Source organism: Streptomyces sp. NPDC007875 (assembly GCF_042868035.1).
GTDB classification, from domain to species: domain Bacteria; phylum Actinomycetota; class Actinomycetes; order Streptomycetales; family Streptomycetaceae; genus Streptomyces; species Streptomyces antimycoticus.
In genome coordinates, this window is record NZ_JBIADZ010000033.1 from 1 (window position 1) to 101,935 (window position 101,935).

The following is a 101,935-nucleotide window of genomic DNA, read 5'->3' on the forward strand; positions in this document are numbered from 1 at the left end:
TCACCACCCTCCCACACGGCGATCACCGAGTTGGTGGTACCCAGATCGATTCCGACTGCCTTGGCCATGGCAACTCCTTCCGAGGGCGGCCGCGGACATTCGCCCCGGCGCCCGGTCGGGCGACGGGGCCGGGATTACTGCACCTAAGCCACAAGGGTGACAAAGCGGACGTATGAACGCCTGCGCCTGCGGGGTCTAATTCCGGTGCCCCGGACCACCACCGAGGACAGGTACGAGCGGGCGCGATCCGGGCGACCCACACCCGGGCAGACCGGCTCGCCGCTTCCCAGGCCGGACCGGGCAAGGATGGCCGCCCCGCGCGGCCAGGATGCGCCCCGGCCTCGTGGGCCTCGGGGCACCAGGACAGCGGCGCCCGGCCGCCGGGTCAGCCGGAACCGTCCGGGTGCAGGATGACCTTGGTCCAGCCCTCGTCCCGGCGGTCGAAGTGGTCATAGCCGTCGGGGGCCTGGTCCAGCGGAAGCTCATGGGAGACCACCCAGCTGGGCTTGGCCTTGCCCCCGGCGATCAGGTCGCGCAGCCGGCGGTTGTACCTCTTCACCGGTGCCTGGCCGGTGCCGATCTTCTGGCCCTTGAACCACAGCTTGCCCCAGTCGATGGGCACCTTGCCCTCGGCCTCCAAGTCGCCGATCTGGGGCTGGGATTCCCTGCCGCCCGGGTCCTCGGGGACGAACACGCCCACCACGCCGATGCACCCGGTGAAGCGGACGTTCTCGATCAGGCTGTTCATCGTGCGGGAGGCGTCCTCGTGGCCCGACGGGTCATGGGCCTGGTAGCCGACGCACTCGCAACCGTTGTCGGCGCCGAGCCCCAAGGTGGCTTCCTTGATGACCTCGCCCGGGTCCTGCTCGCGCATGTCGATCGGTATGGCGCCGATCTCCTCGGCCTTGCGCAGCCGATCGGTGTGGAAGTCGCACACCCACACCCGTCCAGCACCCTTGATCACCGCCGAGTAGGCCGCCATCAGCCCCACGGGACCCGCACCGTGGATGACGGTCTGGTCCCCGGGCTTGACGCCCGCCATCTCGGTGGCGTGGTAGCCGGTGGGGAAGATGTCGGCCAGCATCACGTAATCCGTCTGGCGCTCTTCGGCATCCTCGCCCAGCCGCAGCGCGTTGAAGTCCGCGTACGGCACGCGCAGGAACTCGGCCTGGCCGCCCTGGTACGGCCCCATGTCCGCGAAGCCGTAAGCGGCTCCGGCAGCCGAGGGCTCCGGCTGCATGGTCAGGCAGTAGTTGGTCAAGCCGCGCTCGCACTGTTTGCAGAAACCGCAGGCGATGTTGAACGGCAGCACCACATACATGCCGACCTTGAGCTTTCTGACCGCCGAGCCGACCTCGATGACCTGCCCCAGGTTCTCGTGCCCGAAGATGCGGCCCTTCTCGAACGACGTACGCCCTTCGTACATGTGCAGATCGGAGCCACAGATATTGGTGGTGGTGATTTTGACGATCGCGTCGGAGGGGTGCTCGATCCTCGGGTCGGGCTTCTCCTCGACCGCGACGTTCCGCGGTCCTTCGTATACAGCTGCCTTCATGATCACTCCTCGTCTCACCACCACACGCATGCGCCCACTGCCGTCACCCGGCCCGAGGCCGCGAGCGATGGTGGCTGGATGGTGGCGCGGCCGTCGTCCTGAGGCCCCGCTGCGATGGCGGCAACGTGCCGCCTGCTGTGAGAGACGATTCGCCCTGTCCTCCACGGTCTCATCCGGGCACTCCGAACGCGACTGCAGCCAGCTCAGTCGTCGGAGAGGTCCTGCTCGGCCCAGATGGTCTTGCCATGGACCTCCAGGCGAGTGCCCCAGCGCTGGGCGAGTTGGGCCACCAGGAAGAGGCCGCGGCCGCCCTCGTCGAGCGCGCGGGCCCGGCGCAGATGCGGTGCCGTGCTGCTGAAGTCGGAGACCTCGCAGATGAGCGCGCGGTCGCGGATCAGGCGCAGCCGGATGGGCGGGCGGCCGTAGCGGATCGCGTTGGTGACCAGTTCGCTGACGACCAGTTCGGTGGTGAAGACCAGCTTCTCCAGTCCCCAGTCCATCAGTCGGGCGGTGACCTCCTGCCGGATCCGGGAGACGACGGCGGGTTCCGGGGGGATCTCCCAGGTGGCGACCCGGTCGGGGCCGAGGGCCCGGGCGCGGGCGAGGAGCAGGGCGACATCGTCGTCGGGGCGGGCGGGGAGCAGAGTCCGCAGGACGGTGTCGCCGAGGGCGTCCAGGGACGGGCCCGGCTGGGCCAGGGCCTCGCACAGCGCCTCCAGTCCCTCGTCGATCGCGCGGTCGTGGCCCTCGACCAGACCGTCGGTGTAGAGGGCGAGGACACTGCCCTCGGACAGTTCGGTATCGACCGCCTCGAAGGGCAGGGTGCCGAGGCCGAGGGGCGGGCCGTGGGGGACGTCGAGGATGTCGGCGCTGCCGTCCGGGGTGACCACGACGGGCGGGGGGTGACCGGCGCTGGCGATCGTGCAGTGGCGGGAGACCGGGTCGTAGACCGCGTACAGGCAGGTGGCGCCGATGGCCCCGGGATCGTCCTCGGCCGCCAGCCGGGTCACGAGATCATCGAGGTGGGTGAGCAGCTCGCCGGGCGGCAGATCGATATCGGCCAGGGTGCGTATGGCGCTGCGCAGCCGCCCCATGGTGGCGGACGCCTCGACGCCGCGGCCCACCGTATCGCCGACCACCAGGGCGGCGCGAGCGCCGGAGAGCGGGATCACGTCGAACCAGTCGCCGCCCACGCCGGCCCAGGTTTCCGAGGGCAGATAGCGCGAGGTGACCTCGATCGCGGCCAGGTCGGGCAGGCGCCGCGGCAGCAGATTGCGCTGCAGAGCCCTGGCCGTCATGCGCTCGCGCTTGTAGCGGCGTGCGTTGTCCACGCATATGGCCGCTCGGGCCGTGATCTCCTCGGCCAGCAGCAGGTCGTCCTCGTCGAAGGGCACCGGCGTCCGGTGGCGCGCGAAGAACACCACGCCAAGGGTGACACCGCGGGTGCGCATCGGCACCACCAGCTCCGAGTGGATCCCGTACTCCCGGATCCGGGCGGCCCGTACCGGGTCGAGGGCGTCCCACCGGACCATGAGCTCGTCACTCACCTGGTGGAGAATGGCCCGGCCCTCGGCCAGGCATTCGGCCGACGGTGAGGACTCCGGGTGGGTGTCCAGTTCGCCCACGTCGACCACGGCCTCCGGGGTTCCGGGGAGGACGGAGCGATGGGCGGCGCGGCGCATGGTGATGGGACCGGACAGCGGGCCCGAGGGGGGTTCCTCACCCTGGTCGAGAAAGGTGAGCAGGTCGACGCCGACGAAATCGGCGACCCGGGGGACGGCCACGTCGGCAAGTTCATGGGCGACATGCGCGAGGTCCAGGGTGGAGCCGATGCGCTTCCCCGCCTCGTTCAGCAGCAGCAACCGTTCCTGGGCCTGGTGCAGGCGGGTGGTGTCGTACGCGGCGAAGCACACGCCGTACACGCGGCCCGTCCGGTCCTCGAGCGGCGCGAGCGAGATCGTCCAGGCGTGCTCGCGGCTCTCCCCCGGCACCCGCAGATAAGCCTCCAGGACCTGCCGTTCGCCGCTTTCCAGCACGCGACGCATGCCCTCCTCGGTCTTCTCGCTCTCCGGGTGCGACAGGAGCTCGACCAGGCGCATACCGCGCATCCGATCCTCGGTGACGGCGGCCGCCGCCTCCATTTCGGCGTTCGCCCGTACCAGCCGCAGGTCCGTGTCGAAGACCGCGAGCACGCACGGGGCCTGGGTGAACGCGTCCACAGCCGCGTCGGCCTCGGGCGAACGCGGTTCCCACGCGACGGCGGACACCAGGAGCCATCCGGTGGCACCGCCGTCCGCCACCACGCGGTGCGCCAGCGCCTCCGCCTCCATACGATGGCCGTCACGGTGGCGCAGCCCCACCCGTCCGCTCCACCTCGACCGGCCGGCCAGGCAGCGCTCGACCGCCTCGGCGGCGGTCTCCCCGGCCCACAGCTCGGTCACCGCTCGCCCCACGATCTCCTCGGGCCGGTAGCCGAGCAGCCGCTGGGCGCCCTCGCTCCACCCGGTCACGACGCCGTGCGAATCCATCGTTGCCGTGGCCAGGTACACCATGTCGAGAGGCTCGTTCACCGCGGAGGACATCGTCTTACGGTCCCGGCGGCCACCATTCGATCATCAGAATCGTGGCGTCGTCGCTGAGTTCGTCGCGCCGGCGGTCGACGATGGCGTGAATGAGCAGGCGGAGCACCTCCGTGGCGTTCTGCCCGGCGGCCGTCGACCGGATGATGTGGTCGGTGAAGCGGTCCAGGCCGAATTGTTCCCCTCCCTCATTGCGCGATTCCACGACACCGTCGGTGTACAGCAGTATCCGGTCACCGGGTTCCAGGGCCGCCTCGTGTATCTGCCGGGCACTGGCGGCCAGGCTGGCGGGCAGCCCCAGCGGAGGCTCGGAAGGCCGCTCCAGTTCCTTCTCCAGCAGCCGGTGGCGGCGGATGAGCAAGGGGGACGGATGGCCGCAGTCGGACCAGCGCAGCACTCCCGTGGGCATGTGCAACTGGGTGAAGATGCCGGTGCAGAACTGATCCGGGAGCCAGGTCGACAGCGCCGAGTCCACGGCGCCGACGAGCGAGGCCAGGTCGGCGCCCGTGCGCCGGGCGTTGCGTGACCCCGCCATGGCCACGGAGGTGGCGAGGCCGGACGCCAGATCGTGGCCCATGGCGTCGAGGATCGTGGCGTGCAGCACGTCCGCGGTGAACGAATGGTCGAAGGCATCGCCTCCCAGCTCGTACGCGGGCTCCAGGACCGCGGTCGAGACCACCCGGCCGGTGCCGATCGAACGTGGGGGCAGAAAGGCCCGCACCATCTCCGTGGACAGCTGCATGGGCCGGGTCCGGGTGCGCTGCGCGAACGTGTCGATGTAGGTGCGCTTGGAGGTGATCACCAAGCCGAGGAGCGAGGCCAGCGCCCGCGAGCGCCACAGCCGCAGCCCGTCCAGGGACTCCATCCGCAGTCGCAGGACTCCCAGCCGCTCGGCCCCGTTGGCCAGCGGCAGCCATACGACCAGCCCGCCCGAGCCGTCCTCCTCCACCCGCAGGGCGTCCGTGCGGTACGCCCATCCCGCGAGGGAGGCGTCCACCGGGAGTTCCGTCTCGTCCTCTGCCAGCGGCAGCAGCAGCCTCTGCTGGAGATCGATCAGATGGACGACGGCACGGCCCAGGCCCATGGCCCCGGCATAGCGGTTCAGGACCTCCGGGAACTCCGCAGGGGAGGCTTGCTGGGTGGCCCTGACCAGCTCCTCGAGCAGCTGTTCGGCGGCCCCGGCCGAGGACGGCACATCCGCGTCCACCATACGAGCAACTGTACGGCGGGCTCTCTTCCGGCGTCGTCCGCGGCCACCGTCCCGGCCGCCCCGCGGGGCCGGCTCAGCCCTCCTCCGTCGGCGGCCGGGGCGCGCCCTCGCGCTCCGCACGGGCCAGCTGTTTCCCCGCCTCGTCCAGCTGAGCGCGCCGCTCCTGCCGGGCAGGCTCGACGTCCCCGTTCCAGTGGCGTCCGGCCCACGGCCCTCGTCAGCTCCTCCAGCCCCCGCACCAGCAGCTCCGCCCCGCGCCGCACCCCCGGATCCTTTCCGCTGTCGGCCCCCTCCCAGACGGCGAGAGCCTCCTTGAGCCGGCGCCACCCCGTCGCTGCGCCCGAGCCTCTTGGTGGTGAGCAGGCTGGTGCCCCGGGCGAACACCGGCAGCCGCATCTCCCGCAGTTCCCGCAGACCGGTGACGACTCCGTCGACCACGACGCCCGCCGCGCCCGTCACCCGCGCGGCACAGCCGGTGACGGCGCCGATCGGAGCATGGGTGACGTTCTGCCCGGTGTCGACCACCAGCACGTCCCCGGGACCCAGCAGGTCCAGTGCCTCGGCGAAATCCACCGGCATGTCTCCTCCGGGGACGGCGGGAATCTGTCCCGCGGTGAAGACCAGTCCGTTCGCCACGACGGCCTGCGCATAGCGGCCCACCGGCTTGGGCCCGCCCTGTGCGGCCCGAATGTGCTTCATTCCTGCTCTCTTCCCCCACACGGCCCGAATGGTCGAGCCGTATCAGCTGGTGGTCGGCGCGCCCTGGACCGGTGCGGCCGCGTGGGCATCGGGCTGCTCGTGGATCTCGCTGCGCAGGGTCTCGGCGAGCAGCAGCAGGCAGACCAGCCATACCGAGGCGGAGCCGATCATGAACCATGCGACCGACGACCCTTTCCCGGTCGCGTCCAGCAGCGCTGTGGTGACGGCAGGAGTCGCGGCGCTGCCCAGGAACCCCGACAGCATGTAACTCACCGACAGACCCGAATAGCGGACCTTGGTCCCGAACAGCTCGGCCAGGAACGTGGCGATGGGCCCGTAGATGGCGGCGAACGCCGCCATCAGCAGCAGACAGCCCAGCAGCACCAGGCCGAACTGCCTGGTGTCCATCAGCCAGAACATCGGGAAGGCGACCCCGCCGACGACGTCCGCGACCTGCTCGAAGCGTCAGAGGCCGGCTGAGCTCGACGGTCCCTTCCCCGGCGGGCAAGGCCGCCCGACCGCTCCCCCTTGTCGCCCGCCCCGGCGGATGGCTTGGTCTGCCTGCCCTTGATGACGGCCCCGCGCGAGTGAACCAGGGGGATGCCGGGGGAGTCATTAAGGCATCACCTTCGTGATGAGGCCAGGCCCCCGTGCATGGCGCCATGCGCGGGGGCCATCGGTCCACGCTGCCGACGCCTACCCTTCGGCCTCCCGGCGCTCACGCTCCGCTTGCTCGCGCCGCTGTCGTTCCCGTTTGCCGTAGGCGGCGCGGCGGACGGCTTCGTCGCTCTCGAATTCGGATCCGAGGGCTCCGCCCACGATGGCCGCCGCGCTCGCCAGCGACGCCAGGCGAGCGTAGTCGCCCAGTCCGACCGAGCCGCCCACCTGCTTGGCCAGCACTCCGCCGTCAATGAGGAACAAGGACACCGCGAAGTCCACGACATAGAGGCCGACGAGACCGCACAGGACGCCCAGGGACAGGGTCAGGACCGTGGAGAGGTTGTACAGCGCAGCCTTCTCCTTGTCCTGGGGGGAGGGAGAATCGGGCCGCTCCCACAGACGCCGGTGGACGATGAGCCAGGTCACCATGGCCGCCACCGAGAAGAGGGAGATCACGGCGAGCCGCTCGACCCGGATCCCGGTGGCCACGTTCCAGACAGTTGCGTTCATCACGGCGATGGCGCTGGTGGCCAGCGCGGCAGCGAGCGCCTTGGCGAGGGCGGGGACCAGCCGCCAAGGGCCGTTGGCGCGCACCATTCCGAGCAGCAGGCGCAGGCGTCCTCTCGCCGGAGACCCCACGATCCGCAGATCGACAATCTCTTCGTCCGCCGCCACGCGCTTCACGGGGGCGGTCCGCTCCGGAACGATCGGTCCGATGGTGCCCTGGCCCGGCCGCGTGGAGCCGTCGCCGGTCGTGGTGAGCATCAGATCTTTCAGGAGCCGGACGACGGAGCGACGGAGCCGCCGCTGTAGGAAGATCCCACCGAGCGCGGGCAGCGACACCAGCGCCACCCGATCTTCGGCGTCCACATCGACCACCAGTGGTCGCCCGTCGGTGCGCAAGGGCAGATCGGTGAGGCAGACGGCGATGTCCCAGTTCTCTCGGAGCCTGTGCTCCCGTGTCGCACTGAGGACCGCGACGCTGTCGTGCAACGTGGCGGTCAGCGGGTCACGGACGACCCGCAGGCTCCACTCGATGTCTCGGTTCACGGCTTCGGCGAGCAGTTCCGGCAGATCCTCGGCCAGCTCCTCCGCCAGTTCCGCCGGCGCGTCCGGATCGACGAGGAGGCCCACCACAACGCGCGGCTGCCCGTTGTCCGCATCGGGATTAGCCCGCATCACCACTCCCGTCTTCCGTGATGTGAGCAGCAGGTGCTGGGGCAGGCCGTGGGGCCGCGCCGAATCACGGTAACGGCGCGCTCCCGAAGGACGGCGGCGACACGCACGCCCGACCCGTAACGCTTCAAAACTGCTTCACAGGTGCTGACCTGATGCAATGTGCTCGAGCAGCAGTCCGGCATCATCAGTTCTCGTGCTCGTACGGATGATCTCGCAGCGCTCCAGGATGGCTTCACCGGACCTGACCCAAGGCAACGCACCTGACCAGCAGGTGACCGGCATGATCAGTTCTCGTGCTGGTCTGGTTCAGCTTTGCGGGCGCCGATACATCATCCGCGCAGCTCAGGCCGCTCGCTGGTACTGGTGGAGGGTTCCACCGAGTCGTGCGTCCCAGCTGCACGATCCGGTCCCCCGTGGGGTGTGCGGTGGCGCCGAGGATCCGGATGCGCCTGGTGGTGTGCTCGATGACGGCGAAGGCGTACATGCGCGCCCCCGTCAGCGTGCGCACTTCGAACAGATCACAGGCGGGAAGGGCCTCGGAGCAGGCCCGGGTGGTGCTCTGCCGTTCAGGCGCGGGTGGGATGCCGTGCTCGCGGAGGGTCTCCCAGACCGTGGATGCCGCGGCGGGATCGCCCGCTAGTGCTCTGACCGGGAAGGTTCGGGCGCAGGTAGGGACGGGTGGATGGGGCGCAATCTGGTCGGGGCATGCGTCAGCCACTGCGGAAACAGTTGGACACGTCCTGGACTCTCCACGACGATTCGAGCTGTGACAGACAAAGTCGAGCGCCGGACTCCGGCACCCACGAGCCCGAAGTCCGTGCGATTTGTTGAGTTGTCGAGCACGACCATGAACGCCTTGCTGAAGGACGACCTGGCTCGCGCCAGTGCCGAAGCAGGTGTCGCTCTCACCGAGTACTTCGTCACCGACACGGCAAAGTGGGTGTGGCAGTATCGGGTCAATCAGCTGACCTCGGACCCGGGTTGCTCGGCGTGGCTCACTCAGATTGTGGTGGCCGAGCCGGAAGGTGTCGTCGTGGGGTATGCCGGGTTCCATGGGCCGCCGGATGAGGCGGGGATGGTGGAGCTCGGTTACTCGGTGGTCCCCGTCTACCGTCGTCAGGGCTACGCCAGGGCGATGCTGACCGCGTTGGTGCATCGGGCCGTCGCCGAAGCCCGAGTCGGGACCGTGCGGGTGACGATCAGTCCTGACAACGACGCATCCCTGGCCACGATTTCGGGGTTCGGCTTTGTGGAGGTCGGAGAGCAATGGGACGAGGAAGACGGCCTCGAACTCATATTCGAAGTTCCTGTCTGATCAAGCTGCCGCTGGAAGCGGCCGGCCTCCCCAGCGGATGCCTCTCTCGCTTCGGATGCGGGCGCGTTCCCTGCCCTGTGGGTCACCCTGCTCGTGGACGTGCGCTTGCCGGAAACCTCATCCGCCCAGGTCATGCGGCATGTCGGTATTCGTGGAGGATGCCGCCGAGGCGATCACGACGTCGTATGTCGAGGCGGGTGATCTTCTCCGGATCGGCGATCGCTGGCGGCAACGGGTTCAGCGGGCGGGCGTTGGCAATGCCCTGGTGCGGCCGGTGTCCGTTGCAGAACTGCTCGAACTCGCGCAGGGCGTGGAGCAGGTACCGGTGGTTCCAGATCAGGGTGCGGTCCAGGAGTTCCCGTCTGCAGGTCTGTACCCACCTTTCCGTGATCGAGTTCATTCTCGGCATCTGAACACCGCTGAGGACGACCTCGATCCCCCGCATCCGCCAGAATGGCATCGAGCAGGGCGGGGAGCTTCCCGTCCCGGTCCCTGATCATGTAACGCGCCCGGCAGCCCACGTCCTCAAGATCCATGACAAGGTTCTTCGCAGCCTGTGCCACCCACGCTGAAGTCGGGTGCGCGGTAGCACCCAAAACCCGGATCCGTCGGCTCGCGTGCTCGATGACGGCAAGCACGTACATCCGAGCCCCGGACAAGGTGACCGTTTCGAAGAAGTCGCAGGCCAGCAGGGCGTCGGCCTGAGCGCGCAGGAAGTCCGTCACGTGCTGGAGGCCCCAGGCGCAGCATGGCGAACGCATTCGCCACGCCCAGTAGGCCAATCGCAGCAGCACAGTCGATCATCTTGCCGCCGCGAGCGCCGGCCTCGTGAGAGCACCCGCTCGGGCAACTACGCCGGTCGGCCTCCCGTACACCGCGCACACCGCCCCCACCAGGGCGGATGACACTTTCGGCAAACGCAACCCCGATCGCCGACCTGGTCCGTCTGGCCAAGGTCCGCCGGCGTATCGAGCACGACCACCGGGAACTCAGGCACGGCCTGGGCCTGGACCACTTCGAAGGCCGTTCCTGGCCGGGATGGCACCACCACGTCACCCTCGTGATCGCCGCCCACGCCTTCCGCACCGAGCAACGGCTGGCCCCAAAAGTCCCCGGGCCGGGCGCACTCCGTACCAGATCCTCGACGCCCTCCAAGACATCTTGAGGTGCTGGACCGGCATCTGCACCACCTGCCACCAACCCCTGCCCAGCAGGACACACACGACACCAAGATCAAGACAGACCTAACGGAGTCCTGCTAAGCGCCAGCCCTGCTGTCGTACGCCCGCCGGCAGTTCTGGATCTCTTCGCTGTGCTCGACGGTCCAGTCGTAGAGATGCCCGAACGGCTCGCGCAGGGACTCGCCCAGCGGTGTGAGGGAGTACTCGACGCCGACGGGTGAGGTCGGCAGTACTTTGCGTTGAATCATGCCGTTCCGCTCAAGACGACGCAGTGTCTGGGTAAGCACGCGCTGCGTCACACCCTCCAGACCGCGCTTCAGCTCATTGAACCGGGTAGGCCGCTCAAGCAGCGCCATGACCATCATCGACCACTTGTCCGCGATCTGGTCGAGGATTGGCCGGCTGGGGCAGTCCGCCCGGAAGACGGTACGTGTTTCGGTGTCAACACCGTGCAGGTCGGTGTCCTTCATGATCCTTGGTGCTCCCAAAGTGCGTTCTTGACGATCCGAGCGGCGCCGCCGACGGTAGGTATGCATTGCAAACTTACATGCCTTGCAGTAACCGATGGAGACCTTCATGACGAACGATGCCTACTCGACCCTGCGCGTGAGCAACGAACACGGCGTCGCACGGATCATCCTCGACAATCCCCCGGTGAACGTGCTCGGCGCGACGATGATGCGCGAGCTCCGCACCCTGCTGGCCACGCTCGCGGACGACTCAACGGTCCGGGTGATCGTCTTCTCGAGCGCCGACCCGGAATTCTTCCTCGCCCACGTGGACATGCGGATCGGGGAGAAGATGGACGTCCTCCAGGAGCTCGCTGCGTCGACACCGGCGGACGTCAACGTATTCCAGGCTGTCGGCGAGCTCATCCGCCACCAGCCCCAGGTAACCATCGTCAAACTTGCCGGAAAGGCCCGCGGAGGCGGGGCGGAATTCGTTGCGGCAGCGGACATGGCATTCGCCGCCACCGAGACCGCCGGAATCGGTCAGATCGAAGCGCTCATGGGCATCATCCCCGGCGGAGGTGGAACGCAGTACCTCCGGGACCGCGTGGGTCGCAACCGCGCACTGGAGGTGATCCTCACGGCCGACCTGTTCGATGCCGAGACCGCAGCATCCTACGGCTGGATCAACCGGGCCCTGCCCGCCGACGAGCTTGACGGGTACGTCGACCGTGTCGCTCGCAATATCGCCGCGCTGCCCGACGGTGTCATCGAAGCAGCCAAGCGCTCACTGCCCGCCGATGACTTCAAGGAAGGACTCCTCCGTGAGAACGACGCTTGGGCTTCTCAGTTCAGTCTCCCGGCCGCTCAGCAGTTGATCAGCGGGGGCCTACAGAACGGGGCGCAAACACCGGCCGGCGAACGCGAACTTGAGGGACTGATGCGCAGCGTCGCACGCTGATTGTCGGCCGCGCACCTGCACACCGAGGCTCCCGGCCGGGAAACGCGCCGGGGGCATCCGGCAGTCCAGATGCCACCCTGGCACATCACCATACGTCCCCACAGCCGTCCTGTTCATCCATCAGGCCATTGACGCTGGGCGGTCGACGTGCGGGAGAACCTGAAGACTCTGGAGGAGACCCGCACCAAGCCGTACGGGCGAGAACAAGACGCGTCGTGAGCCGCCCGGCTCCGGCATCCCCAACACCGCGTGCTCACCGCGGAGGAAACGACGGAGCACCAGCGCGCCATAGCGGCGGCTGCGGTGCTGGACCTGCCGGTCCTCGCCTCGGAGCAGGAGACGGGTCTCGTCCTGGACGTGGCGGCCGTCGGCATCGACGTGTCACGCCGAACCAGCTCCGATCTTGCGGAGCGTGTCGTAGACCTCAATCGAGAGTGACTCGCGGATGTCCTTGTAGATTGCCTGCTCAGCAGTGCCCTCCGTCCACCACACCGAATGGCCCGACTGTCCGCGCGCACGAAGGTGGCATGGGATGTCCCCCTGCTTCAGATCGATGACGAACGCGTCCACCGTGACCTCTCCGACGGCATACTGCCCCCATCCGACCTCCTCGGGGACCGACTTGACATCCGGCGGGGTGTACTTGAGGACGCGCAAGGCAACGACATAGCGCATGCCCAGCCCCGCGTCGAGGATCTTTGCGAGACGCCTGCCAGGGTCCTTTTCGACGTCGTAGGTCTCGCCGTAGTCGGGGCCGACCTTGAAGTCGTTGCTGCCCAGCGGTCCCTTAGGCCCGGTGATCCGCAGGCCCCGGGCCAGGTAGCCGGGAAGGACTGTGAAGCGGTCCAGGGAGGCGGGAGTGTCACGGTTCTCCGGGACGTCCGCAGACGTGAGGTCGTCCTGCATGAAGAGTTCGGCGTTGTCGGTGACCTCTTCGTGCTCGTGCTCGTAGTCGGCCACCGACAACTTCGGAGTCATCGCCCTGCTGCATGCGTTGCGGGCAGGTCTTTCCTGCGGAAGATGTGAGGCGGACTCCGCGAGGACGGTTCGGATCTTGTCGTAGCGCGGCCGGTACTCGCTGAGAACGGTGACCGGGTACTCCTCGTCGTCATCGTCGTTCCCGCAGCCTGGCACGAGAAGCACCAGAGCGAGTACGGCTCCGAGCGCTCTCGCCTCTTTCCTCATGGACACCCCCCGCAGTCGGCCCGCGAAAGTATCCCGCGGAATGCCGGGAGGGGTCCCGGAACCCCTCGATCAACGAGCCGCAGCTCGCCGGCGCGGGGGGAATCATCATGACCGTCACCGTGACCCGCCCCACTGGGCCGAACGCTCGTTTCCCGGGGCTGTCACCCCAAAAGGGTTACGTGACACCAGGGCTCCAGCTGCTCCCGAGCACGCAGGCATATCAACCGGAGACCTCCTGCCCCGGCCTCCTGCTGCTGTGACTGAGCGCTTCAGTCGGCCCTTCGGCGTCTCCGTCGGCCCGGCCGAGCATCGGGGCCGGCCTGCAGAGTGGTGCTGGTTCCGTACGCCATCGCGCCGAAGGGGACGGAACGGCTGGAGGCAAGCCGGGGTGGCCTGCTCTCGCTCGCCGCCGCGACGAGCCCGCCGCGGAATGTCACTCCGATTCGGTCGCGCGGTACCGGGGAGCGAATTCCTCCTCGACGAACCGTTCGATGGAGGTAGGGGTCGAGGTGCGGGCGGTACGGGGCTGCTGCATCCGCGTGTGCCGGGAGTTGAGGGACTTGCCGACCTCGGCCATCATGTCCGCGACGTTGGCGGACACGCCATTCCGGCAAAGTTCCGCGTGGAAGGCGGCGAGGCTGATCTGCTCGTAGGTGAGGTCGTCCGCACCTACGGCCTTCGCGATCGCGTCCGTGGCTTCCCGCATGCTCACGTCGCGTTCACCCTGGAGCTCCAGGACCTCCGTACCGCGCCAGGTGCCGGTAGCAAGTTCCTTTGCGGCTCTGACCCCGATGTCGCGGGTGGCGACGAAGGGCAGCGGAAGGTCGGGGTCGAAGGGGGCGCTGATGCGGTGGAGGTCCCTGACAACGCCGATGTGGTCCAGCAGGTTCTCCATGAAGTAGCCGGCCCGAAGCCACAGCGTGTCCAATCCAGGGGCGGCCGAGAGGGTCTGCTCGAAGCGGTGGAGCCCCGTGACCGGGCCGGTGCCCTCGGCGTGTTGGGCTCCCCAGCTGCTGAGCCCGACGACGCGGGTCACACCGGACGCGGTGACCGCCTTGGTCAGGGAGGCCGTCACCTGGTCCTGGAAGGCGCCGAAGTCGGGATGGTCAGGGATGTAGTTGGGCTGGATCACCGCGTAGACGCCGTCCGCGCCGCGGAAGGCATCGGTCAGTGCAGCGGTATCGGTCTGGTCGGCCTCCCACACCTCGGCGCCCCGCCCGGCGAGGTCGGCGAGCCGCCGGGCCGAACGGCCGACGGCTCGGACGGGGTATCCGTCCGCAAGCAGACGCACAGCGGCAGCCCGTCCGGTACGGCCACTGGCGCCGGTGATGACGAACATCGACTGATCTCTTTCTTTCGCGTTCCGTACTGCTGCCGGGAAACCATCCGCAACCGTGCGGCGCCCCGACGTCGGAGGAGCCCGGGGGAAGGGAAAGGGGCGTTCGGCTGAGAGCCGTACGTTCCCGGCACTCCTCGTCACGGTAGGCGTCCGGCTCGCCGGACGGGTAGGAGCGGCACTCCCACCCCGAGTGGGGCACGGCCCTCTCCCCACCAGGGCGAACGGCCGCGCCCGTACGCTGGTGGTGTGAAGGTTTCGAGCGGCCACAGCGGGGACGGCGGGCCACTGGCCAGCTTTCTGCGCGCCAGACGGAAGCAGGTGCGCCCCGAACAGCACCGGCTGGCTTCGGGGGCGAAGCGCCAGGTGCCGGGGCTGCGGCGGGACGAGGTGGCGTTCCTGACCGGGATCAGCACCGACTACTACGTGCGCCTCGAACAAGGAAGGGAACGGCGACCGTCCCGCGCGGTGGTGGACGGGCTGTGTGAGGCGTTGCTGCTGGACATCGCGGCGGCGCGGCACCTGCGTGAGCTCGCCGCAGGTGAGGTGGCCACAGAGGGAACGGATCCCGGCATGGGCAGGGAACGGCGGGAGGCCGTGCACCAGTTGCTCAGCTCCATGACGGTGCCTGCCCTGCTGCTGAACCGGTGGCTCGACATCGTGAGCAGCAATACGCTCGGCGATCTTCTCCACGAAGGGCTGGAGCCCCGGGACAACTATGCCCGCATGGTGTTCCTGGCCCCCGGGGCGCAGTCGTTCTTCACCGAGTGGCCCGAACTCGCGCGCTGTACCGTGGCGGCCCTACGCGCACAGACCGGCTCCGGGCCGGAGTCGGCCCGCCTGACAGAACTGGTGGGAGAGCTGGCCGCGTACAGCGATGTTTTCCGCTCCTCCTGGGGGGAGCACCGCATCTACGAGAAGGTGATGGACCGCAAGCTTCTCCACCATCCGCGGGTCGGGCCTCTCGCACTCGACCAGCACGTTCTGGAACTGCCGGGAGGCGAAGGCCATAGGATCTGGGCCTACCACCCGGCGGACGGCGCGACCTCGGACGCCCTGCTTCGGCTGGGCTCCTCCTCGCTGCCGTTCGGGCATCCGGGCCCGGGGCCCATGGAGCGCGCGGAGTAGGACGGGAATCGGCGGTCCGAACCGCAGGCGAGGGAGCGAATCCGACTACTGGCAGACGTGATGCGCCCCTCCAACCGCACGTACTGACAGCTCGCCGAATCCGGCCCGACGGCCGGCACCACCACGGACCGCCGGTGCCTGCAGCAACTGTCGAAACAGATCGCCCGGCACCCCTACTGGTGTGGACCGTCGGGCACACCCGCCGCGCACGATGGCGCACCCTCTGCGTGGGCACGCTGGTCACTGCGGTCGCCGTGCTCGTCTTCTGGCCGGCCCGGTACGCGGCCGCTCCCCTGGCCCACCTCGCCGGACTCAGCATGCTGTGGCTCAGCGACGACAATGTGTGGATCACGGGTGTGCTGGTGATGATCCTGCCCACAGCGGTGGCCCTTTGGTGTGTGCGGTGTTCGCCCGTCTCCACGGAGCCCTGTGCGCTCGTGAGGAGGCGGGGAGGGATGCTGGGACGGTGGGTTCTTCGGCGGCGAGCCGCCCAACCGGCGGAGCCCGCTGACCGCAGGACGGAGTTGCATTCTTCTTGCCCGCCCCGGGCCAGACCGATCGGGTGGTAGAGCGTCCGGGGAAGAATGTCGGCAGCGATCACGAAAAGAGGCGGCGTCGTGCGGCTGACGATCGATCGACACCGAGACGGACACCTACGATCAGGCGATTGCCGCCGTACAGGCCGCTTACGGCCTGTGACCCCTTCGTCCCTGCCGACTGGCCGGAACCACCAGCTCTCGGCCCTCGCTCCGACCCACAAGTCCTCAGCGGCGACGACATCCAGGAGGGCTGGAGTGACCAGACGCTCTTCCCGGTGATCGCCTCCAGCTCTCGTCGGTGCGATCGCTTGTCAGTCGTCGGCGGGGTCTTCGTGCAGGCGCCGGGTGAGGTCGTCGCACCAGTCCCGGCCACGGGCGCCCAGGGTGGCGGGGTCCGCATGGGTGAGGCCGTAGGCGGTGAACTCCTCGCCCTCGTACCACTCCGCGCCGGCCAGGCGTGCTTGGAGGTCCTCGAGACAGAGCTCGTCCCGGGCGTGCCGACGGCCGAGCGGCGTTTCGAGGTCGGCTGTGGTGTGGTGGCGGGAGGCGTTGTGGACGTCGATGAGGTCGCGGACGGCTCCGCGGGGCGAGGTCGTTGGCGAGGAGGCTCAGCTCGAGGGAGCAGCACCCCATGAGCCCAGCAGGCACCAGCACGGTGGCCGTGGCCCCTTCGTCCGTTACGGGGCCTGAAGCTGAAGAGCGCTTCAGGACTTCAGGCTGCGTTCAGGTTCGGGTCGGCAACGTAGTGGGTGTCGGAGGGCGCGACAGGGCCCGCCGGCGGAACTCAACCGCGACATGATCCGGAGGAACGTCCTCATGAAGGCCACCGCCAAGCGCACGCTCACCCCCCGTGCCATCGTCCTCGGCACGGCCGCCGCTGTCGCCCTGATCGGTGGCACGGGTGCCGCGAACGCCTTCGCGGACGACGACGGCCCCTCGCCGAAGTCCTCGGTCCAGCTCTCCCCCAGCGAGCGCCACCTGGACGACACCGCCCAGGACCACGCGCAGGTCAAGGCCGACAAGGTCAGCTACGACAAGGCCACCGCCAAGGCCCTGAAGGCCGTCCCCGGCACCGCGACCTCCGCCGAACTCGACACCGCGGACCGCAACGGCTCCCTCATCTGGGAGGTCGACGTCTTCGGCAAGGATCACAAGAGCCACGACGTCACCATCGACGCGGGCAACGGCACCGTCCTGAACAAGCACACCGACCGCGACGACGACGCCGCCGAGGACGCCGCCGAGACCCAGGCCCTGCTCAAGGGCGACAAGATCGGCCACGGCAAGGCCACCGACCGGGCCCTGAAGGCTGTCCCCGGCACCGTCACCTCCTTCAGCCTGGATGACAACGACCGCGACGGCGCCGCCGTCTACGAGGTCGACGTCCTCGGCAAGGACAACAAGAGCCACGACGTGACCGTCGACGCCGCCGGCGGCAAGGTCCTCAACCAGCACGTCGACCAGGACGACCGGGACGACAACGACGGCGACGATCACTGATCACGGCGACGACCACTGATCAGGCACCAGGCCGCCTGGCTGAAGCCTCCCCCAGAGTACGAAGGGGTCGCGAGCCCGAAGGGGCCGCGCCCGCCACTGTCCGGCGGCCGCGGCCCCTTCGTCCGTTCCGGGAGCCGGGCCCGTGGGCGTGGGCGTGGGCGCGGACGCTGAGTGAGCGGTCAGGAGGGCGGCCTGCGGCCTGACCATCCCCCTTCGATAAGCGCAAGGGCCGGGCGCCCAGCGTGCCGGCACCTACCGCGCGCTCGGCCGCACTCCCGGCCGTAGGACCCCCGGCCCGCCCCGCCAGGCCGAACGTCAGTGGTCGCCGGAGCGGCGCGGTGCTGTCATGGGTAGGGAAGACGGCGTGGGCGAGCTGGCAGGGCCGCGGAGGTCGGCGCGCCGCGCGTGGTCCGACCGGGTCCGGCCGCGGCCGCGCCCCGTCGCGAAGCGGAGGAGGCCGATGCCATGCTGCGCCGCCGCACGGTCGGTGACGTGATGACCGAGGAGGTCGTCACCCTCCGGCCCGACACACCGTTCCAGGACGTCGCCGCCCTGCTGGACGCGAACGACATTGCCGCGGCACCGGTCGTCGATGACAACGGCGCCCCCGTCGGTGTGGTGTCCGCGTCCGACGTGCTGCGGCACGAGACCGGCATGCCCGATCCGCAGGGGCAGGACGGGAACGACGAGCACGCCTGGGGCAAGGCCCGGGCCCGGACCGCAGGTGCGCTCATGAGCAGCCCCGTCCTCACCGCCCGCGCCGAATGGACCATCCCCCGGGCCGCGCGCGAACTCCGCAGGCGGCACGTCAAGCAACTGCCGGTGGTCGGCGACGACAGGCTCCTTGGCATCGTCAGCCGCAGCGACCTGCTCGATGCCTTCATCCGCTCCGACGTCGAGATCCGCGACGAGATCGAGCAGGACGTCCTGGGACGCATCCTCGGCCTGGACGAGGGCACCGTCGCGGTCGAGGTCCGCGACGGTGACGTCACCCTTCGGGGCCACGTCCCGGAACCGCGTCTCATCCCGGTGGTCGTGGGCCTCTGCCAGGGCGTCGACGGTGTCGTCACCGTGGACGCCCACCTCGCCGCCGCGGGCTAGGTGTCCACCCTGGGAGTCCGGCCTGGGAGTCCGGCCCGGGGGTCCGGCCCGGGGGTCCGGCCACAGCAGCGGCAGGCCAGCCACCAGGTGCAGCCGAGCAGATTTCGGCACGAGACCGTTCTCCGGCTCCTTTCCGGCTGCTCCAGCACGAGGGCCGCAATCGGCTACAGGCGCTCGTCGTGGGGGATGTTCCGCACCTCGCCGGGTGCGGCCCGGCGGATCGCGGAAGATGTCAGACAGGGAACGATTTCAAGCGCGCGTCGCATGGGACGGATTATTTCGCCGAAGGAAAACCAGGGCGTTCGATTCAGTCGGCCCGAAACCTAATCATCCTCCGCATCCGCGAGAAAGTTCAGATTTACGTTGATCAGGTGATCAAGTTCTGCTCTGGCGGCGACCAGGCTGTCTATTGTGGACGAAAGACGATTTCGCTCCTGATTCATTGTGGTCAAGGCTTGCCGGGCTCTGTCCATGTTGGGCTCCGTCATGCAGGGGACCATCTGAGCGATGGTTTTGCTGGACATTCCGGCGGTCAGGAATGCCTGAATCAGCGCCACCCGCTCGACGTGATCATCGTCGTAGCACCGCTGGCCGCTGGGGGACCTCGCACTGACCAGCAAGCCCTGCTGCTCGTAGTAGCGCAGTGATCGACGGCTTGCTCCTGTCCGGGCGGACAGTTCACCGATCCGCATCTCAACCCCTCCCGTGAATTGGGTCACAGTGACTTGCCCTTGACATCAATGTGAGCGTCTAGGTTAACCCCATGGTCGGCGACCTCCCGCCAGGGCACCTGACTGCCGACCCCTCGCGTCCGCGAGCACGAAAAGGAGAAGTCCGTGATCAAGTTCGCTTTCATGATCAACCGTATCGATGGAATGACCTTCGAGGAATTCGTTGAGCATCACCGAAACCGCCACGCCCCGTTGTTCACTTCCATTCCGGAAGCGCGGCAGTACGTGAAGAAGTACACCGTCTCCCACCCGGTACCCGCCGAAGGTTATCCGAGTCCCGCCTACGACGGCCTCACTGAAATCTGGTTCGAAAGCTGGGCGGATCACGACGCCTTCTTCGCGTCCGAGAACTACAAGGAGTTGGTGAACCCGGACGAGAACACGTTCATCGATATGAATTCGGTAGCGGTTATGGTCACTGAAGAAAGGGCTGTGATCTAATACTCCAGCAGTATTTCGCTGTCTGGCCTGGTCTTTTCTTCGGGTGGCGGGAGTGTAGCGGGACTTCGATCGTGCGGGGGCGGTCTCACGGAGACCGCCCCTCGATCGTGCGACAACGCTGCAGGTAGTGACAGCGGCGGGCGACTGCTTGTCGTCGGCGGCGCCAGTTCGACCAGCTCAGCGCGTGGTGTCGTCCGCGGTGTCCGCTCAGGTGCGGGGGCCGGGCACGACAAGCTGCCAGGAGTCGCCGGACCTCCGCCACTGTGAGCCCGATGGCCCCGGGTGTCTCACCTGTTCCGCCCCCTTTCCCCAGGGCTGGTGTGCCGTAGCGGCCAGGAAAGCGTGAGCGAGCATGGCCAGAGTGATGTGCCGATACCAGCCCACGTAGCGGCGGACCTCGTACTGATCCAGGCCGCACTCGTTCTTCGCGGCCTGGAAACACTCCTCGATCGCCCAGCGCGCCCCGGCGACCCGCACCAGCTCCTGGACGGTGACCTGAAGGGGCGCGTAGGCGAGGTAGTAGGCAATCTCGTCGGGCTTGCTGATGCTGCGCCGGGCCAGTGCCCACCGCATCCGGTGAGGGACCCCGCCTTGATAGTCGAATTCGGCGACGGCCGGCAGCCGCACCGCTGCCCAGTGGTAGACGCGGGGCCCCTTCGCGCCGTCGCCGCAGGAGATCTTCTCCCATGCCTCGTCCGGGGCCTGCGCGAACAGGCCCTCGATCCGTGAACAGCCCACGCTGAACTGAGACTTGGGGACGGCAAGTACGTAGCCGACACCCGACTGCTCCAGCAGCCGGCGGAACCGGTTGTCCTGGCCGTAGGCGGAATCCGCAGTGACCCAGGTAATGGGCAGCGGCGAGGCCAGGGCCCGCAGCACCATGTGCCGGGCCAGTTCGCCTTTGGTGGCGAACTCCCGCTCGTCGGGGACCCTTGCGGTGCGGCAGCGTTCCCGGTCCTCAGTCCAGGACTTCGGGAGGTAGAGCTCGCGGTCGACCAGCGCCCGGCCGCAGGCGGAGGCGGAGGCGTAGGCGGAGGCGTAGGCGGAGGCGGAGGCGTAGGCGGAGGCGGAGGCGGAGGCGTAGGCGGAGGCGTAGGCGGAGGCGTAGGCGGAGGCGGCGAAGACTCCGATCTGGCAGTTCTCGGTCCGGCCAGCGGTTCCCGAGTACTGGCGCTGGACCCCGGCGGAGGTGTTTGCCCTTCTTGATGAACCCGGTGTCGTCGATAATCAGGACGCCGCCAGCCTCGCCGAGCTTGCCGGCGACGTATTCCTGCAGGTCGTCGCGGATGTCATCGGGTTCCCACTTCGATCCGGCGAGGAGGTGCTGCAGGCCGTCAGGGGTGGAGTGTCCGGCTTGCTCGGCCAGCTGTCAGCTGTTCTTGCGGGCCACCGGGGCGAGCAGGCCACGCACGTAGTCCCGCATGCGGCGGCGGAGCTCGACTCGGCCGAAGCGGTGCCCGATGGTCAGGAAGAGATCGTCCAGTTCGAGGTCCCACTGCGCGGCGGCAGACTCGGTGATCACCCTCGGAGGCTGCCCCGCCGCTGTCACTACCTGCAGCGTCGTCACACTATTGAGGGGCGGTCTCACGGAGACCGCCCCTCGATCGTGCGAAGTCCCGCTACACTCCCGCCACCCGAAGAAAAGACCAGGCCAGACAGCGAAATCCTGCTGGAGTACTAACCCTCTGGGCTGCGCCCTTTGTGCCCCGGGCGATGCGGGTCAGCAACGTGATGGCGGCGCCCCTGCACCTCTCAAGCTCCCCGGGCCGCCCCGCGAATCACTGCACGGTCATCGGATTCGCGAAGGATTCTCAGTGTGCACGCCCCACAACCTGAGCCAGAGCCCTGGTCAGCACATACACGGCCGCCGTGAACACCCCGGCCCGCTCGTCACACGGAGCGGTCCCGGCGCTCTGCGGGTGGGAGTTGAACGACGGCAGCAACGGAGCGACCAACTCCCACAGACCGTCACGGACGACCGCTGCAACCAGATCGACACCCACAAGCAACAATGACGCCGCAGCTGTGACTGAGCGCTTCAGCTGGCCAGCTGAGCGACAGCCCGGAAGGGTATCCAGACCGGTCTGGCGGTCCTGCGGGACGCCTGCCACCGCGGCGAGGTCTGCCAGCCGCTGGACTGGGGCTCCCGAGCGTTCGTGGATAAGGGCTTTGCCGCCCCGCCTGGCCTGGGCCGACGGTCACGGCACCGCGGCGGAAGGGCTCAGCTGGGCCAGTGACATCATCGAGGGCTTGCGGAACCTGTTCCGGCTGCTTGCGATCGACGACGAGTCGTTCACCTCTTGGGACGAGGAGCGCGAGGCGGACCCCGATGAGGAGCACTCCCCTGGGCACGAGGCGTACGTGGCTTGGCTGAAGGAGACGTTCGGCCTGTCCCCGCCCACCGAAGCGGAAGCGGACGAAATCCTGGGGTCGGGCGGCAGGAAGTACGGCGCCCGGTTCGTGGACTGGCTGGAGGAGTTCGGGTCCCAAGAGATCGACTTCGACTCGTGGCGCAAGGAACTCGGCGGCTCCTGAACGTGAATGCGTCAAGGAAGACCCGTCGAGTGCGGGTCTCGTCAGGCCCCTCGATGCTGTCACCCCAAAGGGGGACACTCGGTACCAGGGCTCCAGCTGCCCTCGAGCCCGCAGGCATATCAACCGGAGCCCTCCCGCCCCGAACTTCTGCCGCACACTCCTCGGACGTCCTGGGTGCCCTGAAATTCGAACAAACGCTCTCATGCGAGGTATGAGCCGGCACGGCTTCCCCCTCGACCTCGTGGAGGCGCAGACCGCCTGGTACCGCACTGGCAGCTCGCCCAATCCGGCCCGGCGGCCAGAATCCCGTCCCGGCCGAGCGGCATGCGTCTCTGCTGGGCCAGGGCCATCCGCGAGGAGGCTCCCCGCGGACTGGTCCAGGTACCGCTTGAGCAGGTCGATCGCCTCCGCCTGCCACCGTTCGGGGGTCATGCGGCGCGGGGCCGCACTCCGGCCGTGCCGTCGGGTATGGCGGTATGGGCGGAGAGCACTCTCTCACCGCCGTAGGCCGGACACGGAGCGGGAGAGCGCGGATGGCGGACGAGGTGAGGGCCGGTGACCGAGGAGCCGGTGCGCGCCGGGGCGTGGTGGGCGGGTCAGTGGAGAAGGTGCGCCGCGGCTGGGCCGGGCTGCTCGTCATGGTCCCGTTGCTGCTGCTGATCGGCGGCGTGATGTTGGATGTCTTCGGGCCGGTGCCGTACGCCGGGTTGCCCCTGCTGTCCGCCGCCCCGCTCGCGGCCTGCATGGTGCTGACGTTCCGGGGCGCGGCGATCACGGCGGCCGGCGCATGTGTGCTGGCGGTGTGTGTGGACGTGCTGGTGAACCGCCCGCTGACGGCGCTCGTGGTGAACCTGCTGGACGTGGCGGTGATCAGCGCGATCGCGCTGTGGCTGAAGTGGGTGGTCCAGCGTCAGGGGCAGCGCTTCGCGGCGGTGCGGGCCGTGGCCGAGGTGGCGCAGCGGGCGGTCCTGCCACCGCCGCCCGCGCGGGTGGGGGCGGTGTCAGTGGCCACTCGCTACGAGTGTGCGTACGCGGAGGCGCTGATCGGCGGGGACTTCTACGCGGTGCGCAATTCGCCGTTCGGGGTGCGGGTGCTGATCGGGGACGTGCGGGGCAAGGGGCTGCCCGCCGTGTCCACCATGGCCGTGGCGACCAGCGCCTTCCGTGAGGCGGCGGAGCAAGCGGCGACGTTGCGGGAGCTCGCGGAGTACATGGAGCGGGCCCTGGCCCGGTTCGCGGCCGACGTCGGTGACCAGCCGGACGCCCTGGAGCGGTTCGCCACCGCCGTACTGGTCGAGGTCAGCGAGGAGGAGGGGCGGGTGCGGCTGCACCACCGCGGTCATCCGCCGCCGTATCTCATCCGCGGGGGCCGGGTGACGCCGCTGGAGCCATCGACTCCGGGGCTTCCCCTGGGGCTGGGGATGCCGGAGGCCGTCGGCGTGTCCGGCTGTGACACCTTCCCCTTCCACCAGGGGGACTACCTGCTGCTGGTGACCGACGGTGTCACCGAGGCGCGCGACCGGTACGGGGCATACTACGAACCCCGTACGAGGCTGGCCGACCGGGATTTCCGCACCGCGTCGGAGGTGGTGGACACACTCGTTGCCGATGTCACGGACTGGACCGGGGGCCAGCGACATGACGACATGGCGATCCTGGCCCTCACGCCGGTTCGCTGAGGAGGAGGCACGGGGGCGACGTTGACTCAGGTGCCCGTCACGGGTGGCGAGCGGCTGATCTCCCACGGCTTCGGCTGAGCCATCCTCACTCCTGAGGAACGAGGTCACCTGCCCCTCCACCGTGCTACACGAAGATCATTCTACGAGGGCTTCTCAGTGAGCGCGGTCTCAGGGCTTGACCAGCTGGAACTGCCAGATGATCTCCACTGGCACTCTGGCGTTCGCCGCTGCCGCCGCCTCGGGCACCATGTCCATCAGACACCACGGCCAGACTTCCCACGGCCCCAGTTCCGTCAAGGGCTGCCCTGGCAGATGCTGCGACTGCCCGTTGTCCGGTGCTACGGGTTCCTCACACCGCCGCGCCTGCAGCCCCGCCGCCAGGGCGGCACGCAGGTAGTCCCCGGTCGAGTGACGGTAGCTCTCCAGCCGTCCGGGCTGCCCGCCCGGCAGACGCACGGAAGGGATCGAACCCCGCGCCACCCACTCGGGATGAATGTCGGCGATCAGCAGGTGCCCGCCGGGGCGCAGGACCCTGGCGAACTCCGCCATCACCGGCTTCAGGTCGGGCACATGCGTCAGAGCCAGGGAGCAGACGGCCAGATCCACGGCCTCGTCGTCCACGGGAAGCGTGTGCAGATCGCCCTCGCGGAAGTCGCCGCCCGGCACCCGCTCGACTGCCCGTGCGAGCATGTCGGGCGAACTGTCCACGCCGACGATCCGGTGACCGTACTCGGCCAGCAGCGCAGAAAGCCGACCGGTACCGCACGCGGCATCCAGAGCGACACCCGTCGGCAGCCCAGCGACGATCTCTTCAATGACGGGCTCGTCGAAGGTGAATGCCGAGTTGGGGCTGTCATACGTGGCGGACCAGATCCGGTACCCCTCGACCGTGCCCACCCGAGCCACTTCCACCGCCGCGTTCGCCAGGGACTCATCGTCGAGGAGCTTGCGGATCTCGGTGACGCGCGCCTCGACGAACTCGCGGTCGAACTCCCCGGTGAACGAACGTAAGAGGGCCTGCCCCTCAAGGCCGAGTAGGTAGGCAAGTGGATTCTCGTAGATCACTACGCGACGCTAACGGCATACAGCCCACGACTGCCACCGGATTTCCCTAGCCTGCCCGTCACCTCGCCCACGCCCACGCGACCATCCCATGGAACCTCGCGGGCGAACTACCGGGGTGCCTTGGTCTCCAGACGCCGGCACAGCTGCTTCACCCGCGCATCCACCCCGAACTGGCGCGACACCTGAAACGCACACCCACCGGCCGGAGTAGTTGCGCTTCTCGTAGACGCGTGCGGTACGACCGGAGTTGATCCGCACCGGGCTGCCACGATCACGGGTGGCCGAGGGCAGGTCCTTCACGCTGTCGTCGACGGCCCGCTTCACCTACGGCTGCCCGCCGAAGTTGATCTCGGGGTAGATGCACACGTAGACCGCATGCGTCATCGGCTCACAGGCCGTCAAGACCGCCCATACCGTGCCCGCTCGAATCCCAGCTCTTCCAGGAGCAGGTAGCGTTCCCCGATCGTGTTCGGCTCGGAATCTCGGCCTTCCTGGTCGCGGACCCGGCGGTGCAGTCGGACGCCGCGAACCCCGACGCGCCCGGACCGCTACAGCTTCCGTTCCACCACCCTGGCCGGCGGCGGTCTGACGAAGGGCCCGCGCAGGGCGCAACGACGGACAGCCGACCGTGAGATCGACGGGCGTCCTATGCTGACGCGCATGGAACAGGAGCTGGAACTGGAGATTCCGTTGACCGGGGGCCGGATCACGGAGGGAGTCGTCCGGGTCGGGGACACGGTGCGGCGACCGGTCGGGCCACACTCGCCGTTCGTGCACCGGCTTACTCCGGCATCTGGAGGACATCGGCTCCGACGTCGCACCGAGGCTGCTCGGAACCGATGCCAAGGGCCGCGAGATCCTCAGCTTCCAGCACGGTGAAGCCGCGACCGCCTTCCGGGCCCGTGACTGGCGGCCGCCCAGATCACCGCCGCGGCGCAGTTGCTGCGCCGACTGCACGACGCGGCCGCTGGCACGCCGATCGCCGGTGGCGAGGAGACGGTGTGCCACAACGATTTCTCCCCGCTCAACGTCGCCTTCGTCGACGGCCTTCCTGTCTCCGCCTTCGACTTCGACCAGGCCGCCCCCGGCCCCCGCACGCGTGACCTCGCCTACGCCGCCTGGCTGTGGCTGCCCGGCGCCGACATCGCCGGCCCTCTCGATCACCAGCTGGCCCTCCTGCGTACTTTCCTCGACGTGTACGGCCTCCAGGACGAGCACCGGCGGGGCTTCGGAGGGCGCATCGTCGCCCGGGTCGAGGCCGAGCGCGACATGCATGACCGTGCCGGACGCGTCACCGGTCCCGGGTCCTGGCTGCACTGTGAGATCGACTGGCTGAGGGAACACGCCGACGCCATCGACCGGGGATTGGAAAGCAGCGCAGACCTGCATCGGCAGCCATCCGTTCCGCCCACTCGCGCTGGGTCTCGGCGTGCTCTATGCGGCTGACGTGTCCTTCTTGGAGGCCGCGTCCAAGGTCTCCGGGATCTTGTCGAACGTGTCGGGCAGGACGTCGAGCAGACCCCAGATCTGTTCGCCGGTGCTGACGGTCGGCAACAGCTGACACCTCCACTGCGGCGACACTTCAGGACGGTGGCGGAGCCGGTGCACGAGTGTGGGGAACAGGTAGTGCCCCGCTTCCGCGGCGAGGTGCTCTCGGAGCCAGTCGACAGGGAGCCGCTGGCTGAAGCCGTATGTGGCGCCCTCGGGGTACCGAACTGGCGACCTCGGGTAATCAGGAGTCGCGTATTCCTGAGCCGGTGAGGGCTTGTGTTCACCGTGAGTGGTCGCCGGGTGCGTAGTGCCGCCGGGTTCCTCCGGCTTCGGCTGCGAGTTCGGCGGTGGTGTCGTCGTGGTAGCCGAGCATGCGGGCGACGACGGGTGCGGGGGCTTGGAGGACGAGGTGGCGGATCGCCCCCGTGCGTCCTCGCCACCTGGCACGTCCAGGGGCGCGGATGGAGCCGGTGCCGCTGTCGAGGAGTTCGTGGAGGCGTTCAGCCAGCACGCATTGGCCGCATATTCCTCGCCAGTAGCGCCTTGCTTCTCGTCCGCACTGTTCGCAGGTGAAGTCGCCGAGGCCGCCGGCGCAGTCGGCGCAGTCGGCGCAGTCGGCGCAGAGCTTGCCGCCGTCCGGTGCCAGGCCAGGCGTCAACCGCTCAGCGCCGCAGATGACGCAGATCCCATAGGTCTCCAGCCCGTGGTCGTAGCAGGCAGCGCAGAGGTAGTCCTCGGGCCAGTGGGCCGTCCCGAGGCGGACGGCCCGGTGGCAGCGAGCGCAGAACAGGTCCTCGGCGCGGACGCGGGTGCGGCTCATCCTTCGGGCCGGATGCGGGCGCGCTTGGGACGGACCGCCGACAGGTCGACCACCGCGTCGCCGGTGGCGACCTTGCGGACGGCGGTGTTCTCCGCCTTGGTGGCGATCAGGTCGGTCGGGGTGCACTCGAAGATGTCGCAGAGCGCGGCCAGTACTGGCAGCGACAGCCGCTCGGGGGTGCCGGTGACCAGGCGGTGAACCTGGGAGAGCGAGAGGTTGATGCCGCGCTCGGCGAGCGGCGGGGCGAGCTCGCTGGTGGTGAACATCCCCGCGGCGGCCATCCGCTCGCGCAGCCGCCACTGGTAACTGACCTGGCGTTTCATCGGGCCCTCCTCGCGAGCTTCAGCGCGGCCTCGATGGTGGCGTCCGGGCCCGCCGCAGGGTGCGGGTGCGGAAGTCGGAGGACACGCAGGTGTAGATGGAGGTGGTGGACGCGTGGTCGTGGCCGGCCTGCTGCTGGACGAACAGCGGATCCCAGCCGTCACAGCGAGTGGAAGTCCAGGACCGGGTCCAGCCCAAGGTCGTCGCGGTAGGTGGCGAAGCGAGAGTCCAGCCGTTGCAAGCCGACCCGTCGGCCGCGTTCGGACGGCCACAGGGCGGGCCCGTCCGCGTTGCGCATGGCGGGTCTCACCTCGCTGACCCACTGGTCAAGGATCTCGGCCGACCAATCCCACACGGTCAGCACGCTGCGGCGCTTGGGCGGTGACCCCTTCTTCGCCTGGCCGTGGCGGACGTAACAGACGCCGTACTCGCCGAACTCCGTCCCCTCGGGGTTGCGGCCGAAGTCGGCGAGATCCGGCATCCGCGTCTCGTTGCGCCGCAGCCCGAAGGCGTACGCGGTCTTGAACAGCATCGCGTCACGGAAGGCGGGTAGCCAACCCTTGCGGCCGCGTCCGCGGACACGGCTCACCTCGTCGTCGGCGTGGTCCAAGAACGCCTGCAACTCGCCCCTGCGCCAGCCGTCCAGCATCGCCTCGAAGACCTGCTCCTCCGGCCGCAACAGCGGTACCCCGTCGGCCAGATGCAGCCGCGCGGTCCCTGGCGCCGCCCCGTTCCCGCCTGCCAAATTCGTCACGCTCCGTAGATCGCATCTAGCGCGAGAATCTCGCATCGGATGCGAAGCCCGGAGAGGAACGGCAGGTCAGCCATCCGATCGAGTGAAGTGGAACGACACAGGCCCGGCCGTCGGCTACCGTCTCGGCAGGCATGCTGTGGGCCGTCTCTCCGCTGATCAGCGGCTCCCTGTGCCCGCTCGGTCAACGCAGCGCAAGAGGGCGCCAGTTCGCATCAGATGCGATTCGCGCCGGTTCCGAGGTGAGCCCAGAAGCCGCCAGTTGTTGATCTTTGAACCCGGACGGCTCGTTACGGGGTGTCGCCCGCGAGGGTGCTGACGCGGTTCGCGTACTCGTGGCGGGCCTTGCGTTGGGCCGGGACCGCCGGGGCGCACTGGCCACCGTCGAGGGGCTGGCCGAGGTCGAGGAGTCGGCGGTGGATCGCCGGGACGGCGACGACGCGCAGGGTGTAGCCCTGGCCGCGCCGTACGGTCACGCCCTGATCGAGCGTGGCGCGCCCGGCGGGTCCCCGGTCGGCGGTGCGGAGGAAGTCGGCGACCTTGAGGACCCGGTCGTCTTCAGAGGAGCAGGCCGGCACCTCCAGCCGCCTCCACCCGCTGGAACGCCCGAAGTTCGGCGAACTGCTGACGTACGCGCGGCCGGGCGACACCGTGCACATCGATCCCGGCCTCGGCCAGGACAAGGTTCTGGCGGTCGGTCGACTGCTGGTCGGTCGACACCCGCTTGTAGACCAGGTTGGCCATGCCGTTCCCCGTGGTGGCCGCATTCGACCCTGGCTGTCAGCAAACCCTGTCATCAGTTTCCAACGGATCTGATTGGACCTGCGCCGCACCGTCAGGCCCCGGAACATCAGCGGCCGTTGGGCGCCCGCCACGCCTGTCGCCATTCGTTTGACGACAGGGCGGCCGGTCAGGAGAACCCGGTTGGCGACCACGTACAGGGAGACCAGCCGGAACACGCCGGAAACGCACCGTTCGGCCTTGAGGGCGTGGCTGGGAGGTTCTGAACCTATGCCGGCTCGGGTCATTCCGGGTTCGGGACGAAGGCGGGTAGCGCGGCGAGGCTGTGGCGCACCGCCTCGCCCCCGTACTCGAACATCTGCCGCTCGTAGTCGCCGACCGCGCCGAGGAGGTCTTGGCGGCGCTCGACGGCCTCGATCAGGCAGCGGCGCAGCAGGTCGGCATCGCGCAGGGCGGTGTTCGCACCGTTGCCGCCGGTCGGGGAGGTGGCGTGGATGGCGTCTCCAAGCAGCGTGACCGGACCGGGCGCCCAGCGCTCGCGGGGCTCGACCACCCGGATGGACAGCAGGGTGCTGTTGTCCGGGTCGGCCTGCTCGATAAGCGCCTGCAGGTCCGGATGCCAGCCCTCCATCCTGGACAGCACGGCCTCCTGCGCGGTTGGGGCGCCGAGCGAGCCGTTCGGTGGCAGGAGCATGACCCAGCGCACGTAGTCGCGGATATCGGGGAGGGTCACCTCGGGTGCCAGTTCCTCGGCTGCCTGCTTCGGCGGGGTACGGAAACGCATCGCTCCGAGCATCAGGCTCACCTCGTCCCCGGCGATCTTCGAGCCGAAGGCCGGTTCCAGGGTGGCAAAGCGCTCGGTCAGCGGCGTACGGCCGATGACGAACCGGGTGCCGGTGTCGGTCGCGGTGGTCTGCGGCGAGAGCACCGCGCGGACGGCGGAGCCGACCCCGTCCGCCCCGACGAGCAGGTCGGCGGTGGTCGGGTCGCCGTGCGCGAACCGGGCTTCGACCTTGCCGTCGTCCAGCACGTCGTAGCCAGTCAGCGCGGCCCCGGTGCGCACGGTGAGTCCGGTCACCAGCAGGTGCCGCAGCACTTGCCGGTCGATCACGATCCCGGTCCTACCGGGGCCGAGCTCGCCGATCTGGTTCAGCTGCGGGTCCAGGATCAGCTGCTCGGCATAGGCGTCACCGACGATCGCGTCCAGCAGCGGGTGCCAGCGCAGCGGCAGACAGCCGCGCAGCGCCTCGAACCCCATCGGGCTCAGCACGAGCCGGTAGCCCTGGAACCGCGCGGTGATCGCCGGGTCCCGCTCGTACACGTCGGCCTCGATCCCGACACCCCGCAGACCCTGTGCCAGGCACAGACCTCCCAGACCGGCTCCGACCACGGAAACTCGCATCACGCACCTCCTGAACAGACTTTCCGAACCCTGCTCAGGACCTGAGCAGGGGGTACGCGAACCACGCAGTGACGAACTTAGTTCTGCGTGCACGATCTAAGATCTACTTAGAGAACTTAGATCGTGTCAAGCTATAGTGATCGGCATGCCCTCCGATCCCCGGCAACGCCGAGCAGCTCGTCACGCCCAGCCCGCTGGGGAGCCCTCAGTGGCGCCACCACGCAAGAAGCCCATCACGGTCGACCGGATCACCGACGCCGCTCTGCAAGTCGTGGCCACCGAGGGCTACGACGCACTGACCATCCGTCGAGTCGCCGCGGTACTCGGCACCGGGCCGTCGTCGCTGTACGCGCACATCGTCAGCAAAGAGGACATCGACGATCTGCTCGTCGGCCGGCTCTGCTCCGAGGTCGTGCTGCCCGAACCGGACCCGGCCAAGTGGCGCAAGCAGATCCTCGACGTGTACAGGCAGATCCGCGACCAGTACCTGAAATACCCCGGAGTCTCCCGGGCCGCGCTGGGCGTTGTCCCGACCAACCTCTCCACGTTGCGGGTCAAGGAAGGGCTCTTGGCGATCCTGCTCGCGGGCGGAATCGAACCGCAGAACGCCGCCTGGGTGCTCGATGCTCTGTCCCTCTACGTCAGCGCCTACGCCTTGGAGCAGTCGCTGGTCCAGCAGCGGCGCAGACACCCCGACCAGGAATGGGTCCTTGGCCGCGAGGAGCTGATCCGCCGGTTCACCGCACTGCCGGCCGACACGTTTCCGCAGACCCGACGCTATGCCGCTGAGCTGACCTCCGGCACCGGACACGACCGGTTCGAGTTCACCCTCGGACTGATAATGGACAACCTCACCCGATGGTCAACATCACCACCAACGACACTGGGCCGAACGGGTGCCGGCCGGACGGACGGTGCGGGGAAGGGTTGAGGTCATATCGGGATGACGGCAGGGGCCTCAGATGGCCGTTGGATCAACGAAGCCGGGTTGCGATGCCCTGTCGGGCATCGTCCCAGACTTCGTCGAACTCCTCCTGGGTCAGCTGCTCCGGGTCGTGGCCTTCCCACTCCGAAACAGGCAGCTCCGCGGTGAGTCCATACTCCTTCTCGTAGTCGGCCAGGGTTCCGGCGTCCCGTGCCCGCTGCCATTCGCGCAGGGATGCCGCCGCGAGCGGGGTCTGTTCAGGCCTGCGCAGCTCGACCTGCCGAGTGACCCAGCCCTCGGCATCGATCTCGAAGAAGAACCAGGTGTCTTCCTCCTGTCGGATAACTCCTTATCCGACGCCAGAACGGGACATGACGCCCTGTCGTCCCGGCGCCGGAGACCCGGAGGGAAACCCGCCGCATGATGGCCACCGAGCCCCTGCGTTACGCCGTCGACGTCACCTCGGACGACGTGGTTGCGATCACCGACTTCCTCATGGACCGGCTCATCCGTCGGCCGTCACTGGATGTCGAGACCGAAAGGAGAAGGCATCGGCGGCCGAGACGGCGGCCTTCGTCTCCGAGTGCCGTATCCCCGGCCCCCGTCACGAAGGCTCCTGGCGGCACGCCCGCTTCACCGGAACCAGCCCCTACCTGCTCGGCCGGGCGACTGCCCTCGCCATGGCACACCAGCACGCCGACCGTGATGGGGATCTCTGAAATTGGCTCTGGCCGCGATTTCGTGAATCTGCAGGTAATCCACAACCAGGGTCGTGGTCTGCCCCCCCCACCAGGGAGGAGCCAGGTCACCCCGATCTTCACTGGTTGTCGATGTCGAACTAATCTTCGGGCCATGGCCTTACGACCTGACGAGTTCTACGACCACGCGCTTGCCGCTGCGGATGGTGAGCGTCGGCTCCCGCTCGCGCGCATGACAGGGTGGCATATCAGCCCGTTCGAACCGGACGGATTGCGCGTCGCGCCGCTGCGCCCTCCAGTTCTGCCCGAGCCTCCGCGACGCGGTGAGGACCCGTCGAACTGCGAGGCGTGCCGTGACCGAGGCGATGGGATCTGGTTCAACGACAGTTGGCGGCTCACCCGGATCACAGGAGTTGGTGTGCCGCTGGTGCTCATGCTGCATCCGCGTGAGCACTATGACATGGCTGACCTGCCCGATGAGCTGGCAGCCGAGCTGGGGGTCCTGTCCACTCACATCGTCCGCCACGTGCAGGCCCTGCCACACATTTCGCGAGCCCACGTCTACCGCATCGGAGATGGAGGCGCACACCTGCACATCTGGTTCTTCGCCCGGCCCGAGGGACAGACCCAGCTGCACGGATCATGGATGCCCGTCTGGGACGATCTGCTGCCGGAATACCCAGCAGATGTCGCGGAGGCAGATGCGGCGATCGTGGCAGACGCATTGGTCGCCTCCATCGGAGGTCGTCGCTCGGCCGCCGCGAATCGCCGCACGACTGATCACTGGCCGCAGTTCCGTGAAGGTCATGGCTGGGTGAGGATCCGGGCTCGGAGAAGTTCGAACGAGGCACGGCCATACATGGCTCGCTTGAGCGTTTTCACCCGGTTTACATGTCCTTCGACAACTCCGGAACTCCACGGCCAGGTGAGGCCGGTGACGGCGTCGAGGTCCCGGCGGAGGAAGCCGGCGAATCCGCTCATCGGCTTCGGAGCATCCTGCTCAGCTTGGCGGATCCACTCCCGGAGCAGGTATCCGCGCTGGTGCCGCACCAGATCGGCGAACGCGCGGGCAAGGTCGCAGGCCTGGGTGATGTCCGGGCAGGCGAGCCGGATCTGAAGCAGCCGCTCCTCCTTGCTGTCGGTGAGCGTGTCACGCGGACGCATGATCCATGAGGTGATCTTGCGCGGGCTAAGGATGTCGGGCCGGACCGGTTCGGCGGTGCCCGCGCGCAGGACGGCGAGGTGTTTGCGGACGACCTGGCGGCTCCCGAGGTAGCCGCGTTCACGGATCTCCAGGAACAGGCCCCGTCCTCCTCCGGCCGGGCGGCAGTCCCGGCTTACCGATTTGCACCTCACGTCAACGTCAGGTTTTAGAGTAACGGGCGTCGAATGAACAGCTTATTTCGCCCCATAAAGGTAAGGCAGGACATTATGCGTGCAGCCCGCTTCCACGAATACGGCGGCGTGGAGAGCCTGGTGATCGAGCAGGCTCCCGACCCCCACCCCGGACCTGGCGAGATCCGTGTCCGCGTCGCGGCGGCCAGTGTCAATCCCATCGACTGGAAGCTGCGCGCCGGCGCCCTGCACCAGTTCCTTCCGGTGGAGCTGCCCGCCATTCCCGGGCGTGACGCCGTCGGCGTGGTCGACGAAATCGGTGACGGAGTGCAGCGCGTGAGCATCGGGGACCGTGTCTTCGGGCTGGGCGGTGTCACCGGCGCGACCGCAGAGCTGGTCATCCTCTCGGCCTGGGCCCACGCCCCCGCCACGTGGAACGATGAGCAGGCCGCGGGTGCCGGTCTCGCGTCCGTGACCGCGATGCGTGGACTGAACGCGCTCGGCTCCCTCGCGGGACGCACCCTCCTCGTCGAAGGCGCCGCCGGAGGCGTGGGGAGCGCGGCAGCCGAGATCGCGGTGGCACAAGGTGCCACCGTGATCGGAACAGCCAGCGAACGCAACCACGAATTCCTCACCTCGCTCGGCGCCGTTCCCACCACCTACGGCCCCGGCCTCGCACAGCGCCTCTCCGCTCTCGCTCCGCACGGCGTCGACATCGCGCTCGACACCGCGGCCTCCGGCTCCCTGGACGACCTCGTCGCGATCACAGGCGACCCGACGCGCGTCGCGACGGTCGCCGACCACGCAGGCGGGCAGCGCCTGGGCACGCATGTGGTCAACGCGGAGAACGACGCGACCCTCCTGTCCGCGGCCGCGGAACTGGGCCGACAAGGCCGCTACACACCCCGTATCGAACAGACCTACCCCCTGGAGCGAATCGCCGACGCCCACGCGCACGCCGAGCGCGGCCGCACACGCGGAAAGATCGTCATCTGCATCTGAAGCGGGGCATGGCCCAGATGCGCCAGCCCGCCACGGGGTGATTCTGGTGGGCCGGCGCTGACTGCTCAGCGCCGGACGTCTGCCACGAGGGCGTTGATGCGGTTCTCGTACTCGCGGCGGGCCTTGCGCTGTGCCGGGACGGTCAGGGCGCCCTGGGTACCGTCGAGCAGCGGGCAGCGGGCGAGGAGCTGGCAGTGCACGGCGGACACGGCGGTGATGCGCAGCGTGGAGCCCTGGCCCCGTCGTACGGTCACGCCCTCCCGGGGCCGGCCCGCCCTGGACAGCCCGCCACGCCCCTGGTGCTGGCCGGCTATCGGGCGGCCCCTCCCGTGTGCCGACCGTCCGCAGCTCCCCGCGCCGAGGGTGGGGAAACGAAGTGAGCGGGTCGCCCAGTGGTGCGGCGATCACCGCGTCGCCGCTCGCACGGTAGGCACGAAGACGCCGATTCATCCGCTCGTGGGCGAGCTCCTGCTGGACTGGGACACACTGACCGCCAACACCCCGTCCCTGACCTGACCCAGGGGCCCGTGCACGCGAACGGTGCCGAGCGCGGCGTGACCGCGGTGGTGAGATGAGGGCGAGCCGACGGGCCTCGTCGGTCAGCTTCTCGAGGTAGCGCACGGCGTGGCCTCAATCAGGTCCTGCTTGGTGGGGAAGTGCCGGAACACAGCTGCTCTGCGCCGGTACCGGCCACGTACGTCGACACCGTGTCCTGCCTGTGAGGAAGCCCTGGGCCACAGTGTTGCGGAATTGCCGGCGCACGTTGGCGGCGGCCCGTGCATGCCGGGGAACGGCTCCGTGGCGCACTCGCTCGAAAATGAAGGGGTACAGCAATGTCCGTAGTGGACGAAAACACCACGGTGGTGATGGTGGGATCGGGAGCCGCCGGGCCCGCCTTCGGCAACTTCCTGCTGCGCAGCGGGATCGACTGCGTCGTCCTGGAAAAGCGCAGCCGTCAGTACGTCCAGCAGCGGCAGCGGGCCGGCGTCATCGACAACCGCGCGGCACGCATGTTCAGGCAGTGGGGACTTGCGGACAAGGTGCTCGACGGCGTCCCCTTCGAGCCGGGGTTGAACTTCCGGGTCGACGGCGAGACGCGCCCCTACAGGTACCTGGCCGGCGACCGGCGACGGACGCTTCTGCCCCAGCAGGTCTCGTTCGCAACCTCATCGATGTGTTCGTCAGCGACGGCGGAGACCTCCGCTTCGACGCCGACGACGTCTCGTTGGAGAGCATTTCCGGCGACGAACGCCCCCTCGTGCGCTACCGGGACCGCGCCGGCACGACACGGACGATCAGTTGCGACTTCATCGCCGGCTGCGACGGCGACCGCGGTGTCAGCCGGGCGACCATCCCCATCGGCCATCTCACCCGCTACTCGCACGACTACGGGTACGTATGGCTGACCGTCCTGGCCGAGGTTCCAGCCAACCACCAGTCCATGATGGCGATCCATTCCCGAGGCTTCGCCGGCCAGTTCGCGCGCGGCCCCGAGGCGAGCCAGTGTGGTGCCCCCGGCGATGAAGCGGCCACCGCGATGGCCCGCGGTGAAATTCATAGCGCGTTGTAGCCGCCGCTCCAGGCCCGGTGCCCCCGCCTGGACGCGCCGTCTCACACGCCGTAGCCTCCGTCGACGTCGAGCATCTGACCGGAGATGAAACCGGCTCGGTCGGAGGCCAGGAAGCACACAGCCTCGGCGATGTCGTTCGCGGATCCGAACCGCCGCAAGGGGATGTTGCCGCGGGTGACCTCCAGGGCCCGTTCGTCCAGGTCGCCCGATCCGATCAACCGGGCGGCCATCCCGTCGAGCAGCATTCCGGGGCCCACGCAGTTGGCACGCACCCCGAACCGGCCCTCCTCCGCCGCGAATCCCCGTACCAGCGCTTCGACGGCCCCCTTCGGCCCGGCGGAAAGGCCGTCCCGGACCGGGAATCGACGGGTGGCGGCCGTGGTGACCGCGACGATTCCGCCCCTGGTCTCGCGCAGCCGCGGCAGGGCGGGCTGCACCAGGTTGAAGAAGCCGATCGCGTCCGCCTCGATCTGCTGCCGGAAGCGGTCCGGCGTCACCCGGCTCAGATGCACCATGGGCACATGCGGACCAGCCGCGTAGACGAGCGTGTGGATGCCGTCGAAACGGTCCGCGGCCTCGTCCACAAAGCGCGCCGTCGCGTCGGCGTCCGACAGGTCCAGCGGCCAGGCGCCCGCTCGGACGCCCGTCGCCTCGGCCTCCGCGATCAGGGCGGCCCCGGCCTCGGCGTTCTTCCGGTATGTCAGCGCCACATGGCTGCCGCGCCCGGCCAGCATGCGGGTGATGGCGGCTCCGATGCCGCCAGTGGCACCAGCGATCACGGACGTACCAGGTCGGCCGTCGAAGTCCCGCATCCGATTCTCCTGTCTTGTGTCGCCGACCGCTGGAAGACCAAGCTGACGAACCGCATGAGCGGTGACGGCCCCCCGGTGTTGTCGGTCGACGCGACTCCTCCGCGGACGTCCTCCGCTCCCCACGAGGCAGCGGCGGCGGACTCAGCGCCCGTGGCTCGGTCACCGCCACGACGGCAAGCGGTCCCCCGCTTCGTGAACGCGGGAGCAATCGCGGCGCGGCGCTCGACGACTCCATTCCGCTCGCCACCACGACGCCGCACTGGCCCGTGCTGAGCAGTACCGCCGCGAGCGAGATGGCCTGCAGTCCCGAGAGATCGAGCGTGCTCACGGTGGTGGCCCGCCCCCAGCGAGATGCCCGCGCGAGTTGCCGCCAGGCCGGCGGGATTGGGACCGGCCCCCGCCTGCGCGGCCATTCCCATGACCACCGCGTCGACCTCACCGCCATCCAGCCCGGCCCGGCCCGGCGGACGGCTTCCCGGATGACGACGTCGGTTCCGCTTTCGTCCGGCATCCCGGAGGTCACGTGCGATCAGGCGATCGAAACAAGTGATAGGCAGTGAACTCCCACCCATGCGCCGGGCCCGGCCGCGGGCCGCTCATCGGGTGCCATAGACCGGCTGTGGGACTTCCGAGGCGGCGAGCAGTCCCAGCGCCGCCTCGCCCGCCTCCGCCGGACTCCATCGGGCCCCTTTGTCGGCGGTCGGTCCGGGCCGCCAGCCCTCCATGACGGTGATCCGGCCGCCCTCCACCTCGAAGACGCGTCCGGTGACCCCTGTGGAGGCGGCTGAGCCCAGCCAGACGACCAGCGGGGAGACGTTCTCCGGGGCCATCGCGTCGAATCCGCCCTCGCCCGGCGCCGCCATCGTCTCGGCGAAGGTGTGCTCGGTCATGCGGGTGCGCGCGGCCGGGGCGATGGCGTTGATCTGGACGCCGTACCGGCCCATCTCGGCGGCGGCGACGAGCGTGAGGCCGATGATTCCGGCTTTCGCGGCGGAGTAGTTGCCCTGACCGACACTGCCGAGCAGGCCGGCGCCCGAGCTGGTGTTGACGACCCGCGCCTGGGGCGTATGACCGCCCTTCGCCTCGGCGCGCCAGTGTGCGGCGGCGTGTTTGAGCGGCAGGAAGTGGCCCTTGAGGTGGACCCGCATGACGGCATCCCAGTCGTCCTCCTCCAGATTGACGAGCATCCGGTCGCGGAGAAACCCGGCGTTGTTGACCAGGGTGTCGAACCGCCCGAATGCCTCCAGCGCGGTCGTGATCAGCGAGGCGGCGCCGTCGGTGGTCGCGATGTCGCCGCCATGTGCGACCGCCTCGCCGCCCAGCGCCCTGATCTCGTCCACGACCCGCTGGGCCGGACCGTCCGCCTCCGCGGCACCGTCCAGTCCCACACCGAGATCGTTGACCACCACCTTCGCTCCCTCGGCGGCGAGGGCGAGCGCGTGTGCCCGGCCCAGTCCGCGGCCGCCCCCAGTGACGGCGGCGACGCGTCCGGAGCAGATTCCGGTCATCTTGGGGCCTCCTTGTTGGCAGTGGCGGCGTCGAGGAAGGCGGGGCGTTCCCCGCCGCCGTGGACGAGCAGGCTCGCGCCGGAGATGTACGCGGCGCGGTCGGAAGCGAGGAAGACGCAGGCGTCGCCGACATCGGAGGGCTCCGCGAGGCGTCCGAGCGGCACGGTGCGGGCGACGGCGGCGACGGCCGCGTCGTCTCCGTAGTGCAGAGAGGAGAGTTCGGTGCGGACCATGCCGAGGACGAGCGTGTTGATCCGTATCGCCGGTGCCCACTCCACGGCCATGGAGCGGGCGAGGCTCTCCAGTCCCGCTTTGGCGGCGCCGTAGGCGGCGGTGCCCGGGGAGGGGCGGGTGCCGCTGACACTGCCGATCATGGTGATCGAACCACCTGCCGTCTGACGGCTCATCACCTCGTACGCGGCGAGGGAAGCGGTCAGCGGGGCGAGCAGGTTCAGCTCGATCACCCGAGCGTGCCGCTCGGGCCCGCCGTTGCCGAGTGTCCGGAACGGCGTGCCCCCGGCGTTGTTGACGAGGCTGTCCAGCCGTCCGTGATCGGCGGCCACCCGGGCGAGGAGTTGCCTCACGGCTTCCGGATCGCGCAGGTCGACGGGGAGGAATCGGGCCGTGCGGCCATCCGCCTCCACCGTCGCGTCCGGGGCTCTGCGCGCGCAGACCACGACCTCGGCGCCCGCTTCGAGGAAGGCCCGCGCGATCCCCGCACCCACCCCCCGGGTGCCGCCGGTCACTACCGCGACCCGGCCCGACAGGTCGCAAGCCACGCTCACCATGAACCTCCCGCTGCATGCGATCCGCTGCTACCGTGCCTAACAAATGCTTGGTAGAAAGGTAGCTGATGCGCTCATGGGTGTCTCCACCTCCGAGACGGAAAAGGGCGTCGCCGTTGTCACCGTCGACTTTCCGCCCGTCAACGCCCTGCCCGTGCGGGGCTGGTACGACCTGGCCGATGCGATACGCGTGACGGGCCGGGACCCTGGCGTGCGGTGCGTCGTCCTCACCGCAGCCGGACGCGGTTTCAACGCGGGCGTGGACATCAAGGAAATGCAGCGCGACGACGGCCACGGCGCCCTGATCGGAGCCAACCGCGGCTGCTTCGAGGCGTTCGCCGCTGTGTACGAATGCGAAGTCCCGGTCGTCGCGGCCGTACAGGGCTTCTGCCTCGGTGGTGGCATCGGACTGGCGGGCAACTCCGACGCGATCGTGGCCAGCGAGGACGCGGTCTTCGGATTGCCGGAACTGGACCGGGGCGCGCTGGGGGCCGCGACCCATCTGACACGGCTGGTCCCCCAGCATCTGATGCGCGCCCTCTACTACACCTCGCGCACCGCCACCGCCGAGGAGCTTCATCGGCACGGCTCGGTGTGGAAGGTCGTCCCGCGCGCGGAATTACGGGGTGCGGCCCTGGAGCTGGCCCGCGAGATCGCCGCCAAGGATGGATATCTGCTGCGGCTGGCCAAAGCCGCCATCAACGGTATCGACCCCGTGGACGTCCGGCGCAGCTACCGCTTCGAGCAGGGGTTCACCTTCGAGGCGAACCTCAGCGGGGTCGCCGACCGGGTCCGCGCCGCCTTCGGCACGGACAAGGACAGAGAGGAGGAGCGGCAGCCATGAGCAGGAACAAGACCATGACCGCCGATGAGGTCGTCGCCCGCTTGGAGAGCGGCATGACGATCGGCATCGGCGGCTGGGGATCGCGGCGCAAGCCCATGGCTCTCATACGGGCCCTCCTGCGCTCGGACATCGCCGATCTGACCGTCGTCTCCTACGGCGGCCCGGACGTCGGCCTTTTGGCCGCGGCCGGGAAAATCCGCAAGCTGATCGCGGCGTTCGTCACGCTCGACTCCATACCTCTCGAACCGCACTTCCGCTCCGCCCGGGAGCGCGGCGCGTTCGAGATGACGGAGCTGGATGAGGCGATGTTCATGTGGGGGCTGACCGCGGCCGGGCACCGCCTGCCGTTCATGCCGATCCGGGCGGGCCTCGGCTCGGATGTGATGAAGGTCAACCCGCAGCTGCGCACCGTGCGCTCCCCGTACGACGACGGCGAGGAACTCGTCGCCGTCCCCGCGCTGCGCCTGGATGCCGCGCTCGTCCATCTCAACCGGGCCGACGCGCAGGGCAACGGCCAGTACCTCGGGCCCGATCCCTACTTCGACGACCTGTTCTGCGAGGCCGCGGACCAGGCGTATCTCTCCTGCGAACGGATCGTGGACAGCGCGGAGTTGCGGGCGGAACACGGCCCGCAGACCCTGCTGGTGAGCCGGGCGTTCGTCAGCGGAGTGGTCGAGGCCCCCGGCGGTGCGCACTTCACCTCATGCGTCCCCGACTACGACCGCGACGAGGTCTTCCAGCGTGCGTACGCGCAGGCCGCCGCCGATCCCGAGGCGTGGCGACGGTTCACCGCGCAGTTCCTCTCGGGAGACGAAGACGCCTATCAGGCCGCTGTCGCGGCGTTCGCCAAGGAGGCCACATGAGCGAGAGTGTGACCCGCGCCGAATGCTGCGTGGTGGCCTGCGCCGAGGCGTGGCGCGGTGACGGGGAGATCCTGGCGAGCCCGATGGGCACCGTGCCCACGATCGGCGCGCGGCTGGCGAAGCTCACCTTCTCCCCCGACCTGCTGCTGACCGATGGTGAGGCGCTGCTGATCGGCGACGTCCCGGCGGTGGGGGGCGCGTCGCGGGTGACCGAGGGCTGGCTGCCGTACCGCAAGCACCTGGCGATGGTCGCCGGTGGGCGGCGCCACGTCATGATGGGCGCCAGCCAGCTCGACGCTTACGGCAACCAGAACATCTCGTGCGTCGGCGACTGGGCAAAGCCACGACGGCAGCTCCTCGGCGTACGCGGCGCCCCCGTCAACACGCTGAACAACCCGACGAGTTACTGGGTCCCCCGGCACTCGCCACGCGTCTTCGTCGAGCGGGTGGACATGGTCTCGGGGGTCGGCTACGACCGGGCGGCGGCCGCCGAGCCCATGACGACGCGCTTCCACGAGATCCGCCGTGTCATCACCGATCTGGCGGTGCTGGACTTCGCCACTCCCGACCGCTCCCTGCGGCTGTGCTCCGTGCATCCCGGCGTCACGGTGGACCAGGTGCGGGAGGCCACCGGTTTCCCGCTGGCCGTCCCGGATGAGGTGCCGCACACCCGTATGCCGTCGGCGGAGGAACTGCGTCTGATCCGGGAGGTTCTCGACCCGAAGGGGCTGCGCGACCGCGAGGTGAGGGCATGAGCGGTGTCACGATCGCGACGCCACTGACGAAGCTGGTCGGGGTCCGCCATCCCATCGTCCAGACGGGCATGGGCTGGGTGGCGGGGCCCCGGCTCGTCTCGGCCACGGCGAACGCCGGAGCGCTGGGCATCCTCGCCTCGGCGACGATGACACCGGATCAGCTGCGGGCGGCGGTCCGCGAGGTCAGATCCCGTACGAACGCGCCGTTCGGGGTCAATCTGCGGGCGGACGCGGGGGACGCGGCCGAGCGGGTACGGATCATCGTGGAGGAGGGCGTGCGGGTGGCCTCGTTCGCCCTCGCACCCTCCCGAGAGCTGATCGCCCGGCTCAAGGACGCCGGAGTCATCGTGGTCCCATCCATCGGCGCGCGCCGGCACGCGGAGAAGGTCGCCGCCTGGGGCGCGGACGCGGTGGTCGTCCAGGGCGGTGAGGGCGGCGGTCACACCGGCAACGTCGCCACCAGCGTGCTGCTGCCCCAGGTCGTGGACGCCGTGGACATCCCCGTCGTCGCCGCGGGAGGCTTCTTCGACGGCCGCGGCCTGGTCGCCGCGCTCGCCTACGGGGCGGCGGGGGTGGCGATGGGCACCCGATTCCTGCTGACGTCGGACAGCACCGTCCCGCGCGCCGTGCAGGCCCGCTATCTCCAAGCCTCGGTCCAGGACGTCACGGTCACCACGAAGGTGGACGGGCTCCCCCACCGGATGCTGCGCAGCGAACTGGTCGACACCCTGGAGCGTTCCGGCCGGGTGGCCGCGCTGCTGCGCGCCGTGCGCCACGCCGCGTCCTTCAGGAAGCTGTCCGGCCTGAGCTGGGCGCGGATGGTCCGTGACGGTCTGGCCATGAAGCACGGCAAGGAGCTCACCTGGAGTCAGGTCCTGCTGGCCGCCAACACTCCGATGCTGCTGCGGGCCTCCATGGTCGACGGCCGCACGGACCTCGGGGTGATGGCGTCGGGACAGGTCGCGGGCCTCATCGAGGACCTGCCGTCGTGCGCCGAGTTGGTCGAGGGGATCATGGCTGAGGCGCATACCGTCCTCGAGCGTCTGCCCCAGGCCACCTGAGCGCCCCTCCACACCAGCCGATCCGCCTGCCGCCGCCGCCCCGATCGCTCGGGCCGGTGGCGGCAGGCGGGTGGTGCGCGTCAGAGCCGTTCGATGATCGTGACATTGGCCTGGCCGCCGCCCTCACACATGGTCTGCAGACCGAACCGGCTTCCGGTGCGCTCCAGTTCGTGCAGCAGCGTCGTCGTCAGCCTGGTGCCAGTCGCGCCGAGCGGGTGGCCGAGCGCGATGGCGCCGCCGTTGACGTTGACCTTCTCCGGGTCCGCGCCGGTTTCCTTCAGCCACGCCAGCACGACGGGCGCGAACGCCTCGTTGATCTCCACCAGGTCGATGTCGTCGAGTGACATCCCGGACTTCTTCAGGGCGTAGGCCGTGGCCGGGATGGGGGCGGACAGCATCCGGATCGGGTCCTCGCCGCGTACCGACAGATGGTGGACGCGGGCGCGCGGTGTCAGGCCGTGCTCGGCGACCGCCCGCTCGGAGGCGACGAGCAGCGCGGAGGCGCCGTCGGAGACCTGCGAGGAGACAGCGGCGGTCAGCCGGCCGCCCTCGACGACCGGCGCCAGAGATGCCATCTTCTCCAGTGAGGTGCCCCGGCGCGGCCCCTCATCGGTCGTCACCTCCCCGTACGGGACGAGCTCGCGGTCGAAGCGGCCCTCATCGATGGCCCGTATCGCACGCTGGTGGGAGCGGAGCGCGAACTCCTCCATCGCCTCCCGGCTGATGCCCCACTTCTCGGCGATCAGTTCCGCTCCGTAGAACTGGTTGACGGGCCGGTCGCCGTAGCGGGCCCGCCAGCCCTCGGAGCCCGCGTACGGGCCGTCGTCGAGGCCGAGCGGTTCGGCGGCCCGGCGGCTGGCGAAGGCGATGGGGATCATCGACATGTTCTGCACCCCGCCCGCGACCACCAGGTCCTGAGTGCCGGAGAGCACGCCCTGCGCGGCGAAGTGCAGGGCCTGCTGGGAGGAGCCACACTGGCGGTCCACCGTGGTCCCGGGTACTTCTTCCGGCAGCCCGGCGGCCAGCCAGCAGGTGCGCGCGATGTCCCCGGCCTGCGGGCCGACGGCATCCAGGCAGCCGAAGACGACGTCCTCGACGGCGGCGGGGTCGGCGCCGGAGCGCGCCATCAGCGCCTTCAGCACATGGGCGCCGAGGTCGGCGGGGTGCACGGCGGACAGGGTGCCGTCGCGTTTGCCGACGGGGGTGCGTACTGCCTCGACGATGAATGCCTCGGCCATGGCTGCTGCTCCTTCGCGGGGTCTCTATGTCTGTACGGCGATCCCGTCCAGCACCATCGACAGGTACTGGCGGGCGATTTCCTCGGGGCTGTGCTGTCCGCCGGGCCGGTACCAGGACGCGGCGACCCACACGGTGTCCCGTACGAAGCGGTAGGTGAGCCGGGCGTCCAGGTCGGCACGGAAGGCGCGGGCCGCGACGCCGCGTTCCAACGTCCCCAGCCACGCCTTCTCGAACTTCTCCTGCGCTGCGGCGAGGTAGGCGAAGCGGGGCTGCGCGGACAGGTGTCGGGACTCCTTCTGGTAGATCGCCACGGCGGCGCGATGCCGGTCGATCTCCCGGAAGGACTCGGTGACCAGGGCCTCGATGGTCGCCCGGGGGGCGAGATCCGCTTCCAGCACGGCGTCGTATCCGGCCCACAGCTCGTCCAGGAAGCCGGACAGGATCTCGTCGAGCATCGACTCCTTGGAGTCGAAGTGGTAGTAGAGGCTGCCCGCGAGCATTCCCGCGGCGTCCGCGATCTGCCGGACGGTGGTCGCGCTGTAGCCCTGCTCGGCGAAGACATCGGCCGCGACCGCGAGCAGTTCGGCACGCCGCGCGGGCGACGGGCTCATCGTGGTCTTCTTCTTGCCGGTCCCCGGCACGCTGGTGTTCCTTGTGTTCGGCACCCGGCCATTGTCGTCTCACGCCCGCTGGCTGCTGACCGGGACGATCTCGCCGGTCATGTACGAGGAGTAGTCGCCGGCCAGGAAGACGATCACGTTGGCGACCTCCCAGGGCTCGGCATAGCGGCCGAACGCCTCGCGCTCGGTGAGCTCGGCCAGCAATTCGGCCGTGGTCACCTTCACCAGATGGGGGTGCATCGCCAGGCTCGGGGCGACCGCGTTGATCCGCACGCCGTAGTCGGCCGCCTCCACGGCGGCGCAGCGGGTCAGCGCCATGACTCCCGCTTTGGCGGCGGCGTAGTGGGCCTGCCCGGCCTGCGCGCGCCAGCCGACCACCGAGGCATTGTTGACGATCACCCCTCCGGCGCCCGCCGACTTCATCCGGCGCAGCGCGGCGCGGGTGCAGCGGAAGGTGCCGTTCAGGGTGACGTCGAGGACCGTGCCCCACTGGTCGTCGGTCATCTCGGTGAGGTGGGCAGTGCCGCCGAGCCCGGCGTTGTTGACCACGATGTCGAGGCGCCCGTGCCGCTCCTCGGCGAGGTCGAGCAGATCCGCGACCTGCCGCTCGTCGGTGACATCGCAGGGCAGGCCCGCGACCCGGTCGACGCCGAACTCCTCGGACAACGCGTCGCACGTCTCCTTCAACCGGCGCGCGTGGGCGTCACCGATGACGATGCGGGCGCCCTCGTCGAGAAATCTGCGCGCGGTGGCCCCACCGATCCCGGCGCCCGCGGCCGCGGTGATCACTGCTGTGCGGCCGTCGAGCAGGGCGTGGCCGGGGACATACGGGGGCGGGCCGATGGCACTCATACGTGGGCCTCCTCGAACCTCGACGGCGCTTATGGCCGTACGGTAACCTACCAAACACTTGTTAGAAAAGGAGCGTGCGGGATGCCCGCTGCCCATGACGAACCGGCGCACCGCGAGACGCGGGGCCCGGTCGCACTCGTCACCATGAACCGGCCGGAGTACCGCAATGCCCGGAACTCCGCCATGACCTACGCCCTGGACCGCGCCTCCTGTCGCGCCGCCGAGGACAACGAGATCAAGGTGGTGATCCTCGCCGGGCCGGGGAAACACTTCTCCGCCGGGCACGGCATCGGCACCCCCGAGCGGGACGCCCATCTGCCCTTCGACCGCAAAGCCGGAGCGTGGTGGGACCACTCGGACAAGACGGACGCGGAGAGCCGCTTCGCCCACGAGTCCGAGGTCTGTCCGGGAATGTGCCGACGGTGGCGTGAGCTGCCCGAGCCGGTCATCGCCTCGGTTCAGCACTTCGCACACCCGTGGGTGATGGCCCCGCGGATCGCCAAGGAGTTCCTCCGCACCGGCGAGCGGACGAGCGCCCAGCGGGCGTACGAGGTCCAGATGGTCAACCGGGTCGTTCTCCGCGCCGAACTCGCCGAGCGCACCATGGAGTTGGCGACGCGCATCGCCGACATGCCACGCCTGGGGCCGGCGCCGGCCGAACGCGCCGTCGACCAGGCCGAGGACCTGCAGGGCCTGCACACCGGGCGGGACTCGGTCTTCGGACCGCACCATCTCGCGCACGCGCACAACGCGGAGACCGCCCCCGACTCGCTGGGCGGGATGGACATCCACGCGATGAAGGAGGCCGGTACCTGATGGATCTCGACTTCAGCACCGCCGAGAACACCTTCCGGGCGGAGGCCCGCGCCTGGCTCGGCGCACATGTTCCCACCTCTCGCCTGCCCTCCCTGGAGACCGCGGAGGGGTTCGCCGCCCACCGGGAGTGGGAGCGCGCCCTCTTCGCGGACCGGTGGTCGGTCGTCTCCTGGCCCGAGGAATATGGCGGCCGGGGCGCCTCGCTCCTCAAGTGGCTGATCTTCGAGGAGGAGTACTACGCGGCGGACGCACCCGGCCGGGTCAGCCAGAACGGCATCAATCTCCTCGCCCCCACCCTCTTCGAGCACGGCACACCGGAGCAGCGCGCCCGCGTCCTGCCGCCCATGGCGAGTGGCGAAGTCATCTGGGCTCAGGCCTGGTCCGAGCCGGAGGCGGGCTCCGACCTCGCACGTCTGCGCTCCACGGCCCAGCGCACCGAGGGCGGCTGGCGCCTGAGCGGTCAGAAGACCTGGTCATCACGGGCCGCCTTCGCCGACCGGGCCTTTGGCCTCTTCCGCAGTGATCCGGCGGCGGACAAGCCGCACCGAGGGCTGACGTATGTGATGTTCTCCCTGGACGCGCCAGGCGTGACGGTGCGGCCCATAGGACGCCTCGACGGCAAGCCCGCCTTCGCCGAACTCTTCCTGGACGATGTCTTCGTGCCCGACGAGGACGTCATCGGAGAGCCGGGTGAGGGCTGGCGCGTGGCGATGAGCACCGCGGGCAGCGAGCGCGGGCTGACCCTGCGCAGCCCCGGCCGCTTCACGGCCGCCGCGGACCGGTTGGCGCGGCTGTGGCGCGATGAGGCCGACCCGTCGGACACGGCCCTGCGCGACCGCGTGGCCGACGCGATGATCGGCGCCCGCGCGTATGAACTCTTCGCCTACGCGAGCGTCTCCCGGATCGCGGCCGGAGAGTCGATCGGCGCGGAGTCCAGCCTCAACAAGGTCTTCTGGTCGGAGCTGGACATCGCGCTCCACGAGACCGCCCTCGACCTGCTCGGCCCCTACGGGGAGCTTGCCGATGACGCCGCGGAAGCGCCGGCACACGGTGGCTGGGCCGAGGGCTACACCTTCTCCCTCGCGGGCCCCATCTACGCCGGAACCAACGAGATCCAGCGCGACATCATCGCCGAGCGGCTGCTCGGCCTGCCGAAAGGACGCCGGTGATGCGGTTCCTCCTGGACGCCGAGCAGCGTGCGTTCGCGAAGACCCTGGACGGCATGCTCGGCTCGTCGGACACACCGGGCACGATACGGTCCTGGGCGGCCGGGGACGCGGGCCCCGGCCGCACCCTGTGGAACCGGCTCGCCGAGGCGGGAGTCTTCGGCCTCGCCGTACCGGAGCGACACGAGGGCCTGGGCCCGCTGCCCGTCGAACTGAGCGTCGCCTTCACCGAACTGGGCCGCCACGCCGTACCGGGCCCACTGGTCGAAACCGTTGCCGCGGCGGCCCTCCTCGACCGGCTCGGCGACCGCGCCCGCGCCGAGACGTGGCTGCCGCGGATTGCCACCGGCGCGGCGCTCGTATCCCTGTGCGCGCCCGATGCCGGGAGCCCTTACGCGCTCGACGCGGACGCGGCCGATGCCGTGTTCGTCGTCGAGGACGACACCGTATGGCTGGCAGCGGGGTGCGGCCCGCTGCAGCGTTCCTCCGATCCGGCCCGCCGATTGTCCCGCCCGACGGGCGCAACGGTCCTCGTCGAGGGGCCCACGGTCCGGGCAGCGACCGCGTACGCCACGGATGTGGCGGCCCTGACAACGGCCGCCCAGGCCCTGGGGCTCGGCCGCGCGCTGCTGGACCGTACCGTCGCGTACGCCGCCCAGCGCACCCAGTTCGGAGTCGCCATCGGCGCGTTCCAGGCCGTGAAGCACCGTCTGGCGGACGTTCTCCTCGCGCTGGAGTTCGCCCAGCCTCTTGTCCACTCCGCCGCCCTGGCCCTGACCTCGGACGCCCCGTCCGCCCGCCGGGAGTGCGCGGCGGCGAAAGTGGCCGCGGGCGAGGCGGCCTACGCCGCCTCGCGCACGGCCCTGCAGGTGCACGGCGCGCTCGGCTACACCGAGGAGCTGGATCTGTCCCTGTGGATCCGCAAGGCCCGCGCCCTCCGTGATGCCTGGGGAACCCCGGCCGCATGCCGATCCCTCGTCCTGGCGCCGTGAACCCCGATGGATCGATGAGGTCCAGCTCGTTCCCCTCGGGCGCGAGAATCCCGGCCGTCTCGACGGCGCCGGGCGTCATGCACCCGTACGTGATCACAGTGGCTGTTCCGCCGGTACGGCGGACGGTGGCTTGTCCGAGCGGCACGAGGTGCTCGGTGTCCGTGGAGACCGGCCCGCGCGTCCAGTCCAGTTGCTTGCTCGGGTAGAAGAGCACGGGATCGGGGTCCCGGATCGCCGCCTTCAACAGCGCCTTGGCGTCCCAGGGGTCGGAAGGGACGACGGCTTTCACCCGGGGAAGTGCATGCCGAGCATTTCCCTCGACCCCGAATGCTCCGGTCCGGCCCCGCCGCTGGGTCCGATCGGCATGATGATGACGGCGGGCTGCTCGAGATCGCTGCCGCGGAGTGCGGGTATGTGACCATCCTTGCGAATGCCAACCGCGACCCTTATCAGGAGCGCACCAAGTTCCAGGTCCTCCGCGAGCATGGGGCGCCCGGAATCGTCTTCTGCGGCAGCGACATCGAAGGCTCTCCCGGCACGGCTGACCTGGACCGGGAGGTCAACCGAGCGGTGGGCGAGGGCACACGGCTTGTGAGCCTCGCGCCACGCGGCTTCGTGACAACCCAGATCATCGTGGACAACGAGGCGACCGCGTACAACCTCACCAAGCACATGCCCGGCCTGGGGTGCCGCGACATCGTCTTCGCCGTGCCCGCGACCAGCTGGCCCAGGCCGCGGTGGACCTGGAGGCGATCGTCGGCGCGATGCTCACCGACCTGGCCGCCACTGGCCGAGCTGGGCCGACTCGCGGTCGAGGACATCGTGCGCAAGGCCGACGAGCCGCCGATCGCTCCCGTCTGCACACTCCGCGAGGGCAGGGCCACGCAGGCGGTGCGCGACTCCGTCCAGGCCTGTGCGAGAGACGACCGCCCGCCACTTCCCACTTCCTCCAGCGCGGGGCCGGGGGACGCCGCCGGTCTCGGCACTCTGTGACGGCGCTGCTGATCCGCTTCGCATCACCGGAGCGATGCCCCCACCCCACAGCCAGATGCGTTTGCGCCGCTCCGCGAGGCATGGTGTGCGGCGATGCCCGTTGTGGCCACAAGCGCGGCCAGGGCCAGAGCGATGGCCACCCATGGAGTACGGGCGGGGTCGCCATGGTCCAGAACGAGGCCGCCGGCGAATGAGGCGGTGGCGATGCCGGCGTTGAAGGCGGCGATGTTCAGGCCGCTGGCGGCCTTCTCCGCTCCTGTGCCATGGACGGAGGCGAGGGCCACCGCGTGGGTCTGCACCGCGGGAGAGATCAGGAAGGCGAAGACACCCCAGACGGCGATGTTGACCGCGACGGCGACCGAGTGGCCTTGGGTGGCCAGGAGCGCGACCAGGGACACGATCAGGCCGGTCAGGGCCATGCGGATGGTGAGGACGGCGCCGCGGCGGTCGGTCAGGCGTCCGCCGGCCAGGTTCCCGGCCACGGTGGCGGCGCCGAACAGCACCAGAATCCAGGTGACCGCCGGCGCGGTGTAGCCGGCGTGCCGGGTGAGCAGGGGTTCGAGGTAGGTGAAGACGGCAAAGGTGGCGCCGAAGCCCAGGGCGGTGACGAGATAGGTGAGCGCGAGTGGCCGGTGCGCCAGCAAGGCGAGCTGTTCGCGCAGGAGTACGCCTCGTTCGCCGGAGGCGGACGGGAGCAGCGCCCAGAGGGTGAGCGCGGCGGCCAGACCGAGCGCGGCGACGAGGGCGAAGGTGGCGCGCCAGCCGATGGCCGTGCCGATTGCGGTGCCGGCGGGGACGCCGATGACCATGGCGACGGTCAGGCCGAGGAACATCAGGGCGATCGCCCGACCGGCCTTGTCCTTGGGGACCAGAGAGGCGGCGACGGGAGCACCGAGGGCGAAGACCGTTCCGTGGGCGGCCCCGGCAGCGGCGCGGCCGAGCATGAGGCCGGTCAGGTTCGGGGAGGCGGCGACGGCGAGGTTGCCGAGGGCGAACAGGGCCATGAGGCCGGCGAGCATGGCGCGGGAGTCGTAGCGGCTCAGCCAACTCGTCAGAAGCGGGGAGAACGCCGTGATGGCCAGGGCATAGACGGTCACCAGCAGACCGGCGGTGCCAAGGTCCGCGTGGACGTCGGCGGCGATGGCCGGGAGCAGGCCGACGAGGACGAACTCGCTTATGCCGATGGCGAAGGCGGCGAGGGTGAGGGAGAGCAGGCGGAACATCCAAGGGTCCTTCGTATGGGGGCGGCCGACGGGCCGGGCCCGTCGGCCGGGGCGGTCAACGCAGAGCCGCGGCACCAAGGCGGGCGAACTCCTCATCGGCCTCCACCGAGGCCCCGGCGACGCCGACCGCGCCGATGCTCTGGTCCGCCCGGCGCAGCTGCACGCCGCCGCCGAAGCTGATCAGGCCGCCGTTGGTGTGCTCCAGGGTGTAGATCGCGCCGCCCGGCCGCGCGCCCTGACCCAGGACGTCGCTGTCGGTGCCGAACAGTGCCGCGGTACGGGCCTTTTTGATGCTCACGTCGATCGGCCCGGCCAGCGCGCCGTCCATCCGGTGGAAGGCCACGAGGTGGCCGGCCTGGTCGACGACCGCAACGCTGACCGCGACCCCCCGCTGCCGAGCGGCAGTGGTGACTTCTTCCATGACCCGCTGCGCGGACTCCATCATCGATTCCTCCATGTTGAATAAACCAGCGCATAGTCTGGCTCTCATCTAGCGATACTGAACGCCTCCACCATACGGGTCCGTTTTTGCATGTCAAATTTCATAGCTAGAATCAGTACCTAGATTCCACAATGATGAATGGGAGTGGGAATGATCCAGTCGGTGCAACGTGCGTTCCAGCTCCTGGAGGCCATCGCCGCCACCCCTCGCGGGGCTCGGCTCAGCGACATCGCGGACGCCGCCCAGCTGAACCGCAGCACTACTCACAACCTGCTGGCCACACTCCAGGAGCTCGGATACGTCGCCCAGCCCTCCCGCGGCGGCGTCTACACCCTCACCGACCGCCTCACCGACCTCGCCCGCGGCGCTTCAGTGGCCGACGACCTGCTGCGCGAACGCCTCCGCCCCGCCCTGGAGAAGATCACCCAGGACACCGGGGAGACCTGCTATCTGGCCGTCCCGGCCGGTGCCCAATACCTCTGTCTCGACGCCGTGGAAGCACGGACCCCGCTGCGACTGACCATCCCGATCGGTGGCCGCGAACCTCTGCTCGGCACCGCCATCGGCCACGCTCTCCTGTCCGGCCGGCCCGATCTGCGCAGCCGCCTCGCGGTCGACCAGCCCACGGCCTGGCGGCAGGCCGCCGACCGCGTGGAGCAGGCCCGCGCCGAGGGCTACGCCCTGGACCTGGCCGACTACCACCCGGACATCTCCTGCGCGGCCGTACCCCTGTGGGAAGAGGGCCGGGCACGCGCCGCCATCGCCGTCGCCGGACCCACCACACGACTGCCGGAAGCCCGCCTGCGCCAGATCGCCGCCCGCATCCGGGAAACCGTGACCGGCCAGCCGAGCCCCTGAAGCCCAGCGGGCCCACCCCGCATTCGGGATGGGCCCGTCTTCCGGGATCCGGGTCATGCCGAATGTACGGACCCCAGGACGTCGGCGGTGTGCTGGCCCAGCAGTGGCGCGGCGGCCGACGGCTGGAGGAGGCGTCCTGCCGCTTCCAGAGGCAGGCCCGCGTACTCGTGTGTCCCCGCCTCCGGATGTGTCAGGGCGGCGAACCACCCGCGATGCCTGAGCTGTGGGTCCTCGAACAGGTCCCGGCCGTTTTGCACGGGCGCGGCGGGGACACCGGCCCGCTGGAGACGCGTGGCCAGGCGCGTCTTGTCGTGTTCCCGCGTCACCTCCGACAGGCGCCGCTCTATCTCCTCCGCCTTGGCTTTCCGCGCCGTCGTTTCCGCCAGCGACGTGTCGCGAGCCCAGTCGGTCCAGCCCAGTTCCGAGCACAGCGCGGACCACTGGTCCGCCGTGTGCACAGCGATAGCGATCCACTGGTCCTCGCCCTCACAACCGAACGCGTCGTGAGGGAAGGCGGTGGGGATCGCGTTGCCCTGCAGCACCGGGTCAGCCCCCGTTGAGAGGGAATTAAGGATGATGTCGCCGATCCAGGACATGGCCGCTTCGCGCTGAGCGACCTCGACGTACTGCGCTTGCTGTGTGCGGTCCCGGTGCGCCAGCGCGGTGACGGCGGCCGCCGCGCCCGCCAACCCGCCCATGGGATCGAGATACGCGGAGCCCGACCCCAGCGGTCCGGATTCCTTGTCGTATCCGATCAGTGCGGTGATACCGGCCATCGCCTCCATCGTCTGTCCGTAGGCACGGTGATGCCGGAGCGGCCCTGTGGTGCCGAAGCCCGACATCTCGACCATGACGACGGAGGGGTTGATCTCGCGGAGCGTGTCGAAGCCGAGCCCCAGGCGTCTCATGGTGTCCGGGGTGAAGTTGGTGACCACCAGATCACTCTCCCGGCACAGGTCGTGGGCCTGTCGGCGGCCGATGTCCGTCTTCAGGTCCAGCAGCACCGACTTCTTGTCCAGGTTCTGGGCGTTGAACCACGCGTTGCGGTTGTACGGGCGCTCACCGGGCTCGCCGTTCGGGTAGAACTCGGTGGCGGTGGGGGCGTCGGCGGGGCCTCGCCAGGCGTCCATCCTGGAGGCGCTTTCCACCTTGAGAACCTCCGCGCCCAGCAGGGCGAGAATACGGGTGGCGAGTGGCCCCGACCAGGCCGTGGTGAAGTCCACTACGCGCGTACCCCGCAAAGGCCGCTCGTCGCGTTCCGCCGTGCCGCCCGGATGCCGGTCGAGCGTGGGGAGGGCGGCCGGTACGCCGCCGCTGGTGCCGCGTGCGGATCCCGGCTCATAGCTCGCGGGCCGCCACAGCGGGCCCAGCACGAGGTGCTTTCGGCCCTGGAATTCGGCGTGCCGCCAAAAGTCCCTGCTCAGCAGCTGCGGGTCGGTTCTGAGCTCGGTCGGGGTGCGGACCGGGGACATGACCAGCCGGTGGTCCAGTGCGGCTTGGAGGAGGGCTTCTCGGCTTCGGCCTCGTGCCCGCTCCTGGATCCGCGCGAAAGCTGACGGGATGTCTCGCATGAAGTCGGGCCATGAGGAGAACAGCGGTGAATCCACCAGATCGTCGGCGCCCACGGCGGTGAGCAACTCGCTCAGCCGACCCTCCATGGCGAAGGCGGTCATCCAACCGTCCGCACAGCGGATGCGGCCCTTGGGCCGGTTCAGCTCGCCTCGCTGTGCGATCGTCGCGCTGTAGGCCCATTGGATGGCGAAGTTCTGTTCCATCGCCGCCGCCGCCTCATGCACCGCGACCCGCACGATCTCCCCCGCGGCTCCGACGGCCGGACGAGCGAGCAGCCTCGCCGCGAGTGACACATAGAGGAAGAGACCGGCCGCGATGTACGCGCGGTTGCCCGTGCCGTAGAGCGGTGGGCGCCCGGCCAGGCCGGTGTAGTGCATGGATCCGGACAATGCCTGGTGGATGAGTTCCGATCCGTGCCAGTCGCGGTAGGGACCCTGGTCGGCGAAGTCGGTGGCGACCGCGACCAGTGCGTGCGGGGCCAGGCCGGCGGCGATCGCGGCTTCGCCGTGGTCGGACACCACCACGACGTCGACGTCCCGCGCGCACTGTCCCAGGGCGCTCTCCCAGCCGTCCGTGGGACACGCCTGGACCGACTTGGTGTGGTTGAGATGCACGTCCATGGCCGGGGACGCGCCGACAAGTGTCGACGGGCGGCGCAGCAAAGTGACGGCTGCCCCGTGGTCGGCGAGCAGTCGGGCGGCGAATTGACCTGCGATGGTGTCCGACACGTCCATGACGCGCACTCCCCGGAAGGGAAGGCGGTCTGCCGGCCCGTGCCGGCCTGCGTCGGCTGGATCATCCGTGGGAAAGTCGACCTTCACGGTCGGTGTCTCCGTTCTGGTGGGCGGCGGGTGGGGGCACCGTGCCGCCGGCTTGGCGCCGGTCGTCCTACTTGCCGACGAACACGGCGGGCCGCTTCTCCAGGAATGCCCGTGCGGCTTCGGCGGCGTCCTGGGTCTCGGCGCACCGGGAGTGCCTGACCGCCTCGTTGTCCAACGCCTGCTCAAATCCGACGTACTCGCTCTCCACGAGGTTCTGCTTCATCAGGCCCAGGGCCACCGGTGCGGAGGCCGCCAGTTCCTCGGCTACGGCGCGGACGCGTTCCAGGAGCTGTTCGGCCGGCCAGACCTTCGAGACCAGCCCGATACGAAGCGCCTCCTGGGCGTCGAACGGCTCGGACAGCAGGTACTTCTCCCGCGCCCGTCCGATCCCGATGATCCGCGGCAGGGTCCAGGTCCCGCCGAAGTCGCCGGACAGCCCGGCGCCCCGGAAGGCGGCGTTGAAGCGGGCTCGGTCCGCGGCGAACCGCAGGTCGGTCGCGCAGGCCCAGGACAGTCCGGCCCCCGCGCAGGCACCGTTGATCGCGGAGATGGTCACCGCCGGCATCGAGTGCAGGAGCGCGGCCGTCTCCATGTAGCCGCGGAGCTGGGCGGCGGCGGAGGCGCCGCGAAGGGATCCGGTGACCGCGCCCCCCGGGCCCTCGGCGAGGTCTCCGCCCGCGCAGAAGCCCCGGCCCGCTCCGGTGAGGATCACGACCTTGACTGCCGGGTTCTCCGCGAGTGCGGAGAACACCTTGTGAGCCTGTTCCAGCAGGTCACCAGTCATCGTGTTCAGCTTCTCGGGACGGTTGAGCGTCACCAGGGCGACCCCGGTGCTGTCGATGTCGCTGGTCACCAAAGTGGGCACCATCATCTCCTCGTCGGTCTTCGTCAGGGTTCTCACCGTGTCCGTGCGCGCCCTTCCCGGAACGAGTCGGCGGCCGATACGGAGGCCGCCGTCGCGGGGGTGTGGGCAATGGGTGTGCTCGCTTTGGTGCCTCGTCCGCTGAGCTGGGCGATCGTCATGACCAACAGAGGGGTCAGGATGGCGATGTAGGCGTTGTCGATGCCGAAGGGGTCGCCCGCCAGATACCAGCCGACGACGGCGGGCAGGGACAGGCAGAGGGAGACCAGGGCACCCTGCCGGGAGCCGTACGACGGTCGGTAGAACATCAGGACGACGAAGACGGCCAGGGAGGCCCGGAGCGCCTTGGCAAGGAACGTCACGCCGAGCACATCCGACGCGAACAGCGCCGCCGCCACCGGGATCAGGCCGCAGCCGAGGGTGGCGAGCCGGGCGAATCGCACGGCCTTCTTCTCGTCGCCCGAGGTATTGAAGTACGGCTGGTAGAAGTCCTTCAGCAGCAGCGTGGAAGAGCCGATGGTCAGGGCGGATATGAGGCCGAACACCGACGCGATCAGTCCGGTGACCGCAACGCCCTGAAGAAACGGGCTGAGGTCGACGACCATGGACGGAAGTGCCTGGAGGCTGTCGATGTCGGGGTGCACCACGGCCGCGCAGACACCGATGAATGCCGCGAGGACGCCGTAAGGGATCAGGACGAGGCTGGTGTACAGGCCGGCGCTCCTCGCTTTGCCCTCGTCGTCGACCGCGGTCATCGCCTGCACCACGTATTGGGTCGCGAACATGGCGCCGCCGCCGGCGACGAGCCAGGCGCCCATCTGGTTCCAGCCGACTCCGTCCCAGTCGAGCATCCGCGACGGCAAAGAGACCTGGATGCCTTCGTAGCCCCCTGTGGCGAAGTACGCGGACACCGCGACGACAACGATCCCTGCCACTTTGACGATGACGTTGATCAGGTTGGTGTAGATGACGGAGCGCATACCGCCGATCACCACGTAGACGCTCGACAGCACACCAACGATCACGACGGCCCAGCCGGCGTCGATCCCGAGCAGCGTCGAGATCATCGCTCCGCCGCTCACATAGGCCGCGGTGGCCACCAGCAGGAGTGACGCGATCATGGTCACCGAAGCCGCTCGCCGCACGCCCGCTCCGTATGCCCGTTCCAGGGCGCCGGAGATGGTCACCTCGTCGAGTTGCTTGAATCGCTTCGCGAACAGCACGGCGAAGACGATGAACCCGATTCCCAGAGCACCGAGGTTCCAGGCAGCGGAGATACCGTCGGCGTAGGCTCCCTGGGCCGTCCCGATACTGGCCGAGGTGCCCACGACTTCGGAGGCCATGAACAGACCGATCACCGCCGCGGGGAAGACCCGGCCACCGCGGACGAATCCTTCCGACGTCGCGCCGGCCTTACGGGCGATGACGCTCACCGCTGCGATGAGGATGATGTAGGCCACCACCATCAGGGCGACTATCTGGAAAGACGACACTGTTTCTCCTTCAGTTCAGCGGGACCCGGCGAGGTGGTCCTTGACATGAGCCCCCCACAGGACGCTGTTGACCAGTCCGGTTCCGTCGGCGGTGGCGAGCATCTCCGCGTCGTCGCGGAAGGCGGCGACTCCGGTGCTGGTGTCCAATCCATGTCCGGCGCACATGGACAGCAGTTCCGTACACGCCCGCACAGCGGTGGTGCAGGCATGTGCCTTGGCTCCGCTGGCCAGTGCGGCGGCAGAGGGGTGCCCGGTCTCGAGGGCGGCGGCAGCGTGGTAGGCGAGCAACCGCGCGCCCAGCAGCTCAGCCGCGATACCCCCCACTCGATGGGTGGTCAGGTCCAGGTCGGCGACCCGTGAGCCGCGAGCGGTGCGGGTCATCAGATGCTGTGTCGTCCTGGCCAGTGCCTCGAAGGCCACTGCCACGGCCTGGACGGCGACCAGTACGCGCGCCACCCCGAAGCCCGCTTTCGCTCCTGCCGCGCCGTCTTCGGTGAGAATCCGCCAGGGCTCCACCTCCACCTCGTGGAACTCGAGCGAGCCGAAGGTGAGATGGCACAAGCCGTGGGTCCGCAGAGGACGCCGATCCACACCCGGGGCCGCCAGGTCGACGAGCACCCGTACGGAACGGCCCTGCTCGTCCGCCGCCAGGACGACGGCGGTGTCCGCCGTCATCGCATGGGTGACCCAGTCCTTGCGCCCGGTGAGGACGAGCCCCCCTCGGCCCGGATCCACAGTGGTGGCGGGGTTCTTGATGCTGCTGCCACCGCGCGGCTCGGTAACCGCCACGGCGCCGATGCTGGTCCCTTCGAGCAGGCCGGGCAGCACTCGTTGTTTCGCCTCAGGGCTGCCGGCGGCGGTGATGAACCGCTGAACACTGTGGTTGGAGAGGAAGGGCACGGCACTCGCGATTCCTTCGGTCAACGACGCGAACTGACCGAGGGCGAGGCCGGCTCCATTCGCTTCCTTCGGGATCGTCGACCCCAGGTATCCCGTCGACCTCAGCTTGCCGAAGATCTCCAGCAGCTGATCGCGCGACCATGGTGTGGTGTCCGGATACGTCCTGCGGATCGTGGTGGCGACGGCCCGTCCCGTTTCCACCCACTGGCTGTCCCGGCCCGGGACGTCAGGCTCAAGCTCCATTGCGCGGCTCCGTTCTTCCGGCTTCTCAGAACTGCAGGGACTGCCGGTGGAGAAACTCCTCAATGCCCGCGGGACCCAGTTCGCGCCCGTACCCGGAGTTCTTCACTCCGCCGAACGGTGCGGCGGGGTTGAAGGCGCCACCGTTGATGTCGACTTGTCCGGTGTGGATACGGCGCGCGACGGTGCGGGCACGTTCGGCGTCGGCCGACCACACCGCGCCGCCGAGCCCGAAACGGGAATTGTTGGCGATGGCGACCGCCTCTTCCTCATCGCCGTAGCCGATGATGGCTAGCACGGGGCCGAAGATCTCCTCCTGGGCGAGGAAGGAGTCGGGGTCCACGTCGGTGAAGATCGTGGGCCGCACGTAGTAACCCGATGTCAGCGCGTCGCCGGCCGGCCGCTCGGGTCCCCCGGCGATGAGCTTCGCGCCGTCGGCCAGGCCGGTCTCGATCGCGCGGATCACACTGTCGCGCTGTCGCGCACTGGCCAGCGGGCCGATCCTGGTCCGCTCATCCGCCGGGTCGCCCGGGGCATAGCGCGTGGCCGCGGCAGTGGCGATCTCCTCTGCCGAGGAGAGCAGCTCGCGGGGCACCAGCATGCGGGTCAGGGCGTTACAGCTCTGCCCCGAGTTGAGGAAGCAGTTGGCGACGCCGACCTTGACGGCCGTAGCGAGGTCGGCGTCGTCGAGGATGACGTTGGCCGACTTGCCACCGAGCTCCAGTGTGACGCGCTTCAGGGTCAGCGCGGCCTGCTGGGCGACAGCGCGCCCGGTCGCCTCTGAACCGGTGAACGACACCGCATCGATCCCAGGGTGCTCCACGATGGCCTGGCCCACCTCGGGTCCGGCTCCGTTGACGACGTTGAGTACCCCGTCGGGAAGACCTGCCTCTTGCATGATCCGCGCCAGGAGCAATGCGCTCAGGGGAGCGACCTCGCTCGGCTTGAGGACCACCGTGCATCCGGCGGCGATCGCCGGAACGATTTTGCTGACCACCTGATGGACGGGATAGTTCCAGGGCGTGATGGCCCCCACGACACCAACCGGCACCGCGTAGACGCGAGAGTTGCCGAGCTCGGTCTCGAATTCCATCGACCGCAGCGCACGAGCGGTCTCCCGGACGTCGTGCACCGGCAGTGTCGCGTGCAGTTGACGGGCCAGCTTGATGGGGGCACCCAGTTCCTCGGTCACCGTCCTCGCGATCAGCTCCCGCCGGTCCTCCAGGAGATCGGCCAGGCCGTCCAGCACCTGGGCGCGCTCCTCGACGGTCCGGGTCGACCACGAGGAGAACGCTCCGCGGGCAGCGACGGCGGCCCGGTGGACGTGCGCCGCGTCTCCCGCGGGAACCGAGGCGATCACCTGTTCGGTGGCCGGGTTCTCCACGGGGATCGGCGGTCGTTCACCCCCCTCGTGCTCCCACTCCCCGGCGATGAAGTGTGCGGTCCACTGATGATCCATGCATCCCTCCGGTTGCCACATGACGCGTCGCTTTGAACGCCCGCCGCACAGTATGGCCTATACGAGCGTTTAGGCAATAGCATCTCGCCGAAAGCCCTAAACGATCGTTCAGGAGGTAGGTGCACAACCGCTTCGAGAGTTGCAGGGGAGGCCCCGCATCGCACCCTCCCCCGGGCAAACCACGAGGGATCAGGAGTCCGCACTGCCAAGGGGAGGCCCGGCAGTGCGTCTGCTACTGTGTCGGCACGCCTGAGCGCCCCGTCCGGTGGACCGGGAAAATCACCGGTCGCAAGGGTACGGGTCGGCTATCACACGGAAAGGGAGACGCCCCTCGGCGTCAGCGGGAAAAGTCTTTCAGGAGGAGACCGAATCAGCCTGGCCGCCCACCAGCGACAAGGCCAGGAATCCATAACGGTCTGCGATCTCTTCCGGCGAAAGTTCCCCGGCGCTCTTGTACCAGGTGGCAACAGCGGTACACATCGTGACCACGGCGCGACTGGCTTCCCTGGGCCACGGGGTCAGAAAGGCACCGGCTGCAACGCCTTGTACCACCACGGAGTCGAACATGCGCTGCAGCTTGTCACGCTGAGCGATGTTGAGGCGTCGGTTGTCCGGTTCGAGGCTGCGAATCTCGCTGTTCACGAGGAAGCTCGACATCACGTCTGACGCATTCCACAGCACATGCGAGCGCGCAGCCGCGAACAACTGCACGGCAGGATCGTCCCCGGCCGCCTCGATGGCCGCCCGGGTAACCTCGATCGACTGCTCCATGAAGCGGCCGATGATGTCCATCAGCAGCTCTTGCTTGGAAGCGTAGTAGTGATACATGGCCGCAGGCGTAGTGCCGGACGCCTTGGCGATGTCACGTACAGAGGTGCCATCGTATCCGTGACGATAGAAACGGGTCAGAGCCGCTTGAAATATAACTTCCTGACCAACGCTGTAACGCGGCGCGGAACTCTGACCTTGGGGCACTAATTTTACTCCTCAAATGTCCTGGGCAGGTCAGCCATATAAATCTCCGGACAATTCCACTGCGAGAATATGACGGCATTCTACCGTGCCGGAGCCTCGTTCCCCTCCAGGCAGCAGGGTGTCCAGCACGTAGTGGCGCGAGCGTTCGATGCCATCGAGGGCGACCTGCCCGATCTCGTCCTCCGAGCCCCTCCTGATGGTCTCGGCCAACCGCCCATGGTTGACGCTTGCGCAAGGGGCCCGGCCGAGTTCACCCCGGAAGTCGAGGAAGCGCTCAGGCCAGGGGCGGGCCGGGCGGCGGCCATGGGCCGACGCCCAGGGCGGGTGAGGCATCAGGCGAGCCTGTTCCCGCGGCGACGCGCAGCAGGAACATGTGCAGCGTCTTCCGCTCGGCGGGGGCGAGCGGGGCGAGCAGTTCGTCGGTCACATCCTGACCCGCCTGATCGGTGTCACGGAGGAACGCGCGGCCGTCCTCGGTGAGGACGACGATGCGGCTGCGGCGGTCGTCGGGGGCGGGTCGGCGCTCGGCGAAGCCGAGTTTCTCCAGGTCGTCCACCAGGCCGACGATCGCGCTCGGGTCGTAACCGAGCCGGGCGCTGAGCTCTCGCTGCAACGCGCCCTCGCAGGTGGCGAGGAAGCGCAGCACGGCGTAGTGCCGCAGCCGCAGCCCCGACTCCTGGAGGAAGGTGTTGAACAACTGACCGGAGCGCAGACCCAGGCGGTACAGCAGATAGCCCGTGTCCGCATGGAGCGCCCGCATCCACGGTTCGTCCGCGTCGATGGGGTGTGGGTCGTCGGTGTGCCGGCGGGTGATGGCGGGCTCCCTGGTCTCGGCCCCGGGGCGCCGGTCTCGGCTCCTCGGAAGGGCGGGTCTCGTGTGCAGAGTCCAGCATGACGCACCCGAGGTAGACAACAACTGTTGACGACAACAATTATTGTGCTTAGCTTCGATCTCGATGCCGCACCCCGCGCCGGACCGGCGCGCCCCATGCGAAGGGATTCGCTCGTGCCCACCATCGATCTGACCGGCAAGGCCGCCGTCGTCACCGGTAGCGGCCGGGGCCTCGGCCTCGCCTATGCACACGCCCTCGCCGCCCACGGCGCGTCCGTGGTCGTGAACGACGTCGACGAGGACGCGGCCGAACAGGCCGTCAAGTCCATCACCGAGGCCGGGGGTACCGCCGTGGCCGAGGTGGTCCCCGTCGGTGCCGCCGAGGCGGCCGACCGGCTGGTGAGCCGTGCCGTCGAGGAATTCGGCCGGCTCGACGTCCTGGTCACCAACGCGGGCATCCTGCGCGACAAGGTGCTGTGGAAGATGACCGACGAGGACTTCGACGCGGTCATCACCACCCACCTGAGGGCCACCTTCACCTGCGCCCGCGCCGCCGCCGTGCGCATGCGCGAACAGGGCGAAGGCGGCACGCTCGTCCTCGTCGGCTCCCCGGCGGGGCAGCGCGGCAACTTCGGCCAGACCAACTACGCCGCCGCCAAGGCCGGAATCGCCGCCATGGCCCGCACCTGGTCCATGGAACTGTCCCGCGCGAGCATCACCGTCAACGCGATCGTGCCGGTCGCCGCCACCGCGATGACCGAGACCATGCCTGCCCTCGCCCCGTATGTGGAGGCCCTCAGGAACGGCCAACCGCTGCCGGACTTCCTGCGCAAGGGGGAGGGTTTCGGCACGCCGGAGGACTGCGCCGCCCTCGTCCCCTTCCTGGCCTCCGACGCCGCCCGCGGCATCACCGGCCAGTGCATCGGCATCGGCGGCGACAAGGTGGCCCTCTGGTCGCATCCGCAGGAGGTCCGGGCCGCCTACGCCGACGGCGGCTGGACCTCCGACGCCCTGGCCTACGCCTGGCCCACGTCGGTCGGCGCCGAACCGCAGACGGTGGGTATCCCCGCGCCGAAGATTCCGGAGGCGTAATGGACCTCCAGGATCTGGTCGCCATCGACGTCCACACCCACGCGGAGGTGTCCTCCAAGGGCCACTCCTCCCTGGACGACGACCTGCACGACGCCTCCTCCGCCTACTTCAAGGTCGAGGGCAACCGGAGGCCCACACTTGAGGAGACGGCCGCCTACTACCGCGAGCGGCGGATGGCCGCCGTCATCTTCACGGTGGACGCCGAGTCCGCGACCGGCACCGAGCCCGTCCCGAACGAGGAGGTCGCCGAGGCCGCCGCCGCCAACGCGGACGTCCTCATACCCTTCGCCTCCATCGACCCCTTCCGGGGCAAGGCGGGCGTGAGGCAGGCCCGGCGACTGGTCGAGGAGTACGGCGTGAAGGGCTTCAAGTTCCATCCCAGCGTCCAGGGCTTCTTCCCCAACGACCGCTCGGTGGCGTACGGCCTGTACGAGGTGATCGAGGAGACCGGCACCATCGCGCTCTTCCACACCGGCCAGACCGGCATCGGCGCCGGTGTCCCCGGCGGGGGCGGCATCCGCCTGAAATACTCCAACCCGCTCCATGTGGACGACGTGGCCGCCGACTTCCCGCAACTGAAGATCATCCTGGCGCACCCGTCGTTCCCCTGGCAGGACGAGGCCCTGGCGGTGGCGACCCACAAGCCCGGCGTGCACATCGACCTGTCCGGCTGGTCCCCGAAGTACTTCCCGCCGCAGCTCGTGCAGTACGCCAACACGCTGCTGCAGGACAAGGTCCTGTTCGGTTCGGATTTCCCGGTGCTCACCCCGGACCGATGGCTGGCCGACTTCGAGTCGCTCTCCCTCAAGGACGCGGTCAAGCCGAAGATCCTCAAGGAGAACGCGGCCCGCCTGCTCGGGCTGACGCAACCGTGAGAGGTGTCAGATGCGCAACGAGGGACTGGGATCGTGGCCCGCACGCCGGGCCCGCAAAACCCCGCACCGCACCGCCCTGATCCACGGCGAGCGGTCGACCGACTACCGCACCCTGCACACACGCACCACCCGCCTCGCCCACGCCCTGCGCGCCCGAGGCATCGGACGCGGCGACCGCATCGCCCACCTCGGCCCCAACCACCCCGCCTATCTGGAGACCTTGTTCGCCACCGGCCTCCTCGGCGCCGTCTTCGTCCCCCTCAACACCCGCCTCGCCGGCCCCGAGATCACCTACCAGCTCGCCGACTCCGGCGCCAAGGTCCTCATCCACGGCCCCGCACACGCCGGGCTCGTCGCCGGACTGCCGGCCGGCACCGGGGTACGGACCTGCCTCGAGATCGGCGACCCATACGAACAGGCCCTGGCGGCCGCATCGGCCGAGCCGATCGACGAACCGGTCACCCCCGACGACACCTGCGTCATCATGTACACCTCGGGGACGACCGGCCGCCCCAAAGGCGCGATGCTCACCCACGCCAACGTCATCTGGAACGCCGTCAATGTCCTGGTCGACCACGACCTGTTCGCCGACGAACGCGCCCTGGTATCCGCCCCGTTGTTCCACACCGCCGGCCTGAACATGATCACCTTGCCGGTACTGCTCAAAGGCGGCACCTGCGTCCTGGTGGAGGCCTTCGACCCCAAGACGACCCTCGACCTGATCGAACGGCACCGCATCACCTTCATGTTCGCGGTACCGACGATGTTCGACCAGTTGGCCCGGCATCCCCGCTGGGCCAACGCCGACCTGTCCTCGCTGCGCATCCTCACCTGCGGCGGATCACCGGTGCCGACCCCGCTCATCGCCGCCTACCAGGAGCGCGGGCTCACCTTCCTCCAGGGCTACGGCATGACCGAGGCCGCGCCCGGCGCACTCTTCCTGGACGCCGAGCACGCCGCCCGCAAGGCGGGCTCGGCGGGCGTACCGCACTTCTTCAGCGACGTACGGGTCGTACGGCCCGACCTCACCCCGGTCGACATCGGCGAGACCGGCGAAGTGGTGGTGCGCGGACCACATGTGATGTCCGGCTACTGGGGGCTGCCCGAGGAGACGGAGGCCGCCTTCGCGAAGGGCTGGTTCCGCAGCGGCGACGCGGCCCGGGTCGACAAAGACGGATACGTGTACATCGTCGACCGGATCAAGGACATGATCATCTCTGGTGGAGAGAACATCTACCCCGCCGAGATCGAGGACCTCCTCCTCACCTACCCGGGCATCGCCGAGTGCGCGGTGATCGGTGTACCGGACGAGAAGTGGGGCGAGGTTCCCCGCGCGGTCGTCGTCCCGGCAGCGGGCACCGAACTTCATCCGGAGCAGGTGCTGGCATCACTGTCCGGACGGCTCGCCAAGTACAAGATCCCCAAGTCCGTGGTCATCGCGGACGAACTTCCGCGCACCGCCTCCGGAAAGCTCCTCAAGTCCCGGGTGCGCCACCGCTACGGCACCCCAAACCCTCAACAGGAAGCCGGCTCATGAGTATCACCGTCAACGGCCTGGACGAACTGAAGAAGCTCGCCGGCGGCGACCTCGGCACCAGCGAGTGGATCGAGGTCGCGCAGGACCGCATCGACACCTTCGCCGAGGCCACCGGCGATCACCAGTGGATCCACACCGACCCGGAGCGAGCGGCTCAGGGCCCCTTCGGCGCGCCGATCGCACACGGCTACCTCACCTTGTCCCTGTTCATCCCCCTCTTCACCCAACTGCTGGACGTGCGGGGCGTGACCACCAAAGTCAACTACGGCCTGAACAAGGTGCGTTTCCCCGCGCCGGTGCGGGCCGGATCCCGCCTACGGCTCGCCGCCCGGCTCACCTCGGTCGAGGACGTACCCGGCGGCGTCCAGATCACCGTCGACGGCACGATCGAGGTGGACGGCGGCACGAAGCCCGCGGCCGTGGTGCAGAGTCTGTCCCGCTTCTACGTCTGACCTGCCGCGATCGGTAGAAGACGCGGTTACCTGCGTCCACGATCCGCTCGCCCCGGTCAGGACCGCGGGTGAGCGTCGTGGGTGAGGAGCGCGAGCTGGACGCGGTTGTCCAGGTCCAGTTTGGCCAGGGCGCCGGAGAGGTGGGCCTTGACCGTGCCGAGGGACAGGTGCAGGCGGGTGCCGATGTCGGTGTTGGACAATCCCTCGGCGACCGCCTCGGCCACCTCGCGCTCCCGTGCGGTGAGCAACGCCAGCCGCTGCCGGGCGTGTTCGGCCCGGTCGTCCGGTCCGGCCGCCGCGTGCTTGATCAGGGCGCGCGCGGCGGACGGCGACAGTGCGGGCTCACCGCGAGCGGCCCGGCGTACCGCGGCGACGATGTCCTCGGGCGCGGTGTGCTTGGCGAGGAACCCGGCGGCGCCCGCGCGCATCGCCTCCAGGACCAGGCGGTGTTCGTCGAAGGTGGTCAGCACGATCACCTGCGGAGCCTTTGTGCCGTGGCGGGTGAGAGCGCGGGTGGCCGCGAGGCCGTCCATGACGGGCATCCTGATGTCCATGAGGATCACATCGGGCTCGTGTTCGCCGACAGCGGCGGCCGCCTGGGCACCGTCGGCCGCCTCCGCCACGACCTCGATGCCGTCCGCCCCGCGCAGCATCATCTTCAGCCCGGTCCGTACCAGGGGGTCGTCGTCGGCCAGCAGCACACGGATCATGGCGTCACCTCGCGGACCACGGTAGCCGGGCGCACAGCGCGAAGGTGCCGTCGGCAGCCGTGTGGTCGAGGGTGCCGCCGTCGAGGCGGACGCGTTCGGCGAGCCCGGTCAGACCGGCGCCGGTGCCCGGGATCGCCTCGTCGGTGCCGGAAGAGGCGGGCAGCTCATTGCGGACCTCCACGGTGAGGCCACGGCCCGGACCGCCGGCCAGGCACACGCTGACCGGTGCGCCGGGCGCGTGCTTGCGGGCGTTGGTCAGGCCCTCCTGGGCCACGCGGTAAACGGTCCGGTGCAGTTGCCACCGCAGCTCGTGGACGGCGTCGGCGGCCAGCTCGGGGTGGAAGTCCACCGGCTGCCCCGTGGCGCGGGCGTCCGCGACGAGAGAGTCGATGTCCTCGATCCGTGGCAGCAGCGCCACCGCCTCGCCACCGTCCTCCGCCCGCAGCAGGTGCAGCACCTCCTGCAGTTCCTCCACGGCCTCGTGCGCGCTCCCCCGGATCACTTCGGCGCTCTCGGCGACCTCGGCGCTGTCGAGCGCGGGTCCGGCACCGGCTTGCGCCTGCCGGGTGCGGTAGGCCAGCGCGCCCGCGTGTACGGAGAGCAGGGAGATGCGGTGCGCCAGCACGTCGTGCATCTCGCGCGCGATGGCCTGGCGTTCGCCGCGGCGGGTGTCGGCGAGCCGGCGCTCGTGTTCGGCCCGGGCCCACTGGGCGTCCACCCGCAGCCGCTGGAGGAGCAGCCGACGGGAACGCAGGGCATGGCCCCAGGCGAAGGTGGTCAGGAGGTAGGCCAGGCAGAACACGGCATCGACCAGCAGGTCCGCACCCCGCCCGTACAGCAGCAGGCCGGAGGGCGCCATGCACACCACGTACGCACCGAGCGTCAGCAGTGCCTGCCGCCAGCGGAGGCGCATCGCGAAGTTGGTGACGATCACCGCGCCCGCGGGCAGTGCGCTGGTCGACAGGGCCACCGCGGGCAGCCCGATCAGCGCCACGGCGAGCGGAAAACGGCGCCGCCACCACAGCGCGAGGCAGGCCACGAGCCCCAGCAACGGGTCCAGTTCCGCCGCCCGGCCCGACAGCTCGCCCTGTTCCCGCACCACGCCGAGGACGACCATGCCGAGGAAGACGGCCGCGCAGCAGAGCACCGCGTCCACCGCCCAGTCGCGCCAGGTGCGCCCGGCCGCAAGGACGGGGTCGAGGCCGTTGGTCATGAAGGTGAGGGTATGCGGACCGCGGAGGGCGGCAGTATCGGCCGGACTGGCCCTGGCCGTGTGGCAGAGGCGGGTGGCGCGGTCGGTCACTGTGGCGCCCGGGTCGTGGTCCGGGAGGGCGTGTCAGGCTCGTTCCTTCGGCGATGGCGGCCGGTCTTTCGATCTGTCTCCTGGTAGACCATCGGCGAATGGTGCCCGCTCCGGTGGTTCCGCAGGCTGCTTCCATCCGGAAGACGGGAGAGAACGAGATGGGTGCAGACCAGGTCAGCAGGGCGAGGTTTCTGCAACTGGCGGGGGCCGTCGCAGTCGGCGCGGCACTGCCCGCCGGGCAGGCGGCCGCGACGGGGTGGCGAGATGGGACGCATGCCTCGGCCGGTCGGGGGCGGGCCGGGGACGCGAGGGTGGGCAGCGTGCACTATCGCGGGGTGGTCTACGAAGTAGGGCAGGGCGAGACACCAGCGACCGGATGGAGCGCGGCTCGTACCCGGGCCGATCTGCGGTCGATCCGCCACGAGCTGCATGCCGACACGGTGAAAGTCACCGGCGATGGCGTCGAACGCCTCACGCGCACCGCGGCCGAGGCGGCCGAGAACGGTCTGCACGTCTGGCTGGAGCCGACCCTGGGCGACGCGCCTGCCCACGACATCCTCGACCACCTCGCGGAGACCGGACGGTTCGCAGAACGACTGCGCAGGCAGGGCGTGCGAGTGCACCTGAACGTCGGATGTGAATTCATGCTGTTCGTTCCCGGAATCGTGCCCGGCGCCACCGCGGCCGAACGGATCGACAACCTGGTCAGGGGCAACTACGACCCGGTAAAAACGGCCCAGCGACTGCGCCGCTTCACCACGCGGGCCGCCGCCGTCGGCCGCTCGGTCTTCCGCGGCCCCCTGTCCTATGGGGCCGCGCAGGACGAAGACGTGGACTGGGACGTGTTCGACCTGGTGTGCATCGACTACTACGGCTGGTATCCGAACCGCTCCGGGCACCTCCGGGAGCTGCACACGTACCAGCGTCACGGCAAGCCGCTCGCGGTCACCGAGTTCGGCTCCTGCACCTTCAAGGGCGCACCGCGCCTGGGCGGCATGGCCTGGGACGTCGTCGATTACGCCACGACGCCACCGCAGGTGAGGAAGGGACTGGTGCGCAGCGAGCGCACGCAGGCCGCCTACCTGACCGACGTGCTCGGCGTGTTCGAGTCGATGAACCTGTACGCGGCCATGGCCTATACCTTCCTCACGCCCGACGCCCCACACCGCCGCGAGCAGCAACTCGACCTGGACATGGCCAGCTACAGCCTGGGGAAAGTGATCCGGGACCGCCCGGCGGATCCGAACTCTCCCTGGCACTGGGAGCCCAAGGAATCATTTGCGGCCCTCGCCGACGCGTACGCCCGCCACCAACGGAAGCCCTGAGACTCCGGCCCGCAGACGGTCCGGTCGCGGGGACCACGCTGCAGGGCGTGGATGAGTTCCGGCTCGGAACGCCTCCTCCCCGGTCGGACGACCGCCGAGAGGGGGCGCATGCGGGGCGACCAGTTCCGGCGGATGGTGGTCAACGGCCGTGCCCAGATGAGTGCCGCCCGGTCCGACGAGGCTCTGGGACGGCTCCGGCCGCACCCCCAGCTGACCGCCCAGGTCATCTAGAAGCCCCGGCCGCGCAGCTGCGGCCCGCCTGGTTCGGCCAGACCTTCGGCGCCGATTCGCCTCAGCTCGCGGCGATCGTCGGGCGTGAAGTACCAGACCCGTGTGGGGCCGGAGAGCCCGATGACTCGTGGCCGCCGCTGTGGCCGTGATCGGCGACGAGAAGACCGTCGCCGGGAAGGTGCGGCGCGATGGAGGTGGTGTTCGCCGGAACGGAGGATCGCCGGCGACGCACCTGGACACTCCAGGGGAAACTCGCCAACTGAGCACACTGCCGGACCAAGCCCTGCGCACCGCGCGGCAGCCAGGCTGGGGTGGCGCCCAGCGGCCGCACCAGGGGTGGGATACCAGCCGCCGGCGGCTGGTATCCAGCGCCGCATTCCCTGGAATTACGGCGATTTCTACAGGTGAAACACGTGCCTGAAGTGCAGCGATGAATGTTCGAGCCCCACAGGCGCGAATTCCTCTCCACGCAGACTGCCGGCCTGATCGCCTGCTACTTCTTCCACGTCGACGCCCTCGGCCCGCAACGCCTGTACGCCCTGGTCTTCCTCGTGCACCACACCCTGCGCCTGCACGGCGCCGGGGTCACGGCACACCCGACCGCCATACGCATAGTCGGCGAGGCTCCCAGGCTCGAGCTGGACGACACCGGTCTCGGCCACTCCAGCCGGACCCTCGCGCTGGAGCGGCAGGCGAGCTCCACCCAGGCCGAGGCCAACCGCCCGATCGTCAGCGGGAACTGACACAGCGGTAGGCTGCGGCGGCGGTTCGTCTCAGTTGAACTTTGGAGTAGTCGATGAAGGCCTTCCGGTACGTGGCGAAGGGCGCCCCGCTGCAGGGTGCCGAACTGGCAGACCCGGTAGCCGGCCCGGGCTGGGTCGTGGTGGACGTCGAGGCCGCCGGACTGTGCCACTCCGACGTCCATGTGATGGACGGCATGATCGCGCCCATCGTCCGACCACCCTTCACGCTCGGCCACGAGGTCGCGGGCACCGTCTCCGCCCTCGGCGAGGGGGTGGAGGGGTATGCGATAGGCGACCGCGTGGCCGTCGCGATCATCGCGCACCCAGAGGTCCAGGCGTCCTACGCGCCGGGCATCGGCCTCGACGGCGGCTATGCCGAACGCCTGGTGGCCCATGCCTCCACCCTCGTCCCCCTGCCCGACAATGTCTCCACCGTCCATGCGGCCGTCGCCACGGACTCGGTCGTCACCGCCTACCACGCGGTCCGCACCGAGGCCCAGGCCAAACCGGGCGATGTGATCGCTGTCGTCGGCCTGGGCGGCCTCGGCCTCAATGGAGTCCGTACGGGAGTGATCGCGGGGGCCACGGTCTACGGCGTGGACATCAACCCCGACACCTTCGAGGCAGCCCGCGCGGCGGGCGCCCGCGAGTGCTTCACCGACGTCATGGCGCTGGCGGACCTGCGGCCCGACGCCATCATCGACTTCGCGGGCGTGGGCTCCACCACGTCCGAGGCGATCGATGCCGTACGCCGCCTCGGCCGCGTGGTCGTCGTCGGCCTCGGCACGAAGACCACGACCTTCTCCAACGGCAGCCTCATCCGCAAAAGCGTGGAACTCCGCGGCTCCTACGGCGCCAGCAAGGACGAATACCGCCAGGTCCTCGGCTTCATCGCGGAGGGCCGGATCACCCCGATCGTCGAAGAGATCCCCTTCGCCGACCTCAACGAGGGCCTGGACCGGCTCCGCCACGGCAAGGTCCGGGGCCGCCTTGTCACCCGCCCGGGGGACTGACCCGATCTGACAGCGTGCAGTTGCGGTGGGGCTGCCTCCGCCCGCTCAGTCCCGGCAACGCGGGCGTCAGGTGGGCGGGGCCGATTCCCTCCGCGCGCGGGCCCGGCCGAAGGAGCATGCGCCCAGGCCCGCCAGCACGGCCGCCCCGAGTCCGTACATCGGCAGCCACCGGGTCGTGGTGGATGCCAGGCAGTCGGCGATGGCCTCATGGCTTTGGCTGTCCCGCGCGTAAGCCAGGGCGGCACTGTCGCGACCGGCGAGGTTCGCCAGTGAGGCCTCCGTCCGGAGGCTCTCGTACCTGCCCAGCTGCTGACAGCCGCTGCGGGTGCCTGGCATCGGAAAGAGCCACGCCGAGCGCTGCAGCACCGGGGCCAGCGCGATCGCGGCGCACAGGCCCACCACCAGGGAGTAGCCACCAGATTCGGTACGTACGGGGAGCGAAGGCCGGGCGTCCGCGGTGGCAGGCGATGGAAGGAGAGGATCACCGCGAGAAGCGTCACACCGATGTATGCCGCGAACCACTCCCAGGAGCCCTCCGCGAGTGCGAAGGTCAGCACGGCGGCGAGCCCGATGCCAATGACCCCTGACTGGGCGGGGGCGCCATGGACGCCTGTGCCGACCGATGTGGCTTTCCGGGCCTCCTGAGCGTGGAGGTCGTCCACGGTCTCTCCTCCTCGTCCGAGGCCACCAGTGTTCGCGCAGATCGCACCATCGGCCTGACGCCATGCCGGACCGGACCGGGAGCCCGCCCGGTCGTCCGGTCTGCCCGAGGAGGCCGGCCAGCTCTTCCGGGGTTCTCGCGAGCCCTGCCTCGGATGGGTCCCGGCGCGCCGTACACGCCGGCGTGCCGGGGGTTCCTCACCTCATCGGTCCTTGGCCAGGGCGACGAGCTCGGCGAACAGTCCCCCCGCGTCGGCCAGCTCCTCGTATCCGCCCTGCTCGATCACGCGTCCCTCGCGCATGACCAGGATGCGGTCGGCCAGGCGGGTGTTCTCGAGCTGGTGCGTGACGACGATGGTCATGCGCTCGGCGGCGATGCGCTTGATCTCCAGGAAGATCTGGTGCTCGCCTCGCGGGTCCATCTGCGAGGTGGGTTCATCCAGGATGAGCAGCGGTGTCCGCCGGTACAGGGCGCGGCCGCACACGAGCCGCTGCCACTGGCCGCCGGACAACTCGGCCCCGCCGAAGAGTTCACGTGCCAGGAGGGTGTCGAGCTGCCGGGGAAGTTTCTCGACCGCGTCCCGCATGCCGACGGCGTCGACGGCCTGCCACACCGGTTCGTCGTCGAAGGTTTTCGGCTGCCCCAGGGTGATGTTCTCGCGGGCGCGCAGGGGCCAGCAGGCGAAGTTCTGCGGGACCAGGGCGGTGCGCTTCCACACCGCGTCGGGGTCCGCCTGGGCCAGATCGGTGCCGTCCCACAGGACGCGGCCCTTGTCGGCGAGCAGGATGCCGGTGATGAGCTTGGCCAGGGTGGACTTTCCCGAGCCGTTCTCCCCCACGATGGCCAGGATCTCGCCGCGGCGCAGGGTGAGCGAGACGCCGTCCACGGCGGGGGCCTCCTTGCCGGGGTACTGGTAGACCACTTCGTCGAGCCTGATCTCGTCGACGCGCTCCGGGATCGTCAACTCGCCGCGTCGCGGGGCCCGTTCACTGGCCATGTCGAGGAAGGACCGCATATCGGCGAGGTACAGGGAGGTGTGGAACATCGCCGCGCCGTGGATCACGAACTGCGAGAGGGCGGCCAGCGTGGTCTGGACGGCGACCACCGCGGTGGCCGCGACCGGGAGGGCGACCCGGCCGGTGGTGGCCAGCCACGCGAGGGTGGCCCAGGCGCACAGCAGGAAGAACCCGCCCAGGGCGCTGGTCGCCAGGGCGATGCGCAGCATGCGGGGTGCGGCGGTGAGGACGCGCTGGTCGATGCGGTCGGACAGGGCGCGGTACCAGTAGATGAGGTAGCCGGTCATCCCGTTGGCGCGGACCTCGTCGCCGTAGCGGGAGTAGGTGGCCCACCAGCGCATCATGGAGCGCACATTGCGGTCGCCGACGTTGAGGTAGTGGGTCTCGTAGTCGACGCGCGCGGACAGCACGGCGCCGACGCCGGCCGGGAGCACGGCGAGCAGGAGGAGCGGGAGCATCAGCCAGTGGAGCGCGGTGATGACGCCGCTCGCGGCGATCATCCGGACCAGCGCGGCCATCAACCGCTGGGCGTCCTGCACCATCATCCGGGTGCGGGTGACGCCGACCTCGGCGGCCTCGTGCCGGTCGGCGAATCCGTCCTCGCCGTACGCGGAGGCTTCGACGCGGCATACGGCGGAGACGAGCGCGACGTCCGCCTCGGTCATCAGCAGGGGGGTGATGCGCCCGTCGGCGTAGGAGGACAGGGCCCCGCTGATTCGGCCAACGCCCGCGGCGGCGGTCACGACGATCAGGGCGGGCAGGGCGGCGTGCAGGCGTTCGGACACGGTGCCGGTGCCGAGGATGTGCGTCATGGCCTGCGCGGTGAAGGTGAGGACGATGGCGGCCGCGGCACCGGTGAGAAGCTGGCAGGCGAGCAGGAGCACGACGCCGGGTTTGTCGACGGCCCAGGCCATCCGCGCGGTGTGCCCGAGCACGGCGGGCAGACGCCTGCACATCGCCCTGAAATTGGCCTCGGCCAGCGGGTTCTTGCCGTGCTGGCCTTCGAAGGTGATGGTGGCCGGAGGTGGAGGGGGTGGCGTCTTCGCGTGTGCGGTCGAGGTGTGGGGCATCGTCACCTGCATCCCTCCTGGGGTGGGTGCCGCGCCTGGATGGCCCGGCAGTGCACGGCATAACGACGCGGCGAACGAATCGAACGCGCTCGATTCCGGACGTGCTGGAGCCCTTGAGCCGCAAGGGGGCGAGAGTGCGGTCGCCGTGGCAGCGCCGCCGTGCGGTACCGAAGGTTGGCCGAAACGCCGGTCTACGAGACGCATGTGACGTACGAGGTTTCGGCGCTTCCACCGGCCCTGTCCGGGAGGTCCATCCCGGCGCCGTCGAACCGGGGGTGTCGGCCGGGCTCTACGGTCGCTTTGTCGGGACCGGCTGGAGTGCCGGCCAGCGAGTGAGCATGCGTTGGCGCATACCGGTGGTGAGGCGGCTCACGCCGCTGAGAGAGGTGTGGTCGGCCGTCAGCTTGCCGACGACACCGAGCCGGTGGACGAGCCGCTGCCGGGCTGTCGCCGTGCCCCACTTCCAGTCCCGCTGCGGAATCCGGGCCAGGTGGTCGTCGCTTTCGCGGTGTGCCCGCTCGACCAGCGCGTCGCCGCGGAGCAGCCGGCCGGCGCACGCGTCGGCAAGGGGGCCAAACGCTGCTGGTGCTCGGAGCGTCCGGTGGCGTCGGCTCGCTCGCGGTCCAGATCGCCCGATCGCGCGGAGCACGCGTGATCGGCACCGTCTCACCGCGCGACCACGACTACCTGCGCACGCTCGGGGCCGAGCCGGTCACCTATGGCCACGGTGCCGCCGGCCACGTCCGCGAACTCGCCCCCGATGGCGTGGACGCGGTCCTGGACACCGTCGGCGGCGGCGTGCTCGCAGCGGCGGTACACGCCGCGGCGCCCGGCGCACGCGTGGCGTCCATCGCCGATATCGGTGCACCGGGCGTCGCTCCGGTCTTCTGCCGCATGGACCGCGCGGACCTGACGGCACTGGTGGAACTCGCCGAGGCCGGCGAGCTCCACGTCCGCATCGGCGCCACCTACCCGCTGGAACGCGCGGCCGACGCGCAGCGCGCCCTGGCCGCCGGTGGAACCCCGGGCAAGATCGTCATCACCGGCTGACGTGCCGCCCCTTCAGGACCGGCCGTGCCCCCGGTACAGCTCCAGCTCGGAGTCGAGTTCGACGGCGAGGACCGTGGCGTGGTCGTCGAGGTCGGCGGCCGCGGGCGGGTCGATCCACAGCACGCCGGGGACCTCGTGAAGGCCACCGATCACCTGGTGGCCGAGCTCGGTGCCGGTGCCGAGGACGGTCACACGGCGTACGGGGGTCTTAAGACCCCGTACGCCGATGGGCGAGCGCGGGATGTCGAAGACCGTCAGATAGAGGGTGCGGCGGTCGGCCGCGAGGGTGCTGGGGCCGTAGTGGTGCCCGGCGGGCAGGCCCGCGAGGGTGCCGTACACCGCGTCCGCGTGCCGGGCGATCCAGGCGCCCATGCCTTCGAGGCGCTCGACCTGCTCGTCCGGGATCGTGCCGTCCTCCTTCGGGCCCACGGAGAGCAGCAGATTGCCGCCCGCGCCGATGGTCTCGGTGAAGTAGCGGATCAGCTGGGTCGTCGTCTTGTAGTTGTGGTCGTGGTGCTGGAAGCCCCATGAGTCGTTGAAGGTCAGGCACAGCTCCCAGGGCCCCGCGGGCGGCTCGATCGGCACGCCCTGCTCGGGGGTGGCGTAGTCGCCCTCGCTGAGCATGCGCGCGTTCAGCACGCAGTCCGGGACCTCGGCGCGGATGAGCCGGGCCAGCTCGCGGATCCCCCACTGCTCCTCGGTGCGCTCCCACTCGCCGTCGAACCACAGGAGGTCGGGCCGGAATCGGGTGGTGAGCTCGTTCACCTGACCGTCGCGGTAGGCGAGGTAGCGCGCCCAGGCGTCGAGGTCCTCCTCTTCCTTCGGGACCTCGGCGTACGGGTTGTTCTCCTGCTCGGGCGGCCGGCCCTCGTAACGGGTGGAGGCGTAGTCGGGGTGGTTCCAGTCGCTGTGCGAGTAGTAGAGGCCGACTTTCAGGCCCTGCTCGCGCAGGGCTTCGGCGTACGGGGCCACGAGGTCGCGGCCGGCCGGGGTGTGCCGGACCACGTTCAGGTCGCCGTGAGCGGTGTCCCACAGAGCGACGCCGTCGTGATGGCGGCTGGTCAGCACGGCGTAGCGGGCTCCGGCGCGGGCGAACAGGGCGGTCCATGCGCGGGGGTCGTAGTTCGCCGCGGTGAACCCGTCGAGCTGCGCCATGTACGTGTCGTACGGGACGTCGCCCTCGAAGAACGACCAGGACTCCTGCACGCCGTCCACGGCGTAGATGCCCCAGTGGATGAAGATCCCGAACTTCGCGTCGGGGAACCACGGTCGCATGGCCATGGCGTCAGCTCCTCTTCAGCCGCAGGGTCAGGATCTGGAAGGGGCTCAGGCTCACCGTGACGTTGCCGTCCGTATCGGTCCTCGGCGCGTCCTGGACCTCGGTGATCGGGCGTTCCAGCAGGTCGGTGACGGTGGCGCCGGTGTGGGAGAAGCCGGGGCGGAGCGTGGTGCGGGTACGGCCGCCGAGCGATTCGTAGAGCCGCACCACGACATCGCCCGAACGGTCGTCGGCGAGCTTGACCGCCTCGACGACGGCGGCCGGCCCGTCCGTGGTGACGATCGGCGCCACGGCCGCTCCGGAGTCGGCGACGCGCAACGGAAGGTTGAGCGCGTATCCCTCGGCGATCGCGTCCTCGATGGTCGCGCCGGGCAGGAGGGCGTAGGTGAAGCGGTGGATGCCCTGGTCGGCCTCGGGGTCGGGCACCCGCGGGGCGCGCACCAGGCTGAGCCGGACGGTGGTCGTCGTGCCGCCGGTGCCCTCGCCCCTCTCGTGGGTGGTGCGGGCCACATCGTGCCCGTAGGTCGAGTCGCCCAGGACCGCCACGCCGTAGCCCGGCTCGGCGACATGCACCCAGCGGTGGCCGTAGACCTCGAAACGGGCCGCCTCCCAGCTGGTGTTGGTGTGGGTCGGGCGGTGGACATGGCCGAACTGGATCTCGGCGGTCGACCGGTCCGCGTGGATGTCGATGGGGAAGGCTGCCTTGAGGATCTTCTCGGCCTCGTGCCAGTCGATCTCGGTCGCGAAGTCGATACGGCGGCTGCCAGCGCGGACGGTAATGGTCTGGACGATGCGCGAGCGCCCGTCCTTGCCGAAGGCGCGCTCCACGCGCAGGGCGCCGAGCAGCGGGCCCTCTTCTGCGACGGTGACCGCGTCGGCGTCGAGCAGATCGGTCCAGCGCTGCCGGTAGTGCTTGTCGATGTCCCAGGCGTCCCAGTAGTTGGGCAGGTCGCTGTGGAGTCGGAGGAGGTTGCCGGCCGCGCCCGGGGCCAGGACCTCACGGCCGGCCACCAGGTCCCGTACCGAGGCGAGCGTGCCGTCCTCGGCGATCTCGACCCTGACCAGGCCGTTGTCCAGGACGCGTCCTCCGGTGACAGTGACGGGCTCCGGGGCCGCGGCCGCGGTCAGCGGGGCGGTGCCGGACGCCGGCACCCGCGCGTAGACGGCGACGGTGCCGTCCGCCAGCGGCTGGCCCTCGGCCGTGCCCGCGGGGGCGGCGACGACCTCGGCGCGCGGGCGGGGGCTCGTGTTGAACACCCGCGCGCCGGATCCGGGCGCGGCGGAACCGCTCAGCGCCGCCATCGCCTCCGCCGTGAGTTCCGTCAGCTCCGCTGCCACCCGCGCGTACTCCGCCTCCGCCTCGCGGTGCACCCAGGCGATCGACGAGCCCGGCAGGATGTCGTGGAACTGGTGGAGCAGCACCGTCTTCCACAGCCGGTCGAGACGCTCGTACGGGTAGGGCCGGTCCGCGTGCAGCGCGGCGGCCGTCGACCACAGCTCCGCCTCGCGCAGCAGATGCTCGCTGCGCCGGTTGCCCTGCTTGGTGCGGGCCTGCGAGGTGTAGGTGGCGCGGTGCAGCTCGAGATAGAGCTCGCCGGTCCACACCGGGGCGTCGGGGTATTCGGCCCGGGCGGCGGCGAAGAAGTCGTCGGGGTGCTCGATGACGACCTTCGCGGAGCCCTCCAGGTTCGCCAGCCGGCGCGCCCGCTCCATCATCTCGCGGGTGGGCCCGCCGCCCCCGTCGCCGTGCCCGAAGGGCGCCAGGGAGCGGGTGCCGCGCCCCTTGTCCTGGTAGTTGCGTACGGCGTGGGCCATCTCCTGGCCGGAGAACTCGGCGTTGTAGGTGTCCACCGGGGGGAAGTGGGTGAAGACCCGGGAGCCGTCGATGCCCTCCCACCAGAAGGTGTGGTGGGGCAGCTTGTTGGTCTGGTTCCAGGAGAGCTTCTGGGTCAGGAACCACTCGTTCCCCGCCAGCCTGGCCAGTTGCGGGAAGCAGGCGTTGTAGCCGAAGGAGTCGGGCAGCCACACGCCCTTGGTCTCGATGCCGAACTCCTCCAGGAAGAAGCGCTTGCCGTGGATGAGCTGGCGGGCCAGGGCCTCGCCGCCGGGCAGGTTGCCGTCGGCCTCCACCCACATGCCGCCGACCGGCGCCCACTGCCCGTTGCGCACGGCCTCGTGGATGCGGTCCCAGACCTGGGGGTAGTGCTCCTTGACCCAGGCGTACTGCTGCGCCTGCGAGCAGGCGAAGATGAACTCCGGGTACTCCTTGGCGAGCGCCGTGACGTTGGAGAAGGTGCGCGACGTCTTGCGCTTGGTCTCGCGTATGGGCCACAGCCAGGCGGAGTCGATATGCGCGTGGCCGACGGCCGAGAGGGTGTGGGCGCTGGCGTTCGCGGGGCGCTCCAGCACACCGCGCAGGGCGTCGCGTACATCGGTGGCGGTGCCGGAGATGTCGTCCAGGTCCAGCCGGTCCAGGGCGCGGTCGAGGGCGTGGGCGATCTCGTGGCGGCGGGGGTCGTGCTCGCTCAGCTCCAGCATCAGCTCGCGCAGCACGGTGAGGTCCAGGCCCAGGTGCCACACCTGTTCGTCCAGCACGGCCAGGTCGGCGCGGGCGAAGGTGTAGAGGGGGGCGCGGCCCGCGGTGAGCTTGTCGCCGAGCGGGGTGGGGCGGCTGAAGTCGTTCGCGAGGATGTCGGGGTTGGAGGCGGCCTCGATGAGGTACGAGACGTGCTCGCCGCCCTTGGCGGGGTGTGCCACCGGCACGTACTGGTTCTGCGGGTTGACCGCCTTGAGCGGGGCGCCGTCGGGGGTGTGGACCAGCGCCTCGGCCTGGTTGCCCGGCCAGTCGCCGACGAAGCCGAGGTCGAAGACGGCCTCGACGCGCTTGCCCGCCCACCCGGCGGGGACCTCGCCGTGGACCTTGAACCAGGTGGTGCCCCAGGGCGGGCCCCAGGGGGTCCCGGTGGTGAAGGGCTCGTACGGCGCCCCGGCGGCCTCGGCGAAGGGCACCGGCTCGCCGGGCGCCTGCCACGCCTCGATCGTGAAGGGCACGGAGGCCGAGTGGGCGGCGGGCTGGATGCGCTGGGTGAGGACGCGCTGGACGCGGTCCTCGATGCGGCGGCGTTCGTCATGCATGGCGAGGGCTCCTACGGGCGGTTCAGGTAGGCGAGTCCGGGGTGTGCCGTGGTGTAGCCGTCGACGAGGCGGTGGGCGACGGCGACCGAGTCCACGAGGGGGTGGAGGGCGAACGCCTTGGCGGCGGTGGCGCGCGAGCCGCTGTCGGCGGCGTTCATGACCTCGCGCTCGACGGCCTTGACGGCGCACACCAGGCCGGTGGCGTGGCCGGGCAGCGGGTCGACGGAGACGGGGTGCGCGCCGCTCGCGTCCACCAGGCAGGGGACCTCGATCACGGCGTCCTCGTCGAGCGCGCCCAGCGTGGTGCGGTTGCGGACATTGAGGATGAGGGTGGTGCGCTCGTCGCGGGCGATGGCGCGCATGAGGGCGAGGGCGACCTGCTCGTAGCCGCCGGACTCCAGGTCCGACTCGTCGCGCTCGCCGGCGCCCGCCGCCTCGCGGTTGGCCGCCATATAGGTGGCTTCGCGCTCGGCGCGGGTGCGGTCCCAGGTCGCGAGTGCCGGGGCGTGGCCCTCCTCCATCACCTCGTAGAACCGCGCCTGCTGGTCGCGGAGGAAGGCGCCGCGGGTCTGCTCGGCCTCGCGGTAGGCGCGTACCGCTTCCCGGTTGAAGTAGTAGTAGTGCAGATACTCGTTGGGAATCGCGCCGAGGGAGGCGAGCCACTCTGGGCCGAAGAGCTTGCCCTCCTCGAACGAGCCGAGGGCCTCGGGGTCGGCGAGCAGACGCGGGAGTTCGTCGCGCCCGGCGACGCGCAGGCCGCGCAGCCAGCCGAGGTGGTTCAGGCCGACGTAGTCGATCCACGCGCGGTCCGGGTCGGCGCCGAGCGCGCGGGCGACCCGGCGGCCGAGGCCCACCGGCGAGTCGCAGATGCCGATGACCCGGTCGCCGAGGTGGCGGGACATGGCCTCGGTGACCAGGCCCGCCGGGTTGGTGAAGTTGATGACCCAGGCGTCGGGGGCCAGGCGGGCGACCCGCCGGGCGATGTCGACGGCGACGGGGACGGTGCGCAGCCCGTAGGCGATGCCGCCCGCGCCCACCGTCTCCTGGCCGAGGACACCGTGGTCCAGGGCGACGCGCTCGTCGGCCGCGCGGCCTTCGAGGCCGCCGACGCGGATCGCGGAGAAGACGAAGTCGGCGCCGCGCAGCGCCTCGTCGAGGTCGGTGGTGTGGGAGACCGTCGGCGCTCCCCCGGCCTCCGGCCGGGCGGTGCCTCCCGGGCTCGCCGCCGCCTGTTCGGCCAGGACCCGGGCGACGGCGCCCAGCCGGCCGGCGTCCAGGTCGTGGAGGGTGACATGGGTGACGCGGCCCGGGGATCGGTCGGCGAGCAGCGCCCCGTACACGAGCGGCACCCGGAACCCGCCGCCGCCGAGAATGGTCAGCTTCACACCCGCACCACCTTTACTCCAGCCTGCTCGAACACCGAGCACGTGGCCGAGTCCGAGGGGGCGTTGGTCACTACTGCGTCGAGATCCTCGGGGCCGCAGACCTTGGTCATGCCGGTGCCGGGGAACTTGCCCGCGTCGGCGAGGAGCACCACCTGGTCACTGGCCGCTATCATCGCCCGTTTCACCGGGACCTCGATGACCGTGGTGTCCATGATCTGCCCGCTGGGACGGACGCCGCTGGTCCCCAGGAAGAGCCAGTCGGCATGGAGCTGGCGGAGGTTGTCCTCGGTGAGGAATCCGACCAGGGAGCGGTATTCGCGCCGGAGTACTCCGCCGAGCAGCACCAGCTCCACGGCGGTGTCGTCGGCCAGTTCCTCGAACACCACCAGGTTGCTGGTGATCACGGTCAGCCGTCGGCCGTGCAGTTGCCGGGCGAGCCGGTAGGCGGTGGTGCCGATGTCCAGCAGCACGGACTGCCCGTCCTCGATCATGTCCGCGGCCGCCACCGCCAAGGCGTCCTTCTCGGCCACGCGCACCCCGGCGACCTCCGCGAAGGGCTGGTCGCCCTCCTCGACGACCGCGCCGCCGTGGACTCGGGTGAGCAATCCCTCCTCCTCCAGCTTCAGCAGGTCGCGCCGGACGGTCGCGGCGGAGACCCCGAGCTGTTCGGAGAGGTCGGTCACGGCCGCCGGGCCCCCGGACCGCAGGGCGCGGAGGATCATCTGATGTCGTCGTTCAGCCAGCACGGCGAGCAGCCTACTCGTCAATCTCAATCATTTCTATGCATCTGCGTGCACCCCTCTTGCCATTTTTGCGCAGAGCCCGCACGATCCTCTGCAATGCGCTGCACTTCTGCACACTTTTGACGAGAGGAGGAGCTCGTGGCCGAACCTCCCCCGCCCGGGGAACGGGCTCCCGACGCCACGGGGCCCGATGTCCTGGTGACCGGTCTGCTCTTCTACGACCTCGTGCTGACCGGGCTCGGCCGACCGCCGGCACCGGGTGAGGAGATCTGGACCCAGGGCATGGGCTGCGGCCCCGGCGGCATCGCCAACCTCGCGGTGGCCGCCGCGCGCTTCGGCCTCGCCACCTCGCTGGCCACCGTCTTCGGCGACGACTTCTACGGGGCGTACTGCGGCGACATCCTCGCCCGGCAGGAGGGCATCGACCTCGCGCTCTCGCGCACGGCACCCGGCTGGAACACGCCGGTCACCGTCTCGCTCGCCCAGGGACACGACCGCGCACTGATCACGCACGGCCAGGAACCCCCGTATCCGCAGGACGAGTTGATGGCGAGCGCCCCGGGGGCGCGCGCGGCCATCGCGCACCTCGGCGCCGAGCCCCAGGCGTGGATGGCGAAGGCCGCCGCCGCGGGCACCAAGATCTTCGCGGATGTCGGCTGGGACCCCACGGGGGCCTGGTCCGGCGAGCTGCTCGACCAACTCTCCCGCTGCCACGCCTTCCTGCCCAACGAGGGCGAGGCGATGGGCTACACACGCACCGACAGCGCGCGGGCCGCACTCGGCAAGCTCGCCGATATCGTGCCGGTCGCCGTCGTCACGCGCGGCCCGCACGGCGCCCTCGCCATCGACCAGACGACGGGCGAGGCCGCCGAGGTCGCCGCGCTCGACATCGATGTCGTGGACGCGACGGGAGCCGGGGACGTCTTCGGCGCGAGCTTCACCGCCGCGACCCTCGCCGGCTGGCCGCTCGCCGACCGGCTGCGCTTCGCGGGACTGGCCGCGGGCCTGTCCGTCACCCGGCACGGCGGCGCGCTCGCCGCACCGGGCTGGCACGGCGTCGACCAGTGGTGGCGGACCACCGGCAGCCGCGACCCCGCGCTGCGGCGGACCTACGGATTCCTGGCGGACCGCATCCCCGAGGACCCCGGCCCCGCCCCGCACACCACACCCGTCACCCCCCACACCCTGTAATCGCAGTGCGTACTACCCGAAAGGCGGTGGGAGCGGTGCACCTCTCGCGAAGAGCACTGCTGTACGCGGGCCTCGCCACCACGGCGACCGCGGCGCTCGGCGGCACCACGGCAGGCTGCTCGGTTCCGAACGGCTCGACCGGCCGGAACATGACCCTCTGGTACTGGACCGGCGGGCTGAGCGACAAGGTCGTGGCAGATGCCAGAAAGCGCTTCACCGATGTCTCTCTCAAACCCGCCCAGATCGGCGGCTACTTCAAATCCAAGCTGCTGACCACGATGACCGGGCGCGCCTACGTACCCGACATCACCGGTCTCAAGGGCGAGGACATGGCCTCGTACCTGCCGAACGCGGAGCAGTTCATCGATCTGCGCACGCTCGGCGCGGAGAAACTGAAAGACCAGTACCTGCCGTGGAAGTGGGCCGAGGGCATCGCTCCCGACGGCAGCATGATCGGCTTTCCCATCGACACCGGCCCGGTCGCCCACTACTTCATGCCCGAGGTGTTCGACCGGGCGGGGCTGCCGACCGATCCGGCGGACGTCGGCAAGGAGATGGACACCTGGGAGAAGTACCTGGCGGCCGGTGAGCGGCTGAAGAAGAAGGTCCGCGGCGCCCATATGGTCATCGACGCGCTCACGATCTACCAGTACATGATCGCGCAGGGCACCCTGCGGTATGTCGACGAGGAACGGCGCTTCATCGGCGACCACGAGCATGTGCGCCGCGCCTGGAACATGGCGATCGACGCGTACCAGCGCGGCCTGTGCTCCCGGTACCAGTCCGGCACCCCGGACGCCAACGCGGCCACCGAGAACGGCCTGCTGCCCAGCCAGATCGGCGCCTCCTGGGTGGCCGGCGACCTCAAGCTGAACGTGCCCAAGACCAAGGGGAAGTGGCGGGTGGCCGCCCTGCCCGGCGGCCCGGCCAACAACGGCGGCTCCTTCCTGGCGATCACCAAGTCCTGCCGCAAGCCCGAGCTGGCCTTCGAGATCGTCACCTGGCTGCTGAACGCGGACAACCAGACCCGCGGTTTCACCGATGCCACGCTCTTCCCGTCCACCCCCGCCTCGTACCAGCAGGCGGCGATGCGCGCCCCGGACCCGTTCTTCGGCGGCCAGGCCACCATCGATGTCTTCGGCCCCACGGCCGAGAAGATCCCGATCGCCTACCACAGCCCGTACGACTACCCCCTGGACCAAGCGGTCTCCGACGAACTGCGCAATGTGAACGCCCTGGGCAAGGATCCCCGCCGGGCGTGGAAGGACGCCATGGCCAAGTGCCGGCGCATAGCGGACCACCTGGGAGTGCTGACATGACCGGAGTAGGTGCCGCCCCCACGCTCGGCGCACCGGCCGACGGCGGTGTGAGATCCGCCGCCGCGCGCGCCAAGCCCCGCTCCATACTCGGGTACTGGCGGCTGTATCTGGCGATCTCGCCCTTCTATCTGCTCTTCCTGTGCTTCGGCCTGATCCCGGTGGGCTTCTCGCTCTATCTGTCCTTCCACCGGTGGGACGGCCTCGGCTCGATGGAGTACGCGGGCCTGTCGCAGTACCGCTATCTCCTCAGCGACGGACAGTTCTGGAATTCCCTCACCAACACCCTGATCATCTGGGCGATCGCCACCCTGCCGATGCTGTTCATCGCGCTGGTGACCGCGGTGATGCTCAACTCCGCCGTGCGGTTCAAGAACTTCTACCGCTTCGCGTACTTCCTTCCGAACGTCACCTCGGTCGTCGCCGTGGCGATCATCTTCACCTCGATCTTCTCCACCAACTTCGGCCTCGCGAACGCCGTGTTGCAAGGACTCGGACTCGATCAGGTGGCCTGGCTGAACACGGACTGGGGCATCAAGATCTCCATTGCCGTGCTGATGACCTGGCAGTGGACCGGCTACAACGCGCTGATCTTCCTCGCCGGGCTCCAGACCATTCCGAGCGAGCTCTACGAGGCCGCCCGCGTCGACGGCGCCGGGCCGGTGCAGACCCTCTTCCGGATCACCGTGCCGATGATGCGGCCGATCATCCTCTTCGCCCTGGTCGTCTCGACCGTCACCGGGCTGCAGAGCTTCACCGAGCCGCAGGTGCTGCTGGCCAACACCAACAACACCTCCACCTTCGCGGGCGGCCCCGGCAACTCCGGCCAGACGATGGTCCTCTACTTCTTCCAGCAGAGCTTCGACAACAACGACTTCGGCTACGGCGCGGCCATCGCCTGGGGCATCTTCCTGGTCGTCGCCATCTTCTCGATCGTCAACTGGCGCCTGGTACAGCGCGGGGAAAAGTAGAGGGAGACCATAGTGAAAGGCATGAAGGGTACCCGCGCCAGAGGGCTGACCCTGCACATCTCGCTGATCGCCGGTGTGCTCGTCTCGCTCTTCCCGTTCTACTGGACCATCGTGATGTCGACCCATTCGTCGACGGAGATCTTCCAGTACCCGCCGAAGCTGCTGCCGGGCTCGCACTTCGACGAGAATGTCCACCATCTCTTCCAGAAGATCGACTTCTTCGGGTCGATGTTCAACACTCTGATCGTCGCCGTCTCGGTGACCTTCCTCGTGCTGTTCTTCGACTCGCTCGCGGCCTTCGTCTTCGCGAAGTTCCACTTCCCGGGCCGCCGGGCGCTGTTCGTCATCATGATGGGCATCTTCATGGTGCCCGCCCAGCTCCAGGCCATCCCGCAGTTCGTGATCATGGCGAAGCTCGGCTGGATCGGCTCCCTCACCTCGCTCGTCATCCCGGCGGCCGCCAACGCCTTCGGGATCTTCTGGATGCGCCAGTACATGAAGGGCTCCATCCACGACGAACTCATGGACTCCTCCCGGCTGGACGGCTGCGGCTTCCTCCGCCAGTACTGGCACGTGGCGCTGCCCGTGGTCCGGCCCGGCCTCGCCTTCCTCGGCATCTTCACCTTCATGGCCCAGTGGAACGACTACGCCTGGCCGCTGATCGCCCTGATCAACCCGGACCATGTGACGCTCCAGGTCGCCCTCTCGCAGCTCAACAGCGTCAACGGGACCACCGACTACGGGATGGTCATGGCCGGCGCGCTGCTCGCCCTGATCCCGCTGCTCGTCGTGTTCTTCATCGGCGCCCGCCAGATCATGGCGGACCTCGCCAAGGGGGCCATCCGCTGATGGATCCGCGTCCACTGCATACGCCTCCGATGGACCCGCCTCCTTCGTATCCGTGCCCGATGGGCCTGCGTCCCTGGGAGTCCCCCGAACTCACCTCCTGGCGACGGCTGCCGATGCACGCCGTGGACCGCAGGGCGGGCGCCATCTCGCTGGACGACGACCACTGGCGCTTCCAGCTGCTGCCCGCGCCGGAGGTGCCCCCGTCCGAGGACTGGCGACAACTGAAGGTGCCCGGCGCCTGGACCACACAGGACACCGGCGACCTGCCGTGGTACACCAACTGGCGGATGCCCTGGCCCGAGATTCCGCCGCACTCCCCCGCCGCCAACCCCACCGGCGTACACGAGCGCGACGTCGACATCCCGGCCGACTGGGCCGGGCGACGCGTCATCCTGCACGTCGGCGCCGCGACCAGTGTGCTGATCGCCGAGGTGAACGGCCGGGCCGTGGGCATCGGCAAGGACTCGCACCTCGCGTCCGAGTTCGACATCACCGACGCGGTACGGGCCGGGGAGGCCAACACCGTACGGCTGACCGTGGTCAAGTGGTCCGACGCCTCGCATATCGAGGACCAGGACCACTGGTGGCACGGCGGCATCACCCGCCCGGTCCTCCTCTACGCCACCGATCCGCTGCATCTGGCCGATGTGAAGATCAGCGCCCCCGCCGACGGACGGCTGCGCGTCGAGGTCCAGGTGCGCCACGCGGACGGGCCACTGCCCGCGGGCTGGCGCGTGTCCGGACACCTCGACGGGGTCGGCGAACTCGCGCCGGACGAGGAGTACGCCGCCTGGTGCGTCCGGGAGGACCGGGTCTCGGACTTCCTCGGCGAGGCGCGCCTGTTCGCGACCGTGCCCGACGTACGCCGCTGGTCCGCCGAGACACCCGAGCTGTACGGGCTCGACATCCGGCTGCACCGCCCCGACGGATCCATCGCCGACACCTCCCGCCACCGCGTGGGCTTCCGCACCGTCGAGATCGTGGGCAACGACCTGCTGGTCAACGGCGAACGCGTCTTCATCCGGGGCGTCAACCGGCACGACTTCCACCCGCTCACCGGCCGCACCGTCACCCCCGGCGAGATGCGCGCCGACCTGGAGACCATCAAGCGCTTCGGCTTCAACGCCGTCCGCACCGCGCACTACCCGAACGACCCCGCACTGCTGGACCTCGCCGACGAGATCGGCCTCTACCTCGTCGACGAGGCCGACATCGAAAGCCACGACCACGCCCACGAGATCGCCGACGACCCCCGCTATCTGGGCGCGTTCGTGGACCGGGTCTCGCGCATGGTCCTGCGGGACAAGAACCACGCATGCGTCATCGTGTGGTCGCTGGGCAACGAGAGCGACTACGGCGCGAACCACGACGCGGCGGCGGGGTGGCTGCGCCGCTACGACCCGACCCGCCCGCTGCAGTACGAGGGGGCGGCCAAGACCGACTGGTCCGGGTCGGACATCGCCTCCGACATCCTCTGCCCGATGTACGCGTCACTGGACGAGATCACCGCGCACGCCGCCTCCGGCGAGCAGACCAAGCCGCTCATCCTGTGCGAGTACTCGCACGCCATGGGCAACAGCAACGGCACCCTCGCCGACCACTGGGCGGCCATCGAGACCACCCCGGGTCTCCAGGGCGGCTTCATCTGGGAGTTCTGGGACCACGGCATCCTCCAGCGCCTGGCCACGGGCCGCCCCGCCGGGCCTTCCGCGTCCGGCGCCTACGCCCACGGGGTGGCGGCCGACGGCTACCGCTGGGCGTACGGCGGGGACTTCGGCGATGAGCCGAACGACGGCGCGTTCTGCGCGGACGGTCTGGTCTTCCCCGACCGCACCCCGAAGCCCGCGATGCATGAGCACCGCGAGATCGCCGCCCCGCTGCGGCTGGCGCGGAGCGATCCTGGCCGCCCGCCGCGCGTCACCAACGCCCAGCACTTCCGCGATCTGTCCTGGCTGACGGCCGAGTGGCGGCTGTCCGTCGAGGACGGCGGCACCCGCACCGCCCCGGCCGTACTGCCCGACCTCCCGCCCGGGGCCTCAGCGGACCTGCCCCTGCCCCACGGGCTGCTGGCCGAACTGCCCGCCGCGGGCACCGCCGGCGGCGGCGAGGCATGGCTCACCCTGCATGTGACCACGCGCCACGACGAGCCCTGGGCGCCGCGCGGCACCGAGGTGTGCGCACCCCAGATCCAGGTGCGCGCACGACCCGCCCCGGCGCCGCTCCCGGCTGCGTCCGTGGCGATGTCCCTGGCGGCGTCCGCCCACTCCCCCGACATCGACGCGGAAGGGCTGTTGCGCCATTCGCTGCTGACCTGCCCGCCCACCTTGAGCCTGTGGCGGGCACCCACCGACAACGATCTGCTGGGCGGCGCCGCGGACCACTGGCGCACGCTGGGCCTCGACCGGCTCGTCCGCGAGCCCGTCTCCGTCGACCGGGCGGACGGCCGCATCCGCGTGCGCTCCGCCTACCCGACCGGCGCGGGCCTCGTCGAGCACGAGCAGGTCTTCGGCCTCCTCAATGACGACGGCCTGCTGATCGAGGAGACGGCCGTCCTCCCCGAGGGGCTGACCGACGTCGCACGCGTGGGCACGGTCTTCGAGACGGTGGCCGGGCTGAACCACCTTCAGTGGTACGGCCAGGGCCCCTGGGAGACCTACCCGGACCGGCGGACGGGCGGCCCGGTGGGCCACCACCGGGCCCGCGTGGACAGCCTGTTCACCCCTTATCTGCGCCCCCAGGAGAGCGGCGGCCGGTCCGGCGTACGCCGCTTCGCGCTGCTGTCGGACACCGGCACCGGTCTCGGCGTACGGCTGGACGCGCCCCGCCAGGTCTCGGTCACCCGGTACCGCGCGGCCGACCTCGCGGCCGCCTCCCACCACGACGAGCTGACCCCCAGGCCGCGGTGCGTGGTCCATCTCGACGCCGCCCACCGGGGCCTGGGCACCGCGTCCTGCGGCCCGGACACCCTCCCGCGCTACCGGCTGGGCCCCGGCACATACCACTGGTCATGGGTGCTGCGCCCACTGTGACGCGCCCGCGTCGGACGACGCGGAGGTGATGTGCGCTACGGGGCCGCCTGCCAGCCCAGTGCCGGGCCGAGCCGGGTGGCGATGTCCGTGAGAATCTGAACGTAGTCCTCATGGTCGAAGGTGAAGGGCAGGGCGAACGCCACCTCGTCGACCTCCCGGAACGCGGCATGGCGGGCGAGCCGTTCGGCGATCTCCTCGGAGGTGCCGACGAGATCGGGCGCGAACATCATGCGCGCCGGTCCCTGGGGCGTGGCGGTGCGCGGCATGCGCTGCAGGGCGTACTGCTCATACTTGGCGCGCTGCTCCGGCGAGGCGGTGTCGGTGGGGATGACGACGAGCCCTTGGGAGACACGGGCACGGTCGCCGTCGGGGTGGTGGGCGCGGAAGGTCCGTATGTGCGAGAGCTGGATCTCGGCGAAGTCCTCGGACGCCTCCGCCTTCACGACACTGCTGGTGAGCAGGTTCATTCCGTGTTCACCGGCCCACTGGGCCGACCGCAGGCTGCCACCGCCGTACCACATGCGGCGGCCGAGCCCCGGGGAGTGCGGCTGCACGCGGTCGGAGAACACCTCGAAGCCCTCGACCCCGCTGAAGTCGGTGACCGGTACGCCGCGTACGAAGTCCAGCAGTCGTCGCACACGCTCGTGGCTGAAGTCCTCGAGGTCGGCCGTGTCGGGGTAGAGCGCGCCCTTGACCTGGTCGTAGTGGTTCGGCGGACCGACACTGACTCCCGGGTTGAGCCGGCCCCCGGACAGGATGTCGACGGTCGCCAGGTCCTCGGCCAGCCGCAGCGGGTTCTCCCATCCCACGGGTATGACCGCGGTGCCCAGCTCGATGCGGCTGGTGCGCTGCGAAGCCGCCGCCAGTACGGCCATCGGGGAGGAGATGCCGTATTGCAGATGCCGGTGGCGCACCCAGGCGCTGTCGAAGCCCAGCCGCTCACCCCTCTCGATGATCTGCAGTGTCGACTCATGGCCCCGGCGAGGGTCGGCCTCATCGAACAGCCCTATGGTCAGGAAACCCAGCTTCCGTAGGGGCTTCGAGGTCAGCGGCATGGTGCGGCTCCCTGTCACATGGCGGTCGACGACGTGAGGCCGACGGTAGTGGCGAACGCTCCGTCGTGGTGGACGAGGGCAGCGCCCTCGGCGGGACCGCCTCCGGACCGCACCTCGCCGATGACGAGGAAATGGTCGCCGACCTGTTCACACCGGGTCACGCGGGCAGTGAGCCAGGCCGGTACTCCGTCGAGCACGGGGAGGCCGTCGCCCGCGTCCTGCCAGGAGACACCCGAGAAGCGGTCCGTGCCACTGCGGGCGAACTGCCCCGCGAGCGCGGCGTTGTGGGCGCCCAGCACATGGACGGCGAAGCGGTCCGCGCGCTGGACGGCGCCGGCGGTCGAGGCGGTGGTGCCGAGGTAGAACGAGACCAGGGGCGGGTCGAGTGAGACGGAGGTGAACGAGGTCGCGGTGAACCCGGCGGGCCCCGGCACGGTGACGACCGTGACGCCGGCCGCGTGCCTGCGCAGGGTGCGGCGCAGTATGTCGCCCCCGTCGGCTCCGGTGGGGGCGGTCGCCGGTTCGGTGGCGGGGCGGTCGGTGGACACGGTCATGCTGAATCCCTTCTCGGGGGCGGTGCCGGACGGTCAGGAATGTGCGGGGTGCGCGCCGGTTTCGAGGGTGAGGAGCGGGCCCATCTCCCGGCCGGCGCGCAGGCGTTCCAGCCAGAGCACGATGGTGGCTGCCGTGGTGCGGTGGGTGGCGTCGTTCAGCACGTCGTGCACGCCCTCGTGCAGTACGCCCAGGGTCGCGTGTGGCAGCCGTTCGGCCAGGCCGCGGGCCTGCTCCAGCGGAGAGATCGGGTCCGCCTGACCGTGCAGGACCAGGGCGGGGAGGCCGGGCCGGGTGTCGGGGAGCAGATGCGCCGGTACGGGGCCCAAGAGCCGGCCTCGGACGAACTCCCGGTCGTCGGTGATCTTCTTGCGGTGGGTCGGGCAAGCGGTGCGCGCCGCCAACTCGGCTTCCCAGTCGGAGCCGTGGTCGTCGGCCGCGGAACCGGTGGCCGGCGCGGGCCCATCCGTCGTGAGCGCGGGCCCTTCCGTCGTCGGCGCGGGCCCTTCCGTCGTCGGCGCGGTTCCGGCGAGGATCAGGCCCGCCGGCGTGAGCGGCGCATCGGTGGCAGCGGCCGCGTGCAGGGCCTGGAGGGCGCCGGTGTCGCTGCCGATGAGGACGAGCGGCGCGGCCGGGCGTTCACCCGCGGCCGCCGCCACCTTGGTCAGCACCTCTCGTGCCGTGTGCTCCGGGGCTGTATCGAGGGCGTGTACGACATAGCCGTCCGCCGCGAGCCTGCGGCCGAAACGCTCGTATGTACCGCCGTGTTCACCGCGGCCGGGCAGGACGAGGAGGGTGCCCCGGGGCAGGATTCCGGTGGGTGGCTGCCAACTGTGCACCGTGGCGGCGGGCACGGTGGGTGCGGTGGTCATCGGGCCTCCTGGGTCTCGATCATGCCGATGAAATCGACCGACGATGCGGGCGATGGGGAGTGTGGGGTCATGGGTCAATTGTCGTTCGGGGCGGATGGGTTGGACGCGGCGGACGTGAACCCGCGGGCCAGTGCCGCGCGGCCGGTGGCGGTGAGGACGGAGTCGTCCTGCGGGGTGTGCACGCGGCTGCAGAGCACGTCCCGGTAATGCCGCTGGAGCGGGTTGGCGCGCGTGAGGCCGTGATTTCCGGTGAGCGTGAGCGCCTGGTCGACGGCGGTGATGGCGGCGCGGGTGCCGAGGACCTTGGCGACGCCCGCCTGTTCGACGGCCTCCGGGTCGCCCGCGTCGACGCGGGCGGCGAGCGCGTCCACGAGTGTGTCGGCGCCGATGAGGGCCGTCTCGATCTCGCCGACGGCGCTCTGGAAGCGGGGCAGGGTCGCGAGCGGCGCGCCGAGGGCGGTGGGCACGCGCTCGTGGAGGAAGCCGGTCAGCCAGTCGCGGGCGGCGCCCGCGACGCCGAGGTACAGCGCGGTCAGGCCGAGGGCGTTCCAGGCCCCGGTCACCGGGTCGGGGCGGGCACCAGGCCTGTCGCCGGGCTCGGTGAGGCCGATGACGTCCTCGGCGGGGACCGGTACGGAATCCAGGACGACGTCGTCGCTGCGACTGGCCCGCAGACCGACGTGGTCCCAGGTCGGCTCCACGGTCAGCCCGGGGCTGCCCATGCGGACGATGAAGGTGCCGACGCGCACGGGCTCCCCGTCGCCGGGTTCGGTGCGCGCGAAGACCAGCATGCGGCTGAGCCCGATCGCCCCCGTGGAGTAGATCTTCCGGCCCGTCAGCAGCCAGTGGCCACCGTCGCGCCGCGCGGTGGTGGCGGGCAGCCCGCCGCGGATCGGGCTGCCGAGTTCCGGCTCGACGCGCAGGGCGTTGACCAGGGCCGGGCCCGCGGCCGACTCGGCGAGCAAGTCGCCGTAGACGGTGGCCGGCCAGGCGGGCGTACGGGCCTCGGCGGCGTGGGCGAACAGGGTCATGGCCGTCACCAGGGCCACGGCCGGGTCCCCGGCGCCGAGGGCGCGCAGGATGCGGACGGTGTCGGCGAGCCCGGCCCCGGGCCCGCCGTGCCGTGTGGCAACGGTGGCGGTGAGCAGCCCGGCTTCGTGGACCAGGGCGACCCCTTCGGTGGGGAAGGAGGCATCGCGGTCGTGTGCGGGGGCGCGAGCGGCCAGGGCCGCGGTGAGCGCGGGAAGCCGGTCGAAGTCCAGGGGCGGCAGGGCGGTGGGGCGATGGGTCCGGTCGGTGGTGGAGGTCACGGGGTCTCCGGAGTGGCTGTCGCGTCGGCGGTCGTGGTCGTACGGGGTGCGGCGCCCGGAAGGGGCCGGTCCCCCGGGGGCGTGGTGGTCGGCGCGGCGGACGGGGACCGTCACCGGCGGGGACGCGGCCCGTCGCGCCGATCACCGCACCCACGAACACCGCGCAGGGCTCCGGGGGGAGGGCCGGAGCACGGTCCGTCGATCCGGGGGCGTCTGATCGCCCCCGGATCACGGGAGTTGAAAAGAAATTCCGGGCCGGGCCGGTGGCGGGAAGCGGTCACCTACAAGGTGCCGAGCGCTCCCAGGGGACGGTGAGAATCGCGCTCAGCGACAAAGAGCGCTGGAGGTGCGCAGGTAGTCCACGTAGCGGCAGAGCACGCCCGGATGCGTCGAGTGCATACCCCATATGGTCGTGACCGCAGAAGCCGCTGTCAATGGACACCTTTAGGTGTCTCATTGTGCGGAACCCCGGCGACCTGCGCTTTCGTCAGGGCATCAGCGCTGACGAGGCGGCTGCCACCGGGTTCCCCGGACGATCCCCGCTTCCCGGAGGGCATCGGCGGCAGGCCAGGACGGCACCCCCGGCAAGCGCGCGCCACCGGTACGGGCCTGGGGCCTCCCGGCGCCGGTGGAGCCGGAGCCGCACGGTCTGTCCGTCGGGCAAGGTCGGTGTCATCCCGGCCGGGGTGGCGGCTCCCGGCGGCCGCTCGTCATCGGACGCTCCACGCGCACCCGTTATGCCGCTACCCGCGCTGCTCGTAGCGCCGCCACTCGCGTCCACCGTCGCGGGAGATCCATAGCCCTTCGCCCTTCACCAGGTCGTACGTCGCCGTCGTCGCGTCCGCGATGCCGTACAGGGTCGTGCCGTCGACGGTCATCGACGTGAGTTTCGCCGGCGTCCTCAGTTCGCGGAAGGAGCTGTTGGTGCGGTTATCGGCGAGCCAGTAGCGGCCGTCTTCCTCACCGACGAGCAGCCGCCCGTCCGCAAGCGCCTCCAGGACCAGCGACTCCGGGCCACGCTTCAGGTCTCTCCAGGGAATGCCGCCGGTGAGGACCGTCCGCCAGTGCTCGCCGCCGTCCGTCGTCACCAACAGACCGCGTACGCCCTCGCCCCGGGTGAGGGACAGCGCCACGGTGCCACCCCGCGCGGCGAGGATGCCCCCCGTGTACGGTTTCGGGACGACCGTGGAGCCGAGGATACGACCGTCGCGCTGCCATACGACGCGGTTGGGGTCTTCGGTCAGGGGCTGGTCCAGACTCCAGGCCGTGCCTCGCTCGTCGATATCGAGGCGGATGGCGTCGTCCAGCACTCCGGCCGGGGGCGCCACGGTGCGCGTGGCGGGGCGGTAGACGAGGGACGGCTCCAGTTCGGCGAGCAGGACGTCGCCGGGGCGGGTGCGCAACGGGGTCTCGGTGCTGATGACCTTGTGCAGCTTGCCGCGTACATCGAGGGCGTACGCTCCCTCGGCTCCCTCCCCCGGCGGCACCCGCACGAAGCCGCCGCGCACCCCCTTGAACGCGGCCGGCACCGCCTCCGCGTCCGCGTGTTCCGCGTGCTCGGCGACCGTATGGCCGTCGGGGCCGACGATGCGCCAGGCGGTGGCGGCCGGCCCCTCGTCGTCCTCGACGTTGCCGGCGTTGTACGCCAGGAGCAGCGAGCCGTCGTCCGCGCGGGCCACGCCGGTGGGTGCGCCGGCTGCCTCGATGACATCGGCGGGGCGCGGGTGGGCGTCTTCGATGACGCGTTTGTACTTCGCCTCGCGGTCCCCTGAGTCTCCGTCGTCGGAGCCGCCCGGGCCGCAGGCGGTCAGCGCCAGCGCCGCACTCGCCGCGGCCACGAGCCCGACCGTCCGCCTCCCGCGCCTCTTCAGCAATGCCATTGCCACATCCTCACATGAGGCGGCGGCCGCCTTGGCAGGAGCAAGTGACCCGGGCTGCTCAAACTTCCCTACGTTCTTGCCCGGGACCGAGCCGGCCCTTCGTACCGGCGCGGACCCCGGAGCTCAGACACCCGGTGCCGTCTTCGGCGTCCGGTCGTCGTCGTAGGGAACGCCGACCCTGGCAGCCAGGCCGGAGATCAACAGCTCCAGGCCATACAAGAACTCCGCATCGTGATCACTGTCGGCCAGATAAGGCGCGGTCGCGGTCAGAAGCGGGTCGCCGGAGGCCGCGATGGCTTCGGTGCGCTGCTGGACCTGGTCGTTGTCCATGGCGCCCAGGTAGATGGCGTAACCCAGTTCGCGCATGATCGAACCGACCATGAAGGCGGTATAGCCGCGCAGGACGTGGACCATCTCCTCGGGGGCGAGGCGGAGTTCGTCGAAGCAGGACAGCGTGGAGCGCATGGCTTCCAGGGCGGCGGGCGACTGCGTGGGCCGGGTCAGCACCAGGGGAAACGCCTTCGGGTGCTGCTTGGCGGCGGCGCGGAAGGCGGCGGCGTGAGCGCGGATCCGCTCCTGCCATGTTCCGCCCTCCTGCTCGGGAAAGGCGATGCCGGCCAGCAGTGCTTCGGCGACTCCGTCGAGAAGGGCGTCCTTGTTCGGAACGTGGTTGTAGAGCGACATGTTCTCGATGCCGAGCTCGGTTGCCAGTCTGCGCAGGGAGAAGGCGTCGGGGCCGTCGCGGTCGATCATGGCCACCGCTGCCGCGATCACCTTTTCGCGGGTCAGGCCGAGCCGCCTGCCACGGCCGGTTCCTCGCGCCGTCATGCGTCACCTTCCCTTGACATCACTTGCGCCGCAAGTCTAGCGTCCCGACCCATAAACATGCGGTGCAAGTGTCACGTTGAGTGATCGCACTGGTTTCACGAGCCGACCGGGGAAGGACTCGATCGATGAAGCTCGCCTGGCAGGACACCGACGTCCCCGACATGCCCACACTCGGCACCCCGATCACCACCCTCGCCGGCCTCGACGAGATACCCGGCGGCTACGGCGCACAGCTCCAGTGGGCCCGTACGCGGGCAAAGGCGCTGCGTTCCGAGTTCGCGGCGACCGGTACCCCGGACAGCGTCACCACCTGCGACCTGGTGACCCTGCCCTATCCGACCCGGTTCGGCCTCTTCCGTGCCTCCCGGGCCATCGCCCCGTTCCTCGCCATCACCAACCGCATGCTCGTCGTCCGCTGGACGGAGAGCGACGGGCGGCGGCGGGTGCTCCTGTTCGAGCCGAGCGATGTCGAACTCGGCCGCAGCACCCCGTACTTCGCCGCGCTGGCGCGGCGTACACCCGGCCCGGTGCGATCCCTGATGGTCACCGAACACGGCACGGTCCTCGGGCACTTGGCCAGGCTCGGCATCGCGCCCGAGGACGTCGACTATCTCCTCTTCGACCACCTGCACACCCAGGATCTGCGCCGATGGATCGGCACCAGCACACCCCAGCCGGATTTAGGTGACGGCCCCGTCGAGCCGGTGTTCCCCCACGCCAAGGTGATCGTGCAGCGGCGTGAACTGCTGGCCATGTCCGAGCTCCACCCGCTTCAGCGGCCCTGGTACCAGCCCGACGCCTACCGGGACGTGCGGCCCGAAGCCTTGCTCGCCGTCGACGGCTCGCTGCTCCTCGGCCCCGGTGTCGCGGTCATCGCCACCCCCGGCCACGTTCTGGGCAACCAGACCCTTGTGCTGAACACCTCCAGCGGCATCTGGGCGTCCAGCGAGAACGCCATCGCCGCCGAGTGCCTGACCCCAGAGCACTCCCGCATGCCCGGCATCGCCCGCTGGGCTCACACCTGGCAGCAGGAGCTCGTCCTCAACGCCAACACCATCGAGACGACCGCCGAGCAGTACAACTCGCTCATCATCGAGAAGACGCTCGTCGACCACGCCCAGGCCGATCCCCGCTTCCTGCAGTTCTTCCCCTCCAGCGAGTTGACCGCCGCCTGGACCAACCCCGGCACCAGCCCCACCTTCACCCACAAGGCAGTGACCCACCGATGACCACCATGAAGAGCGACGAGACCCGCGAATCCCGCCAGAAGCTGGTCCTGGACCACTTCCGCGACGAAGTCCACCAGAAGTGGGACGACGTCCTGGCCACTTTCCCGCACCCGCGCTACGAACTGATCCCCACCATGACGGTCCACGACGGCGACACGGCCGTACGCGGCTATTACCGCGACAGCCGCCGCGCCTTCCCCGACCAGGACCACGAGATCATCGCCCTGCGCCACAGCGACGACGCCGTGATTGTCGAATTCTGGCTGCTGGGCACGCACCTCGGCCCGCTGGGCGCGATCCCGCCCACCGGAAACCGCTTCCGTGTCCGCATGAGCGCGTACTTCATCTTCGACGACGACGGAAACGGCGGCGAGAACCTGGTCTGCGAGCGGGTCTACTTCGACAGCCTTACGCTGCTGAAACAGCTGCTCGGCGGCCTGAACCTGCGCAACCCGCGCAACTGGCTCCTGGCCGTCCGCTGCCTGCGCGGACTCGTCAAGGAAGCCGGCGGCGCCCCACACCCCGCCCTCGTCAACACACCGAAGGCCGACCTGTCGTGAAGGTCCACCACCTCAACTGCGGCACCATGCACCTGCGCGGCGGACCGCGCCTGGTCTGCCACGTCCTCCTCCTCGAGACGGACACACAGGGACTCGTGCTCGTCGACTCCGGCTTCGGCCTCATCGACATCGCCACCCCCGGCCGCCGCGTGGGCCCGGCCCGCCACTACCTCAGACCGGCCCTCGACCCCGACGAAACCGCCGCCCGCCAGGTCGAACGGCTCGGCTTCCACCGCGACGACGTCCGCCACATCGTCCTCACCCACTTCGACTCCGACCACATCGGCGGCCTCGCCGACTTCCCGCACGCCACCGTCCACCTCACCGCGGCCGAGGCACACGGCGCGATCCACACCCCCTCCTGGCGCGAACGCCTCCGCTTCCGCCCCGCCCAGTGGGCCCACGGCCCGAACATCATCGAACACAGCCCGGACGGCGAAGCGTGGCGCGGATTCGCCGCCGCCAAGGAACTCGACTCCGTCGCGCCCGGCATCGCCCTGGTAGCGCTCCCCGGCCATACCCGCGGCCACGCCTGCGTCGCGGTCGACGCCGGCTCCCGCTGGATCCTGCACGCCGGCGACGCCTTCTACCACCCCGGCACCCTCGACGGCCGCGCCCCCGTGCCCGCAGCCCTGCGCACCATGGAAACGGCCGTCGCGTACGACCTGAAGCAGGTCCGCGCCAACCACGCCCGGCTCGCCGAGCTGCACCGGCGCGCCGAACCCGACCTGGCGATCATCTGCGCCCACGACCCGGCCCTGTACGAAAAGATGCGGGCCGGCTGAGAAGTCATCCCATGGGGCGAGGTCCGCCGGCCGTACCTCCGTCAACCCCATGGGTCCCTTCGCCTGGAGCGCCAAACGGTCGGGGGTGGGTGTTGTCAGTCCGGCAGCAGGTGTGAGACCAGACTGCGTGTCCATTCGGGGGTGAGGGCCTGGTCGGTGAAGACCGCCCGGTAGTAGAGGGGGGCGATCACGGCGTCCGTGACGCGTTCGACGGTCGGGGTCTGATTGCCCCGGGCCTCTTCCCGTTCGAGCATGGCTTGGAGCTGTTGCCGACGCTCTCCCGTGCATGCGCTGGCGCCTTGATCTCCGGCTGTGCCGATGGTGGCCCGCACCAGGGGGAGGGTGTCCGGGTCGTTGAGGTCCTTGGCGAGGTCGGACGCATAGCGCTCCAGATCCTCGCGGAGGCTTCCGGTGTCCGGCACCACGATATCCCCGGAGAAACGGCTGGTCGCGACGTCGGTGAGCAGTTCGCCGACGGAGCCCCAACGACGGTAGACGGTGGTGGCGTGCACGCCTGCGCGGGCGGCCACGACCGGGATCGTCAGCAGTTCGTCGGCCTCGTCGGTGAGCAGCTCCTCGACGGCCCGGTGGACGGCCGCGCGAATTCGGGCGGAGCGGCCGCCGGGCCGGCTGCCGGTGTGGGGCGGAGGAGAAGCACGCATGGACATGTGGCCAGTATGGCATCGATCACTGCGTTTGAATGCAGCGATCGATGCGTTTACGGTAGCGTGAAGCCGCTAACGCATCGATCACTGCGAGAATCCACATGCCTGCTCCACCTGCAGTCACCGCCAGACCGCCCGCCGCGGATCCGCACCGCGCACCGTGGAAGGGTGCCTTCCCCTACGTCGGCGCCATCCTCGTCCTCTTCCTGGCCGCTTCCAGCGCACCGTCCCCGCTCTACGCGATCTACCAGCAGCAATGGCATTTCACGGCGTGGGTGCTGGCCGTCATCTTCGCCCTCTACGTGGTCGGTCTGCTGGGCTCGTTGCTCGTCGTCGGAGCGCTCTCGGACCATCTCGGCCGCCGGCCGGTACTCGCCGCGGCGATCGGGCTGGAGATGGTCGCGCTCGTCCTGTTCTACGTCGCCGGGGACGTGTTCGTCCTGTCCGCCGCCCGGGTGCTGCAGGGCATCGCGACCGGGGCGGCGACGACCACCCTGAGCGCCACTCTTGTCGATCTCGAGCCATCGCATGCCCGCGGGCGCGCAGGCGTCATCACCTCGGTGTCTCCCCTGACCGGGCTCGCTCTGGGGGCCCTCGGCAGCGGTGTGCTGGTGGAGTTCGGTCCCGCCCCGACCCGGCTGGTCTACACCCTGCTGTTCGGCGGAATGATGCTGGCGGCGGTGGTCGTCGCCCTCATGCCGGAGACGTCGCTCCGCCGTCCGGGGGCCGTCGCCTCCCTGCGCCCGCGGGTCGCGATGCCCGCGCACCTGCGCGCGGACATCGTGCCGGTGGTGCCGGCCATGATCGCCGGCTGGGCCTTGGCCGGGATGTACCTCTCGCTCGGCCCGTCCGTCGCGGCCGAGCTGTTGGGGCTGCGCAGCCATCTGATCGGCGGCGTCGTGGTGACGCTCCTGACGGGCACCGGAGCGCTCGCGGTCTTCCTGCTCCGCTCCCGTTCCGCGCCCTCGCTGCTGGCCCCCTCGTCCGCACTGCTCGGACTCGGCACCCTGATATCGCTTGCCGGGGTCGCCGATGACCTCGCCTGGCTTGCCGCCGTCGGCACCGTCGTTTCGGGTCTCGGCATGGGCGCGTCGGTACTGGCCACGTTCGGCACCTTCGGCCGGATCGCCAAGCCGCACGAGCGCAGCGAGGTCTTCGCCCTGGCGAACATCATCGCCTATCTGGGAAACAGCGTGCCCTCCGTCCTCGGCGGAATCGCGGTCACCGTCTTGGGAGTGAGGACCGCCACCGGGATCTACGCGCTGGCGATCGCGGTGATCGCTGCCACCGCCCTCGTCCTGCGGCTGAGCCGGGTACGGGCGGAGCCCCGTGCCGTCATGGCCCGTGCGGCCGAGGCGCCGGCCGCCGCGGAGGCTCCGGCGACCACCGTTTCATGCCACTGAACCGATACACCGTTTACCATCCGGAACAGAGCAAGGAGACACCGTGACGACCGCGAGCAGGACCAGGAAGAACCTCGAGGTTCAGCGACTGGACCACACGACGATCCGGTACACGGCCAGCGGTCCGGCCGGAGGGCCGACTCTGGCTCTCATCCATGGCTGGGCATGCGACCGCGGCGACTACGACGCGGTGACCGACCATCTGCCCGAGGACTACCGCGTGCTCGCGATCGACCTCGCCGAGCACGGCGAGTCGCGGTCGACGCGGGACGTCTGGACCATGGAAGAGTTCGCTCGCGACGTGGCGGCAGTGCTGGAAGCCGAGTCGGTGGACACGTGCGTCGTGGCCGGGCACTCCCTCGGCGGGGCGGTCGCCGTCGAGGTCGGCCGACTGCTCCCCGACACGGTCTCGCATGTGGTCGCACTCGACGCGCTGCACTACCTGTCCCTGTTCCCCGCGCTGAGCGAAGAACAGACCGATGCGATGCTGAGCGTGTTCCGTGAGGACTTCGCCTCAGGGGTGCGAGGTCTCGTCGAGGCAGGTTCGCCGGCCGGGACCGACACGGCCCTCAAGGCTTCGTACTTCGAGAAGATGGTCGCGGTGCGGCAGCCCGCGGGTCTGCGTTCCATCGAGGGTCTGATGCACTGGGACATGGACGCGGCGCTGCGTGCGACACAGCAGCCGATCACCGTGTTCGCGATACGTGACCTGGTGACGCGGGAAGCGATCGACCGCTATGGGGACCGCTTCGACATCGTGCCCGTCGACCTGGGCAGCCACCACTTCCCGGTGGAGGCTCCCGAAGGCACGGCGGCGCTTCTGTCCGGCGTGGGAACCGAATAGCAACGAGCGTGATGCGGCTCCCCCTCCAGGCCCCTCCATGCCTGGAGCTGTGGCGAGGGCGCGTAGCAGAAGGGGCCTCCGGCGGAATTCGCCGGAGGCCCTGAGGCTCGGTCACCACTGTGGTCACCGTCCTTGCGCAGACAGCGGCCGGCGGGTCTTCGAAGGCGAGCGGTGCGTCGAGGGCCCGGGCGTGCCCGACCTGCGGGGTGTCCGCGCCCGGGCGAAGCTCGGCGGTGACCCGGTCCGGATTGACGCGTGTCACACGGCCGGTTGTCGATGTCCGCGCGGGCAGGTCGGGCCGGTGGGGTACCCGCGATGGCGTCGTCATCAACCGCCATGGGGCCCACCGGCCGAGCCCGTGTCGACCTGACCGCCCCAGCTGCTCTCCGCAGAACGACGCTCAGGCGACCAGATGTGTCCGTTACGCGGCGCGCAGCGGGGCGAGGGCCCCGCTCCAGGCCAGCACCTGGTCCAGCGTGGCGTTCAGCGCATCCACCTGGAATTGACCGGGCTTGAAGTCGCTGAAGTTCTCGAAGTCGTGGAACAGCGACAGCGCGACCTGAGAGCGCACATCCGCCATCTGCAGCTCACCCGCCACCAGGCGCAGGTGCTCCACCGCACGGGCGCCGCCCAGGGAGCCGTAGCTGACGAAGCCGACCGCCTTGTTGTTCCACTCCGCGTAGAGGAAGTCGATCGCGTTCTTCAGTACCCCGGAAGTCGAGTGGTTGTACTCGGGCGTCACCATGATGAAGCCGTCAAAGGAGTCGATCTTGCTCGCCCATTCCTGCGTGTGCGGCTGAGCGTACTGGCCCAGCGACGGCGGGAGCGCCTCGTCGAGGTGCGGCAGCTTGTAGTCCAGCAGATCGACCAGTTCGAACTCCGCGTCGGTGCGCTGCGAGGCGATGTCGTGCACCCAGCGGGCCACAGCCGCGCCATTACGGCCGGGACGGGTGCTGCCGAGGATGATTCCGATCTTGATCATGCCAAAACCCTTCATAAAGATGCCCGGCGCACATCCGGGATATATTTGCTTCACCAAGCAAGTTAATGCCGAGTGATTGCTCCGTCAAGTACCACCTGAGTGACCCCTTCGCTACGCCGCATCAGCCGATGCGGCCGGAGCAGCGGCTCGAGACCCGCTGACCGTCCGGCCGCGCTCTGATGCCGGGAAGCGGTCGAGCATGGCGCGCAGTTCCTCGGAGCTGGTGTTGGCTCCGAACAGTTCGCTTCCCGGTTCCCATCCCACGCCGTCGGCGAGCGGGCCGGCAACGACGGGGTCGAAGCCGAAGGCGTCCACGAGGAGGGCGACTGTGGCCCGGTCGCCAGGGTCGTCAGCGGCGATGGCGATCCCTTTGCGCCCCCTCACCCCGGCGGGCCGGGCCTCGTCCTCCAGGTCGTGGTAGCCCATGTGGTTGAACGCCTTGACTACGCGGGATCCCGGCAGGAACGCCTGGACGATCTCGCTGGTGGAGGTGCGCGGGTCGGTGAGGTCCTCGCGTACGCCGTCGGCTTCCCACCAGTAGTTCATCGCGTCGATGACCAATTTGCCGTGCAGCGCTTCGACGGGAAGGCTGCGGTACTTGCCCAGGGGAAGGGCCAGGATCGCGATGTCCGCCTGGGCCGCGGCCTCGGCCGCGGTGACCGCTACCGCGCCAGGGGTGAGGACCTCGACGGTGAGAGCGATGTCGCCGGGTTCGCGTGATCCCGCGATCAGCACTCGGTAGCCTGCCGCGAGGGCGAGCCGCGCCAATACGGTCCCTACTTTTCCGGCGCCCAGGATGCCGATCGTGCGGACGTCCTCGAAGTTCATGCCATCTCCGTAAGTTGTTAGGCGGCCCGGGAGGGCCGGGTGTGGCTGATGCTTTCTTGTCTTCAGTGGCTTCGAAGGAGTGGCCGCCCGGCTCTCCGG

At 69.8% G+C, this 101,935-nt stretch carries 94 protein-coding genes and 7 pseudogenes; 43 read left to right on the plus strand and 58 right to left on the minus strand.

Annotated elements, in window-relative coordinates; translation table 11 throughout:
* From ACFYOY_RS41395 to ACFYOY_RS41425, 7 genes and pseudogenes are all read right to left on the minus strand, one after another.
* Positions 1-68 (minus strand): Hsp70 family protein (locus ACFYOY_RS41395; protein ID WP_388593029.1); only part of this gene is annotated, 68 nt, incomplete at its 3' end.
* Between the two features lie 317 nt (positions 69-385).
* The gene (locus ACFYOY_RS41400; RefSeq protein ID WP_388592912.1) at positions 386-1,555 is read right to left on the minus strand and encodes a glutathione-independent formaldehyde dehydrogenase; all 1,170 of its coding nucleotides are present in this window, start codon (positions 1,553-1,555) and stop codon (positions 386-388) included.
* A gap of 203 nt (positions 1,556-1,758) precedes the next feature.
* The gene (locus ACFYOY_RS41405; RefSeq protein ID WP_388592914.1) at positions 1,759-4,137 is read right to left on the minus strand and encodes a SpoIIE family protein phosphatase; all 2,379 of its coding nucleotides are present in this window, start codon (positions 4,135-4,137) and stop codon (positions 1,759-1,761) included.
* 4 nt (positions 4,138-4,141) lie between these two features.
* On the minus strand, positions 4,142-5,344 hold the full coding sequence (locus tag ACFYOY_RS41410; RefSeq protein WP_351901708.1) for a PP2C family protein-serine/threonine phosphatase: 1,203 nt from the start codon (positions 5,342-5,344) through the stop codon (positions 4,142-4,144).
* A 357-nt stretch (positions 5,345-5,701) separates the two neighbouring features.
* Positions 5,702-6,043: pseudogene (locus ACFYOY_RS41415) on the minus strand (hypothetical protein); the annotation flags it as partial.
* 42 nt (positions 6,044-6,085) lie between these two features.
* The gene (locus tag ACFYOY_RS41420; protein ID WP_388592917.1) at positions 6,086-6,451 is read right to left on the minus strand and encodes an MFS transporter; all 366 of its coding nucleotides are present in this window, start codon (positions 6,449-6,451) and stop codon (positions 6,086-6,088) included.
* Between the two features lie 288 nt (positions 6,452-6,739).
* Positions 6,740-7,882: a hypothetical protein gene (locus ACFYOY_RS41425; protein ID WP_388592920.1), complete on the minus strand. Its 1,143-nt coding sequence runs from the start codon at positions 7,880-7,882 to the stop codon at positions 6,740-6,742.
* 847 nt (positions 7,883-8,729) lie between these two features.
* On the opposite strand from ACFYOY_RS41425, the gene ACFYOY_RS41430 reads away from it, so the two are divergent.
* On the plus strand, positions 8,730-9,197 hold the full coding sequence (locus ACFYOY_RS41430) for a GNAT family N-acetyltransferase (protein ID WP_388593033.1): 468 nt from the start codon (positions 8,730-8,732) through the stop codon (positions 9,195-9,197).
* A 130-nt stretch (positions 9,198-9,327) separates the two neighbouring features.
* On the opposite strand, the pseudogene ACFYOY_RS41435 reads toward ACFYOY_RS41430, so the two are convergent.
* A pseudogene (locus tag ACFYOY_RS41435) lies at positions 9,328-9,916 on the minus strand (integrase); the annotation flags it as partial.
* A 209-nt stretch (positions 9,917-10,125) separates the two neighbouring features.
* Here ACFYOY_RS41435 and ACFYOY_RS41440 point away from each other — a divergent pair.
* Positions 10,126-10,362: pseudogene (locus tag ACFYOY_RS41440) on the plus strand (IS701 family transposase); the annotation flags it as partial.
* Between the two features lie 93 nt (positions 10,363-10,455).
* On the opposite strand, the gene ACFYOY_RS41445 reads toward ACFYOY_RS41440, so the two are convergent.
* The gene (locus ACFYOY_RS41445; RefSeq protein ID WP_388592922.1) at positions 10,456-10,848 is read right to left on the minus strand and encodes a winged helix-turn-helix transcriptional regulator; all 393 of its coding nucleotides are present in this window, start codon (positions 10,846-10,848) and stop codon (positions 10,456-10,458) included.
* 106 nt (positions 10,849-10,954) lie between these two features.
* Between ACFYOY_RS41445 and ACFYOY_RS41450 the strand changes: the two genes are divergently transcribed.
* Positions 10,955-11,788 carry an enoyl-CoA hydratase/isomerase family protein gene (locus tag ACFYOY_RS41450; protein WP_351901560.1) on the plus strand — a complete coding sequence of 278 codons (834 nt, stop codon included), beginning with the start codon at positions 10,955-10,957 and terminating at the stop codon, positions 11,786-11,788.
* A 381-nt stretch (positions 11,789-12,169) separates the two neighbouring features.
* On the opposite strand, the gene ACFYOY_RS41455 is transcribed toward ACFYOY_RS41450, so the two are convergent.
* Both ACFYOY_RS41455 and ACFYOY_RS41460 read right to left on the minus strand, forming a co-directional pair.
* Positions 12,170-12,973 carry a hypothetical protein gene (locus tag ACFYOY_RS41455; protein ID WP_388592924.1) on the minus strand — a complete coding sequence of 268 codons (804 nt, stop codon included), beginning with the start codon at positions 12,971-12,973 and terminating at the stop codon, positions 12,170-12,172.
* A 433-nt stretch (positions 12,974-13,406) separates the two neighbouring features.
* Positions 13,407-14,312, minus strand: a complete 906-nt coding sequence (locus ACFYOY_RS41460) for an NAD(P)H-binding protein (RefSeq protein ID WP_388592927.1) — start codon at positions 14,310-14,312, stop codon at positions 13,407-13,409.
* A 246-nt stretch (positions 14,313-14,558) separates the two neighbouring features.
* Between ACFYOY_RS41460 and ACFYOY_RS41465 the strand changes: the two genes are divergently transcribed.
* The 3 genes from ACFYOY_RS41465 (at position 14,559) to ACFYOY_RS41475 (ending at position 18,577) form a co-directional block, all read left to right on the plus strand.
* The gene (locus ACFYOY_RS41465; protein ID WP_388592930.1) at positions 14,559-15,437 is read left to right on the plus strand and encodes a helix-turn-helix transcriptional regulator; all 879 of its coding nucleotides are present in this window, start codon (positions 14,559-14,561) and stop codon (positions 15,435-15,437) included.
* 1,355 nt (positions 15,438-16,792) lie between these two features.
* Positions 16,793-17,476, plus strand: coding sequence for a PepSY domain-containing protein (locus ACFYOY_RS41470; RefSeq protein WP_351901568.1), 684 nt, complete (start codon positions 16,793-16,795; stop codon positions 17,474-17,476).
* 465 nt (positions 17,477-17,941) lie between these two features.
* Positions 17,942-18,577: a CBS domain-containing protein gene (locus ACFYOY_RS41475; RefSeq protein ID WP_351901570.1), complete on the plus strand. Its 636-nt coding sequence runs from the start codon at positions 17,942-17,944 to the stop codon at positions 18,575-18,577.
* Between the two features lie 323 nt (positions 18,578-18,900).
* Here ACFYOY_RS41475 and ACFYOY_RS41480 read toward each other — a convergent pair whose 3' ends face one another.
* Positions 18,901-19,269 carry a MerR family transcriptional regulator gene (locus tag ACFYOY_RS41480; RefSeq protein WP_351901572.1) on the minus strand — a complete coding sequence of 123 codons (369 nt, stop codon included), beginning with the start codon at positions 19,267-19,269 and terminating at the stop codon, positions 18,901-18,903.
* 144 nt (positions 19,270-19,413) lie between these two features.
* Between ACFYOY_RS41480 and ACFYOY_RS41485 the strand changes: the two genes are divergently transcribed.
* Positions 19,414-19,749 (plus strand): EthD domain-containing protein, encoded by a 336-nt coding sequence (locus tag ACFYOY_RS41485; RefSeq protein ID WP_388592933.1) that lies wholly within the window; start codon positions 19,414-19,416, stop codon positions 19,747-19,749.
* A gap of 207 nt (positions 19,750-19,956) precedes the next feature.
* On the opposite strand, the pseudogene ACFYOY_RS41490 reads toward ACFYOY_RS41485, so the two are convergent.
* A pseudogene (locus ACFYOY_RS41490) lies at positions 19,957-21,268 on the minus strand (IS701 family transposase).
* A 650-nt stretch (positions 21,269-21,918) separates the two neighbouring features.
* Between ACFYOY_RS41490 and ACFYOY_RS41495 the strand changes: the two are divergent.
* Positions 21,919-22,284: a hypothetical protein gene (locus tag ACFYOY_RS41495; protein WP_351901576.1), complete on the plus strand. Its 366-nt coding sequence runs from the start codon at positions 21,919-21,921 to the stop codon at positions 22,282-22,284.
* Positions 22,285-22,817: 533 nt separating this feature from the next.
* Positions 22,818-23,963 (plus strand): PP2C family protein-serine/threonine phosphatase, encoded by a 1,146-nt coding sequence (locus tag ACFYOY_RS41500; protein ID WP_351901578.1) that lies wholly within the window; start codon positions 22,818-22,820, stop codon positions 23,961-23,963.
* A 168-nt stretch (positions 23,964-24,131) separates the two neighbouring features.
* Here ACFYOY_RS41500 and ACFYOY_RS41505 read toward each other — a convergent pair whose 3' ends face one another.
* Entirely contained in the window at positions 24,132-25,028 is an 897-nt protein-coding gene (locus ACFYOY_RS41505; RefSeq protein WP_388592936.1) for a class I SAM-dependent methyltransferase, read from the minus strand.
* A 921-nt stretch (positions 25,029-25,949) separates the two neighbouring features.
* Between ACFYOY_RS41505 and ACFYOY_RS41510 the strand changes: the two genes are divergently transcribed.
* Positions 25,950-26,474 carry a phosphotransferase gene (locus tag ACFYOY_RS41510; RefSeq protein ID WP_351901712.1) on the plus strand — a complete coding sequence of 175 codons (525 nt, stop codon included), beginning with the start codon at positions 25,950-25,952 and terminating at the stop codon, positions 26,472-26,474.
* On the opposite strand, the pseudogene ACFYOY_RS41515 reads toward ACFYOY_RS41510, so the two are convergent.
* The 7 genes and pseudogenes from ACFYOY_RS41515 to ACFYOY_RS41545 all read right to left on the minus strand — a co-directional run.
* Positions 26,410-26,732 (minus strand): annotated as a pseudogene (locus ACFYOY_RS41515) (hypothetical protein); the annotation flags it as partial. The gene ACFYOY_RS41510 and the pseudogene ACFYOY_RS41515 overlap by 65 nt on opposite strands.
* A gap of 67 nt (positions 26,733-26,799) precedes the next feature.
* Complete coding sequence (locus ACFYOY_RS41520; protein WP_351901730.1) at positions 26,800-27,339, minus strand: hypothetical protein; 540 nt, start codon at positions 27,337-27,339, stop codon at positions 26,800-26,802.
* The gene (locus tag ACFYOY_RS41525) at positions 27,336-27,662 is read right to left on the minus strand and encodes a helix-turn-helix transcriptional regulator (protein ID WP_351901582.1); all 327 of its coding nucleotides are present in this window, start codon (positions 27,660-27,662) and stop codon (positions 27,336-27,338) included. Before ACFYOY_RS41525 ends, ACFYOY_RS41520 begins: the two co-directional genes overlap by 4 nt.
* A gap of 158 nt (positions 27,663-27,820) precedes the next feature.
* Positions 27,821-28,414, minus strand: coding sequence for a hypothetical protein (locus ACFYOY_RS41530; RefSeq protein ID WP_388592940.1), 594 nt, complete (start codon positions 28,412-28,414; stop codon positions 27,821-27,823).
* A gap of 287 nt (positions 28,415-28,701) precedes the next feature.
* On the minus strand, positions 28,702-28,989 hold the full coding sequence (locus ACFYOY_RS41535) for a hypothetical protein (RefSeq protein ID WP_351901586.1): 288 nt from the start codon (positions 28,987-28,989) through the stop codon (positions 28,702-28,704).
* On the minus strand, positions 28,970-29,155 hold the full coding sequence (locus ACFYOY_RS41540) for a hypothetical protein (protein ID WP_388592943.1): 186 nt from the start codon (positions 29,153-29,155) through the stop codon (positions 28,970-28,972). The genes ACFYOY_RS41535 and ACFYOY_RS41540 overlap by 20 nt, the downstream gene beginning before the upstream one ends.
* Positions 29,156-29,435: 280 nt before the next feature.
* Positions 29,436-30,554 carry an NAD(P)/FAD-dependent oxidoreductase gene (locus tag ACFYOY_RS41545; RefSeq protein WP_351901587.1) on the minus strand — a complete coding sequence of 373 codons (1,119 nt, stop codon included), beginning with the start codon at positions 30,552-30,554 and terminating at the stop codon, positions 29,436-29,438.
* A 145-nt stretch (positions 30,555-30,699) separates the two neighbouring features.
* Between ACFYOY_RS41545 and ACFYOY_RS41550 the strand changes: the two genes are divergently transcribed.
* A complete protein-coding gene (locus ACFYOY_RS41550; RefSeq protein WP_351901588.1) occupies positions 30,700-31,485 on the plus strand; it encodes a TetR/AcrR family transcriptional regulator in 786 nt (261 codons plus the stop codon).
* Between the two features lie 43 nt (positions 31,486-31,528).
* On the opposite strand, the gene ACFYOY_RS41555 is transcribed toward ACFYOY_RS41550, so the two are convergent.
* The 3 genes from ACFYOY_RS41555 to ACFYOY_RS41565 form a co-directional block, all read right to left on the minus strand.
* Positions 31,529-31,822, minus strand: coding sequence for a hypothetical protein (locus tag ACFYOY_RS41555; RefSeq protein WP_388593036.1), 294 nt, complete (start codon positions 31,820-31,822; stop codon positions 31,529-31,531).
* Between the two features lie 515 nt (positions 31,823-32,337).
* Entirely contained in the window at positions 32,338-32,814 is a 477-nt protein-coding gene (locus ACFYOY_RS41560) for a hypothetical protein (RefSeq protein ID WP_388592946.1), read from the minus strand.
* A 167-nt stretch (positions 32,815-32,981) separates the two neighbouring features.
* Complete coding sequence (locus ACFYOY_RS41565; RefSeq protein ID WP_388592949.1) at positions 32,982-33,533, minus strand: transposase; 552 nt, start codon at positions 33,531-33,533, stop codon at positions 32,982-32,984.
* A 75-nt stretch (positions 33,534-33,608) separates the two neighbouring features.
* On the opposite strand from ACFYOY_RS41565, the gene ACFYOY_RS41570 reads away from it, so the two are divergent.
* Positions 33,609-34,514 carry an NADP-dependent oxidoreductase gene (locus ACFYOY_RS41570; RefSeq protein ID WP_351901592.1) on the plus strand — a complete coding sequence of 302 codons (906 nt, stop codon included), beginning with the start codon at positions 33,609-33,611 and terminating at the stop codon, positions 34,512-34,514.
* A gap of 65 nt (positions 34,515-34,579) precedes the next feature.
* On the opposite strand, the gene ACFYOY_RS41575 is transcribed toward ACFYOY_RS41570, so the two are convergent.
* Entirely contained in the window at positions 34,580-34,768 is a 189-nt protein-coding gene (locus ACFYOY_RS41575; protein ID WP_351901594.1) for a hypothetical protein, read from the minus strand.
* 118 nt (positions 34,769-34,886) lie between these two features.
* On the opposite strand from ACFYOY_RS41575, the pseudogene ACFYOY_RS41580 reads away from it, so the two are divergent.
* The 3 genes and pseudogenes from ACFYOY_RS41580 to ACFYOY_RS41590 all read left to right on the plus strand — a co-directional run.
* Positions 34,887-35,015 (plus strand): annotated as a pseudogene (locus ACFYOY_RS41580) (transcriptional regulator); the annotation flags it as partial.
* Between the two features lie 365 nt (positions 35,016-35,380).
* Positions 35,381-35,602, plus strand: a pseudogene (locus ACFYOY_RS41585) (FAD-dependent monooxygenase); the annotation flags it as partial.
* A gap of 86 nt (positions 35,603-35,688) precedes the next feature.
* On the plus strand, positions 35,689-36,084 hold the full coding sequence (locus ACFYOY_RS41590) for an FAD-dependent monooxygenase (protein WP_351901596.1): 396 nt from the start codon (positions 35,689-35,691) through the stop codon (positions 36,082-36,084).
* Between the two features lie 41 nt (positions 36,085-36,125).
* On the opposite strand, the gene ACFYOY_RS41595 is transcribed toward ACFYOY_RS41590, so the two are convergent.
* The 3 genes from ACFYOY_RS41595 to ACFYOY_RS41605 all read right to left on the minus strand — a co-directional run bounded on the left by ACFYOY_RS41595 (position 36,126) and on the right by ACFYOY_RS41605 (position 39,192).
* Positions 36,126-36,896 (minus strand): SDR family oxidoreductase, encoded by a 771-nt coding sequence (locus ACFYOY_RS41595; RefSeq protein ID WP_351901598.1) that lies wholly within the window; start codon positions 36,894-36,896, stop codon positions 36,126-36,128.
* A gap of 596 nt (positions 36,897-37,492) precedes the next feature.
* Entirely contained in the window at positions 37,493-38,404 is a 912-nt protein-coding gene (locus ACFYOY_RS41600) for an SDR family oxidoreductase (RefSeq protein WP_351901600.1), read from the minus strand.
* Complete coding sequence (locus tag ACFYOY_RS41605) at positions 38,401-39,192, minus strand: SDR family oxidoreductase (RefSeq protein WP_388592953.1); 792 nt, start codon at positions 39,190-39,192, stop codon at positions 38,401-38,403. The genes ACFYOY_RS41600 and ACFYOY_RS41605 overlap by 4 nt, the downstream gene beginning before the upstream one ends.
* 73 nt (positions 39,193-39,265) lie before the next feature.
* Here ACFYOY_RS41605 and ACFYOY_RS41610 point away from each other — a divergent pair, with 73 nt between their 5' ends.
* From ACFYOY_RS41610 to ACFYOY_RS41625, 4 genes are read left to right on the plus strand one after another with little or no spacing between them, the layout of a single operon-like run.
* Positions 39,266-40,033, plus strand: coding sequence for an enoyl-CoA hydratase family protein (locus ACFYOY_RS41610; protein ID WP_351901602.1), 768 nt, complete (start codon positions 39,266-39,268; stop codon positions 40,031-40,033).
* Positions 40,030-40,896, plus strand: coding sequence for a CoA-transferase (locus ACFYOY_RS41615; protein WP_351901604.1), 867 nt, complete (start codon positions 40,030-40,032; stop codon positions 40,894-40,896). Before ACFYOY_RS41610 ends, ACFYOY_RS41615 begins: the two co-directional genes overlap by 4 nt.
* The gene (locus tag ACFYOY_RS41620; protein WP_351901606.1) at positions 40,893-41,651 is read left to right on the plus strand and encodes a CoA-transferase; all 759 of its coding nucleotides are present in this window, start codon (positions 40,893-40,895) and stop codon (positions 41,649-41,651) included. The genes ACFYOY_RS41615 and ACFYOY_RS41620 overlap by 4 nt, the downstream gene beginning before the upstream one ends.
* Positions 41,648-42,712, plus strand: coding sequence for a nitronate monooxygenase (locus tag ACFYOY_RS41625; protein ID WP_351901608.1), 1,065 nt, complete (start codon positions 41,648-41,650; stop codon positions 42,710-42,712). Before ACFYOY_RS41620 ends, ACFYOY_RS41625 begins: the two co-directional genes overlap by 4 nt.
* Before the next feature lie 80 nt (positions 42,713-42,792).
* On the opposite strand, the gene ACFYOY_RS41630 is transcribed toward ACFYOY_RS41625, so the two are convergent.
* The 3 genes from ACFYOY_RS41630 to ACFYOY_RS41640 form a co-directional block, all read right to left on the minus strand.
* On the minus strand, positions 42,793-43,950 hold the full coding sequence (locus tag ACFYOY_RS41630) for an acetyl-CoA C-acetyltransferase (RefSeq protein ID WP_351901610.1): 1,158 nt from the start codon (positions 43,948-43,950) through the stop codon (positions 42,793-42,795).
* A 24-nt stretch (positions 43,951-43,974) separates the two neighbouring features.
* On the minus strand, positions 43,975-44,562 hold the full coding sequence (locus ACFYOY_RS41635) for a TetR/AcrR family transcriptional regulator (RefSeq protein WP_351901720.1): 588 nt from the start codon (positions 44,560-44,562) through the stop codon (positions 43,975-43,977).
* A 69-nt stretch (positions 44,563-44,631) separates the two neighbouring features.
* Complete coding sequence (locus ACFYOY_RS41640; RefSeq protein WP_388593040.1) at positions 44,632-45,414, minus strand: SDR family oxidoreductase; 783 nt, start codon at positions 45,412-45,414, stop codon at positions 44,632-44,634.
* A gap of 90 nt (positions 45,415-45,504) precedes the next feature.
* Here ACFYOY_RS41640 and ACFYOY_RS41645 point away from each other — a divergent pair, with 90 nt between their 5' ends.
* The 4 genes from ACFYOY_RS41645 (at position 45,505) to ACFYOY_RS41660 (ending at position 49,390) form a co-directional block, all read left to right on the plus strand.
* Entirely contained in the window at positions 45,505-46,239 is a 735-nt protein-coding gene (locus ACFYOY_RS41645; protein WP_351901612.1) for an enoyl-CoA hydratase-related protein, read from the plus strand.
* Positions 46,239-47,408, plus strand: a complete 1,170-nt coding sequence (locus ACFYOY_RS41650) for an acyl-CoA dehydrogenase family protein (protein WP_388592959.1) — start codon at positions 46,239-46,241, stop codon at positions 47,406-47,408. The genes ACFYOY_RS41645 and ACFYOY_RS41650 overlap by 1 nt, the downstream gene beginning before the upstream one ends.
* A complete protein-coding gene (locus tag ACFYOY_RS41655) occupies positions 47,408-48,397 on the plus strand; it encodes an acyl-CoA dehydrogenase family protein (protein ID WP_351901616.1) in 990 nt (329 codons plus the stop codon). The genes ACFYOY_RS41650 and ACFYOY_RS41655 overlap by 1 nt, the downstream gene beginning before the upstream one ends.
* A 414-nt stretch (positions 48,398-48,811) precedes the next feature.
* On the plus strand, positions 48,812-49,390 hold the full coding sequence (locus ACFYOY_RS41660) for a hypothetical protein (protein ID WP_388593045.1): 579 nt from the start codon (positions 48,812-48,814) through the stop codon (positions 49,388-49,390).
* A gap of 23 nt (positions 49,391-49,413) precedes the next feature.
* On the opposite strand, the gene ACFYOY_RS41665 is transcribed toward ACFYOY_RS41660, so the two are convergent.
* Together ACFYOY_RS41665 and ACFYOY_RS41670 are read right to left on the minus strand one after the other, a co-directional pair.
* A complete protein-coding gene (locus ACFYOY_RS41665) occupies positions 49,414-50,613 on the minus strand; it encodes an MFS transporter (protein WP_351901620.1) in 1,200 nt (399 codons plus the stop codon).
* Positions 50,614-50,668: 55 nt separating this feature from the next.
* Positions 50,669-51,103, minus strand: coding sequence for a heme-binding protein (locus tag ACFYOY_RS41670; protein ID WP_388592964.1), 435 nt, complete (start codon positions 51,101-51,103; stop codon positions 50,669-50,671).
* A 114-nt stretch (positions 51,104-51,217) separates the two neighbouring features.
* Here ACFYOY_RS41670 and ACFYOY_RS41675 point away from each other — a divergent pair, with 114 nt between their 5' ends.
* Entirely contained in the window at positions 51,218-51,913 is a 696-nt protein-coding gene (locus ACFYOY_RS41675; protein ID WP_351901624.1) for an IclR family transcriptional regulator, read from the plus strand.
* A 53-nt stretch (positions 51,914-51,966) separates the two neighbouring features.
* On the opposite strand, the gene ACFYOY_RS41680 is transcribed toward ACFYOY_RS41675, so the two are convergent.
* From ACFYOY_RS41680 to ACFYOY_RS41715, 8 genes are all read right to left on the minus strand, one after another.
* Entirely contained in the window at positions 51,967-54,306 is a 2,340-nt protein-coding gene (locus ACFYOY_RS41680) for a CoA transferase (protein ID WP_388592967.1), read from the minus strand.
* 67 nt (positions 54,307-54,373) lie between these two features.
* Entirely contained in the window at positions 54,374-55,207 is an 834-nt protein-coding gene (locus tag ACFYOY_RS41685) for an enoyl-CoA hydratase/isomerase family protein (protein WP_388592970.1), read from the minus strand.
* A complete protein-coding gene (locus ACFYOY_RS41690; protein WP_351901630.1) occupies positions 55,204-56,661 on the minus strand; it encodes a sodium:solute symporter family protein in 1,458 nt (485 codons plus the stop codon). The genes ACFYOY_RS41685 and ACFYOY_RS41690 overlap by 4 nt, the downstream gene beginning before the upstream one ends.
* A gap of 15 nt (positions 56,662-56,676) precedes the next feature.
* Positions 56,677-57,804 (minus strand): acyl-CoA dehydrogenase family protein, encoded by a 1,128-nt coding sequence (locus tag ACFYOY_RS41695; protein ID WP_351901632.1) that lies wholly within the window; start codon positions 57,802-57,804, stop codon positions 56,677-56,679.
* Positions 57,805-57,829: 25 nt separating this feature from the next.
* Entirely contained in the window at positions 57,830-59,260 is a 1,431-nt protein-coding gene (locus ACFYOY_RS41700; protein ID WP_351901634.1) for an aldehyde dehydrogenase family protein, read from the minus strand.
* A 354-nt stretch (positions 59,261-59,614) separates the two neighbouring features.
* Positions 59,615-60,235, minus strand: a complete 621-nt coding sequence (locus ACFYOY_RS41705) for a TetR family transcriptional regulator (protein ID WP_351901635.1) — start codon at positions 60,233-60,235, stop codon at positions 59,615-59,617.
* Between the two features lie 30 nt (positions 60,236-60,265).
* Positions 60,266-60,445 (minus strand): hypothetical protein, encoded by a 180-nt coding sequence (locus ACFYOY_RS41710; RefSeq protein ID WP_351901637.1) that lies wholly within the window; start codon positions 60,443-60,445, stop codon positions 60,266-60,268.
* Between the two features lie 64 nt (positions 60,446-60,509).
* A complete protein-coding gene (locus ACFYOY_RS41715) occupies positions 60,510-60,995 on the minus strand; it encodes a MarR family winged helix-turn-helix transcriptional regulator (protein WP_388592975.1) in 486 nt (161 codons plus the stop codon).
* 246 nt (positions 60,996-61,241) lie between these two features.
* On the opposite strand from ACFYOY_RS41715, the gene ACFYOY_RS41720 reads away from it, so the two are divergent.
* Genes ACFYOY_RS41720 through ACFYOY_RS41735 form a run of 4 tightly spaced genes read left to right on the plus strand, consistent with a single transcriptional unit; the run spans position 61,242 to position 65,023 of the window.
* On the plus strand, positions 61,242-62,159 hold the full coding sequence (locus tag ACFYOY_RS41720; protein ID WP_351901641.1) for an SDR family oxidoreductase: 918 nt from the start codon (positions 61,242-61,244) through the stop codon (positions 62,157-62,159).
* Positions 62,159-63,034: an amidohydrolase family protein gene (locus tag ACFYOY_RS41725; protein ID WP_388592977.1), complete on the plus strand. Its 876-nt coding sequence runs from the start codon at positions 62,159-62,161 to the stop codon at positions 63,032-63,034. The genes ACFYOY_RS41720 and ACFYOY_RS41725 overlap by 1 nt, the downstream gene beginning before the upstream one ends.
* A 10-nt stretch (positions 63,035-63,044) precedes the next feature.
* Positions 63,045-64,571, plus strand: coding sequence for an o-succinylbenzoate--CoA ligase (gene menE, locus ACFYOY_RS41730; RefSeq protein ID WP_351901645.1), 1,527 nt, complete (start codon positions 63,045-63,047; stop codon positions 64,569-64,571).
* Positions 64,568-65,023 (plus strand): MaoC family dehydratase, encoded by a 456-nt coding sequence (locus ACFYOY_RS41735; RefSeq protein ID WP_351901647.1) that lies wholly within the window; start codon positions 64,568-64,570, stop codon positions 65,021-65,023. The genes menE and ACFYOY_RS41735 overlap by 4 nt, the downstream gene beginning before the upstream one ends.
* 56 nt (positions 65,024-65,079) lie before the next feature.
* Here ACFYOY_RS41735 and ACFYOY_RS41740 read toward each other — a convergent pair whose 3' ends face one another.
* Entirely contained in the window at positions 65,080-65,733 is a 654-nt protein-coding gene (locus ACFYOY_RS41740; RefSeq protein ID WP_388592981.1) for a response regulator, read from the minus strand.
* A gap of 4 nt (positions 65,734-65,737) precedes the next feature.
* Entirely contained in the window at positions 65,738-66,946 is a 1,209-nt protein-coding gene (locus ACFYOY_RS41745; RefSeq protein WP_351901651.1) for a histidine kinase, read from the minus strand.
* 248 nt (positions 66,947-67,194) lie between these two features.
* Here ACFYOY_RS41745 and ACFYOY_RS41750 point away from each other — a divergent pair, with 248 nt between their 5' ends.
* The 4 genes from ACFYOY_RS41750 (at position 67,195) to ACFYOY_RS41765 (ending at position 70,348) form a co-directional block, all read left to right on the plus strand.
* On the plus strand, positions 67,195-68,361 hold the full coding sequence (locus tag ACFYOY_RS41750; protein WP_388593043.1) for an abortive phage infection protein: 1,167 nt from the start codon (positions 67,195-67,197) through the stop codon (positions 68,359-68,361).
* Between the two features lie 108 nt (positions 68,362-68,469).
* A complete protein-coding gene (locus tag ACFYOY_RS41755) occupies positions 68,470-68,592 on the plus strand; it encodes a hypothetical protein (RefSeq protein ID WP_351901732.1) in 123 nt (40 codons plus the stop codon).
* Positions 68,593-69,026: 434 nt separating this feature from the next.
* A complete protein-coding gene (locus ACFYOY_RS41760; protein ID WP_351901653.1) occupies positions 69,027-69,335 on the plus strand; it encodes a hypothetical protein in 309 nt (102 codons plus the stop codon).
* Between the two features lie 53 nt (positions 69,336-69,388).
* Positions 69,389-70,348, plus strand: coding sequence for a zinc-binding dehydrogenase (locus ACFYOY_RS41765; RefSeq protein WP_388592986.1), 960 nt, complete (start codon positions 69,389-69,391; stop codon positions 70,346-70,348).
* Positions 70,349-70,414: 66 nt separating this feature from the next.
* On the opposite strand, the gene ACFYOY_RS41770 is transcribed toward ACFYOY_RS41765, so the two are convergent.
* Positions 70,415-70,750: a hypothetical protein gene (locus tag ACFYOY_RS41770; protein WP_388592989.1), complete on the minus strand. Its 336-nt coding sequence runs from the start codon at positions 70,748-70,750 to the stop codon at positions 70,415-70,417.
* 461 nt (positions 70,751-71,211) lie between these two features.
* A complete protein-coding gene (locus ACFYOY_RS41775; RefSeq protein WP_388592991.1) occupies positions 71,212-73,107 on the minus strand; it encodes an ATP-binding cassette domain-containing protein in 1,896 nt (631 codons plus the stop codon).
* Between the two features lie 639 nt (positions 73,108-73,746).
* On the opposite strand from ACFYOY_RS41775, the gene ACFYOY_RS41780 reads away from it, so the two are divergent.
* Entirely contained in the window at positions 73,747-74,145 is a 399-nt protein-coding gene (locus ACFYOY_RS41780; RefSeq protein WP_388592993.1) for a zinc-binding dehydrogenase, read from the plus strand.
* Positions 74,146-74,157: 12 nt separating this feature from the next.
* Here ACFYOY_RS41780 and ACFYOY_RS41785 read toward each other — a convergent pair whose 3' ends face one another.
* From ACFYOY_RS41785 to ACFYOY_RS41800, 4 genes are read right to left on the minus strand one after another with little or no spacing between them, the layout of a single operon-like run.
* A complete protein-coding gene (locus ACFYOY_RS41785; protein WP_388592996.1) occupies positions 74,158-75,426 on the minus strand; it encodes an alpha-L-fucosidase in 1,269 nt (422 codons plus the stop codon).
* Between the two features lie 4 nt (positions 75,427-75,430).
* Positions 75,431-78,559, minus strand: a complete 3,129-nt coding sequence (locus tag ACFYOY_RS41790) for an alpha-mannosidase (RefSeq protein ID WP_388592998.1) — start codon at positions 78,557-78,559, stop codon at positions 75,431-75,433.
* 11 nt (positions 78,560-78,570) lie between these two features.
* Positions 78,571-79,944, minus strand: coding sequence for a 6-phospho-beta-glucosidase (locus ACFYOY_RS41795; RefSeq protein WP_351901665.1), 1,374 nt, complete (start codon positions 79,942-79,944; stop codon positions 78,571-78,573).
* A complete protein-coding gene (locus ACFYOY_RS41800; protein WP_014057528.1) occupies positions 79,941-80,690 on the minus strand; it encodes a DeoR/GlpR family DNA-binding transcription regulator in 750 nt (249 codons plus the stop codon). The genes ACFYOY_RS41795 and ACFYOY_RS41800 overlap by 4 nt, the downstream gene beginning before the upstream one ends.
* 135 nt (positions 80,691-80,825) lie before the next feature.
* On the opposite strand from ACFYOY_RS41800, the gene ACFYOY_RS41805 reads away from it, so the two are divergent.
* The 5 genes from ACFYOY_RS41805 to ACFYOY_RS41825 are packed head-to-tail and all read left to right on the plus strand — an operon-like array spanning position 80,826 to position 88,043.
* Positions 80,826-81,878: a PfkB family carbohydrate kinase gene (locus tag ACFYOY_RS41805; RefSeq protein WP_351901667.1), complete on the plus strand. Its 1,053-nt coding sequence runs from the start codon at positions 80,826-80,828 to the stop codon at positions 81,876-81,878.
* A gap of 35 nt (positions 81,879-81,913) precedes the next feature.
* Entirely contained in the window at positions 81,914-83,197 is a 1,284-nt protein-coding gene (locus ACFYOY_RS41810) for an extracellular solute-binding protein (RefSeq protein WP_351901728.1), read from the plus strand.
* Complete coding sequence (locus ACFYOY_RS41815; protein ID WP_351901669.1) at positions 83,194-84,165, plus strand: sugar ABC transporter permease; 972 nt, start codon at positions 83,194-83,196, stop codon at positions 84,163-84,165. The genes ACFYOY_RS41810 and ACFYOY_RS41815 overlap by 4 nt, the downstream gene beginning before the upstream one ends.
* Positions 84,166-84,186: 21 nt before the next feature.
* Positions 84,187-85,014, plus strand: coding sequence for a carbohydrate ABC transporter permease (locus ACFYOY_RS41820; protein WP_371834508.1), 828 nt, complete (start codon positions 84,187-84,189; stop codon positions 85,012-85,014).
* A gap of 59 nt (positions 85,015-85,073) precedes the next feature.
* A complete protein-coding gene (locus tag ACFYOY_RS41825; protein WP_351901671.1) occupies positions 85,074-88,043 on the plus strand; it encodes a glycoside hydrolase family 2 TIM barrel-domain containing protein in 2,970 nt (989 codons plus the stop codon).
* A 35-nt stretch (positions 88,044-88,078) separates the two neighbouring features.
* On the opposite strand, the gene ACFYOY_RS41830 is transcribed toward ACFYOY_RS41825, so the two are convergent.
* The 6 genes from ACFYOY_RS41830 to ACFYOY_RS41855 all read right to left on the minus strand — a co-directional run bounded on the left by ACFYOY_RS41830 (position 88,079) and on the right by ACFYOY_RS41855 (position 94,540).
* Entirely contained in the window at positions 88,079-89,098 is a 1,020-nt protein-coding gene (locus ACFYOY_RS41830) for an LLM class flavin-dependent oxidoreductase (RefSeq protein WP_351901673.1), read from the minus strand.
* A 14-nt stretch (positions 89,099-89,112) separates the two neighbouring features.
* A complete protein-coding gene (locus ACFYOY_RS41835; protein ID WP_351901675.1) occupies positions 89,113-89,652 on the minus strand; it encodes a flavin reductase family protein in 540 nt (179 codons plus the stop codon).
* 33 nt (positions 89,653-89,685) lie between these two features.
* Positions 89,686-90,522: an alpha/beta hydrolase gene (locus ACFYOY_RS41840; RefSeq protein WP_388593006.1), complete on the minus strand. Its 837-nt coding sequence runs from the start codon at positions 90,520-90,522 to the stop codon at positions 89,686-89,688.
* 74 nt (positions 90,523-90,596) lie between these two features.
* Positions 90,597-91,832, minus strand: a complete 1,236-nt coding sequence (locus ACFYOY_RS41845) for an acyl-CoA dehydrogenase family protein (protein ID WP_388593009.1) — start codon at positions 91,830-91,832, stop codon at positions 90,597-90,599.
* Positions 91,833-92,575: 743 nt separating this feature from the next.
* Positions 92,576-93,712 carry a hypothetical protein gene (locus ACFYOY_RS41850; protein WP_388593012.1) on the minus strand — a complete coding sequence of 379 codons (1,137 nt, stop codon included), beginning with the start codon at positions 93,710-93,712 and terminating at the stop codon, positions 92,576-92,578.
* Between the two features lie 123 nt (positions 93,713-93,835).
* Complete coding sequence (locus tag ACFYOY_RS41855) at positions 93,836-94,540, minus strand: TetR/AcrR family transcriptional regulator C-terminal domain-containing protein (protein ID WP_351901682.1); 705 nt, start codon at positions 94,538-94,540, stop codon at positions 93,836-93,838.
* Positions 94,541-94,665: 125 nt separating this feature from the next.
* On the opposite strand from ACFYOY_RS41855, the gene ACFYOY_RS41860 reads away from it, so the two are divergent.
* From ACFYOY_RS41860 to ACFYOY_RS41870, 3 genes are read left to right on the plus strand one after another with little or no spacing between them, the layout of a single operon-like run.
* The gene (locus ACFYOY_RS41860) at positions 94,666-95,769 is read left to right on the plus strand and encodes a hypothetical protein (protein WP_388593016.1); all 1,104 of its coding nucleotides are present in this window, start codon (positions 94,666-94,668) and stop codon (positions 95,767-95,769) included.
* Positions 95,766-96,329, plus strand: a complete 564-nt coding sequence (locus ACFYOY_RS41865) for an ester cyclase (protein WP_351901686.1) — start codon at positions 95,766-95,768, stop codon at positions 96,327-96,329. Before ACFYOY_RS41860 ends, ACFYOY_RS41865 begins: the two co-directional genes overlap by 4 nt.
* Positions 96,326-97,114 carry an MBL fold metallo-hydrolase gene (locus ACFYOY_RS41870; protein WP_351901688.1) on the plus strand — a complete coding sequence of 263 codons (789 nt, stop codon included), beginning with the start codon at positions 96,326-96,328 and terminating at the stop codon, positions 97,112-97,114. The genes ACFYOY_RS41865 and ACFYOY_RS41870 overlap by 4 nt, the downstream gene beginning before the upstream one ends.
* A 95-nt stretch (positions 97,115-97,209) precedes the next feature.
* On the opposite strand, the gene ACFYOY_RS41875 is transcribed toward ACFYOY_RS41870, so the two are convergent.
* The gene (locus ACFYOY_RS41875) at positions 97,210-97,782 is read right to left on the minus strand and encodes a TetR-like C-terminal domain-containing protein (protein WP_388593021.1); all 573 of its coding nucleotides are present in this window, start codon (positions 97,780-97,782) and stop codon (positions 97,210-97,212) included.
* Between the two features lie 98 nt (positions 97,783-97,880).
* Between ACFYOY_RS41875 and ACFYOY_RS41880 the strand changes: the two genes are divergently transcribed.
* Complete coding sequence (locus ACFYOY_RS41880) at positions 97,881-99,182, plus strand: MFS transporter (RefSeq protein WP_351901692.1); 1,302 nt, start codon at positions 97,881-97,883, stop codon at positions 99,180-99,182.
* A gap of 43 nt (positions 99,183-99,225) precedes the next feature.
* On the plus strand, positions 99,226-100,026 hold the full coding sequence (locus ACFYOY_RS41885) for an alpha/beta fold hydrolase (protein WP_388593024.1): 801 nt from the start codon (positions 99,226-99,228) through the stop codon (positions 100,024-100,026).
* 421 nt (positions 100,027-100,447) lie between these two features.
* On the opposite strand, the gene ACFYOY_RS41890 is transcribed toward ACFYOY_RS41885, so the two are convergent.
* Both ACFYOY_RS41890 and ACFYOY_RS41895 read right to left on the minus strand, forming a co-directional pair.
* Positions 100,448-101,008, minus strand: coding sequence for an NAD(P)H-dependent oxidoreductase (locus ACFYOY_RS41890; protein WP_351901698.1), 561 nt, complete (start codon positions 101,006-101,008; stop codon positions 100,448-100,450).
* A gap of 111 nt (positions 101,009-101,119) precedes the next feature.
* Positions 101,120-101,836: an NAD(P)-binding domain-containing protein gene (locus ACFYOY_RS41895; protein ID WP_351901700.1), complete on the minus strand. Its 717-nt coding sequence runs from the start codon at positions 101,834-101,836 to the stop codon at positions 101,120-101,122.
* Positions 101,837-101,935: the final 99 nt, after the last annotated feature.

Coding starts and splice junctions, on each gene's coding strand:
- ACFYOY_RS41400 (WP_388592912.1), bottom strand. CDS start 1,555: ATGAAGGCAGCTGTATACGAAGGACCGCGGAACGTCGCGGTCGAGGAG.
- ACFYOY_RS41405 (WP_388592914.1), bottom strand. CDS start 4,137: ATGTCCTCCGCGGTGAACGAGCCTCTCGACATGGTGTACCTGGCCACG.
- ACFYOY_RS41410 (WP_351901708.1), bottom strand. CDS start 5,344: ATGGTGGACGCGGATGTGCCGTCCTCGGCCGGGGCCGCCGAACAGCTG.
- ACFYOY_RS41420 (WP_388592917.1), bottom strand. CDS start 6,451: ATGGACACCAGGCAGTTCGGCCTGGTGCTGCTGGGCTGTCTGCTGCTG.
- ACFYOY_RS41425 (WP_388592920.1), bottom strand. CDS start 7,882: ATGCGGGCTAATCCCGATGCGGACAACGGGCAGCCGCGCGTTGTGGTG.
- ACFYOY_RS41430 (WP_388593033.1), top strand. CDS start 8,730: ATGAACGCCTTGCTGAAGGACGACCTGGCTCGCGCCAGTGCCGAAGCA.
- ACFYOY_RS41445 (WP_388592922.1), bottom strand. CDS start 10,848: ATGAAGGACACCGACCTGCACGGTGTTGACACCGAAACACGTACCGTC.
- ACFYOY_RS41450 (WP_351901560.1), top strand. CDS start 10,955: ATGACGAACGATGCCTACTCGACCCTGCGCGTGAGCAACGAACACGGC.
- ACFYOY_RS41455 (WP_388592924.1), bottom strand. CDS start 12,973: ATGAGGAAAGAGGCGAGAGCGCTCGGAGCCGTACTCGCTCTGGTGCTT.
- ACFYOY_RS41460 (WP_388592927.1), bottom strand. CDS start 14,312: ATGTTCGTCATCACCGGCGCCAGTGGCCGTACCGGACGGGCTGCCGCT.
- ACFYOY_RS41470 (WP_351901568.1), top strand. CDS start 16,793: ATGAAGGCCACCGCCAAGCGCACGCTCACCCCCCGTGCCATCGTCCTC.
- ACFYOY_RS41475 (WP_351901570.1), top strand. CDS start 17,942: ATGCTGCGCCGCCGCACGGTCGGTGACGTGATGACCGAGGAGGTCGTC.
- ACFYOY_RS41480 (WP_351901572.1), bottom strand. CDS start 19,269: ATGCGGATCGGTGAACTGTCCGCCCGGACAGGAGCAAGCCGTCGATCA.
- ACFYOY_RS41500 (WP_351901578.1), top strand. CDS start 22,818: ATGGCGGACGAGGTGAGGGCCGGTGACCGAGGAGCCGGTGCGCGCCGG.
- ACFYOY_RS41520 (WP_351901730.1), bottom strand. CDS start 27,339: ATGAGCCGCACCCGCGTCCGCGCCGAGGACCTGTTCTGCGCTCGCTGC.
- ACFYOY_RS41525 (WP_351901582.1), bottom strand. CDS start 27,662: ATGAAACGCCAGGTCAGTTACCAGTGGCGGCTGCGCGAGCGGATGGCC.
- ACFYOY_RS41540 (WP_388592943.1), bottom strand. CDS start 29,155: ATGGCCAACCTGGTCTACAAGCGGGTGTCGACCGACCAGCAGTCGACC.
- ACFYOY_RS41545 (WP_351901587.1), bottom strand. CDS start 30,554: ATGCGAGTTTCCGTGGTCGGAGCCGGTCTGGGAGGTCTGTGCCTGGCA.
- ACFYOY_RS41550 (WP_351901588.1), top strand. CDS start 30,700: ATGCCCTCCGATCCCCGGCAACGCCGAGCAGCTCGTCACGCCCAGCCC.
- ACFYOY_RS41570 (WP_351901592.1), top strand. CDS start 33,609: ATGCGTGCAGCCCGCTTCCACGAATACGGCGGCGTGGAGAGCCTGGTG.
- ACFYOY_RS41595 (WP_351901598.1), bottom strand. CDS start 36,896: ATGCGGGACTTCGACGGCCGACCTGGTACGTCCGTGATCGCTGGTGCC.
- ACFYOY_RS41600 (WP_351901600.1), bottom strand. CDS start 38,404: ATGACCGGAATCTGCTCCGGACGCGTCGCCGCCGTCACTGGGGGCGGC.
- ACFYOY_RS41605 (WP_388592953.1), bottom strand. CDS start 39,192: ATGGTGAGCGTGGCTTGCGACCTGTCGGGCCGGGTCGCGGTAGTGACC.
- ACFYOY_RS41610 (WP_351901602.1), top strand. CDS start 39,266: ATGGGTGTCTCCACCTCCGAGACGGAAAAGGGCGTCGCCGTTGTCACC.
- ACFYOY_RS41615 (WP_351901604.1), top strand. CDS start 40,030: ATGAGCAGGAACAAGACCATGACCGCCGATGAGGTCGTCGCCCGCTTG.
- ACFYOY_RS41620 (WP_351901606.1), top strand. CDS start 40,893: ATGAGCGAGAGTGTGACCCGCGCCGAATGCTGCGTGGTGGCCTGCGCC.
- ACFYOY_RS41625 (WP_351901608.1), top strand. CDS start 41,648: ATGAGCGGTGTCACGATCGCGACGCCACTGACGAAGCTGGTCGGGGTC.
- ACFYOY_RS41630 (WP_351901610.1), bottom strand. CDS start 43,950: ATGGCCGAGGCATTCATCGTCGAGGCAGTACGCACCCCCGTCGGCAAA.
- ACFYOY_RS41635 (WP_351901720.1), bottom strand. CDS start 44,562: ATGAGCCCGTCGCCCGCGCGGCGTGCCGAACTGCTCGCGGTCGCGGCC.
- ACFYOY_RS41645 (WP_351901612.1), top strand. CDS start 45,505: ATGCCCGCTGCCCATGACGAACCGGCGCACCGCGAGACGCGGGGCCCG.
- ACFYOY_RS41650 (WP_388592959.1), top strand. CDS start 46,239: ATGGATCTCGACTTCAGCACCGCCGAGAACACCTTCCGGGCGGAGGCC.
- ACFYOY_RS41655 (WP_351901616.1), top strand. CDS start 47,408: ATGCGGTTCCTCCTGGACGCCGAGCAGCGTGCGTTCGCGAAGACCCTG.
- ACFYOY_RS41665 (WP_351901620.1), bottom strand. CDS start 50,613: ATGTTCCGCCTGCTCTCCCTCACCCTCGCCGCCTTCGCCATCGGCATA.
- ACFYOY_RS41670 (WP_388592964.1), bottom strand. CDS start 51,103: ATGAGAGCCAGACTATGCGCTGGTTTATTCAACATGGAGGAATCGATG.
- ACFYOY_RS41695 (WP_351901632.1), bottom strand. CDS start 57,804: ATGGAGCTTGAGCCTGACGTCCCGGGCCGGGACAGCCAGTGGGTGGAA.
- ACFYOY_RS41700 (WP_351901634.1), bottom strand. CDS start 59,260: ATGGATCATCAGTGGACCGCACACTTCATCGCCGGGGAGTGGGAGCAC.
- ACFYOY_RS41715 (WP_388592975.1), bottom strand. CDS start 60,995: ATGCGGGCGCTCCATGCGGACACGGGCTATCTGCTGTACCGCCTGGGT.
- ACFYOY_RS41725 (WP_388592977.1), top strand. CDS start 62,159: ATGGACCTCCAGGATCTGGTCGCCATCGACGTCCACACCCACGCGGAG.
- menE (WP_351901645.1), top strand. CDS start 63,045: ATGCGCAACGAGGGACTGGGATCGTGGCCCGCACGCCGGGCCCGCAAA.
- ACFYOY_RS41735 (WP_351901647.1), top strand. CDS start 64,568: ATGAGTATCACCGTCAACGGCCTGGACGAACTGAAGAAGCTCGCCGGC.
- ACFYOY_RS41740 (WP_388592981.1), bottom strand. CDS start 65,733: ATGATCCGTGTGCTGCTGGCCGACGACGACCCCCTGGTACGGACCGGG.
- ACFYOY_RS41745 (WP_351901651.1), bottom strand. CDS start 66,946: ATGACCAACGGCCTCGACCCCGTCCTTGCGGCCGGGCGCACCTGGCGC.
- ACFYOY_RS41750 (WP_388593043.1), top strand. CDS start 67,195: ATGGGTGCAGACCAGGTCAGCAGGGCGAGGTTTCTGCAACTGGCGGGG.
- ACFYOY_RS41755 (WP_351901732.1), top strand. CDS start 68,470: ATGCGGGGCGACCAGTTCCGGCGGATGGTGGTCAACGGCCGTGCCCAG.
- ACFYOY_RS41760 (WP_351901653.1), top strand. CDS start 69,027: ATGTTCGAGCCCCACAGGCGCGAATTCCTCTCCACGCAGACTGCCGGC.
- ACFYOY_RS41765 (WP_388592986.1), top strand. CDS start 69,389: ATGAAGGCCTTCCGGTACGTGGCGAAGGGCGCCCCGCTGCAGGGTGCC.
- ACFYOY_RS41775 (WP_388592991.1), bottom strand. CDS start 73,107: ATGCAGGTGACGATGCCCCACACCTCGACCGCACACGCGAAGACGCCA.
- ACFYOY_RS41785 (WP_388592996.1), bottom strand. CDS start 75,426: ATGGCCATGCGACCGTGGTTCCCCGACGCGAAGTTCGGGATCTTCATC.
- ACFYOY_RS41790 (WP_388592998.1), bottom strand. CDS start 78,559: ATGCATGACGAACGCCGCCGCATCGAGGACCGCGTCCAGCGCGTCCTC.
- ACFYOY_RS41815 (WP_351901669.1), top strand. CDS start 83,194: ATGACCGGAGTAGGTGCCGCCCCCACGCTCGGCGCACCGGCCGACGGC.
- ACFYOY_RS41820 (WP_371834508.1), top strand. CDS start 84,187: ATGAAGGGTACCCGCGCCAGAGGGCTGACCCTGCACATCTCGCTGATC.
- ACFYOY_RS41825 (WP_351901671.1), top strand. CDS start 85,074: ATGGGCCTGCGTCCCTGGGAGTCCCCCGAACTCACCTCCTGGCGACGG.
- ACFYOY_RS41830 (WP_351901673.1), bottom strand. CDS start 89,098: ATGCCGCTGACCTCGAAGCCCCTACGGAAGCTGGGTTTCCTGACCATA.
- ACFYOY_RS41835 (WP_351901675.1), bottom strand. CDS start 89,652: ATGACCGTGTCCACCGACCGCCCCGCCACCGAACCGGCGACCGCCCCC.
- ACFYOY_RS41840 (WP_388593006.1), bottom strand. CDS start 90,522: ATGACCACCGCACCCACCGTGCCCGCCGCCACGGTGCACAGTTGGCAG.
- ACFYOY_RS41850 (WP_388593012.1), bottom strand. CDS start 93,712: ATGGCATTGCTGAAGAGGCGCGGGAGGCGGACGGTCGGGCTCGTGGCC.
- ACFYOY_RS41855 (WP_351901682.1), bottom strand. CDS start 94,540: ATGACGGCGCGAGGAACCGGCCGTGGCAGGCGGCTCGGCCTGACCCGC.
- ACFYOY_RS41860 (WP_388593016.1), top strand. CDS start 94,666: ATGAAGCTCGCCTGGCAGGACACCGACGTCCCCGACATGCCCACACTC.
- ACFYOY_RS41865 (WP_351901686.1), top strand. CDS start 95,766: ATGACCACCATGAAGAGCGACGAGACCCGCGAATCCCGCCAGAAGCTG.
- ACFYOY_RS41875 (WP_388593021.1), bottom strand. CDS start 97,782: ATGTCCATGCGTGCTTCTCCTCCGCCCCACACCGGCAGCCGGCCCGGC.
- ACFYOY_RS41880 (WP_351901692.1), top strand. CDS start 97,881: ATGCCTGCTCCACCTGCAGTCACCGCCAGACCGCCCGCCGCGGATCCG.
- ACFYOY_RS41890 (WP_351901698.1), bottom strand. CDS start 101,008: ATGATCAAGATCGGAATCATCCTCGGCAGCACCCGTCCCGGCCGTAAT.
- ACFYOY_RS41895 (WP_351901700.1), bottom strand. CDS start 101,836: ATGAACTTCGAGGACGTCCGCACGATCGGCATCCTGGGCGCCGGAAAA.